The organism is Stenotrophomonas sp. 2694 (assembly GCF_040548715.1).
Classification (GTDB): Bacteria; Pseudomonadota; Gammaproteobacteria; order Xanthomonadales; family Xanthomonadaceae; genus Stenotrophomonas; species Stenotrophomonas indicatrix.
On sequence record NZ_JBEPSG010000014.1, the window covers coordinates 1 to 89,433 of the forward strand.

Genomic DNA, 89,433 nt, shown 5'->3' on the forward strand with positions numbered 1-89,433 from the left:
GGGGGGGGGGGGGGGGGGGTGGGGGGGGGGGGGGGGGGGGGGCCCCCCCCCCCGGGGGGGGGCGGGGCCCCCCCCCCCCCCCCCGCCACTACCGCTGCAGCGTCGCTGTTTCAGCCCGTGAATGTCCAGATATAGGCAACATCGGCAACCGCTGCTTCAACGCGTCGACGCCCGGATACGGGTAGTGCCGGCCGCTGGCCGGCAAGCCCAGCAAACCTGCAGTTGCCGGCCAGCGGCCGGCACTACCGCTGCAACGTCGGCAGCGTCTGCTTCAGCGCGTCGATGCCCTGCCACGGATCCGCCTTCAAACGCTTCGCCCGTGCCAACGCCTTGTCCATCGGAAACGCATCGGCCGCGCTCACGCGCGCCAGCTCTTCCCAGCGCAGCGGCACCGCGACTCCCGCGCTCTCCCGCGCGCGCAGCGACCACGAGCACACGCTGGTCGCTCCCCGTGTATTACGCAGCCAGTCGATGAAGATCACTCCGCTGCGCTTGGCCTTGCTCATCGTCGCCACGTAGCGATCCGGCGCCTGTTCGGCCATCGCCTGCGCGAACGCTTCGCAGAACGCTTTCGCGTCGTCCCAGTCGGCTGCGGGTTGCAGGGGTACCACCACATGCACGCCCTTGCCGCCCGACAGCCGCACGAAGCTCTGCAGCCCGGTTTGCTGCAGTCGATCGCGCACATCGCGCGCGCCGCGCTTCACGTCGGCCCAGCTCACGCCCTCACCCGGATCAAGATCGAACACCAGCCGGTCGGGATGTTCGGGATCGGCCACCGTCGCGCCCCATGGATGCAGTTCCAGGGTGTTCATCTGCACCAGCTGCAGCAGGCCGCGTTCGTCATCGATATAGACGTAGTCCTCGCGCCCGCTCTTCTGCTGCAGCGGCACCGCATGCACCGCATCACCCAGGCCCTGGCCATGGTGCTTCTGGAAGAAACATGCCTTGCCTACGCCGTCGGGACAGCGCAGCAGCGACAGCGGTCGCCCACTGATTTCCGGCAGGATCCAGCGTGCCATCTGCCGGTAGTAGTCGGCGACGTCACCCTTGCTGAGCTTCTTCTTCGCAAACACCACGCGCTCGGGATGGGTGATGGCAACGTCGTCGCCGTCATCGGCCGGTGTTGCACTCATCGCCAGGTCCTCCTTCTTCTTGTCACTGCGCAGTCGCTTGAAGCTGGCCTGGCGCAGCAACCCTTCCTTGCCCCAGCCGCGGAACGCGACCTCGGCCACTGTCACCGGCTTGACCCAGCGCACGCTCGCCGCACGGAACGGCACGTGCGCCGGCAGCGGCAGCACCGCCTCCTTCACCGCCAGCGGCGCGAGCGTGGCCGCCAGCGCGCGCAGGCCCTCATCGTCGAAGCCGGTACCGACGCGGCCGACATAGCGCAGGCCGCCCTTGTCCGGCGTGGCCAGCAGCAGCGAACCGAATCCCACCCGCGAGCCTTTGGGTGCGGTGTGGCCGATGATCAGGAATTCATCGGTGTCCTCATGCTTCACTTTCACCCAGCTGCGTGCGCGGGTGTTCACGTAAGGCGCATCGACCTGCTTGCTGACGATGCCTTCGAATCCCGCCTTGCCGCTGGCTTCGAACACGGCAGGGCCGTGGTCGATGACGTGCTCGCTGAAGGCCAGCGTGCCAACTGCATCGCCGATCAGTTCCTTCAGCAGTGCCTTGCGTTGCAGCAGCGGCGCACGGCTGATGTCGACCCCGGCCACGCCCGGCAGGTCGAACACGATGTAGCGCAGCGGTTGTTTCGAGCTGCCGTCGATCACCCGCTGCAGCGCGGCGAAGTCGCTGCGGCCGTTGTCGTCCAGCACCACCAGTTCCCCGTCCAGACGCGCATCGCGCACCGGCAGCGCCTGCAGCGCCTGCACCACTTCGGGAAAATCGGCAGTCCAGTCCAGGCCATTGCGCGAGCGCAGCGTCACCTCACCTTCGTGCACATCGGCCAGCAACCGGTAACCATCCCACTTGATCTCATGCAGCCAACGCTCGCCATCGGGCGCGGTGTCGCGGTGATCGGTGAGCTGTGGCTTGAACTGGTGCGGGTAGCTTTTGTCGCGCGCCTCGTCCAGCTGCAACGCGCGCGCATGCCAGCGTGCATCGGCCTTGCGTGGGTGTGCGGCACGTGGCGCTGGAGCCGTCTTCTTCGCTGAAGCCCGAGACCTCTTCGCGGATTTCAGCGCTGGCGTGTGCAGCAGATCGTCCGCCTCCGCATCCCGTGCCTGCGCGTCATCGCGCTTGATCAGCAGCCACTGCACCTGGCGGCCCTTCATCGCCGTGCGTACCAGTTTCCAGCCACCGGCCAGGCGCTGCCCGTGCAGCACGAAGTCGATCTTGCCCGCCGCCAGTGCTTGCAACGGATCACCTTCGCAGGCCCAGCTGCCGTGGTCGAACACATCGACGTGGCCGGCGCCGTAATGGCCTTCCGGAATATCACCTTCGAAGCCGGCATAGGACAGGGGATGGTCTTCCACCTCCACCGCCAGGCGCTTCTCACCCACCCGCAGCGACGGCCCCTTCGGCACCGCCCAGCTTTTCAGCACGCCATCCATTTCCAGGCGGAAATCGTAGTGGCGGCTGCTGGCGTGGTGCAGTTGGACCACGAAGATCGGCCGCCGCTTCGGATTGCCTCGTGCCGGTGCATCGTCCGGCTCCGGGGTCTGTCCGCTCCCCCCGCCCAGCCGACGCTTGCGGCGGTACTGATGCAACGACATGGCTCAACCTGCCTTGCGTCGCGCAGGGGTTTTCTTTGCCGCCTTCTTGGCGGCCTTTTTTGCCGGTGCCTTCTTCGCCGCTGCCTTCTTGGCTGGAGCCTTGCGCGCGGCCGCCTTCTTCGCCGGCGTGCGCTTGTTGGCATCCAGGCTCTTCTGCAGCAGCGCCATGAAGTCCACCACGTTGGTGGTTGCGTCCTCGCGCGGTGCCGGCTCGTCCTCCACCTGGGTGGTGCCGCCCTTGGACTTGATGCGCTTGTTCAGCACCTGCTGCAGGCGTTCGCGGAACTCATCGTGGTACTGCGAAGGATCCCAGTCACCGGCCATCGACTCGATCAACTGCTCGGCCATCGCCGTTTCCTTGCTGGTGATGCGGTAATCGGCAAGCTTTCCACTGGGCAGCTTGTAGTCGTCAGGCTCGACCAGTTCCTGCGGATAGCGCAGGATCATCAGCACCAGCGCGTCATCGTTGGGCATCACCGCGCACAGGTACTCGCGCGTGCGCACCACCACCCGGGCGATACCGACCTTGCCAGTGCTGCGCAGCGTTTCCCGCAGCAGCACGTAGCCTTTCTCGGCCTTTTTACCCGGCACCAGCAGATAGGGCTTCTCGTAGTAACGCGGGTCGATCTGGCTGGCGTCGACAAAGGTTTCCACCTCCACCGTTTCATGGCTTTCCGGCGCCGCCGAACGGATGTCGTCTTCCTCCAGCACGACGTAGCTGCCCTTGTCGTACTCGTAGGCTTTGACGATGTCCTTCCACGGCACTTCCTCGCCGGTGTCGGCGTTGACCCGTTCGAAGCGGATCGGTTTGCGATCGCGCGAATCCAGCATGCGGAAGTGCAGGTCGACCTTGCGCTCGCCGGACATCAGCGAGACCGGTACGTTGAGCAGGCCGAAGGAAAGCGTACCGGTCCAGATCGGGCGGGCCATGATGCGCACCTGTGTTTCAGCAGGGGTAGCCAGCTTCAGCCGGCTACCGTGAAACAACCGTGTCGGCCACGTGCAGACCATGCGGTAGTGCCGGCCGCTGGCCGGCAGCTCCTTGAATCCTGGCGATGCCTGCCAGCGACCGGCACTACTGCAGCAGCGGCCTCACCGCAGCGGCGGGGATATGGTCCAGCGCGCGCCAGGCATCTTCCACCACCGGCTGCGCCTGTGCCCAGTTCAGGCGCGACTGTCCGCGCATCTGGTCCCAGTGCTCGGCCAGTTCGCCACTGGTATCGGCCTCACCGCCACGCGGCCAGTCAGCGGCGTGGGTGGTCAGCGCGAAGGCGTACACCGGGCACAGATCGCGCCAGTTGCGATGCCCCTGCCCGCGGCGTTCCTCGTAGTCGCTCAGCATGTACTGCAGGTAATCCTGCGCCACCGCCTGCGGATCCTCCAGGCGGCGCGTCCGGCGCTGCGTGCTGCGCTGGCCAAGCGGATCCAGCAGGGCGTTGAACACGGACGGGGCGGGGCGTTCAAGACGGGGCATGGCCGGCTCCTGCAGCAGGGCGGGTGGGCAGGAATACGCGCGCCGCCGTTATCCAGTCGTGACAAAGATGTTCATGACGCCAGGTTCGCAGTGGCTTTACTTCGTCCGCGCTCTAGTGGAGGCCTACCGGAGGAACGCCCCATGACCACCACCCGTGACCCCCTGCGTGAGAACCACACCCCCGAGCCGGGCGAGCAGCGCGGCAAGCACGATCTGGCCGACGCCGAGGACCGTGGCGCCGGCATGTCGACACCGGACGAGGGCGTACTGCCCGTCGTGCGCCGGCCTGAACAGGCCGCCCAGGACCGCAAGGACTGCGGTGACCGCAATCGCGGTGGCCAGGAAAGTCCGCTGAAGCGGCGCGAGCGCAAGCAGCACGCCAGCGACAACCAGGACGAGGCGCTGGAAGAGACCTTCCCGGCCAGCGATCCAACCTCGCCGTTCGTGCCCGCCAAGGCCCCGGATTGATCGGTAGCGCCGGGCCATGCCCGGCGGATCCGTCACGTCCGCGCTGCGCGCTCGCCGGGCATGGGCCGGCGCTACCGGGGCCCGCCTAACGCCATGACCACTGCAGGCCAACGCTGGCGCGGCGGTCCGGCCCCGGTTCAAAGAACCGGCCGTTACCGTCATTGACGATCACCGAGCCGATGTAGCGCTGGTCCAGCACGTTGTCGATACGTGCGAATGCGCGCAGGTCACCCGACTGCAGCGTCCAGCGGCGACCGGCTTCCAGGTTCAGCAGCGCGTATCCCGGTGCGCGCTCGGTGGCGATGTCGTTCACCACCACATCGCTGCTGGCGGCAGCTTCCAACCCCCACTGCCACTGCCCCGGCGACCACTGCAGGCGGGCATACGCCTGCTGCCGGGGCACGCCGGGCAGGCGGCTGCCAGCGGCAACCACGGTGTCGGGCACTGCGCAATTGCTGGCCGCACAGGCCAGATAGGGCGAACGCACCTGCGCCTGCAGCCAGGTCCAGGCCAGCTGCAGCTCCAGCTGCTCGGCCAACGGCTGCCGGTACTGCAGCTCCACACCCTGGCGGCGGGTACGGCCGATGTTGCGGTACGTGCTGCGGCCGTTGGTGTTGCTGGCAACGGCCAGCTCATCGTCGGTATCTGCACGGAACAGGCTGATATCGAGCTGTCTTCCATCCTGCGCATGCCATTTGCTGCCCACTTCCACGCTGCGGCTGCGGGCGGCCGCCAGATCCAGCGCCAGCCCGGCCTGGCCGTCGGCGCGGTAGCCCAGCTCATTGAACGTCGGGGTTTCAAAGCCACGACCGATCGCCGCGTGCAGGCGCCACTGCGGGCTTGCCTCGAAGCTGACACCCGCCACTGGCGTGGTGGCCTGGTAGCGACGGCGACCACTGTCGTCCGGGTTGCGCCCGACGATGTAGCGATCATCCGATTCGAAGCGCACCGCGCTGTGGCGCACCCCGGCCAGCAGCGACCAGCGCGGGCTCCATTGCCACCACGCTTGGGCGAACTGGTCCACGTTCTGCACGATGTCGATCTGGTCGCGACGCAGGCGGCCGCGTACCCCCACGGTGGTGCCGACGAAGTTCTCGTAGCCGGTGCGGTGCTGGCGCTGGCGATCGGCATTCACGCCCACCACCAGATCCAGCGGGCGCCCCCACAGATCGCCGTTCCAGCCCCAGCGCGCGTCCAGCCCGCCGTAACCGCCATCCAGGTCGATCACGCCACCGGCGTGCAATGGGTTGGCCTGCGGTCCCGGCGGAATCGGCAGGTACTGGGTCACCGCGCGCTGCCCGGCATAGCCCATCAGCTGCCAGCGCTGCGCACCGGCTTCACGGGTCCAGCGCAGGCCTGCCTGCTGCTGGCGCACCGATTTGCGGGTGTTGTACTGCTCAGCCACCGCCGTGGCCTGGCGTGGATCGGCCGCCACCTGCGCGCGGGTCAGGCCCAGCGGGTCCTGCGCGTTGGGCGCGTGCAGCGCATTGAGCAGCAGCTCCAGGCGGCCGCCGGCGAGCTCGGTGCCAAGGCGCGCGTTGAGCGATTCACGCCGCGCGCGGCTGTGGTCACGCCAGCCATCGGTGCTGAAATGGTTGGCGGCCACGTTGTAGTCGACGCCAGGGCCCGCCCCGCGCAGCTGCGCGCCGACGCTGAGCGTGTTGTCGGCACCGGCATTCACCCGCAGCCGCCACGGGTCACCGGCCTGGCCCTGCGCGCTCCACACCTGCAGCACGCCCCCGGACGAATTTCCATACAGGGCCGAGAACGGCCCGCGCAGCACCTCGATGCGCTCGGCACCGAGCAGGCTGGCGTGCGACAGCTGGCCCTGACCATCGGGCATGGTCGCCGGCACCCCATCGATCAGCACCCGCACCCCGCGCACGCCAAAGGTCGAACGAGCGCCGAAGCCACGGATCGACAGCTGGGTGTCCTGCGCGAAGTTCTGCCGGTCCCGGGCCAGCAGGCCCGGCACTCCGCCCAGCGCCTCGGACAGCTGCGTGCCCGGGCCGGTACGGTCGGCGTCGATCCACACCGTATCCAGGCTGGCGGGCAGAGCGAAGGGGTCGACGCCGGGCACCCGCGCGGCCTGCACCTGCACCGTCGGCAGGGCGGTCGGCAATGGCTCGGCCGTCACCGTCAAAGGCAGCAGCAGCAGGGTGGAAAGCGGCAGGCATTGGCGTCGTGCGCTGGGATTCATGATTCAGGTTGATGGATCGGGCGGCAACGCACGCCATGGTACGGGCAGGCGGATGACGATGGCGGCGGCCAGCCCCGGCAGGCTTTGTTACGATGGGTCGGTTTCGGCCGACAGGCCGCAAGCCGCGTGGCGCAATTCCTCCCCCTTTCCGTCTACCGAACGAGTACCGCCGTGTCCTTCTTTGCAAACGTGGAACTGGTCCCAGGCGACCCGATCCTGGGCCTGACCGAGGCGTACAACGCCGACAGCCGCCCGACCAAGGTCAACCTGGGTGTGGGCATCTACTACGACGAGAGCGGCCGCATTCCGCTGCTGCGCGCCGTCAAGCAGATCGAGCAGCAGCTCGCCAACGAAGCCAAACCGCGCGGCTACCTGCCGATCGATGGCCTGCCGGCGTACACCCAGGCCACCCGTGAGCTGGTGTTCGGCAAGGACTCGCCGCTGCTGGCCGCCGGCCGTGTCACCACCGCCCAGACTGTCGGTGGCAGCGGTGCGCTGCGCGTCGGCGCCGACGTGCTGAAGAAGCTGCTGCCGCACGCCACCGTCGCACTCAGCAACCCGAGCTGGGAAAACCACCGCGCCGTGTTCAGCGCCGCTGGTTTCGAGGTGGTCGATTACACCTACTTCGACCCGACCACCCATGGTGTCAACTTCGACGGCCTGCTGGCCGACCTGGGCAAGCTGGAGGCGGGCACCGTGGTGCTGCTGCACGCCTGCTGCCACAACCCCACCGGCGCCGACCTCACCGTCAGCCAGTGGAAGCAGGTCGCACAGCTGCTGAAGGACCGCCAGCTGTTCCCCTTCATCGACATGGCCTACCAGGGCTTCGACAAGGGCATCGAGCAGGACGGTGCCGCGGTGCGCATCATCGCCGAGGCCGGCATCGACAGCTTCATCGTCGCCAACTCGTACTCCAAGTCGTTCTCGCTGTATGGCGAGCGCGTGGGTGCGCTGTCGATGGTCGCGCCGACCGCCGCTGACGCCAAGGCCGTGCAGTCGCAGGTCAAGCGCGTGATCCGCACGATCTACTCCAGCCCCTCCACCCACGGTGCTGCACTGGTTGCCGGTGTGCTGACCAATCCGGAACTGCGCGCGATGTGGGAGCAGGAGCTGACCGAGATGCGCGAGCGCATCCACGCCCTGCGCCAGGGCCTGGTCGAGAAGCTGGCCGCCGCTGGCGCCCCGCAGTTCGGCTTCATCAACGAGCAGGCGGGCATGTTCTCGTACTCCGGTCTGAGCCGCGAACAGGTCGAGCGCCTGCGCGACGAGTTCGGCATCTACGCCGTCGGCACCGGCCGCATCTGCGTGGCCGCGCTGAACCAGAACAACCTGGAGTACGTCGCCAAGGCCGTGGCCGCCGTCGCCAAGGGCTGATCGACCGCTCCAGCAAGCTGTGGAAACAAAGGCGCCGCAAGGCGCCTTTGTTTTTGCTCCTGCCTTGCCACACCCTCCGCGCTCGCGGCCAACCCTGAAGCGCGCGGGAGGGGGAGGCAATGCAGGACCGTTGGCGCCATGGGCGCGAGGCATGCCTCGGGCGGGTTGGGCAGGATGCCCAACCCCGGTCTTGCCGTGTGCGCAGGACAGCGCACACGAGCAAGGCGCCATCGAGCTTACATGGACGTACTTGCAGCGTGTCCTGCATTGTCTCCCCCTCCCGCGCGCCTCGACGAAGGGAAGGCGCCACGACCGCAACGCCTCTGGAAACGATTACGCCTACCCCCGCTCACCCACGCGCAAGTCAGACCGGCGACAATAGGCGTTTTCCCGTTGCCGAGACCTGCCCGCCCATGTCCCGTACCTCGTTGACCCGCTTCCTGATCCAGCAGCAGCACGCCGGCCGCATCAACGCCGACCTGCGCCAGCTGATCGCGGTCGTCGCCCGCGCCTGCACCAGCATCTCCATCGCCGTCAGCAAGGGCGCCCTCGGTGGCGTGCTCGGCGAGGCCGGTACCGGCAACGTGCAGGGCGAAGCGCAGAAGAAGCTGGATGTCATCAGCAACGAGATCCTGCTGGAGGCCAACGCCTGGGGTGGCCACCTCGCCGCCTGCGCATCGGAGGAGATGGACCACAGCCAGCCGGTGCCGGACATCTATCCGCGTGGCGATTTCCTGCTGCTGTTCGATCCCCTCGATGGCAGCTCCAACATCGACGTCAACGTCTCCGTCGGCACCATCTTCTCGGTGCTGCGTTGCCCGACCAACGTCGAACTGCCCGGCGATGACGCCTTCCTGCAGCCGGGCAGCAAGCAGATCGCCGCCGGCTACTGCATCTACGGGCCCAGCACGCAGCTGGTGCTGACCGTCGGCCACGGTACCCACGCCTTCACCCTCGACCGCGAAACCGGCGAGTTCCTGCTGACCACCGAGAACATGCAGATCCCCGCGGCCACCCAGGAGTTCGCCATCAACATGTCCAACCAGCGGCACTGGGAAGCGCCGATGCAGGCCTACGTGGAAGATCTGCTGGCCGGCAAGGAAGGCCCGCGCGGCAAGAACTTCAACATGCGCTGGATCGCCAGCATGGTCGCCGACGTGCATCGCATCCTGACCCGCGGCGGCATCTTCATCTACCCGTGGGACAAGAAGGAACCGGGCAAGGCCGGCAAGCTGCGCCTGATGTACGAAGCCAACCCGATGGGCCTGCTGGTGGAGCAGGCGGGCGGCGCTGCCTGGACCGGTCGCGAGCGCATCATCGATGTGCAACCCGACCAGCTGCACCAGCGCGTGCCGGTGTTCCTCGGTTCGCGCGAAGAGGTCGCCGAGGCCGTGCGTTATCACCAGGAGCATGACGCGAAGAGCGTCTGACAGCGGCCATCCCTACAGCGGTCATGGCAGATTGATGACATGACCGCAGGGTGACAGCAGCAGCTGCAAACGGCACCATCAAGCCCTTGCCGTCGAAGGAATGCACGCATGCACGAGCCGGGCCCGGTCGATTTCATCGAGGTCATCCACAACGCCGTCCCCAGCGACGTGTGCGCTGCGATCGTCGCGCGCATGCGTGCAAGCCAGAGCCTGAAACCCGGCGCAGTGGGCAGCGGCGTGTTCCCGGAACTCAAGCACAGCAAGGATCTGCGGATCAGCGGCGTGGATGGCTGGCAGGATGTGGACCAGCAGCTGCAACAGGCGGTATTTGCGGGTCTGCAGACTTATCTACGCCGTTATCCACAGGCATTGATCGCGCCGTTGATGTTGCAGATCCAGGACAGCAACGGCCAGCCGCGACGCCTGTCGGCCGAGGATTTCCCCGACATGGCGCCGGAGCAGCTGGCGGATCTGGCGCGCACCTGCCTGCGCCCGGGCGCGATCAATCTGCAGTGGTATGCGGCGGGCGAGGGCGGTTACCCGTACTGGCACTGCGAGCTGTACCCGAAGGACGCGCAGGCCGAGACCCTGCACCGGCATGTGCTGTGGACCCTGTACCTCAACGACGACTTCGAAGAGGGCGAAACCGAGTTCCTGTTCCAAGGGCGGAAGATCGCACCGCGTACCGGCAGCCTGCTGATCGCGCCGACTGCGTTCACCCATACCCATCGCGGCAACCGGCCGCAGGGCGGCGACAAGTTCATCGCCACCAGCTGGATCCTGTTCCAGAGCGCGCAGAAGCTGTTTGGAGGGTAAGGGTCGCGCGTGCTGCTAACCCTCGCTTGCTCGGCGCTACCGCGGGCGGCGGCGATAGAGAATCGCGCCCGCCACGGTACCGAACACGGCCACACCCAGGCCGACGAACTCTTGTTCTCCAAGCGCCTCACCCGACATCAGCGTGCCGGCCGTCAGCAGCAGAACGTTCAACGGAAGCATCCACAGGAACGCGATGCCCAGCCAGTAGATGATCTTCATGTCATGTGCTCATGGGTTCGGATACGTCGACTTGAACCAGCAGGCGGATATGTTCCGCATCCATGATGCTGAACTCTCCTCTCTCCAGCCCCCGCAGCTGGCGCTTGTCTATTCCATAGCGTGCAGTGGTTGCTGGGTACAGATTGATGCCGCTCAGTTATCTGGCGGGTCCAAAGGATCCCCAGAGATTGTCGTTGCCTCCATGCCAGGCACTGAGCTTCTCGACAGGGATTTCCTTGAGTTGACAGGTGAACTGGAGATAGAAGGAACGGTCTTCTTTTCGATAGCTGTTCCACCCAACAGCCGTCACTTTGACTTCGATCTGACTATCGCCCCTGTGCGGCTGATGTAGTTCGACGTCCGCTGAATCGGACAGCCAGTAGTCTCCCTTGTGCGCGAAGCCCGCGCCGCCACTTGTCAAGCGCGCATCCACCACCTCCGGCGTCCCTTTCGACGAAGGCGCGTATCGCTTCAGGCTGCCCGTGATCTTGATGTACTGCTGGGAATCGATCACGCCCGGCGACTCCGAGAAGAGGCGCAGCAGGAGGAGGGTGTCCGTGCCCTTGCGCACCCTCTGACCTGTATTCGCCACCCACAGACGCTGTTCGAACTCGTCCAGGCCAGCCGGCATGTCAGTGACGATCGTGGCCTGCGGAACGACGATGCATTCGTGGATGTCGCGGGCCTGCGCCTGCAGGGCCACAAGGCAGAGCATGAGAGCGCTGGCCGGAAGGCAGCAAGTACGTTTCATCGTGTAGAAACTGCTGATCTGAGTTCAGTCATGCAAGCGATTGGAGGGGTGTGCCTGATCGAAGGGTGATGCGTCCGGATCATGCGCTCCCGTCCATGCATCAAGATGCTGCAGCGACAGCGGCAAGGCTCTCAAACGCTCTGACACCGTCGTCGGTGCGTCGCACTCTCCCGGCCATTGCAGTGGGCTTGTGGCGCGGAACGTTGCGTCGATCTGGATCTCGATGCCGAAATCTCCGGTGGAGACCACGGTGATCTGCCCTGCGACGGGTACTCCGTAGCAGCCGGTCTTTCCGGCGAATGCGCTGGAACCGCTGCTATGGAACATCCGTACTCGATCGCCTGCGGCAGCGAATCGGTCTCCTGCCTTCGCCTCAGCAGGGAGCTGGATCGTGAGCTTGCTGAATGTGGAATGGTCGATCCGCCACGAAGACCGGAATCGTCTAAGCCCGACCACACGATTGTTGCCGGCAACGATCTGGTGACAGGAAAAGAGCAGCTGGCGGGGCTCCACCCCGAGGCAGGCGAGGTCACGCATGGCAGCGTCTTCAACCACAAACGCACGGGCAGCTTCTGCATCGGCGCTGCAGGCAAACAGAAACGCACCACAGCCGAGGGCAGGTAGACGCTTCATGGACAAATCGATTCGTCGCCATGCGGACCGAATCGCGCCATCGCCGATCGTAGGTAACCCATCTGCTCCCTTCCCTGGTTTGCAGGCCCTCCGGCCAAGTGCAGATTGTTGCCGGTAGATCGCACAGCGGTCCAGTGCTCTAGAACAGCGAACCCTGGGGCGTATCCACCTTCGGCGGCAACGGCTTCTCGAACCGGCTGCAATCCAGCTTCGGCCAGTGGCTGTTCTGCGCATTGAAGCCGAGGCGCTTGCGCGCCAGCTTGAAGCGATTGCTTAGCAGCTCTGCGTAAACACCCTGGCCGCGCATGCGCGTGCCGAACTGACTGTCGTAATCCTTGCCGCCGCGCAGCTGCTGGATGGTGCTCATCACATGCGCGGCGCGATCGGGATGATGGGTGTCCAGCCAATCGCGGAACAGCGGTGCAACTTCCAGCGGCAGGCGCAGCAGCACGTAGCCTGCAGTGCTGGCGCCGGCATCATGCGCAGCCTCCAGCACGGCTTCCAGTTCGCTGTCGTTGATCCACGGAATCACCGGCGCAACCATCACGCCCACCGGAATGCCCGCCTCGTGCAGGCGCTTCATCGCACGCAGCCGCGCATGGGGTGCCGAGGCGCGCGGCTCCAGCTTCGCCGACAGATGCGGATCCAGCGATGTCACCGAGAAATGCACGCTGACCAGGTTCTCCGCCGCCAGTGGTGCGAGCAGATCGATGTCGCGCTCGACCAGTGCGTTCTTGGTGATCAGCGAGAACGGATGCTTCGTCTCCAGCATCACTTCGATCAGCTGGCGGGTCAGCTTGAACTTGCGTTCAATCGGCTGGTAGGCGTCGGTGTTGATGCCCAGCGCGATCGGCTGCGGCACGTAGCCGGGTTTCGACAGTTCCTTGCGCAGCAGCTGTGGCGCGTTGGTCTTGGCAAACAGCTTGGTCTCGAAGTCCAGGCCAGGCGACAGGTTCAGATAGGCATGCGAGGGGCGGGCGAAGCAGTAGGAGCAGCAGCACTATATGTGTTCGGAGAAAAGTGCTCACTGCATCGTCGGCCCCCAAGAGATTTCCGTTAAGCCTAGCGGAGCGACAGCAGTACTTCGCCTTGTAGCCTGAGGCAATTGAGCGCCGGTTAGCGCCTAGATCGCTTCCGCCATTGGAGCCCCTACCGCGTCCGGCAGGGGCTCAGGGGATTCAGCGATGCTTGCAGACCGAGGAAGCCGGAAGGCCTCTCCTCGCCGGCTGAAGTAGGGAAGCACCTCATACGATGCCTGACCTTGGCGCAGGCTAGGTCACGCAGACAACTCGGATGGGAGTGAGCGACAGTAGATCTGGGAACTCGTCCGCACGTAGAACGATCTAACTCCCTTTCACCTGCAGGAATACGTCGATGCCATTCTCGCCCGCGATGAGCATCACCGCGGGTAATCCGTGCGCACCCAGCCTTGTGCAGAGATGTGACAGAAGGTCCTGATCTTGGATGCTGGGAACTGCGTTCACGCCCTTGGGGTGCGAGTGCCAGGCACCTATCCAAAGGACCATACCGGCTGTTCGTCGCTGGGCCTCATTGATGTCTTCCTGCACGCCGTAACTACCGCACTGGAAGTCCGCCTCAGTTGACACACTGTCCCTTGGCGCGGGACGGCCGTCCACGAGATGGATTGTGTTGAACTTGAAATCGACGACGCCCAGGAGGATTCCTCCGGTTTCGAGTGGAAGCGAGTTGGCTCGTTCCCCAAGGAGTTGTTCGCAGAGACCTTCGTCCCAGAGAATCTCCCAGTCTCCGACCTTTTTCGAAAAGGTTCGTCTGGCCACCACCTCAATGTGACGAATGCTGCCGTCGCTCGAAGACTCCCATACATCGATACTTGCACCGGAAAGCATTGACCTATTCCTGATCTGCCCTGCAAGCAATGATGCACTTCGCAGCACTTGGTCGTAGCCCAGGACGACAGAGACATCGCGACAGCCCGCCCCACTTCGAAGTGGGCGACCCTTTGCTGCGAGATGCACTGCTCCCCAATCTTGCTGGATGATCGCCCTGTAGTACTGGGCCTCAAGCGATGCGCCTCTGATTTCCTGCGCGCTATCCTCAGCAAGAAGCACGCAGCCATCTCCGGACGGCGTCAAGAAGGCTGCCATACCTCGAGGTAGGTCCGCTCCAGACCATGCCCTAGTTACCTGGATGGTTGTTGATGCATCGATGAGGAGATCGCCACGCTTCAGGCACGCGTGCACCGGCTCTGTATCAAGGTCCGAGGCCCGATACTGCAACGCTTTCACATCTGGGTCGGCAAACCCGAGCGTCCGCCGCGCATGGCGTTTGGCAACTTCGACTTTTGGTAGCCCAACCTGATCTTGGGTGCCGACATGCCGGACGACGTTGTGCTGAGCCAGAACGTCGGGATCAATGTAGTCCCAGTGGCCCCATGCGGAGCGGGACCATACATCGATTAGGGCACTTCCCAGGGCGCCCACGCCTGCAATTACGCCGCGGAACTCACCGTCTTCAATTCCCGACCATCGCTTCGCCTCGTCTCGATCAAGACTGCGGCTGACGTCGATGTGCAGCACCTCGATATCTTGCCAACCCTTCTCTGGCCACCTTGGTCCTTCTCCAAGTAGAAGGACTGGCTGGACTGTATCGTTCTCTCCGTACCGGCCAAGTGCCTGTATTTTTAGCCCTAGCGCGACCAGGTCACAATCGATTCTGAAGCCCATCGAGTCGATGCTCACAACTTCACCGTCTCTTAGCCGCGGAAGACGAACGATCAAGATGATTCGCCCCTGACCCGGCTGGACGTTGGCGTTGCAGCATCGCCGGAAAGCCTCTTGAACTGATTTGGCCAGTCCCGGCATCAGCGAGCTTCCCTTAGCAACAAGCAGCTCTTCAAGACTGCCAAGCGATGACGGCGGCGAGGAGAGTGGCAGGTGCGCGATTGGGGCGGCATCCATGATGAGTATGCGATGAGGCGCCCGTGCCGGAGAAGCGGACGCGACAATGCGCGTGCGATATGTCACTCCGCGTTCCCACTCCCACGCGTCCATCAAAGCAAGCTCCTTGGACGGATCGCTCAAAGCCTCCGCAAAGTCCGGCGGAAGCATTAGGCACTGCCCAAGGCTGTAGAAGACGGGCTCCAAGCCGCGGTCGGTCCCATGAATCGTCCCATCTGCCGTCTTTTCCAGCCAGGCTAGAAGGGTCTCGAGTAGCGCTTCTGGCGTGAACCTGTGTTCCGCGAGCTCCCAGTCTCCCTCCATAATGCAGAGAGACGGCGGTCCTTGGTCGCCCGTGGAGTACTGATGCAGCGCTCTCGGAAAGCTCTTCCTGAGAGGTCGAGCTTCGAATGGGAATCGGGCACCAGTTCGGTAAAGAAGAGCCATTCGTTCGATGCGGTGAATCCCTGCGTCGTTCCCGGGGGACACGGCGCCATCACCAACATCGGCCACTATGATCTCTGCGACGAATGGGTGTTCAAGCCGTCTCAGCTCCACAACATTGATATCCGCATGTGCATTGCAGGCCCTGAGGAGGGCTTGCATGCGGCCATCGCGGAATGGATCAGCCTCATCTTTGGGGATGCTGACCCCCCAGTCGAGAAAATCTGAAGTCACTGAGGGCTGCCCGCACGCGGCGCGGCAGCCAGTGCCGCTACCGTAGAAGAGCCTGCGCCTGCCTTCCTGACTCGGACTGCCCCGAATGAAACCTGGAGATCCAGCGGAGTCTGCTCCCAGTACTGCGGATACTCTCCGGTGCACATGAATTTTCCACCCACAGCAGCCAGGATGCTCTCGTACTCCCTCTTAGCGCGAATGCACGGCGGATCATTCTTGTCATCCAAGATCCGCTTTGAGCTAGCCACAATCACGGCACCTGTCTTCGCCTGACCCAGGGCAGCTCGCGCTTCAGGGGACACTTGGGCCTTCTCGCCCTTTTCGGACCAGCTATCCCATGACAGCGAATGCCACGAGCAATGGTGTGGTGCCTGAAGAAGGTCGTACTGCAGCGCACCGCTCTTCCCATATTCAGTCCAGAGAAGCTCCCATACGTAAACCTCCGCATCACCGCCAGACAGGAACTTGCAGCGGGGGCGTCCGGCCTCGACGGATTCCAACGCGAAGTTGATGACGATGCTGGAATTGTTCTTCTTCAGTTCCTCAACAATGTCCGGGTCATCGCAAAGGATGGGCGCGAGCAGCGTTGCCTCAAAGTAGGAACTATTAGCACCATTAATGCGGCTGAAGGTACTGCCAGGTTTGATGACGATAGGGGAGAGATCGTCCGTCTTGCCGTCAACGTCCTCACCCATCAGAAGTACGCGCTCACCGTCCTTGTTCCCTAGACCATGGCGGTACTGGGTTACCCGCCGCTTTGCCTCGCGATTGAAGGCCAAGGCGTCGTCGCAGAGAACATGGTCCTTTGAACGACGGCGGAAGACCAACGGAGACGACCAGATTTCACGTATAACAATCCGCTTGTCCTTATCAGCTTTCTTGTCGTCAGGATAGTCCTCGATCGGCCCCAGGTAGAAATGACGGGCCAGACCGAGACAATGGTCCTTGTCGGGGTGACTCAACATGAAGACGTCTACATAGGGCCGGCCAAGCCCATCCCGCTGCAGCCTGGCTCGCAGATCCGAAGCCACATCACGTACTGAAGTGTCGTCAGCATCGTCCGCCGCCGCGCGGATGTTAACGTCAATCAGGATAGAACTGACCGCAGCATCCGCGAGGCGGATCAGGGTCATGTCACCGCAGTCGACCGGGAAGAACGTGATGTTGCTCATTCGAGTTGCGCCTCATCGTGTTGACCACCCCCGGTGGCCGTTGGACGCACTATACTACGAAAAACTACGAGGTCATAAAAATTAGTGGCCCACATCGAGAGCTGCACAAATGTCTAATAAATTCAATGACTTGAAAGTCGGTGCTGGCCGCAAGGAGCGTTGGGGGCAGGCCCGCCGGCTAGAGTTCATTGACTCCCGTCTCTTGTGGGCGGGAAAGGTCAATCGTTCCGACCTGGTCGAGTTCTTCAAAATTTCGCCCCCTCAAGCAACTCTGGATTTTGCTGAATACGCTGCGCGCGCGCCCGAGAATGCGAAGTACGACGCCAAGGAACGCGCGTACGTTGCGATGCCGACCTATGCGCCGATCTTTACCGAAGGATCGAGCGCCCGATATTTGGCAGAGCTGCATGCCATCACCACTGGCTTGCTGAGCCCCGACCTAAGCTTCCTAGGCAATCCGCCGCCTTCAGAGATCGTGAGCTTCCCGACCCGCCGGGTCGATGTCGCGCTCCTGCGGGAGACCTTAACTGCAATTCAGTCCGCTAAATCTCTGGAGATCACCTACCAGACCATGGCACGTGCTGAGCCAGATGTAAGGTGTGTCTCTCCCTTAGCATTGGCGTACGACGGGTTTCGATGGCACATCCGAGCCTACTGTCATCTGCGCAAGGACTACCGTGACTTCCTCTTCGCCCGAATCTTGACGGCCAAGCCATCTGGAAACGCTCAAGCCGCGATCAGTAGCGACGAACAGTGGAACCGCATGATCGATGTCGAGATAGCCCCCAACCCCGCGCTCTCTGAGGGCGCGCGGCGAGTTATTGAACTTGACTACGGCATGTCAGACGGAAGATTGAAGTTGAGGTGCAGACAGGCTATGGGCTACTACTTGTTGGCACGCTTGGGTCTCAAGGAGCAGGAGAACGAATCCGCCAGATCGCAGCAGATCGTCCTTGCCAATCGCGCCGAACTGGCAACCTACCTCCCCAACATTGTGCGGCCGGAGCGGTAGATGAAGGGGCGATCATGCCGCGCCAGGAGCAGCGGAACCTGGCTGGGTTCCCTCAATGGCTAGAACAGTTCGAACCAGACGTACACCGGCTACTCGGGCCACGACACTAGCGCCAAGGTACTGAAGACAGAAAACTGCTGCAACGGGACCGCGGGCGAAGCCAAGATCAAAGACAGTGAGTGTGATGGGAGCCGCCACGGTCACCATGAGTGAGACTACTGCCAGATCCCGAAAAGTGAGATAGCGACGATTGGCATCAAGGACCGCCTCATCATTGCGATGGTCGCGGTAAATCTTGTACCAAAGGCGTTGCTGGGCATCCGGGTCCAACGGAAGGGGACCCCGTCGTGCCGCAACTGCATCGGCGTCTATTCTCGAATCCTCCTTCAGGTGCCTCGAGAATGCCGAATAGCCAGGCAAGTGATACCTAGTTTTCCAGAAGACGATCGCCGCCTTCAGCTCCGGTGACAACACTGACGTCATCATGTACAGCATGGGGGGCGACAGCACTGTCGTCAGCCCGCCGATGATCATTTTCGGCTCGGCGGCACCCCACCGCCAATCGGGCGTCAGTGCATATGTCAGCAGCGCCATGTCGAAAGCTACAAAGGCTCCGATCCACCTAAGCAATCCTCCTTTTGCAGACACCTCATTCTCCCCGTCGACTAGATTAGCAGGTGGTCGAGATCTTCATCCCCCGCTAGATTATGCCTTCCCGATAGGGGATGTATGTAGAGTGCCCGGGATCTGTCCCCAAGGTATAACCCATGCCTCCGGGGACAACCTCCGCCTACCCTGTCGATCTTTCCAGGAGTAGCCGGCCGAGATGCGCCGGTGCTTGGGCGGGGGTGGGGCGCCTGGTTGGTAAGCGCCAAGTGCCATTAAGCCATGTCCGGCGTTGTAGTGGCTGACGCCAACCAGCGGTAGCCATGCATACCGCTCGCCGCGTGCCAACTGGAGGAGGGCTCGCTTTCAACGCAGTGCATCCTTAGTGTTTCGCAGCTTGAAACGATCTCGCTTCTGATTGGCGGTGCCAAAGGAGCAGTTATATGTCTTTGACCATACGCGGCTCCGGCCAAAGACTGACATACGCTCCTCTGACTTGATCACATCCCTACAATGTGGCGCCCGGAGTGGACGGAGCTCGATCTTGGATAGCCACCCAACATCTGCCAACATTCCCCCGATAGACAGGGAGGGTCCCAATGGAACGAGTGCTCGAGGTCTACCACGACGGTTGTCCGGTGCGTCTGGTCGACGAGGCTGAAGTCAGTGCAAGGGACAACACGTATACGGTTGTTGTGGGGGAGAACGGCGTTGGGAAAAGCCGGCTGTTGTCGGACATTGCTCGGGGACGGATCAGTGACTACAACCTAATGAGTGCTCGTCGCCTTAGCGACCCCCTCTTGCCTGTGGTCATTGCGGCATCAACCAGTCCGTTCGACAAGTTTCCTGCCCCGCCGAGGCGACAAGCGAAAGCACAGAAGAACTACCGCTATGTTGGCATGCGCGGCGAAGGTATGTATGGCGCTTCATCAGCTGTATCGCTGCTGTCTTCCGCAGCTCGCGGATTGCTGTCGAAATTATCCGAAACTCCACCTAGCTTGAACCTACTGGGGGTTCTGGATTCACTGAAGTTCTCTCCAGTGTTCAACTTTGTCTTAAAGCCGCAGTTTGAACGCTCGCGCGAAAATGAGACGTCGAGCCGTCACAGGGGCGACAGATCCTCCTTCAAGTTTGGCGCCTACAGGTACAGCTTCGATACTCGCGTCGCATCCATCCTTGAGGCGACCGAAAGCTTGCGGACAGTCTTGAGGGACCTCGACTTCGCCTCTTCCCTTATGGATGCGCCTGGCGCGTTGCGTCTCACAGTTGATTTCCGAAGTAGCGTCGCAACTCTTAGTGGAGCGGTGATAGAACCCAAACATCTTGGCGCAATTCTAAGGTTGTTCGACGAGAATTTGCTTCGGCTGATGGACATCGAGGTGGAGAAGAATGGACGGCAACCTTTCAGCCTTAAGCGGGCGAGCTCTGGTGAGCAGTGCTTGCTTGTGTTGATGCTCGGCGTCGCAGGACACATCCAAGACCACTCTCTGATACTGATAGACGAGCCCGAAATCAGTCTCCACCCAGAGTGGCAGGAGCGCTTCATGGCGCTCCTGCAGTCCGCGTTCTCGCATTACAGCGGTTGCCAGTTTGTGATTGCCACGCACTCGCCTCAGATCATCTCTAGGCTTAGTGGCCCCGGCTCCTTCATCTGTCACCTACGCAAAAGGAAGCTCTATCCTGCGTCGCAGTTTCAACGCCGCTCCGCAGACTTCCAACTTGCGGAGCTGTTTGATGCTCCCGGCATGATGAACGAGTACATCTCCAGGGTATGCTTCAATATCATCGCCCAAGTGCGCGTCGGCCGCCCATTTACGCTCGAAATGAAGCGCGAAATCGACTGGTTGTTCGAGGTGCGCTCAAAGCTTGACCCTAGCGATAAGCTGATAGCGTTGATCGACTCACTCTCGGCGCTTCTCAAGGAGGAGCGGGCTTGATTGACGAACCTATTGCCTTTAGCGCGGATGCGCTCAATAGAATTGCGACCGTACGTGCGCATCCAGAATACGACCACACAATGTGGTCCGACGCCAGTCTTGAGCCGGTCCGTGTGGATGTCCGGGATCATTACCGACGCGTACAAGGTTTGGTATGCGCGTATTGCCTAAACCTCCTATCGATCAGGTCTGCCGCGGGCTCTCCCGTGGAGCATATTGCTCCAAAGGCTATGTACCTCGGGTACATGTTTGAGCCACTCAACCTGTGCGTCTGCTGTCCCGATTGTAATGAGTACAAAAGCAGCAGGGAGGTCCATGTCGATCCACCTGTCAAGGGTTACGTGCCTGTTGCTTACCCCAATGATCCTGAGAAGTTTAGGATCGTACATCCGCACTTTGATCAGTACTCAAGGCATATTAGACGAGCAGGCATTCTCTACATACCACTGAGCGCGAAGGGCAGCTACACCTTCTATGTCTGCCATCTAGGTCGCTATCTGAGTGAGCTTGGCATGTCGGAAGAGCTGTTCAACGACTTGAACGCCGTTATGCAACGCCATAGGTTCCATGAGGAATAGGCGCAGAAAGGGCGGCGCAAAAGTTCGACGACGCGCCTACGCCACACCGATGGATATAGCTCCGTTGGAGCGGCTGGTTGGTCGACACAACCTGCAGCCGGGGGGCTGAACCCGCTCTCTAGCGTAGACGTGGCGGAGAGTAGCGAGGCTTGGACTTAGAGCACCGATTGCTACTGATATTGAGCATGATTCTTGTGCTCTGCTAAGTGACGATATCGACGCTCTGGGCTGTTATACATTAAGTGAACGCATTGGAGTTTCGCCTTGAACAGTTCCTCGCAGAGCACCTTTGACCTGGAAGACGCCGTGATGCCACTCCTGCGGGATGGCGCGTGGAGAGATACTCACTCTCCTTACTACCGCTATGCCTATCAAGAGGCCGACGCCTACGTCATTGCTATAGAGCGACTAACTGCTGGGGAAGCGCAGTTGGCGACAGCGCGGGTGGCTACCGGGTTCAATGACGTGTTTGTGAATGATGTGCCGGATGATCTTCTTAAGCTTCACGAGGCCGCCTATCGCCATGCCATTAGCTGCCATCTTTTTGTATGCATGGCTCTGGAGGGATTCCTCAACGCCTACGGAGTCCGCCGGCTAGGTGAACAGTTCTACCAGCAGAACCTAGAGCGGGTGGGCATCACAGAGAAGCTCGCTATCCTGGGCGTATGTTGTAGGCAGTGGACCGTCGCGCCTGATTCAGACGTCCACAGGGATTTCAGGCAATTGTTCGACGATAGAAATCGCCTTGTCCATCCCAAGACGAGGGAGATACGCTGGGACAGGCTCGAAGATGCGCTCTACAGGCATCCTTCAGAGATCGCGCTCCACGAAACTATGGCTCGCTTGGAGAGATGCATCGATTTCCTGTGCGAGGCAGACAACGACATCCACCGGGATTTCTACTTCCGTAGGTAGCGCTGTCTGCATGGATACAGGCGGATCTCCTAAGGAGCGGGGCTAGCGCAACGCTAGCCCCTGTTGGTAAGCGCAAATGCATCTACCTTCGTTGCTTTCCAACGCGGTTGTTGCTGCCAGTTGTACCCACTAGAAGTAGCAATCGATGACGTACATGTTCTCCCGCATAGGATCTACATGTGTCGTCTCGGGAAAGATGATGCGTTGCCTCTGAATGTACCAGGGAAGGATGGCCTCGACGGGGGACCTCCGATTTGTGTTCGGATCTGAAAATAGTCGCTGGGTCCAGAGGCCCTGATCTCTGGGGGCGATTCGTCCGGCGCTATCTGTCCTTAATCTGGCTGGCACGCACACTCTTCATCAGCTTCGATACGTGCTCAGAGACCTCGGTAGGGGAGAGCCCCAAAGCGGAAGCGATGAGACAGAACTCCAACACATCCAGGCGCCGTGCCCCGGACTCAACGGAAGAAATTCTCTGCTGAGGCCACCCCAGATGGGAAGCCAGCTTGGTTTGACTGATCCCCAGCGACTCACGTCGCTCGCGAAGCTGGCCGACCAACCGAAGGTATGCACTTTGGTAGATCGTTTTGGTAGCCATCGGGTCCGCCTGTAGGGGCGGAATGGAATCTATGGCGGAGGCAGCGAATACATGAAAATTGTGTGGACGGGTTCCCGGCAGCTTGCTAGCATCGGAGCTGGTTGAACTGCCGGGGATCGAGTGATCTATGGACGTGACCAACAGACCCTCATCTCCCCGTGGCCAGACCTCGATGCGCTACTGGTATCGCTTGGGCCGTTCTACGCATGCGCGTGGTGTGCGCTTGAGCGCTCGACTTCGATCTCCGCACCTGTAGCCGCTGACCCAGCTACTGCGCAGCACTTGCTGCTATTCCTTAAGGCTGCGGGTGTTCTGGCTGAGACGGGCTCGTCAAACGGCTCTACAAGACGCTCTCTTTACGACCCTATAAGCTGGAGCTATCGGGAAAGCAGTCAGCTGCCAGGCGATCTGGGTGCTTCGCTAACCCGTGCACTGAGAGCCTGGTGCCCCTCTCTCGCAGCACACGACCGTCAGTGGCTTTGGCGTCAGCTCTCCGACCGAGAAGTTGGCGCCTATCTCGTGTCACTGCTACGCAAGCATCGAATCGGGATTCAGCACGCCGAGGAGATCTTACGCGTGCAGGAAGAAGGCTGGCTTCAGCTGAGCTTGGGACGCAAGCGATATGTGCTTTGGTCATCAGTTCGAGGAGCCGCCAGTCACTTCTTGAGCACCGGCGGCGACGAGTCCGCGGCAGTGACCGTGCTGAGCCGCGAGATACGAAGTCGAACAGACTGGCTCTCTCACAAGCAAGCATTGGGAACACTAAGCAAGTCTGACTACAGCTTCTTGCCAGACCCCGCGTGGCGGCGACCGCTGATGGTCGATGTCGCATTGGAGTGCCTGCTACCCATTGGCGACGACTACTGGCTTGCCCCTCCAGTTCTGGGTGCCCAGCAAGACAGGCCCAGAGCCAAATCGCGTCTCTTACGACGCACTCAAACGTAGACAGGCTCCTATCTCATGCGTCCTACCATCCTTGCCCTCGATCTAGAGGGAACGCTGATCTCCAATGCGGTCAGTCAGATTCCTCGACCAGGCCTTCGCGATTTCCTGGACTACGTTCGGGTCAGCTTCGACGAGGTTGTGCTCTTCACGACGGTGCCTCGGGACAACGCGCTAAGAATCGCATCACTTCTGGCTGAGGAAGAGCAAGCGCCTGGTTGGTTCGCAGAGGCTCGCTACGTCGAATGGAAAGGTCCTACCAAAGACCTTCGATTCGTGTCTCCCCGCTTGGGCCAAGCCCTGCTGTTGGATGACCACAACCCTTATGTCCATCCCGACCAACTCCTGTTTTGGGTTGAAGCTCCACTGTTCGCGTCGCCATACCCTACCGATGACCGCGGTTTACGGATCTCCCGGAGACGCATCGAGGAGAGGGTGTTGATGCTTTCCATGTCAGCTGGATGAGGCGACTGGAGCTAGCTTGTGAAGGGCGCCTAGAGGCCTCTTTGGTCTCTACGTGAAGGCACCAACCAACTGATCGGCGGAGTCTGCATGACCAGAACCAGTCTTTCCAACCCTCTTCAGATAGCAACTCTCCCGGTCGGTCGACGTGGAGGAGCCATCGGAGTCACTTTCACTCCAGGCAAACATCAAGAAGCTGCAATGACTGGCTCTTGGTCTCGAGATCTGGAAATGGACCTTCAAGCTATAGGTTCTTGGGGCGCCAACTATCTCATCAGCCTGATTGAGCCATGGGAGTTTAAGGAGCTTCAGATCACCGCTCTACCGGAGCGTGCGAAATCCCATGGCCTACGGTGGTACGGTTTGCCAATTGTGGATGGCAACGCGCCCGACTCCATATTCCTTCAGAGCTGGAAGGACCTGGAAACGCCCTTCTGCGACGCCCTGCTTGAGGGAAAGAGGATTGCCGTCCATTGCAAGGGGGGGCTTGGTAGAGCAGGTACTGTGGCTTGCATGCTTCTCCTCGCAACCAAGACCTCCCTGAGCAGCGAGGATGCGATCAAGCGCGTGAGAGGCGTGCGCCTTGGTGCTGTTGAGACATTGGAACAGGAGGAGTTCCTGCACAACTGGGTATCTGCCCGCCATCGCCTATAGGGAAGCCTGGATCAGCTTCCTGCCCTTGTAAGAAGACTAGCCGTAGAGCTAGCTCCAAACGAGTGCCCCCCATTCGCTTTCGGTCTGAAGTAGAGCCCGAGCGCCTGGCATTACTGCTACAGAGGTTCCTGCAGGAAATACCCGCACGAACCCAGTGCCCACTCGTCTGAGCTCGGAGCCAATGCGCTACCACCCGGCGCAGATAAGATTCCGCGTTGAATCGTCCAGCAATGAAGAATTCTAGATGGAATTCACAACTCCGCGTCTCAGGTGCCTCGCGAGACCCTTACTTCGCTAGCATTATTACCTCCCGAGAACTTACGAATCGGGTGGAGATCTTGGGTCGCTGGAAGCAACGACCCGATCGCAGTTTGAGACAGCGGAGTGGACAGCCTCTTGGACAGCATTGAACGCCGCGCACTGGATGCACTGAAGCGTCTGGTGGCTGGAAAGCCAACTCATCCAACCATCAGAGCAAGAATGATGGCTGGCCACAAGATCATCTTTGTACGTACCGTCGCGATCGAAGCGGGCATAAGCCGTAACAATTTCCGCCCCGGCTTGGAACGCCACGCCCACGTCTACGAGGCAATCCAGAGAGCCAGCAAGGAGGAGACCCAGACAGTCAACGGGGCTGCATTGGAGCAGGCCCGCTCGGAGATCGCCAGGTTGCGCGAGCAGCTCCACAAGAGTGATCTGCAGAATGCTTCGCTCAAGTTCGAACTCAATCGTCTCCGTAGTTCGCCGGTTCATTCAGACTCTGACAACGTGACGGCGTTTCGTCAGAATCGGCGGACACGACCTCGCTAACCTCAGTCAGTCGAGCGAGGATGCTTCTGCTCTGTGCGACCCGCCTTCCAGCAGCAGAGCCTTTACTGAAGGTTTGTCCGCGTTGTTCCTCCGCGACGAGACGCTCATTCGCCTTCAACCTTTGCTCCCAGAAGTCCTGATGTTCGGGAAGGATTACGCAGCACTGACACGATGAGCAGAGACCTGGTGATCGAGCGCCAAAGTTGGGGCGTGCAGCCCGAGGCAGCATCGCAGCTTGCGAGTTGCAGCTGGACTTGCCAGGAAGAATGTTGATAAGGCAACTTGCGTACGTACCCGTCCAGAGGTGGATATCCGCAAGCTCCACCAATGCTGCGGCCTTCTGGAGCGAATCTTCACCCTCCATTTTCTCCACCAGCCGCGTGACCGAGCTTGCATGCTTCTTTAGGAGCGCCGCTGCCGGCCCTGCCACCACCATTTTTCCGACGCTTATCTCAAGCATCATGCGGGCAGTCTCCATTGTCCGCTCACCCTCAAGCTCTGCGAGCAGCTCTGGATCGTTGCCAATGTAGCCGTGGTCTGTGATCTGCTCGCTCATGTGACGGAAGTGATGTCGGAGCTGAGTGATGAGCTTCGGATTGGATCTATAGACGAAATGGGCAAAGGTGGGGCGCCAACGCTGCGGACGCAGTGCCCGCACCAGGGAAATCGCTTGTTCCTTTGAGATGCCTAAACGGCGCACCAGAGCATTCGCCGCGAACTCACGCTGATGGATGGCGTGCTTGGCTGTATGCATGCGCCCAACGTTCGACGCATCAGTCGGCAATGACTTCGCAGAAGTGAACGAAAGGAGTAGATCGCTTCTTCCCGACAGCTCTCTCCAGTAGGCGAACAACCTACAGAGTACGTCTACAGCAACGACGATAATTGGCAAACTGTTCGTCCCCGACGGTCGAAAGCCCGCGGTCCAGCGATGCTGGGTTTCCTGACGCTTGGCAGAGATCCCAACCAGCGAGAAGACATCCATCACCAGATCTGTCGATCGGCTGGTCTCCACAATGCCTCCGCCAATCGCCGCTTCGTTTGAGACTCTTAGTCCCATCAGCTCATGCGACCTAATTCCAGTGCATCCCTGGATGACGGTCGTGCACGCACTCTGCATCTCTATGATCGCTCTTCTGAGTACTTGAAGCCCGCTCACTTCGAACTCGCCGTACTCCGTCGTCCTTTCATAGGGCTCAAGGGATTCGTGCCAAGCCAATCCTGTCAAAGGATTAGTACTCATCTCAAAGCGCTCGATTCGAGATCGAATTTCCTTCAGAACTTCATTCCTTCTAGGTCCTGTTTGCGATCTCGCCAGCTCTAGTGCGGGCATCACATTGTTAACAAGATCTACAAGATCCTCCGCTCCACACTCAATCCACATCTGTGCCTCGGACAGAGCGGGGACGGAGATGTCGTCTTCAATTGGGCCCAGGCGGCCATTCTTCTGGAGGCCGAGGGAATGGACCACTACGTTGTAGGTGCTCCTCCCATCAAATGGTGCCTCGCTAGGTCCTGCAATTGGCCTGCTCTTGCACACTCGAGACACAGTGTGAAACTGAACGAGAGGATGCAGAAGCTTGAAGGCAGACGAGAACGTCCATTTGCGCTCACGTCCCTGCACGTTCACTACGTCGGTGTACTGATCATCTAGCTCTTCCACGTACTCCCAACTTAGTGCCGAGGTCATTTCACGAATGCTCTTCAGTCCGCGAGAGACCATGAAGACGGCAAGCTCTCGTAGACCCATGAAGGTACTGGGGATGCTGCCGACTTCCATACGGATCCCGGCATCGTCTGCCGTAATCGCGGTTTGCATGAAGTTCTGAAACTCCAGGAGAAGCCCTTTGTTCTGGATGTCCGTGAACTTCGACTTCGCCCCAACCTCAAACTCCCAGTCGAGGATTACCTCTTCCCGGTTGGAGCCAGCGAGGTCATACGCGAACCGCCAGAGCTTCGAACTGGCTTCGACATTGAACTTTGGGTGGAGGAACTTCGATTCTTCGTTCAGCGCGCTACTTGGCACGTTCTCATCTCGCATTAGTGGCAGTTGGACTGACGGCTGGTCTTCTATTCGAGCGACGGCAGCGTCGCCAGAACGACTCGACTGGCTGCGTCCCGGTTCTTCTCGCTGTCGACCGCGGGGATCCACTTGGTGGTCAGGGCTTCGTAGCTGTCGCTGAACTTGCTCTTCCAGATCTCGATGCCAAGCTCGCCAATGCTCGACTCGTAAAGTTCTTTGAGCTGGAGGAACCTTGCTAGTGCATAAGCCTTGTTCGCGTCTGAAGCGGCTAGCGGGCAGGCCGGGCATTTCCCGTAGCTTGCGCACATCCTTCCCTCCCGCTCTCCAAACTGGGGGCTCTGGAATACATCAGCACAGATGAAGCCAGGTGTAGCAGCCGTCCGATCGTGCTGTGTAGTGCTCCTCCGAGAGTCAATCTTTCCACCAGAGTTGATGAACCGCTGGTGTGCTGCAATAGCTCCTGCTAGCTTCTCTGCGCCTCGCTTCTGCATCTCCCAGGTCTGATAAGAATCCTGTCCAGTAGAGATTCGCTTGTGGCCCAGTAACCTCTTCAGCTCGAGCGCATCACCTCCCGATAGCTCGTCGATCAAGTTGGAGAATGCGAGCCTGCTGTCTCTGGTCGCTGAGTACTTGATGTTGCGAACCTCGCAGAACTTCATGATGAAGTTCGCGACCTTGGTGTTGTAGTTGTCGTTGATTCCGGCATAGCTGTCGACGCGGAGTCCGCGACGATTGTTCTTCCCCCCCTCAGAGGTGACGTGCATGAACAGGTCATCTTGGATCTGGGGAATTGCGAAGCTTCGAATTCGAGCAGTCCAATCTCTCACGAACTGGATAAGGCGTTCGGGTGCCAACTCGTAGTCGCTGGCAGGAATGGCGCGCCTTTGCGGGGCACCAATCTGGCTGGGCCCGGCCCTTCTTTTGGACGATTTGATTAGAAGCCTGGCTTCTCCGAGGAACTCGATCGGGACAATCCCACTCAACGTCAGCTCTCGCAGAGTCTGCTCATTGAATCCCGTGTGCATGCTCAACAGCAGAAAGAAAGGCACTAGGTCAATGCCGATGGGATGGGCGATTCGGCGTAGTTCGACGTACTCATCCTCCTTCATATCCCTCAGGCCCGGCAGGGTTCTGACTGTCTTGAGCAGCGGATAGTTGCCGCCGAACTCATCGAGTATCCAGGCTACCTTCGCTTCGGGACTGGAAGTTCTAGGCTTTCCACCGTCCATCAGCGCCGCTAGCTCCTCATGCATCCTGGGTAAGGATGTCCAGACATCATCCATGGTCTCCTTCGCCTGTTTGGCAGCTGCGGTCATCACCACCCCAAGCCTTTCGGTCGGGTCTTCCTTGGGCATGCTGAGGGCCGGTTTCCCGGCAAACGGCTGGTGAGCTACTGATAGGCGTTTCCAAGCCGGGTCCAGCTTGTGTAGCGCCTCAGCCACTTTCTTGTAGGTCTTGTGATAGTTCAGCTGTGTGTTGATCGAGAACCGCTTTTTGCCATCCTCGATTGCATCGAGGAATTCGACGAAGGCGTTTCCGATGCCCTCGGGAACGTCGTCTGGGGAGTTGATCTCTATTTGATTCTCCCGCGCAAATTTCACGAAGCCGCTGATGAAGTTGTTTGCTGAACTACTTCTGGTAGACCTAGCGTCGTATCGAAAGGCGAGGCAGTAGGCTTGGGCAAAGATTGGCGCTGCGGCGCCTATTTGCTTCCAGCGGGTGAGGTTCACGATGTTCGGCTCTAGGCCGGCTTCTCTATCGAAAGCCACCACCATCTTCTGATCCGTAGTATCAACCCTCCACCCATACTCAGTTATGCTCTGAGCATCCTGCTGTGGAGAGGCTTGGCGCTTGCAATCTTGCTGCGGAGTGTGCCTTGCGTGGGATATTCGTTTACCAGCCATAGATCTCAGTTGGTTCAGCGATAGAAGTGTCCACTCGTACTCTGAGTGGCGGTACTGCACGGAGGGCTTAGGCCTGAGTTCATTTCATGCTGGCGTTGATTCTTTGCAGGATCTCGCTCTCCAGCTCGCTGTAGTGAGCCTCGCAGCTTCGGAGGTAGATGGACTCAGTGGTCTGACGCATGGCGTGACCGAGAACCAGCTGGATGTACTTGATGGGATCTGGATCGCCGGCTGTCTGTCGCGCCACATAGGTGTGTAGGGCGAACGTGTGCCGGAGCGCGTGGACCGTGATTCGCTCGCGGGATGCACGCTCATAAGCTATATCGTCTTTGCTTGCCAGCTTCTTCAGATACTCGTCTCGCGCTCTGGCGAAGACGCGATTGAGTGTTTCGGGAGTGACTGGTTCGCCTTTGTAGCGCGAGTTCTTGGTCCTTTGAACGAAGAGGAAGCCGTGGTCCATTCCGCCCCTCGCTGTCCTCGGCCCAAGTAGGCGGGCTCTCTCCTCCACGGCATATCTTTTGAGCGCGTTGAGAAGCCAAACGGGAACCGGCACCTTCCGCTTCTTCGATCCCTTGCCCATCACCTGGATCGCGACTTGAACAAAGTTGTCCTTTCCATTCGTGATCGCGTTCAGGACTGTCTGAACTTTCAGATCGCAGACTTCTGCTCTTCTAAGTCCAGCATGCCTGCAGAGCTCTGCCATAAGGCGTGGGCCGGTCAGGCCATCGTTGATGATGAGTTCCCCGTCCTCCACATGGGTGGGACTGGGCCCAAGCTGATCGAACACACCATTGAGTGTGTCTATATGTAGCGCGGTAACGTGTTCGTCCGCCTCATTGAGACCCGGAAGCTTCACTCCAACGTCGAGGTTGAGAGCGGTGCCCTGTGGCGTCTGCACCTCTACGATAGCGAAGCGGTTTTTCAGGTAGCCACGGCTCTGGCAGAACCGGATTGCCTTGGTCAATGTTGACCAGCGGCGACGTATCGTACTTGCCGCAAACTTTCTAAAGGTCACAGGCGAGATGCTGTTGTTTAAATCGTATGCATAGCCTTGAAGAAGCTCTTCATCGATCAGCTCGAACGTTCTGCCTCTCGCATCGAGGTAGTGATGGAAGTCTATGAGGTCCTCAGCCCAGCCCTTTGCTGATGCAGGGGAACAAACAAGAGACGGCCGCTTTTCCCTGGTCAGGGTTTCATAGCAAAGAAACTCAAATGCTGGCTCGATGGCCATTGCCGTGTCTCGGCTGACCAGGAAGCTGAAACCTGCTGGTAGTGGTGTGCCGGCATCTCCGGATCGTTTTGAATGTGTGCGCTTCCCAGCGCTTTGATCCTTTGCTTTTGGCGCTTTTACGTGCCGGATTTCAGCGTCATAGATCGTCATGGCGCGAGAACATAGTCGCACCATTGTTCCCAGTTCAAGACTGGAAAAATTCTTGTCGGAGATCGCTCAGACAGCCTCAATCTTCGAACAGTTAGTTGTGGGAACTCAATGCGTTACGCTCAGAGGGAAGGATGCGCTGCAGTTCTTAGACCGATTTCACAGAACGAAGTTTGTGCGACTCAGGTCGCATTTTCTCCAAGGCCAGTGCGCAGATTGTGCGCTCGCTGCGGAGCTGACTCGGTGCTGCAGCATGCAACGCTTCAACTTTTTTGCCTGTAGGCAACCATGTCCGAGGTCCTGTGACCTCTAGCTACCGTTAGCGGTAGTGGCGCTCATTTGCATGCTTGCCGCAAGCCATACATGTCCGATGCAAGCTGTATCGGCCTTGTTTCTCGGGACCAAGGGGCCCGCCGCAGTAGGGGCAGGTAGGACCAAGTCCGAGCTCTGCTTGCCTGCAGCGATAGGTTGTCCAAGCCCCGAGGATGAAGGCACAAACCAATCCGGCCACTGGGAGCCAGATCATCGCTTGATAGAAGCCTCTGGTCATGCTGTTGCCGCTCAGCGAGGACACGATGAGCGCGCAGATCAAGGACAAGAAAGCGGCCAGCAGGGCAGGGAAGTACAAGCGCAGTAGCTTCAGCCAGTTCATAGGTTTGCTCTCCGTCGTCGTGGGAAGGCTAGGCTCAGCCTGTCTCACGGCGTGAGACCGTTTCGTTCCTAGTTGCCTGCAGCGATCGCTCTTTTTCGGCGTTAGAAGAGTTGGCCTTGTGGGGAGTACTCCCTAGGAGGCTGGAACAGTTCTGTGTTCAGAGGCGGGAGCTTTGTGAAGCCAAGCTGCCGGTGTGCCTTCTTGAAACGCTGCGCCAGGAGATCTGCGAAGGGCCCGGTACCACGCATGCGCGTTCCGAAGGTAGAGTCGTATTCCTTCCCTCCATGCAGTTGGCGCATCAGGCTCAGCACATGTTCCGCCCGATCCGGATAGTGCAGCTCCAGCCATTCTTTCCAGATTTCCTTGATCTCGTTGGGTAGGCGCAGCAACACATACCCTGCAGCCCGCGCTCCGTGGGCATGAGCTGCTTCGAGGATCGCCTCGAGCTCGTTGTCAGTGATGCGGGGAATTACTGGGGCAACCAGTACTCCTACCGGAACGCCGGCTCTATGCAGTGCATCCATCGCCCTCAATCTCGCATGTGGTGCCGCTGCCCTGGGCTCGAGCTTGGCTGACAGCTTTCGATCAAGTGTGGTCACGGAGAAGTAGACCGTGACCAGACGATCCTTCGCCATCGCTGCGAGCAGGTTGATGTCGCGGGTGATCAGCGCACTCTTGGTGACGAAGCTCACAGGGTGGCGCGTCTCGGCCAGGAGCTCAAGGCATTGGCGGGTAATCTGATAACTCCTTTCGATAGGCTGGTAGCCATCTGTGTTGATGCCTAGAGCGATTGCTGCACATTTGTAGCTCGGGCGGCTCAGCTCACTACGCAATCGCTCTGCGGCATTCGTCTTGGCAAAGAGCTTCGTCTCAAAGTCCAAACCCGGCGATAGGCTCAGGTAGGCGTGCGAGGGTCTGGCGAAGCAGTAGACACATCCATGTTCACATCCCCTGTAGGGATTGACCGATGCGCTGAAGCCAACATCAGGTGAAGTGTTACGGCTGATCACACTCCGCGCCCGCTCTTCAGTTACCTCAGTCCTCAGCGAGGGCATCTCGCGAAGATCTTCATAGACTGATTCCCAACCATCATCGATTCCGACTGTCGCTGTTGTGTCGAATCTGCTCGGTACGCGTGAGGCGGCGCCGCGGCCTTTGATTGGCGCTTGGACCTTGCGAGCGTCTTGTTCCATATCTCCCCCAAGCCCTTCAGCGAACAATTAGTATTATTGCTAACCACAGGCAGTGCAACTGACGGGGATTCATGTAGCCGTAGGGACTGAGCTGAATTCGACGCCTCATTGCCCCCAGAGTTATCCACACCTCAATGTCAGGCGCCGTTGAGCCAAGCGGCTCGGTTGGCTTCTTCGAAGTACGGGCACGAACTAGGAGTCGTTCCATTGGCCTTTGCAGAAAGGCGCGGGCTGCATTCCGCGTGCAAAGTGCTCATCAGAACGCGCGTATGTGATTGCTTTATATAAATAATTTCCGTGAGCACTTACGGCACGTTCGCACCATGCTCGCAGCCGCGATACGGATTCACCGATTGGCTGAAGCCGACGTCCGGGGAGGTGTTGCGGCTGATGATGCTGCGAGCGGTCTCCGCGCGTACTTCGGTGCGCAGGCGCGGGGCGAGGAACTCCTCGCTGTCGTCCACTGCCCAGCCGTCGTCCACCGCTTCGCTGACGGTGCTTTCAAAACGCCCCGCAAGATGGGACGTGGAACCCCGGCCCTTGATGGCGGCCTGGGCGTTGCGAGGGGGGTGCTGCATATTGCCCTCCGGCCGTTGCGGGCTATTAGTATTATTGCTAACCACAGGCGGCGCAAGCGGCCAGGATTCACGTCGCTGTAGGCGTGCAGGCGCCTGGGGCGATACGTTGACCCCAGACTTGTCCACAGGGTTGCATGGCTTGGGACCGGGCACGCGCCATCGCCGCGGCAGGCCAGCATGGGCCACGGGTGTCTCAGCAGCTGCGATGGGAACATCGGCTACAGGGGCGCTTGCCAGGCCGGAACACGGGGACCTGCCGCACGTCTTCGGGCTTCAACCCAGCGGAGAAGTCCCATGCACTGCTACAGCAGTGCCAGGTAGCCCTTCACCGTGGCATCCAGGCCGTCGTACAGCGCCTCGCCGATCAGCGCGTGGCCGATCGACACCTCCAGCACCTCCGGCACGGCGGCCAGGAAGTCACGCAGGTTGTCCTGCGACAGATCGTGCCCGGCATTCACACCGAGGCCGACGGCCTGTGCACGGCGCGCGGCGGTGGCGAACAGTTCCAGCATGGCGCGGGCGTCGCCGGCGGCATGGGCCTCGGCATACGGGCCGGTGTACAGCTCGACGCGGTCGGCGCCGACATCGGCGGCCTGCTCCAGCAGCGGATTGCCGGCATCCACGAACAGGCTCACCCGGCATCCCATCGCTTTCAGCTCGGCCACCAGCGGGCGCAACCGCTGCGCATCGCGTTCGAAGTCGAAGCCATGGTCGGAGGTGATCTGGCCATCGCCGTCGGGAACCAGCGTGGCCTGCGCCGGGCGCGTCTGCGCGCACAGCGGCAGCAACCCGGGGTAGCCCTCACGCGGCGGCGCGAACGGGTTGCCTTCGATGTTGAACTCCACACCACGGGCACGGGTCAGCGCCGACAGCGCCAGCACGTCCTCGGCGGTGATGTGCCGGCGGTCGGGCCGCGGGTGCACGGTAATGCCATGCGCGCCGGCATCCAGGCAGGCCTGGGCGGCACGCACCACGTCCGGTTCGGCACCGCCACGCGAATTGCGCAGGACGGCGATCTTGTTGACGTTGACGCTGAGCTGGGTCATGGAACGGGACTACGGGGAGTGAGAGGGAGGGTCGCTGCCGTCGGCCGGAGCAACCTTGGCCTGCTCGCGCAGACGCCTGAGTTCATCGCTGTCCACCAGTGTCGCCGGATCACGCTGAAGGTCGCCGAAGCGTGCGGCGTATCTCCCGCGTACCCATGCCAGCAGGAATGCGAGGGTGCCCAGCAGGGCCAGCGACATCAGGCCCATGTTCGGTGTTTTCAGCGCAAAGGCGAAGCAGCCCAGCGCCAGCAGCAGGTACAGCCAGTACATTGTCAGTCTCCCCGGGCCACCGCCGCAGTGTAGCGCTGCCTCACAGCAGCGGCGAGGCCAATCGCGCGAAGGCTTCGGGCAGCCGGTGCAGCCACAGCGAGCGTCCTGCCTGGTCATGTACACGGGTGGCACGCTCGAATTCGGACTGCAGCAACGTAGACAGTTCCGCCACCCGGCCACGGTCGCTGATCATCATCGACAGCTCGAAATTCAGGCGGAAGCTGCGGTGATCGAAGTTGGCGCTGCCGACGATGCAGACGTCGTCGTCGGCGATGAATGCCTTGGTATGCAGCATGCGCGGGCCGTACTCGTAGATCTTCACTCCCGCATGCAGCAGCTCGTCGAAATAGGAGCGTGCGGCCTGGGTCACGAACCAGGAGTCGCTCATCTTCGGCACCAGCAGGCGCACGTCCAGGCCACCGAGTGCGGCCGAGGTCAGCGCCATCCGCGCCGCCTCGCCGGGTACGAAGTAGGGGGTGACCAGCCAGACCCGCTCACGTGCTTCCTGGATGGCGGCCACGTGCAGGCGATGGATGGTCTCCCATCCCGAATCCGGGCCGGACACCAGCACCTGCGCGTTGATCGCGCCGTCGCCGCGCAGGGGCATGTCGCTGGGCCACAGCCGGGCGATATCGAACCGCGAGTGGTCCTGGCCGCTGGCGTACAGCCAGTCCTCGGCGAAGACCAGCTGCAGGCTGCGCACCACGTGCCCGCGCAGGCGCATGTGCAGATCGCGGTAAGCATCCGGGTTGCGGCTTTCGTCTTCGTCGTCGGTGATGTTGATGCCGCCGGTGAACGCCAGCCGGCCATCGACGATCACCAGCTTGCGGTGCGTACGCAGGTTCAACCAGGGTCGCTTGAACGGCTTCAGCAACTGCCGCGGATGGAACCAGATCACCTCAGCGCCGGCGTTCAACAGCGGCTGCAGGAAGCGCTGACGCACGGCCGAAGAACCTACCGCATCCAGCAGCAGCCGCACCTGCACGCCGGCGTTGGCCCGTTCCACCAACGCATCCCGCAACGCGGTGCCGGCGTGGTCAGGATTGAAGATGTAGTACTCCAGGTGCACATGGTCCTGCGCCTGTGCCACCGCTTCCAGCAGCGCGGCGTAGGTGGCCGCGCCGTCGACCAGCCAGGTCACTTCGGTGGCTGTGCTTGGCGCCAGCCCGGTGGTCGCCTGCGCGATCTTGGCCAGTTCGGTGCAGTCGGCATCGGGCGGGCAGACATCGCTGTAGTGCTCCATGCCCGAGCGCGCGCGACCGCGCCGCAGCCGTTGCCGCTTCACCTTCTGTGGGCCCAGCAGGTAATAGATGAAGAGGCCCAGGTAGGGCAGCAGCGCCAGCGACAGGATCCAGCTCAACGTGGCCACCGGCTCGCGCTTCTGCAGCATGATCCAGCCCGTCAACGCCAGCAGATACAGCAGATAGGCCACCGCCAGGATCGTTCCCAGGTGGGCGATGCCATCAAGCCAATGGCGCACGGAATCGAAGAGGGCGAGCATCCGCCGATCATAGCGGGGACAGGCACCGGCCAGAGGCATTCATTGCCAACGGCGTTGCCGGGAAGACGCCTGCACGCACAAAAAAAGACGCCCCTGTTTCCAGGGGCGTCTGCAGTCGCGTCATGACTGATGTATTGCGGTGTAGCGATTTACTGCTGCACGAAGCCGATCTTCTTCATCTGAGCATTCTTCGCGGCGGCCAGAACCTTGGCCATCACGTCGTACTCCGAATCCGGGCTGGCATCGATCCGCAGTTCCGGCTGGTTGGTCGGGTCACGCTGGACCTCCTGCTCCATCCGCTGCTGCAGTTCATGCGTACCGATCGGGCTGTTGTTCCACGAGACCTGGTTGCTGGCGTCGATCTTCAGCTCGATCGGCGGCGGCGGTTCGACCAGCTGCGGCGGTGGGTTGAGCACGCGCTGCGGCAGGTCCACGGCGATCGGGTACGTCATGATCGGCGCGGTCACGATGAAGATGATCAACAGCACCAGCATCACGTCCACGAGGGGCGTGACGTTGATGTCGGCCATGGGGCCCTTGCCACCACCACTACTGAATGCCATGGCTTATTGCCCCTTCTCTTTGGTCGCCACGAAGCCGACGTCCAGCATGCCCTGTTCCTGCGCGACCTTGGTCATCTCGTTGATGACACGCATCTTGGTGGTGCGGTCACCACGCAGGTTCAACGGCGGCTGCGGGGTCTGCTGGGCGGCGGTCGCCAAGCGCGACTCGAGGGTCTGCTTGTCGATCTCTTCGTCGTTCCAGTAGATCGAACCGTCTTCCTTGACTGCCAGGGTGATGGGACCCTTGCGGTCGTTGGTGTCGTCCGGCTTCTGGACCAGATTGGCCTCCGGCAGATCCACCTTGACCTTGTGGGACATCAGCGGCGCCGTGATGATGAAGATGATCAGCAGCACCAGCATCACGTCCACGAGGGGCGTAACGTTGATGTCGGCCATGGGGCCGCCGCTGTTACCACTACTGAAAGCCATAACGGGCTCCGTCTAGATCTTGGTGACTACGTTCTCGCGGGTACAGCGCGTCGCAATTAGCGGACGCGCGAACCGGTGGCGAAGAAGTCGTGCAGGTCGTGCGCGAAGGTATCGAACTTGCTGATGGTCGCGCTGTTGATCTTGCTGAAGAAGTTGAAGGCGAACACGGCCGGGATCGCGACGAACAGACCGATGGCGGTCATGATCAGTGCTTCACCCACCGGGCCGGCAACGGCGTCGATCGAAGCGGAGCCGGTGGCACCGATCTTGATCAGCGCGCCGTAGATGCCCCACACGGTACCCAGCAGACCGACGAACGGAGCGGTTGCACCGACGGTGGCCAGCAGGGTCATGCCCGACTGCAGCTTGTTGCTTTCGCGGGTCACGGCCTGGCGCAGAGCGCGGTCGACGAACTCCGAACGGCTCAGGTTCTCACCCACGCCGCCGACAGCGCCGCCTTCAGCACGCTGGTGGTGCGCAGCAGCCTGTGCAGCGTCCAGTGCGATCTTCGAGAACGGCTCCGAAGCCGGCTGCTCTTCCATTGCACGGATGGCGTCCTGCGCGTTCGGGGTATCCCAGAACAGGCTGACGACGCGATCAGCGGCGCTCTTCAGGCGGGTAGCACGGAAGATGTTGATGACGGTCCAGTACCAGGACATGGCGGACATGACGACCAGGGTCAGCAGCACGACCCAGGAAACCGCGAAATCACCCGGCTTGGTGGTCATTTCGTGGATCAGATGCTCGAAGCCCATCTGCGACAGGGCGTTGGACGGATTGCCCCCGGCAGCAGCGGCGATGAAAATTTCCTGCAGCATGACGCTTACCTTTGTTGTGTGTGGTGATAAAGGGTGTAGCTAAGCTAAACAATCGAACTGGAGGCGAGGGTGGCCAGGCGGCCACCCGGGCGCATCAGTTCAGCGCAAAGTTGACCGGGACGCGGACGCGGCCAGCAGCCTTCTTACCGCCAGCTTCGGCGGCGTTGAAACGCCACTTGCGGGCAGCTTCCATCGCAGCACGGTCCAGATCGCGGTTACGGCTGGACTTTTCCACCGTGACATTGGTGACGTTGCCGCTGGCATCGACATCAATGATCAGGATCACTTCGCCCTGGATACCAGCGCGGAAGGCGGCCGGCGGATAGCGCGGCGGATTCATGGCCTTCGACGAGATGTCCACGCTGGCCTCGATCGAGGTCGGCGGTGCCGGCGGCGACGGCGGCGACGGCGGGGTGACGATATCGTTCGGGCGCGGTTCCGGCACGTCGACGACCGGCGCCTGCGGCGGCGGCGGGACGGGCGACGGCTTCGGCGGCGACAGATTCTTCACCGGCGGCGGCGGGGTGTCCTGCGGCGGCGGCGGCGGCGGCGGCGGTGGCGGCGGCGGCGGTGCGTCGACGATGGTCACCATGACGTTGCGCTCCTTCTCCGCCACGGCCTTGGGAGCCACGGCAGGAATCAGGAGCATCATGAAGGCGGCCAGATGCAGGGCGATTACAAACGCGATACCGACGATGCGAGGCCAGCTCAGCCCCTTGTCATCGGGTTGTTCGTACCGGTGAACGACTAGTTGTTCCGTCATGCGCCAAGAGCTCAATAGTGGGGCCGGAATCCCGGGGGCGGGATCCCTGATCAGCGGTGCATGACACCGCAGGAACCTCCAAGCTTATACCAATCCTGAGCGCTTGCGCATCAACTGGGCAGGCGTTCAGGCGTTATTCCTACTTACTTCAGGTTGATGATTTTCTTGGCATCCGCCTGGTTCTTCACGCCCTTCGCCAGCGCCTGCTGGGCGGCCTGCTTGGCCTCCGGGACACGACCTTCACTGTGCAAAACGCGTGCCAGATTCAGGTAGGTCTCACCGTCCTTGGAGAGCGGGGCGGCCTTCTGCCACGCATCGATCGCCTGCGGCACCTGGTCGGAGTAGTAGTAGGACTGGGCCAGTGCCAGGTAGACCTGGTAATCCGGCTTCAGGATGCCCTTCTGCAACCCCTCGTTGATGACCGCGATGACGTCCTTTTCCTTGTTCTCGGTGTTGGCATAGATCGAGTACAGCTGCTTGTACTCGCGCTCTTCGGTGAGCTGGCCGCTGCTGCGCAGCTTGTCCATCACCGCGGCGGCCTTCGGCATCTGGTCGGCCTGCATGTACATGTTGGCCAGGTTCAGCTGCGCTTTCTTGTCGTTCGGGTTCTTGGCCGCCAGCGCTTCGGCGGCCTGCACGGCCTCACCGGTCTGGCCCGCTTCGGACAGTGCGGCCATCAGCAGCTGGTTCCAGTTGTCCTTCGGCTCGGCAGCGCCGGCAATGGCCTGCTTCAGCACCGGGATCGCTTCCTGGTAGCGCTCCAGCTGGTACAGCGCCTGGCCCTTGATGATCAGCTCTTCCGGCTTGGTCGACTTGCTCTCGGCGAAGTACTTGTCCAGGGTCGCCAGGCCTTCAGCGGTCTGGTCTTCCTGGATCTGCAGCTGGCCCAGCATCAGCATCGACTGGAAGTGGCCGTTGTTGTCGAGGCCGTTGAACTGCAGCACCTGCTTCAGGTACGCGATGGCCGCGGCGGTGTCGTCGGTCTGGTAGGCGGCCTGCGATGCCAGCTGCGCGGCCAGCGACTTGTCGTACTCGTTGGCGCCGTCGGTGGCCAGGATCTCGTCGGCCAGCGTGCGGGTCTCCGGGAACTTTTCCTTGTTGTAGCTGTCAATCATCTTCTGCAGCTTGCTGCCCAGCTTGGCCGACGACTTCGCTGCCGGTTCCTGGCGGGTCGCGTTCGGGAACAGCACTTCGGCCTTGGCCTGCTTGCCGCCACGGTTGCCACGCTCGGACGAACGCGAGGACTGCGCGAACGCGTCGGTGACCACGGCGCCGGTCAGGGCAGTGGCGATGAGGACGGAAAGCACAGCTTTGTGGTTACGGAAAATCATCGTTCACCTCGATCGAACCGCCGGTAGCGGCAAAGTCGGACTGTCAGAAAAATCTGAGCCGCCAAACGTATCAGAAACAGATGGCGTGAGAAATCGTTTTATGTGCTGCAATACAGCATGAATCTGCGCACTCAGCCACACTTTGGCCGGCGTCCGGCCGCCTGCGCCTGCTGGTAGACGGGGCCGAGCGCCGGCACATCACGCTGCAACTCCCTGATCCGATTGGCTGGATCGGGATGGGTCGACAACCATTGCGGGCTGCGACCGCCACTGGCGGCCATCATGTTCTGCCACAGATCGACGGCCTGGGCGGGGTTGAATCCGGCCTCGGCCATCAACCGCTGACCGATCACGTCAGCCTCGCTTTCCTGGGTGCGTGAGCCGGGCAACAGGAACGCGGTCTGCGCCCCCATCCCGCCCAGCTGGTTGACCGTACTGGCTGCGCCTTCGCCGCCATAGGCGCCGGCCAGCGCGCCCAGCACCGCCAATCCGGTCTGCGCGCCCATCTGCCGGGTGATGCGTTCTTCGTGGTGGCGGGCGATCACGTGGCCGATTTCATGGCCGATCACCGCTGCCAGCTGATCCTGGTTCTTGGCAACGCTGAAGATGCCGGTGTTGACCCCGACCTTGCCGCCGGGCAGGGCGAAGGCATTGGGTTCCTTGTCGACGAACACCGCCGTTTCCCACCGTACGCCACGGTACTGAGGCGGCAGCTGTGCAACGAGCGCGTTGACCACGCATTGCACGTAGCCGTTCTGGCGGCCATCGCTGCTGATCTTCTCTTTCTGCTTGGTTTCGGCGAACGCCTGCGCACCCAGCTGGTCCAGCTGTGCCTGCGACACACCGCCCACCATCTGCCGACGGCCGGTGGGTGAAGTGGTGGTCGCGCAGGCGCTGACCAGAGTGGTGATGACGATGGCCAGCAGCAGTTGTTTCATGGACCCACCCCCGTGTTCAGAAGCCCAGTGTGTAACGGGTCTGCTTAATCTTTCGTCAAGCGGACAGCGCCTTACGTTGCCCCGAAAAACACCAGGGCCGCAAGCGCCACGGCATTGTTCAGCGCATGGGCGGCGATCGCTGCCCACAAGGTGCCGGTGCGGCGGTACAGCCAGCAGAACGCAGCGCCCATGCCGCCATAGACCAGCCAGAGCTGGGCAGTACCGAGCAGGGAGTTCTTGCTGACCCCGGGCACTTCATGGACCAGGGCAAAGGCCAGGCTGCTGAGGACAATGCCAAGCCATGGACGCCCGGCCTGCCAGAGGCGCCCGAACAGGACGCGACGGAACAGCAGTTCCTCGTAGGCGGGTGCCAGCACGATTGCAAACAGCGCCAGGAATACAGGGAAACGCGCAATCGCGTTCTGCATCAGTTCGAGATTGGTGGGAACCGGCTCGATGCCCATCTGCTTGGCAAGGAAGGCAATGCCGTTGCTTCCCAGCACGATCAGCAAGGCGACCAGCAGAGTCCAGCCCCAAGTGGAAGGTCGCTGCAGAGCCTGGCGCGAATGCTGGCGCTCAGCGGCATTGGCAGGGCGACGCCAGAAGTAGACCAGCAGGGCCGCACCACCGGTGGCGATCAATGCCATCAGGATCTGCCCCAGCGCACCGGGTTGGCCAACAGAGGCGATAGTACCGGCGGCAGCGCCTTGCGCATTGGCCGCGCTGATCTGCAGGCTGCGGTAGAGCCCCCATATCGCCCCGCAGACGACACTCAGACCGAACAAGGCGACTGTCGCGATTCCCAGATCGATGAAGAAGCCCGCCAGCGGCGAGGAGGCGCGGGGCGTGACAGTAGCCGGTGGAACCGGCGGCGGAGCGGAAACCGGGGCGGAAGCGGACATCGATTACCTGCGATCAAGGGACAAAAGCCGGCGCGCCTCCCCGCGCGCCGGCCACCATCCGATTGTGTCAGATATCCAGGTTGGCGACCTTCAGCGCGTTGTCTTCGATGAAGTCGCGGCGCGGTTCGACCACATCACCCATCAGGGTGCTGAAGATCTGGTCAGCGGCCACCGCATCTTCGATACGCACCTGCAGCAGGCGACGGGTATCGGGATTGACGGTGGTGTCCCACAGCTGTTCCGGATTCATTTCGCCCAGACCCTTGAATCGCTGGATCTGACGGCCGCGCTTGGCTTCGTCCAGCAGCCAGTTGCGGGCCTGCGCGAACGATTCGACCTCGATCGACTTGGCGCCACGGGTGATGACCGCGCCTTCGCGGACCAGACCGTGCAGCAGCTGCGCTGCCTGGTGGATGCCACGCAGCTCGCCGCTTTCAAGCGCGGACAGCGGCAGCACCTGGATGTGCTGTTCGCCCATGTGGCTGCGCGTGACCAGCACCGCAGCCGGACGCTGCTCGTTGGGTTCCTGCAGTTCCAGGGTGAAACGGGCGCTGCCGAGGTTGCCCTGGTTGAGGTGCTTGGCCAGCGCGTCCAGGCCTTCGCCGGGACCTGCGTTGCGCAGGTTTTCCAGCTCCAACGGCATGAAGTCGACCAGCGCTTCGAGCAGGTTGCGGTCGTAACGATGGGTATTGCGGTTGATCGTGTCCTGCGCGGCAGCGTAGGCAAGCAGCAGCTTTTCCAGCGCCACGCCATCGATCGGCGGCTCGCCGCTGGCCGGCACCAGCCCCGCGTTCTCCACTGCGCTGCTGGCCAGATAGCTGTCCAGCGCCGGATCGTCCTTCAGGTACAGCTCCTGCTTGCCCTGCTTGATCTTGTACAGCGGCGGCAGGCCGATATAGACATAACCACGCTCGATCAGCTCCGGCATCTGACGGTAGAAGAACGTCAGCAGCAGGGTGCGGATGTGCGCGCCGTCGACGTCGGCGTCGGTCATGATGATGATCTTGTGGTAACGCAGCTTGTCCGGGTTGTACTCGTCGCGACCGATGCCGGTGCCCAGCGCGGTGATCAGCGTACCCACCTGGTCCGACGCCAGCATGCGGTCGAAGCGTGCACGTTCCACGTTGAGGATCTTGCCGCGCAGCGGCAGCACCGCCTGGTTCTTGCGGTTGCGGCCCTGCTTGGCCGAACCACCTGCCGAGTCACCCTCGACGATGAACAGTTCGGACAGCGCCGGATCCTTTTCCTGGCAGTCGGCCAGCTTGCCCGGCAGGCCGGCGATATCCAGCGCACCCTTGCGGCGGGTCAGGTCGCGGGCCTTGCGCGCGGCTTCGCGGGCACGGGCAGCGTCGACGATCTTGCCGGCGATGGCCTTGGCTTCGTTCGGGTTTTCCTGCAGGAACTCTTCCAGGCGCTGGCCGAATGCGCTTTCCACGGCCGGACGCACATCCGAGCTGACCAGCTTTTCCTTGGTCTGGCTGGAGAAGCTCGGGTCCGGCACCTTCACCGACAGCACCGCGATCATGCCTTCGCGCATGTCATCGCCGGTCAGGTTGATCTTGGCCTGCTTGGCGATGCCGTTCTGCTCGATGTAGTTGTTGAGCACGCGGGTCAACGCGCCACGGAAGCCGGCCAGGTGGGTACCGCCGTCCTTCTGCGGAATGTTGTTGGTGAAGCAGTACATCGTCTCCTGGTAGGAGTCGGTCCACTGCAGCGCCACTTCCACGGTGATGCCGTTGGATTCGCCGGTTACCGAGATCACGTTCGGGTGCAACGGCGTCTTCAACTGCGCCAGATGCTCCACGAAGCTGCGGATGCCGCCCTCGTAATGGAAGTCGTCGCGGCGGCCATCACCACGCTCGTCCACCAGCACGATCTTGACGCCGGAATTGAGGAAGGACAGTTCGCGCAGGCGACGGGCCAGGATGTCGTAGTGGAATTCCACGTTGTCGTGGAAAGCCTTTACCGACGGCCAGAAGCGCAGGGTGGTACCGCGCTTGGTGCTGGGACCGACCTGCTTCAGCGGATGCAGTGCTGCGCCGTCGGCGTATTCCTGCTGGTAGTGGAAACCGCCCTGGTAGATATCCAGGACCAGCTTCTGCGACAGCGCGTTGACCACGCTGACGCCCACGCCGTGCAGGCCGCCGGAAACCTTGTAGCTGTTGTCGTCGAACTTGCCGCCTGCGTGCAGGACCGTCATCACGACTTCGGCTGCAGACACGTCGCGGTCGAGCTTCTTGCTCATCTGCTCGTGCTTGCCCGTCGGAATGCCGCGACCGTTGTCGGACACTCCGACCGAGCCGTCGGCATGGATCGTCACCGACACGTGGTCGGCATGGCCGGCGAGGGCTTCGTCGATCGAGTTGTCGACGACCTCGAACACCATGTGATGCAGGCCGGTGCCGTCATGGACGTCGCCGATGTACATGCCTGGGCGCTTGCGGACAGCCTCCAGGCCTTCCAGGGCCGTAATGCTGTTGGCGTCGTAGTTGCCGTTGTTTGCCGGGGTGTTCTGTTCGTCGGTCATTGCGCTTGCCGTAGGCTCCGCAGGTCGGACACCGCTTTGAGCGATGTGCCGAGAATGAAGGGATAGCAGCCTGAATTATACCAGCCGGGGCTGAGCGGCCTTGCCGTGCCCACTATGGCACAGCCACGATCTGTGCATGTTCCACGTGGAACCGGGTGATGTTGCTCAGAGTCTCCAGTGCTGCAGGCGTTTCTGTTGCAGTGATGAATATCTGCGCCGGTGCCGCCAACAGGCGGTGCAGTACCCGGGCCTGGTGTGTGCGATCCAGCTCCGAGGCCAGATCGTCGAGCGCGATGACGGGCCACTCGCCACGCTGCTCGGCGTAATCCTCCGCCTGGGCCAGTAGACAGGCGAGGGCGGTGAGCTTGGCCTGGCCGCGTGACAGCGCATCGCGACCCGGGATGCTCTGGAACGCCACGCTCCAGTCCGCCCGGTGTGGGCCCAGCGAGGTGTAACCCGCCTGACGGTCGCGATCGCGCGCCAGCAGAAGGGCATCTGCCAGCGGAACCTCGTGCCGGCGCCAACCGGGACTCAGATTCAGGCCCACGATTCCCAGTTGCGGAGCCAGTGCCTCGGCCAGGGCGATGGTTCGGGACTGCAGCCGCTCCAGGTAGTGCTGCCGACGGCTGGTCAGCGGTTCTCCCGCCTCGGCCAGCTCGTGATCCCAGGTATCGAGCATCCGCGACGGCCCGCCCTGCTTGAGCAGAGCATTGCGCTGCTTCAACGCGCGCGAGTAGCGCCGCCACAAGGATAGGAAGTCTGGTTCCACGTGGAACAGGCCCCAATCCAGAAAGCGCCGACGCGGCTCGCCACCACCACTCACCAAGGCGTGACTGCCCGGTTCAAAGGTCACCACAGCCAGGGCGGCACACAGGTTTCCGAGTTGGGCGACGTCTTCGCCATCCAGCCGCCCCTTCCACTCCTGCCCGCTATGCCGCAACCCGGCTTTTCGCCTCTGCACGGGCAGATCACCGCGTTGCTCGTCCCATTCCACGAAGACTTCCAGGGCTTCATGGCCCTGACGCACCAGGCCATCGCGTACCCGCCCGCGGAAACTCCGCCCATAGGCCATCAGATGCAACGCTTCCAGGACGCTGGTCTTGCCAGCGCCGTTGTCACCGGTCAGCAGATTCACCCCTGGCTGGGGTGACAGCTCCACCACATCGAAACGACGCAAGTGGTGGAGGGCAAGACGACGAATCTGCATGGGATGCGACAGACCATCCGCACATGGCGGTAGAGGGGCGGGGAATCACCCAGCTTACTGCATTGGTCAAGCCAGCCAGCGTGGATCGGACGTGGACCGGCATCAGCGGGGCGTTGCAGCCTTGGAGAACACGGGTTCCACGTGGCGGAGGCCTGCCGGCATGCAGGCGGCCGGAGACAGTGGCCGAAATCGTTCAAATCCGGCAGGAAGCCAAGGCTCAAGGCGTCCAGATTTCGCCATTCCGAAGACGGCTTCCCCGGCTCATGGCCTGACTCCACACCGAGATTGCAGTCAGTGCTCCCCAGATTTCTTGAAATCTGCGACCAAGGCCCCTGCCAGGTTCCACAGATTTCAAGAAATTCAAAGCGGCAGTTCCACGCAATCCACAGCGGGTTTGTATGACTTATACACAAGGTGTGGGCGAACTGTGGATAAAAAAGGCACTTTTCCTCGGCTGTAAAACTATCCACAGGTTCCCCCCCAGGCTTGATGGCCTATATACAGGGGGTTTCAACCTTATAAAAGCTTTTTAAAACAGACACATAGCCTACTTTTACATGAAATCTGGCCCTACCATCACCACCAAGCTTTTGATTTATACCCAGATTTAGAAGCTAGGGAAGCGCCGAAATTCCACAAACGAGGCCTGTGGACAGAGAGGTCAGCACGCAGGCGGAAGCCGCTGGTTCGGATCCCGCTGCGTGCTCATATCCAACGTGTCTCGTCATCTCAGCATGTGGATTCCACAGCTGGCTTCCCGGGACCGTGGGTTCCATGCGCCGACAACCCATCAGGGCAACGTGGATGCTCTCATCGGCAAGGAGCGACGATGGCGGCGGTAGCATTCGCAACGATGCTCCACGTGGAACAAAAAAAGACGCCCTGGAGATCCCGGGCGTCCATGTGTTCCACGTGGAACGGCGCAGCTGTCAGAGACGCAACGGCATCACCACATGACGCGACTTCTCGCTGCTGGATTCGCGCACCAGCGCCGAGGAATTGGAATCGCGCAGCTGGATGATCACTTCTTCGTCGCGCAGGGCGGAGAGGGCATCCAGCAGGTAGTTCACGTTGAAGCCGATGGCCAGGTCGCTGACCGTGGTGTCGGCCTCGATCTCTTCCTGGGCTTCTTCCTGCTCCGGGTTGTGCGCGCTGATCTTCAGGTTGCCCGGCGAAACTTCCACGCGGATGCCGCGGTACTTCTCGTTGGACAGGATCGCAGCACGCTGCAGCGAGGCACGCAGTGCTTCGCGATCAACCTTCACCTCGCGGTCGGCACCAATCGGAATCACTGCCTCGTAATCCGGGAAGCGACCGTCGATCAGCTTCGAAGTGAAGGTCACATCGTCGCGCTTCACGCGAACGTGGCTACGGCCGACTTCCAGTTCGATCTCGCGATCACCGCTTTCCAGCAGGCGCTGCAACTCGGTGACGCCCTTGCGCGGCACGATGATCTGGCGCTTGGAACCGCTGGGCTTGGCCAGATCGGTTTCGCACAGGGCCAGCCGATGACCGTCGGTGGCGACAGTGCGCAGCGCATCTCCGCGCAGGTCGAACAGCAGGCCGTTGAGGTAATAGCGCACGTCCTGCTGGGCCATCGCGAACGCAGTGCGCTCGATCAGCTCCTTCAGGGTGGCTTCGCCGATCGCAACACGCTCGGTGGCTTCCACTTCGTCCACCGACGGGAAGTCGTTGGAGGGCAGGGTGGCCAGGGTGAAGCGGCTGCGTCCTGCCTGCACGGTGATCTTGTCACCGGTCTGCGAGACGGTGATCCGGCTGCCATCAGGCAGGGCGCGGATGATCTCGAACAGCTTGCGGGCGGGAATGGTGGTTTCGCCGTCCTGGGCATCTTCAACCGCGATCCGCGACACCATCTCCACTTCCAGGTCGGTACCGGTCAGCGACAGCTGGCCGTTCTGCACCTGCACCAGGAAATTGGCCAGAACCGGAAGGGTCTGGCGGCGTTCGACCACGTTGACGACCTGTGCCAACGGCTTGAGAAAGGCTTCGCGCTGCAGTGTGAAACGCATGTGGTTCCGTGCCCCTATGCTTTAAAAAAATGTGGAATAAATCAAAAGCTTGGTGGTGCTGGTAGAGCCAGAATCGCTGGAAAACACAGCTAAGTCTTTGTAAACAAAAGGGTTTCAGGCTTCGAAACCCTCTGCATTACCAGCCCCCAAGGGGTGGGGAAAGCTGTGGATAAATCTTCCGGGAAATCCAACGGCATTTTTATCCACACCCTGTCCCGCGCTTGCTACCGGATTCTGCACCGTTTTATGCGGTGACGCCTCATCGGCGTACGTGCATCATTCGCTCAGCTTCCGGATCAGCTTGTCCCAGTCCTCGCGGAGCTTGCCGTCGGCTTCCATCAGGGTGCGGATCTGCCGGCAGGCATGCAGCACCGTGGTGTGATCGCGACCGGCAAAGGCGTCGCCGATTTCGGGCAGGCTGTGTTCGGTCAGTTCCTTGGTCAGCGCCATGGCAACCTGGCGCGGACGGGCCAGCGACCGGGTCCGACGCTTGGACAGCAGATCCTTGATCTGCAGCCCGTAGTAATCGGCAACGGTTTTCTGGATGTTGGGAATGCTGATCGCCTGCTGCTGGGCGCGCAGCAGGTCGCGCAGGGTTTCCTGGGCGAATTCGGTGGTGATCGCACGGCCGGTGAAATTGGCGCGGGCGGTCAGGGTATTCAGCGCACCCTCGAGGTCGCGCACATTGGAGCGCATCTTCTTGGCAATCAGGAACGCAACGTCATCGGGAATCTCGGCACCACGCTCGCGGGCCTTGGCCAGCACGATCGCAGCGCGGGTCTCGAAGTCCGGCGGCTCGATGGCGACCGACAGGCCCCAGGCAAGCCGCGACTTCAGGCGCGCTTCCAGGCCTTCGACTTCGCGCGGATAGCGGTCGCAGGTCAGGATGATCTGCTGCTTGCCATCGAACAACGCGTTGAAGGTGTGGAAGAACTCTTCCTGGGTGCGATCCTTGCCGGCGAAGAACTGGATGTCATCGATCAGCAGCGCGTCGACCTGCTGGAACTGGCGCTTGAACTGATCCATGGTCTTTTCCTGCAAGGCCCGGATCATCGCGCTGAAGAACTGTTCCGAACGCAGATACAGCACCTTGGCGGCCGGATTGGCCTGACGCATCGCGTTGCCGGCGGCGAACATCAGGTGGGTCTTGCCCAGGCCGGTGCCCCCGTACAGCAGCAGCGGATTGTGCGCGCGGTCGCCCGGCTTCTGCGCCGCCTGGAATGCTGCGGCCAGGCCCAGCTGGTTGCTGCGGCCTTCCACGAAGTTGGCGAAGGTGTAGTGGTTGTCCAGGTTGCCGGCAAAGGGGACCTGCGGCTGCACCGGCGCCTGCGCCGAATGGCTGGAAACCGGCGCGATCTGCGCGTCCACGGGCCGCGGACGCGAGCCGATTTCAAGAAATACGTCGCCGAAACCGGCAAAGTGGGTGACCAGCTCGCGGATCCGCGGCAGGTACAGTTCGCGCACCTGATCGACAATGAAGGCATTCGGTGCATACAGCACCAGGCTGTCAGCGCGCAGATCTGCCTGCAGCGGCTTCAACCAGGTGTGAACATCCTCGGGCGGGAACTCCGCCTCGAGTCGCTCGAGACTACGTGACCAGGCATCCATCAGCAATAATTGTCCGGTGGCCGATGCATAGGCGCGAAAAGGCGCCCAAACACAGGCCTGAAAGGGGGGAAATGGATGGCTCAGCCTACCACCGAGCGCCCGCCTTCGGAATGCTTGTCCCCTACTTATTCACAAAAAGATCCACAGCTATTGCACAGCCCGGTGAATTGGCGTAGCAGACAGGGGTTGACGGGAGGGGGGACACCTCTCTAAAATTTCCGGTTCTTTCCGTCCCATTCATACGAGAGGCCCACATGGCCACCAAGCGCACCTTCCAGCCCAGCAACCTCAAGCGTAAGCGCGACCACGGCTTCCGTGCCCGTATGAAGACCGCTGACGGCCGCAAGATCCTGTCGCGTCGCCGCGCCAAGGGCCGCAAAGTCCTGAGCGCCTGATTGCCATGCCGCATCCAGCGGCAGACGCAATCCATTCGACAGTGAATACTGCAGACCCGCGCAAGCGATTCCCTCGCTCTGCGCGGGTTCGCACGCGTGCCGAATATTCAACGGTCTTCAACGGCGCCCGCCGTGTGTCCGATCCGCTGATGACCCTGCACTGGCTACCGGCTGACCGGCCGGCCAGGCTGGGTCTGGCGGTTTCCCGCAAGGTCGATCCTCACGCCGTTGGGCGTAACCGGATCAAGCGCGTCCTGCGCGACGCCTTGCGTCAGACACGAACCGACATACAGCCAGGCGACTTCGTCGTCGTGGCTCGTACTGCTGCGCGTCATGCCAGCAACGAAGATATCCGCCAGGCCTTCCTGCGCCTGCTGCGGCGCCTGCGCGCATTGCCCGCGCCGGGCGTGGACGGCACAATGCCGCCGCCTGATGGCATTGCCATTTCCTCCGTCACCGAGCCGGCACCGCGTCCCGGCCCCGCTGAGCCTGCCTGCTGATGAACCAGACCCGTGTTTTCCTGATCTTTGCCTGGCTGATGGTGGCCGTGCTGCTGTGGATGGAGTGGAGCCGTGAGAAGTCCGCCCCGACCCCGGCGCCGACGACCAGCTCGGCCCCGGCCGCCGCCCAGAGCGTCCCCGGCGCGTCCCCGGGCAGCATCCCCAGCGCGCAGGTTCCCGGTGCCCCGGGTCAGGCCGCTGCACAGGCCCAGGCCAGCGCCACCCCGTCCGCACAGACCGTGACCATCACCACCGACGTGCTGCGCCTGAAGCTCGATGGCGGCCGCGTGCTCGACGCCGAACTGCTGCAGTTCCCGCAGAGCAAGGACGAAGGCAGCCCGCCGGTGCGCCTGCTGACCGAAGATCCCGCGCATCCCTACAGCGCGATCAGCGGCTGGGCCAGCGAAGACAAGAACACCCCGGTGCCGGGTGCCGACGGCTTCAAGCTGGTCGGTGACACCCGCGACTTCGTGCTGGCCAAGGGCCAGAACGAACTGCAGGTTCCGTTCGTATGGACCGCCGACAACGGCGTGACCATCAAGCGCACCCTGATCGTGGGCCGCAACGAGTATGCGATCCGCTTCAAGGATGAAGTCAGCAATGCCGGCGCCGCGCCGTGGAACGGCTACGTCTACCGCACCCTGGACCGCAGCCCGACGATCCTGTCGCGGAGCATGACCAACCCGGACTCGTTCAGCTTCAACGGTGCCACCTGGTACGACAACGACAAGAAGTACCAGCGTCGTGCGTTCAAGGATTACCTGGACGATGGCGCGCTGAACCAGAACATCACCGGCGGCTGGCTGGCGATGCTGCAGCACCACTTCTTCACCGCCTGGATCCCGCAGAAGGACCAGACCGCACACTACGTGCTGTCGCAGGTGGCCGGTCGTGACCTGATCGAAGCGCGTGGCCCGGCCTTCACCGTGGCCCCGGGCCAGTCCACCAGCACCGAGGCCCGCCTGTGGGTCGGCCCGAAGCTGGTCAACCTGATCGCCAAGGAAGACGTGCCGGGTCTGGACCGTGTGGTCGACTACAGCCGCTTCTCGATGATGGCGGTGATCGGCCAGGGCCTGTTCTGGGTGCTCAACCAGGTGCACAAGCTGGTGGGCAACTGGGGCTGGGCCATCGTCGGCCTGGTGGTGCTGCTGAAGATCGTGCTGTACCCGCTGTCGGCGACGCAGTACAAGAGTGGCGCCAAAATGCGTCGCTTCCAGCCGCGCATCGCACAGCTGAAGGAACGCTATGGCGATGACCGCCAGAAGTTCCAGACCGCGATGATGGAGCTGTACAAGAAGGAAAAGATCAATCCGATGGGCGGCTGTCTGCCGATCCTCATCCAGATGCCGATCTTCTTCGCCCTGTACTGGGTGCTGGTGGAATCGGTCGAACTGCGCCAGGCGCCCTGGTTCGGCTGGATCCAGGACCTGACCGCCCGTGACCCGTACTTCATCCTGCCGGTCATCAACGTAGCGGTGATGTGGTTCACCCAGAAGCTGACGCCGGCACCGGGCATGGACCCGATGCAGCAGAAGATGATGCAGTTCATGCCGCTGGTGTTCGGCGTCATGATGGCCTTCATGCCGTCCGGCCTGGTCCTGTACTGGGTGGTCAATGGTGGACTGGGCCTGCTGCAGCAGTGGTGGATGACCAAGCGCCACGGCAGCGATCCGGTGCCGGCCACGGCAGCCACCGCTCCGGCCAAGAAAAAGTAAGGCGCGTCTGCGCCGACGGGTAGAGCCGGCCGCTGGCCGGCCGGCCCAGCAAAGGCCCGCCGCAAGGCGGGCTTTTCGCATGCGGCGTTAGAATCGCCGGCACACCATTCCCCTTTGTTCGAGTCCGCCATGCCGCGTGCGCCGTCGTTCCGCCTGTTTCTGCCCAGCCTGCTGTTGACCCTGCTCGTGGCTGGCTGTGGCGACAAGGACGCGCAGGCACCGGCGGCGGTTACCCAGCCGAGCGCACAGGCTGCCGCTGCCGCCGACCCGGCCGCCGCGCCGTTGCTGGGCGCATTGCAGAAGCAGCTCGACGGCTATCGACGGATCATCGTGCTGCTGGCCGATGAGGAACAGCAGTCCGCGGCCGATCGCACCACCTCCGCCCGCATCGGCCAGCAGCTGTTCCACGATGGCCTGGAACAGCGCGGCGCCATTGCCACGCAGTTCGACACCCTGCTGCGCGGCACCAGCCCGCAGCGCTTCGCTACCCTGGGCACGGTGCTGGATTACATCGAGTCGGCGCCCGAACTGTTCGATGCCGATCGCCTGGCGTTCCGCGAGGTGCTGCGTGACCTGCACGAACGCATCGGCGCCGATTCCTCGTTGCCGGCGGTGAAGCTGCACCAGCGCATCGGTGAAGACCTGGAGGCGCTGGACGAGATCGAGCGCAACTACAACCAGGAACTGACCCGCATCTTCAGCCGCTTCGAGCGCACCCGTGCCATCGAACTGAAGCGCGAGAAGTGGGACGACTACATCGCGCACCTGCACAATGAATACAGCCGCGAAGCGATCCTGCGCGACTACGGCGTGATCGAGCCGTACCCGATGTCGATGAAGGACAGCGACCGCGAGATCTTCGGCCGCGATCTGCCGCCGAAGACGGTGGTGCTGACCTTCGACGATGGCCCGCACAAGGCCTATACCGATGAAGTGGTGGCCATCCTCAAGCGCTACGACGTACCGGGCGTGTTCTTCGAGGTCGGCCGCAACCTGGGCAAGGTCGACCCCGACGGCAAGGTCAGCCTCGGGCCGATGGCGAAGATCAGCCGCAACCTGATGGAAGAGGGCTACGCCGTCGGCAACCACAGCCTGACCCATGCGCAGCTGTCGCGCACCACCGGCGATGCGCTGCGCCAGCAGGTGCTGGACACCGACACCCTGCTGAAGGACGTGGACAGCAAGCGCGCGCCGCTGTTCCGCTTCCCGTATGGCGCACGCAACGCCGAAGGCCTGCAGCTGCTCAACGAGGCGGGCCTGAAGTCGATCATGTGGAACATCGATTCGATGGACTGGGCCGACCCGGTGCCCGAATCGATCGTGCAGCGCGTGCTCGACCAGGTGAACAAGGAACAGCGCGGCATCATCCTGTTCCACGATATCCACGACCGCGCGGTGAAGGCACTGCCGCAGATCCTGGACCGGCTGATCGCCGACGGCTACCAGTTCGCCGGCTGGAATGGCCGCGACTTCAGCGTCGCCCGACCGCGCAAGGGCAGCGACCGCGATGCCACCGTCACCACCGGCTATGAAAAATCGTGGGCGATCGTGGTCGGCATCGACAACTACGCCAAGTGGCCGAAGCTGGAATACGCCAGCCACGATGCCCAGGCCGTGGCCGATACGCTGACCGGGCAGTTCGGCTTCCCCTCCTCGCAGGTGATCGTGCTGAAGAACGAGCAGGCCACCCGCAACAACATCCTGGCCGCCTTCCACGACCGGCTGTCCGACGACCGCACCGGCAGGAATGATCGCGTGTTCGTGTTCTTCGCCGGCCACGGTGCTACCCGTCAGCTGGCATCCGGGCGCGACCTCGGCTACATCATTCCGGTTGATTCGGACCCGAAGGAATTCGCCACCGATGCCATCGCGATGACCGACATCCAGAACATCGCCGAGAGCATGCAGGCCAAGCATGTGATGTTCGTGATGGATGCCTGCTACAGCGGCCTTGGCCTGACCCGCGGCGGCCCGTCGTCCTCGTCGTTCCTGCGCGAGAATGCACGCCGCAGCGCGCGGCAGATGCTGACCGCTGGCGGCGCCGACCAGCAGGTGGCCGATGCCGGCCCGAACGGACACTCGGTGTTTACCTGGGTGCTGCTGCAGGCATTGGCTGGCAAGGGCGATCTCAATGGCGATGGCCTGATCACCGGTACCGAGCTGGCCGCCTATGTGGCGCCGGCGGTGTCGGCGGTCTCGCAGCAGACGCCGGCGTTCGGCAGCCTGCCCGGCTCGCAGGGGGGCGAGTTCGTGTTCCAGGTGCCGGACAGCCAGGAATACCTCAACGCCGATACGCGCCAGCTGACAGCCGACGCGATCGCCCTGAACAACAAGGTCGACGCTGCCCAGGACGCCAAGAACAGCGAAGCGCCAGTGACCGTGGCCGACCTGCAGGGTGGCAAGGCCAAGCTGGTGGTGCCGACGGCCGGACCGGCCTCGGACCGCCAGCGCTCGCAGCAGGCCAACGACCGTGGCCTGCAGCTGTACCGCGAGAAGCGCTACGACGAAGCCGCCGTGCAGTTCGCCGAGGCACTGAAGCTGCGCCCGGATTTTGCCCAGGCGGCCAACAATCTCGGCTTCGTCTACTACCGCCAGCAACGCTACGCCGAAGCGGCGCGTTGGCTGGAGAACACGCTGAAGATCGATCCGTCGCGCGCGGTGGCCCATCTCAACCTGGGCGATGCCTACTTCCACGTTGGCGACAAGGCCAAGGCGAAGCAGGCCTACACCACCTACCTGGCGCTGCAGCCGCAAGGCAGCGGTGCGGCGCAGGCGCGCGCGCAGCTGGAGAAACTCTGAGCGATGAACGATATGAAGCGCACCGAAACCATCGTGGCCATTGCCAGCGCGCCCGGCGCGGGCGGCGTCGGCCTGCTGCGCCTGTCAGGCCCGCGTGCCGCAGCCATTGCCAACGCACTCGGCGCACCGACGTTGCGCCCGCGCCACGCGCACTACGCGCGCCTGCGCGATGCAGACGGTGAGGTGATCGACGATGGCATCGTGCTGTGGTTCCCGGCGCCGAACAGCTTCACCGGCGAAGAAGTGGTGGAACTGCAGGGCCATGGCAGCCCGGTACTGCTGCAGCAGCTGGTCGCACGCTGCATCGCATTGGGGGCGCGGCAGGCGCGGCCCGGCGAGTTCAGTGAGCGCGCGTTTCTCAACGGCAAGCTCGACCTGGCACAGGCCGAAGCCATCGCCGATCTGATCGCGGCCGGTGACAACCGCGCAGCGCGCGCAGCACGACGCTCGCTGGACGGCGTGTTCTCGCGCCGCATCGATGCGGTGGTCGAACAGCTGGTGCTGCTGCGCATCCACGTGGAAGCGGCCATCGATTTCGCCGATGAGTCGCTGGACACACTCGGCGGTGCACAGGTGCGGCGTGGCCTGGAACAGGCGCGCAGCGATCTGGCCCTGCTGCGTCGCGACGCAGAGCGTGGCCGTCGTCTGCGCGATGGCCTGCATGCGGTGCTGATCGGCCCACCGAATGCCGGCAAGAGTTCGCTGTTGAACGCGCTGGCCGGTAGCGAGCGTGCCATCGTCACCGACATCGCCGGCACCACCCGTGACACGCTGCGCGAGACCATCCGCCTGGATGGGCTGGAACTGACGCTGGTCGATACCGCCGGTCTGCGCGATGGCGGCGATGCCATCGAACGCGAAGGCATGCGTCGCGCGCGCGCGGAGATCGAGCGCACCGACCTGGCGTTGATCGTGCTGGATGCACGCGATCCGGCAGCCGGCGAAGCCGCGATCGGCGAAGCGGTACTGGCAGTGCCGCACAAGGTCTACATCCACAACAAGTCGGATCTGTTGGATGCGATGCCGGTGCGGGACGACCCGGACCGCGTTTTCGTCTCCGCTGCCACCGGCGCGGGACTGGACGAGCTGCATGCGCGCCTGCGTTCGATCGCTTCGGCCGGGGCAGGGGAGCAGGTGGAGGGCGAATTCTCCGCACGTACCCGCCACGTCGATGCGATCGAACGCGCACAGGAACACGCGCAGCGGGCGGATGGCGAGCTGGTGCACGAGCACCTGGAGCTGGCGGCCGAGGAGCTGCGTCTGGCGCACGACGCGCTGGGCGAAATCACTGGGCAGATGAGTGCCGATGACCTGCTGGGCAGGATTTTCTCCAGCTTCTGCATCGGCAAGTAGTGCCGCGATGAACTGCGACATGCCTGGATTTCATGCAGTACAGCGACTCCCTCTTGGTACGATTCGACAATGGACCCGATAACCGACAGCGACGTCAGATCCGCGCTCCTTCGGAAGGTGATCGCCGAGCACGTTGCCAATCCCAGTACGCTGGTCGTGGAGGAGATGGGGCTTGCTCGCGGTGCCTGTCGGGTTGATGTCTGCGTCATCAACGGTCACCTGCACGGCTACGAGATCAAGAGCGACGTGGACACGCTGCGCAGGCTTCCCATGCAGCAGCAGTTCTATTCAAACGTTCTCGACAAAGCGACGATTGTCGTGGGGCAGCGGCATCTTGACCACGCGCTGGAGGTCCTGCCGGAGTGGTGGGGCGTTCGCACTGTATCGCGCGGCGCGCGTAATGCGGTGCGAATGGAGCTTTTGCGACCCGCCAGGCTCAATCCGTCCGTCAATGGGATGGACGTTGCCGCCCTTCTCTGGCGTGATGAGATCACGACACTGATCTGTGCACGGAACCCGGACAAGGCAGCGCTGCGCGGCAATCGCACAGCGCTGTGTGAGCGGCTTGGAGAGGTATACAGCCTCGCCGAGATCCGCACGCTGGTCAGGGAACAGTTGAAGCGCCGGACAGATTGGCGAGGTCGCGAACAACCTTAGTCAGGTGGTGATTGGTCGCCACCGTTGGCCAGGTCGAACTTCCGCCTGTACTGGCGACGTTGTTGGCGCAATCTTCGATGTACTCGTCGCCAGCACTGTAAGTTCGCCCCATGAATACCACCGGGCGATCAGAAATCAGGTGCCTGCACAGGTCGCGATACTGGTCTCGGCCATTGCGCTTGACCTGGGTGCCGACGATGATCCGCCACTGGTCATCGATCGTGTACTTGATCTTTGCATTCGGATCGAACAGGCGTGGGTCCATCATCTCCGTCTGTGGTGACGCGCATCCGTAGTCACCGAACCATGGCTGACGCTGCAGGGCACCGGCTGTCAGTCGGGTGTACCCCCGCCATTCGCGACGGTGAACGTCACCATGAGGGCGATAGCCTGCTGACGGGCTCAGGCTTGCAGGGAAGCTGCCACCGGCCACGGTGAGCGATCTCCATCGGCTGATGTAGGGCAATCCAGCGATCCATGCCTGCCAGACCGATGCCTGCAGGGTCGGAGAATCTGCGACATCTGCCGTACTGTCCAGAACGATGTCCACTTGCTCCGGGGCTACACCCAGGAGATGCAACAAGCCGTCGATCTTCGCCAGAGGACTGCCTTCCAGATCATCGGGAACCAAGCGCAGTCCGCACCCACGATCATCCTGGGCGATGATGCTGGCGACTGCCTGCTGGTACGCCAGATGCCGGCCGATACCGGTTACCGGAATGGCCTGGCAGCCCGACGCCCGTGCGAGATCGAAGACGCGCGCGAGGTGATGGTCTCCATTGGCCATCGTGTCGTCGCCGGCAAGATGCGGTGAATCGAACATGCAACGGCGTTTCTTCCAATTGGTGCTCAGTCGCTTGCCGACATTCTTCAGGTGATCATCAAGCGACTTGGCGGGTGTCTCGTTCTCGAAGTCCCACTGTTCAACCGGGATCTCGAACAGGGGATACATCCAGTCCTTTATGGTCTCGCGTGTACGACCTACCGCGAGGTACTCACCTTGTCGCCATTTCAGGATAGGCACGTACATTGTTTTCTCCATGGTCCGATCCTCCGCCAACATCGGTGTTGGTCAGTCGAGGCTATGACCCATCGTTTCCGCGGTTCAATCGGAAAAATTGCAGAATCCAATCCGAATGGCGGTCACCGCGATCATTGGCCAACCGCAGGCAGCCGGCCCCAGCTCCCCCAACCTGTCACATTCCCGCCGCATACTGACGCCCATCACAAACCGCTTGGGGAAGTCGCAGTGAAGTCGTGGGGTCGTGCGTTGCTGTTGTCGCTGGCCGTGGCACCATCGGTGGCCATGAGTGCTGAATCCTCCCCTCCGGCCGCACACAAGGTGTCGGTCTACGGCCACCGCGGTGCAAGCGCGCTGCTGCCCGAGCACACGCTGGCGGCCTATGCGCAGGCCATCGCCGACGGTGCCGATTACATCGAACCGGACCTGGTGATGACCAAGGACGGGGTGATGGTGGCCCGCCATGAGAACGAGATCGGTGGCACAACCGATGTGGCCGAGCACAAGGAATTCGCCAAGCGGAAGACCCGCAAGGTCATCGACGGGCAGACGGTCGAAGGCTGGTTCACCGAAGACTTCACCCTGGCCGAGCTGAAGACCCTGTACGCCCGCGAGCGCCTGCCGGAGTTCCGCAGCACTGCCTACGACGGCCAGTTCCGCATTGCCAGCCTGGACGAGATCCTGGCGTTCCTGGTCCAGCAGGCCGGTCGTGCCAACCGTGGCATCGGCCTGGTGCCGGAGATCAAGCACCCGACCTACTTCCAGTCGATCGGCCTGCCGATGGAAGACACGCTGCTGGCCGCGCTGCGCGGCAACGCCTATACCAACGTCGGCCCGGTCACCATCCAGTCGTTCGAAACAGCCAACCTGCGCTACCTGCGCGGCAAGATCCCGCGTGGCAGCAACATCCGCCTGCTGCAGCTGCTGTGGAAGGGCGATACGCAGCCGGCCGACATCGCCAAGGCCGGCGGCGCGCTGACCTATGCGCAGATGATGACCCCGGCGGGGCTGAAGGACATCGCGGCCTATGCCGACGGCATCGGCCCGGAGCTGCGCTCGATCATCCCGCTGGATGCCAACGGTGAGCTGGGCACGCCGACGTCGCTGGTGCGCGATGCGCACGCGGTGGGCCTGATGGTGATTCCGTACACCTTCCGCCCGGAGAACCATTTCCAGGCCAGCAACCTGCGCAAGGGCGCGGACAATGCGCGCAATGCGGAGGGGTCGATCGCGGAGATGCGTGCCTACCTGGCGACCGGCATCGATGCCTTCTTCACTGATGACCCGGCATTGGGCCGTCAGGCGGTGGATGGAACGGGCGCGGCGGCGAACGCGGCGGACTGACCGGCGTCAATGCCGCCGGGCATGGCCCGGCGCTACCAGAGGCATCCAGAAGCGGTAGCGCCGGGCCATGCCCGGCGTATCCACCCGATCAACCGCGCGGGTCTTCCGGCCGGCGGAACGGGATCACCACATAGTCCCGCCCTTCGCGCGGCTGCCACAGCACCGGCACGCGCTGCGGCGACGGCGGCTCGAGTTCGTCATCGGCCAGCGGCTCGACCTCGTCTTCCTCGTCCTCCCAGCTGTAACGCGGGCGCGGCGGCAGCGGGTCGGCGTTGCGGAACAGCAGCGCGGCGATGATGCCGGCGAAGGCTCCACCCATGTGCGACTGCCAGGACACACCGTCGGCATGCGGCAGCACGGTCATCAGCATGCCGCCGTAGAACAGCATGCCGATCAGCCCGGTGGCGATCGCCGCGCGGTCGCGGCGCAGCAGGCCAAGGCTGGCCAGCAGGAACATCAGGCCGTGGGTGACGCCACTGGCGCCGAGATGGAAGCTGCCGGGGTTGCCGAGCATCCACGCACCGATGCCCGAGCCCAGCCACAGCAGGGGCAGGGCACGCAGCGTGGCTTTGGGATAGACGCTGCCGGCCAGGGTGCCGAGGATCAGGATGGCGAAGCTGTTGGCGGCAATGTGTTCGACCGAACCATGCAGCAGCGGTCCGCCGATCAGGCCGAGCAGGCCCTTGGCTTCCAACGGTGCGACCGCCCAGGGCCGCCAGTCGAAATGGTCCTGCAGGGCGAACACGGCCACCAGCACCAGCACGGCGGCCAGGCTGGCATTGAAGGCGCGCAGGATGCGCGTGCGGTCGTTGCGGGCGGCCGGCGCGTCGCCGGCGGGCAGGGGCGCGTTCGTGTTCATACCCTCAGCAATGGCGGTGGCCGGCGCGAAACCAAGGCCACCGCCGCGGGAGAGTGGCTGCGACCGGCGGGACAATCCACCGGCCGCAGCGTTCAATCGGCCAGGATCAGGCGCCGCCTTCCTTCGGCGGGTTCTTCAGGCTCAGCACCACCGTGGCGGCGATGATCACCGCGACCACGCCCAGCGAGATCGGGGTCGGGATCTTGAACAGGTCGATGATCATCATCTTGATGCCGATGAAGGCCAGCACCAGGGCCAGGCCGTACGGCAGCAGGTGGAAGCGGTCGGCCATGCCGGCCAGCAGGAAGAACATCGCACGCAGGCCGAGCACCGCGAACACGTTGGAGGTCAGCACGATGAACGGGTCGGTGGTGATCGCGAAGATCGCAGGGATGCTGTCCACCGCGAAGATCACGTCGGTCACCGCGATCAGGATCAGCACCGCGAACAGCGGGGTGAACCAGCGCACGCCGTCGCGCTTGACGCTCATCGCGTTGCCTTCGTAGTCCGGCAGCAGGCGCAGGTGCTTGCGCATCCAGCGCAGGGCCGGGTTGGCTTCCAGGTCAGGCTCCTGGCCCGCGGCGAACCACATCTTCCAGCCGGTGAAGAGCAGGAAGGCGCCGAATACATAGAGCAGCCAGTGGAACTGGGTGATCAGCACGCTACCGGCGAAGATCATGATCGTACGCAGCACGATCGCACCCAGGATGCCGATGATCAGCACCTTCTGGCGCTGTTCCTCCGGCACCGCGAAGTAGCTCATGATCATCAGGAAGACAAAGATGTTGTCCACCGCCAGCGCCTTCTCGACCAGATAGCCGGTCAGGAACTCCAGGCCGACCTTGTTGGCCACGACCTGGCCGGCGGTCTCGTTCAGGTAGAACCAGAGGCCGCCGTTGAAGGCCAGCGCCAGCGCGACCCAGCCGATGGACCACCACAGGGCTTCCTTGAAAGTGACCTTGTGCGGGCCACCGTGGCGCATCAATACGAGGTCGACCAGCAGGGCGATGACCACCACCGCTGCGAAGCCGCCCCACAACCACAAATTACCGATCGTCTGCATGGGTTTGTCCGTTGGGAAATGAAAAATGCCTCAAGCCGGACGGCGAGGATCTGCAACGGAGGATCGGGAGGGGATCCAGGGACAGAGCTTCGCCAGTACGGCGAAGGTCTCGCTCGCAGTTCCGATGGGCCGGAACTGCCGTTGCACCGGAGCCTGCGGGCTCGAATTGACGGCGACAACGTCTGGGAGCTACTCCCCTTCTGCCGCCGATTCTGCGGCCTGGCCGGGCCGGCGTCAAATGCTGGCCGGGGTCGGATCCCCGCAGGGGGCTCCGACCCCATTCCCACAACGACCAAGGGGTCAGAGCCCCTGTGGGGATCTGACCCCGGCGCCCGGTTTACAATAGGTGGATGAATACCCCCCTTCCCGTTGTCCGCCTCAAGAACGCGTGGCGTTCCAGCCACCCGTGGATCTTCCAGAAACTGGTCGAGAAGCCGACCGTCCGGCCCAAGCCCGGCTCCCTCGTCGATGTCGTCGGCGTGGATGGCGAGTTCATCGGCCGTGGCTTCTACAACGGGCATTCGCGTATTGCCGTACGCATCCTCGAAACCGACCCGCAGATCCCGCTGGATGCCGGCTGGTTCTCGCGCAAGATCGCCCAGGCGGTGTCGCTGCGTCGTGAGGTGCTGAAGCTCGATGCGGTGTCCGACGCCTGGCGCGTGGTGCACAGCGAGGGCGATGGCCTGTCCGGCCTGGTGGTCGACCGCTACGGCGACCTGGTAGTGGTGGAGTTCTTCGCCGCCGGCATGTTCCGCCACCGCGAATGGATCTACGAAGCCCTGCGTGAACAGTTCCCGGGTTGCCGCTTCCACAGCTTCGCCGACGAACACGTGCAGAAGCAGGAAAGCTTCGATTTCCACGGCAACACCACCACCGAAGCGTCGGTGATCACCGAGTACGGCATCAAGTTCCGCGCCGACCCGGCCGGTGCGCACAAGACCGGCTTCTTCGCCGACCAGCGCGAGAACCGTGAGTGGCTGAGCCAGCAGGTGGAAGGCAAGAGCGTGCTCGACCTGTGCTGCAACACCGGCGGTTTCGCCGTGTACGCGGCCGCGCGCGGTGCATCGGAAGTGGTCGGCATCGACATCGATGAGGACGTCATCCAGATCGCCAAGGGCAATTCACGTCTGAACAACGTGCGCCCGAAGTTCGTCCAGTCCGACATCTTCCCGTGGCTGCGCGATGCGGCCAACCGCGGTGAGCAGTACGACGTGGTGATCCTGGACCCGGCGAAGATGACCCGCGACCGCGACCAGGTCATCACCGCGCTGAAGAAGTACCTGGACATGAACAAGCTGGCGCTGGGCGTGGTCAAGCCCGGTGGCCTGTTCGCCACGTTCTCCTGCACCGGCCTGGTGGCCGAGGACCAGTTCCTGGACATGCTGCGTCGTGCGGCGTACTTCTCCGGCCGCACCATCCAGATCCTGAAGGTGGCCGGCGCCGGCCCGGACCATCCGTTCATGGCCCACGTGCAGGAATCGCGTTACCTGAAGGCCGTGTTCTGCCGCGTGGTGGACTGACCTACGGGGTGTGGAGCCGGGCGATGCCCGGCTCCCCCACACAGCGCCGAAGACTGCCCCCGCGCGCCAGCCTCAGGGCTGCGCGCGTGGCGGCGCAGGAACCGGCTGCAGCTGCTGCAGCAACCCGTTGATCACCTCGGACCTGCGCCGCAGATGGTGGCCGAGCACGATCGCCACCGCGCCCAGCGCCAGCAGCGCCGGAACCGCGAGCAGCGCGAGCACCCAGCCGACGTCGAACAGAAGCCAGCCCAGCAGACGCTGCTGATGCCATCGCTGCGACCGTTCAGAGCGGGGCAGCCCTGCTGCCTTCTCGAAGCGGGACTGCATTGCCGGCGATACCGGAACACCGATGTCTTCGCCATTGGCCAACGCACGGGCAGTGGCGACCACGGCCGACGAGGCGACGCCGTAGGGAAGCTCCTGCTGTGCACGCAGATAGGCCTGCCACTGGGGGCTGAAGCCGCTGAAGTCTGGACTGGCGATCAGCGCGTCCAGCTGGCGATAGTCGAGGCGATCGCCCTGGCCGATGGCGGGTGCGGTGATGCCCATGCTTCCCCAGGCACCGCACAGCAGCATCGAACCCAGCGCGAATGACCAGGCGAAGCGGCGAAGGCGATGGCGGCTGAGCAGGTCGCGCACGCCGAAGAACATCCACACCAGCAGCAAGGGGGTCATGACCAGCAGGATGAGCAACTGCCTGCCCGTGTCCTTCGACCCATAGCCGGCCGGCACCTGTGCCCACGACGGGGGGCCCAGCTCGGTGCCGGTAAATGCCAGCGCCATGCAGGACAGCGCCGTTGCCGCCAGCGGAAGGCAGGCCAGGCCGAAGACCCGCAGCAGCGAGGCCCGCCGGTAGAACGCGCGCAGGCCCGGAACAGCTTCCACCCGCGCCTGCAGATCCGGCGGGATCTGCAGCGGATCGCGTACCGGCGCGCTCATGCCGGCACCGCCGATGTGCGCAGCAACTGCTGCAGGGCCTGTTTCAGCTGGTCCTGTGCCTGGGCCGCGCTGGCGATCATCTGCGGGCTGGCGTTGTCGCTGTTGTGCAGCGCCTGGATGGTCTGGCGCCAGATCGGCAGCAGGATCTGCACCGTCTCGCTGTAACGGTCCAGCAGGTCGATGGCATGGCCGCGTGCCAGCTGCACCTGCATCCGGCTCATCGAATGGCTGGCCAGCAGCGCGGTCAGGTTGGCTACGCGGCGTTGCAGCCGCTCGACCGGACGGTCGAGCACCGGCGCGCCATCGTCGCTGTCGACGGCCGCTGGCAGCTCCTGCAGGAACTGCACGCCTGCATCGATGTACACCTGCAGTCGCACCCCCTGCACGTCATGCTCGAGCAGCTGCGCATCCAGTCGATCGACGCTGGCCCGCACGGCGATGGCTTCGCGCTCGATCCTGGCCAGGACGTCGCCGTTGCTGCCCATGGCAATGCGACGGCGCAGGCGTTCTTCGATATCGGCACCGGAGAATCGCTCCCACCATCCCGCGCGCTGCAGCAGCGCATTGGGATCATGTTCGGACAGCCGGCTGACCAGTTCGGCAAGCGCCTGGGCCAGTGCGTTGGCGCTGCCATCCTGCCAGGCCGGCTCGGCGCTGGCGCTGGCCAGGTCGGCCGGGCCATAGCGGCCGATGTCGGTACGCCCGGCAAACAACGTTGGCAGCACATCACGCTTGAGCTGTTCGACGGTGACCGTGTTGGCGGGGACAGGCGCCTGGCCATGCACGTGCAGCGCCGGAGGCTGGGAGTTCGTCATCGATGCTTCCATTCCATGGTCGACGCAGCACGCGGTGCTGCACGCTGACTTATCGGCTGCCGGCGAGTGTAATGGAGCTGGCGGGTCAATACGGCACTACCGGCGTTGGCCGTCGCGGCGCTATGGTCGTGTCCTTCCCATTGCCGGTGGATGCCCATGCCGTCGTTGCGTCGTCTGTCCCTGCTGCTCGCCCTGGCGCTGAGTGCGCCGCTGTCCGCCCATGCCATCGACTTCAGCGCGCAGGAGCTGGCCCGTGCCAAGGCACTGCAGCAGCGCCTGCTGACCCTGGACAGTCATCTGGATACGCCGGCCAATTTCGGCCGCACCGGCTTCGACATCGAGCAGCGGCACGACCGCAATGCACTCTCGCAGGTGGACTACCCGCGCATGGTCGAAGGTGCGCTTGATGGCGGCTTCTGGGCGATCTATACCGACCAGGGCGACCGCACGGCCGCCGCGCATCTGGCCGAGCGCGACCACGGCCTGCAGCGGTTGCTGGAGATCCGGCAGATGCTGGCCGCCAATCCCGAGCGCTTCGCATTGGCGCTGACCGCCGATGACGCGGCGCGGATCAAGGCCGCCGGCAAGCGCGTGGTCTACATCAGCATGGAGAACGCCAGTCCGCTGGTGGCCGATCCCAGCCTGCTGTCGTTCTATCACCGTGCGGGCCTGCGCCTGCTCAGCACCGTGCACTTCGCCAACAACGAGTTCGCAGATTCGGCCACCGATCCCAAGGGGGCTGAATGGAAGGGCCTGAGCCCGGCTGGCAAGGACCTGGTGCGCGAGGCGGTGAAGCTGGGCATCGTCATCGACCAGTCGCACGCCTCCGATGCCGTGTTCGACGATCTGCTGGCGATGATGCCGGTGCCGTTCGTGCTGTCGCACAGCTCGGCCAAGGCGGTCTACGACCACCCACGCAATCTTGATGACGCGCGCCTGCGCAAGCTGGCCAAGGCTGGCGGGGTGATCCAGGTGAACGCATACGGCGGCTACCTGATCGACACCGCCAAGTCGCCTGAGCGCAAGCAGGCCGAAGAAGCCCTGAGCAAGCAGCTGGGTGGCTGGGAAGGCATGACCATCGAACAGGGCGTGGCGCTGCAGAAGGCCGAGCAGGCACTGGACCACGAACACCCGGTGCGCCACGCCAGCCTGGACGACTTCTTCGCCCATTTCGAGCACATCCTGAAGGTGGTCGGTCCCGAGCACGTCGGCATCGGTCTGGACTGGGATGGCGGTGGTGGCCTGAGCGACCTGCCCGATGTCAGCCAGCTGCCGAAGATCACCGCGTGGCTGCTGCGCAAGGGGTACAGCGAACAACAGATCGCCGCCATCTGGGGCGGCAACCTGCTGCGGGTGATGCGCCAGGCGCAGGACTATGCGGCAAAGCAGGGCGGTTAGCCGCCCTGCGGTAGTGCCGGCACGACCCAAAGACCGCCGGGCATGGCCCGGCGCTGCCTTTACCGGCCGATCAGCGCGTTGCGACGGCTGTAGGCGAAGTACAGCACCAGGCCGACCACGTTCCACGCCAGGAAGTACAGCTGGGTGGTGTGCGGCAGGCTGATGAACAGGTAGATGCAGCCCAGCGCCGCCAGCGGGCCGACGATGAAGGCCAACGGCGTGCGGAAGGTGCGCTCGCGGTTCGGCTCACGCACGCGCAGCACCACCAGGCAGATGCCAACGGCGGTGAACGCGGCCAGGGTACCGGCATTGGCCAGTGCGGCGATCTCGTCCAGGCGTGCAACGCCGGCCAGTGCCGACACCACCAGGGCGGTGAACAGCGTGGTCGCCACCGGCGTGCCGGTACGTGCGTTGACCTTGGACAGGCCACGCGGCAGCAGTCCATCGCGGCTCATGACGAAGAAGATGCGGCTCTGGCCGTACAGGAAGGCCAGCAGCACGGTCGGCAGGGCGATGATCGCGATCACGCCGATCAGCATCGCGGCGGTGGGCTGGCCCAGCTGGCGCATGATCAATGCCAGCGGCTCGGCACTCTGGCCGAACACGGTGTAGCTCATCGCACCAATCGCAGCCAGCGCCACCAGCACGTACACGATGGTGCAGCCGACCATCGAGCCGATGATGCCGATGGACAGGTCGCGCCCGGGGTTCTTGGTTTCTTCGGCGGCGGTGGAAATCGCGTCGAAGCCGTAGAACGCGAAGAAGATGATCGCCGCTGCCGCCATCACGCCGCGTTCGACGCCATCCGGGCCCAGCGTCTTGGCGAATCCGTAGGGCATGAACGGCTGCAGGTTGTTGGCGTCGAACGCCGGCAGGGCCACCGCCACGAAGATCGCCAGCGCGATCAGCTTGAACACGACCAGGATCGCGTTGAGGGTGGCGCTTTCCTTGGTACCGGCCATCAGCATCAGGGCCACCAGCCAGGTGATGACGATGGCGGGCAGGTTGATCATGCCGCCATCGACGTGCGGGCCTGCCGCGAGCATCGCCGGCAGGCGCAGGTCCCAGCCGAACTGGGTATGCACCCATTCCAGGAAGCCGACGAAGTAACCGGACCAGCCGACCGCCACGGTACTCACCACCAGCGAGTACTCCAGGATCAGGCTCCAGCCGACCACCCAGGCAAACACTTCGCCCAGAGCACTGTAGCTGTAGGTATAGGCGCTGCCGGCGGCAGGCATCATCGTGGACAGCTCTGCGTAGGCCAATGCCGCGCAGGCACACACCGCGCCGGCGATGGCGAAGGAGATCAGCACGGCCGGGCCAGCGCGGTCGGCACCCACGCCGATCAGGGTGTAGATGCCGGTGCCGACGATGGCGCCGATGCCCAGCGCGATCAGGTGCGGCCAGCTGAGGGTCGGGACCAGACGCCGGCCGGCTTCATGGACGGTGACGGAATCTAGGGACTTGCGCCGGAGCAGGGACATGCAGGCCTCGGAAGGGGTGACTGAGAACGACAAGTCCCCGAGTGTGACCGAACGCAGCGCAGCATTGCCACTGACGGGGGTCATGGCCGACACAGCGCGCGCTGGACGCTGGGCACTCTGCCGGAAACGGCACAAACGGCCTCAGCGCAGGCGCCTACCAGTGACAGCCGTCGTCCTGGAAGGCGTTGACGTCTTCGTCGAAGTCCGTGCGGCGACCGTCCCGGGCACGCACGTAGCTGAAGCTGTAGATCCGTGCGCCCTGCGTGCTCAGTGTGTAGTGACCGTTGATGCGACCGTCCACGCGCTCTTCCCAGACGGTATCGAACTGGTAGGGGCGGTCTTCGTCCAGCACCGTGGTCTGTTCGGAGACCCGGCGCAGTGGCAGGCGCTCGCTGTGCCCGGCGTAGCGCACATCGGCGCGGCCATCGTCCAGCCAGCGCCATTCCAGGTGGATCGTGTTGTCGCGGCCACCGCTGAGGCAGCGGTGGTCCGGTGCGGCCGTGGCCGGTCCACTGGCAAGCAGCAGCACCAGGGCTGCTGCGACCGCGAGCGTTGGTGTTGCGGCCATGGCGCTTTTGTCCAACGAGGGGCGCCAGCATAGCGCGCCCCCGCTGTTACCTGCCCAGCGCGCGTGGCTGCAGACGCGTACCACCGCTCATCAGCATGCGTGGCAGCGGCATCTGCAGGAAGTCGTGCGGGAAGGCAGGCGCGACCGCGCTGATCGCATCCAGCCGTGCCAACGCCTCAACCGGCAGCGCCAGATCCAGCGCCGCCAGGTTGTGTTCGAACTGGTCCAGGGTGCGTGCACCGACGATCGGCATGGCCCCGGCCGCGGGTCGTTGCAGCAGCCAGGCCAGAGCGACCTGCGCAGCCGAGTGCGACAGTTCCGCCGCGACGGCAGCGACTTCCCCGGCGATGTTCAACGAACGTGGCGTCAACGCGCCATTGATGAGGGCCACGTTGCGCCGGGAACCGCCCGGCGTAGCCTCCGGCGGCTCGGCCGTGGTGAGATCAGCCGCGCTGTACTTGCCGGTCAGCACCCCGCTGCCCAGCGGCGACCACGCCACCACGCCCAACCCGAGCGCCTCGGCCATCGGCAGCAGCTCCTGTTCGACGCTGCGCTGGATCAGGCTGTATTCGATCTGCAGGGCCACCAGCGGCGCCCAACCGCGCAGGTCGGCCAGGGTCTGCATGCGGGCGATCTGCCAGGCCGGCGTGTCCGAGATGCCGGCATACAGCACCTTGCCGCTGCGCACGAGATCGTCGAAACCGCGCATCACCTCGTCCACCCCGGTGGTGTCGTCCCAGGCGTGCAGGTACAGCAGATCCAGGTAGTCGGTGCCGAGCCGGCGCAGGCTGTCCTCCACCGAGCGCATCATGCTCTTGCGGTGGTTGCCGGCGTTGTTCGGATCGCCGGGCACGGTCGCCAGGGTGTACTTGCTGGCGATCACCAGCCGTTCGCGGCGGCCTTGGGCGAATCGCCCGAGCAGCGTCTCGGCGCTGCCATTGGTGTAGTTGTTTGCGGTATCAACGAAGTTGCCACCGCGTTCGACGTAGGCATCGAAGATGCGGCGGGCCTCGGCTTCGTCCGCGCCCCACCCCCAATCGGCACCGAAGGTCATCGTGCCCAGCGCCATCGGGCTGACACGCAGGCCGGAGCGACCGAGCAGGCGGTAGTGATCAAGTGACATGTGGCATTCCATCGGAGGAGGCGGTGTGCCTCCGGGAGGGAAAGCATCCGTCCGATGATCCTGTGGATAAACTGGACACAGCCGAACTGACAATGAAGAAAGGCTTCACAATGGATCCCTCCGCACCGCTGTCGGCGGTGGTCGCGTTTGTCCACGTGGCCGACCACGCCAGCTTTACCCGCGCCGCAGATGCGCTTGGTGTCTCGACCTCGGCACTGTCACAGAGCGTGCGCGCGCTGGAAGCGCGGATGGGCGTGCGCCTGTTGCAACGGACCACGCGCCGGGTGGGCCTGACCGAGCACGGTGCGCGCTTCCTGCAGCGCGTACGTGGCGGGCTGGCACAGATCGAATCGGCCTTCGAAGACCTGGACAGCGCGCGGACCGTGCCGGCCGGTCGGCTGCGCATCACCCTGCCACGCATCGTTGCCGAGCGCCGGGTCCTGCCGGCGCTGCCGTCCTTCCTGGCCCGGTATCCGCAGGTGGAGGTGGAACTGTGCGTGGAACCGGCGTTGACCGATCTGGTCGCCGAGGGTTTCGACGCAGGCATCCGCCTGGGGGAATCGTTGGCGCAGGGCATGATCGCGGTGCCGATCGGGCCGCCCGAGCGCCAGGTGGTGGTGGCCACGCCGGGCTACTTCGCGCGCCACGGTGTGCCGCAGAGCCCGCAGGAGCTGCAGGGCCACGACTGTATCGTCCATCGCCGCGCCAATGGCCGGCTGATGCCTTGGGAATTCAGCCGTGAGGGGCGTGACCTGGACGTAGCCGTCGAGGGCCGGCTGGTGTTCAACGATGCCGAACTGGCCTATGCGGCGGTGCTGGCTGGGCTGGGCATGGCGCAGGGGTTCGCCTCACTGGTCGCCGACGACCTGGCTGCCGGCCGCCTGCGCAGCGTGCTGGAGGACTGGCAGCCGCCGTTCCCCGGCTTTCATCTGTACTACCCGGCGCGCGAGCATATGGCGCCCAAGCTGCGGGTGTTCATCGACCACCTGCGCGCGGCCTGCCAGGCCGACGGGATCTCAGCCGTTCAGGCCCAGGCGGATGCCGAAGCCGACCAGGAACAGGCCGGCAACACGCCGTAGCGCATCGCTGACCCGCGGGTGCTGGATCAACCGGCGGCGGGCCAGGTTGCCGACCCAGATCAGCAGCGAGCAGTAGGCGATGCTGACCACGAAGATGATCCCGGCCAGCGCGGCGAACGTAGCGATGCCCTGGTGGGCCTTCGGGTCGATGAACAACGGCAGGAAGGCCATGTAGAACAGGATCGCCTTCGGATTGAGCAGGCTGACCAGGATCGCCTGGTGGAAGTAGCGTCCGGGCTGCATGCGCACCGGGCCAACGTCGGCACCGTCACCCTTGGGCGTGCGCAGCAGGCTGATGCCGACCCACACCAGATACGCCGCGCCCAGATATTGCACGGCATGGAACACCGTCGGATTGGCCTTCAGCAGCGCAGCCACGCCGGCCAGTGCCAGCCACATCAGGATCTGGTCGCCGACCAGCAGGCCGGCCAGCGCCGTGTAGCCGCCGCGCACACCGCCGCGACCGGTAGCGGTCAGCAGGGTGAAGGTGCCCGGCCCGGGCAGCGCCAGAAACACCAGCACAGCGAGCAGGAAGGTCCACAGATCCTGGATGCCCATCCACGGCATGGCGCGACTCTCTTACAACGGGGGAGCGCCATTGTCGGCCAGTGCTGGCGCAGGCGACAGGGGCGTGTCGCCATTGCCGGGCATGGCGGACAGCAGCGGTTGCAGATGCTGGCGCAGCTGCGCGTGCAGTTGCCGCACCGCCGGTGAGAACTGCTTGCGATGGGGGCAGACCAGCTGCAGGGGAATGTGGCTGCCGATGCCATCCAGCAGCACCTGCAGGCGCCCTTCCAGCACGTCGTCGCGGACGTCCAGCCAGGACTTGTAGGTGATGCCCTCGCCGGCGACCGCCCAGCGCCGCACCACGTCGGCGTCGTCGCAGACCAGCGGCCCGCGCACCGGGATCACCACGCGGCGCCCCTCAATCTCGAACGACCAGCGATCGTAGGCGCGGCCGCCGAGCTGGTAGACAAGGCAATCATGCTCGCGCAGATCTTCCAGGCGGCTGGGTGTGCCACGCCGCCGCAGGTACCCGGGCGACGCGGCCAGCACCCGCCGGTTCTGTTCCAGCAAGGGCAGGGCGACGTAGCTGGCGTCGTCGAAGTGGCCGATGCGGATGGCCACGTCGACCGGGTCGCGGAACACGTCGGCCACTTCGTCGGACAGGCGCAGGTGCAGGCGCAGCCGTGGATGCGCCGCGCGGAACGCGGTCAGCCACGGCAGCAGCAGGTTGCGGCCGAAGTCCGACGGCGCCGACAACTGCAGGGTGCCGTGCAGTTCGGCGTCCTCGCCCTGCACCCGCGCCTGGCCTTCGCGCAGGGTGCTCAGAACCTCCTGTGCGTAGGGCAGGTACAGCGCGCCTTCGGCGGTCAGCCGCAGGCTGCGGGTGGTGCGTACGAACAGGCGCAGGTCCAGTTCGCGTTCCAGTCGCGCCACCGCTGCGGCAACCTGGCCCGGCAGCAGGTCGGCCTCGCGCGCGGCCTGGGAGAAGCTGCCCAGCGCGGCGGTACGGACAAACAGCTGCAGATCGTCGAAGCGGACCATTTTCATTGCTGCAGTGAAAGTGTTGACCGATTCTGCGCCTTTCCGCCCCCCTGCGCACGGCGCACGCTGTGGTCTCTCCTCCCTGGATATCCCCATGCGTGCCATTGCCTACACCCAAGCCGGCCTGCCGATCGACGACCCGCAGGCCCTGATCGATCTCGACCTGCCCCTGCCCCAGCCGGGCCCGCGCGACCTGCGGGTGGCGGTGCGCGCGGTGGCGGTGAATCCGGTCGACGCCAAGGTGCGGCGCGGCGCCGCCACCGACGGCCCGCGCGTGCTGGGGTGGGATGCGGTCGGTGTGGTCGAAGCGGTCGGCAGCGAGGTGACCCTGTTCCAGCCCGGCGATGCGGTGTACTACGCCGGTGTGATCGATCGCCCGGGCAGCAATGCCGAGTACCAGTTGGTGGACGAGCGCAGCGTTGGCCGCAAGCCGGCCAGCCTGGACGATGCCGCCGCTGCGGCGCTGCCGTTGACCGCGATCACCGCATGGGAACTGCTGTTCGACCGCCTGCGCATCGCCGAAGGCGGCGGCGAGGGCCAGACCCTGCTGGTGATCGGTGCAGCGGGTGGCGTGGGTTCGATCCTGGTGCAGTTGGCGCGCAGGCTGACGAAGCTGACGGTGATCGGCACCGCCTCGCGCCCGGAGACCCAGGACTGGGTGCAGGCGATGGGCGCGCACCATGTGGTCGACCACACCCGGCCGCTGGCCGAGGGCCTGGCCCGGCTGGGCATCACCCAGGTGGACCATGTGGCCAGCCTGACCCACACCGACCAGCACTATGCGCAGCTCGTCGAGCTGCTGGCACCGCAGGGGCAGCTGGGGCTGATCGATGATCCGGGCCAGATCGATGTGATGGCGCTCAAGCGCAAGGCGCTGTCGCTGCACTGGGAATCCATGTTCACCCGACCGCTGTACAGGACCGCGGACATGCAGCGCCAGCACGAACTGCTGAACCGGGTGGCCGATCTGGTCGATGCCGGCGTGCTGCAGACCACGCTGGGCGAGCACTTCGGGCGCATCGACGCGGCCAACCTGCGGCGCGCGCATGCGCTGCTGGAGAGCCACCGGGCCAAGGGCAAGATCGTGCTGGAAGGCTGGTAACGCCGGGCTGCGCCCGGCACCCGCAGAGGCAACGGCAACAGCGAGAGCCAGAGCCAGAGCAGGCTTCCTGTGGGTTGGCGGGGCGGTGTGGGTGTGCGGGGGCGCCGTGAACCCGTCCATGGGGGCTTGGTCGCCGCATCCATGCGGCTCACACCCCGCAAACCCACACCGCCCCGCCTTCGACGGTTTCCCGCCGCTGTTGGTAGGTGTCGACCTTGGTCGACACAGTAGCTCCACGCCATGCGTGGATGAAGCCAAGCAAACGGGCTACGCCACGCCGTTGTCTACATGCTCGTTGAAGCCCGGCCGGGGGCGCAGGCGTTCGAACCAGGCGTCTACGTGGCGCAGCGCCGGTTTGTTGCCGGGGGTGCTGCGCCAGCGCTGTGTCGACAGGCCGAGGACGATGTCGGCCAGGCTGAAGTCGATGCCCGCCACGTAGGCATTGCTGGCGGCAAGCTGGTGGTCGAGCACGGTCATCAGGCGGTTCCATTGTTCCAGGCTTGCCTCGGCGCGTGCGTCGTCCGCGAAGTCGGGGTGCTGGCGCACGCGGGCCATGAACACGTGGCGCCAAGCGCTGTTGAGGTCGCTGGCCTGCCAGTCCATCCACTGCTCGACCTGGGCACGGGCTTGTGCAGCGGCCGGCAGCAGATCGTCTCGTCCCTGCCGGGCGGCCAGGTAGCGGCAGATGCTGTTGGACTCCCACAGCAGGAAGTCGCCATCGCGCAGCACCGGTACCTGCCGGTTCGGATTCAGCGTGGACAGCACGTCCGGCGCAGGTGCCGGATCATGGGAGAACGGCAGATCGAGTTCGGCGCACAGCCACAGCACTTTGCGCACGTTGATCGAGGTGGGCTTTCCGTAGAGAACAAGCATGGGCGGGTCCGTCGTGGTCCAACCAAGGCTAGCGCAGCGGGGCTACACTGGCCGCATGAACATCGAAGTCCTCATGATTGTCGCCGTGGTGCTGCTGCTGGCGACGCTGCTGGTGCTGGTGCTGTTGTGGCGTCGCGCATCCACCAGCGCACCCGCTGCCGAAGTACAGCAACAGCTGATTACCGAACGCGAACAGCATCGCCTCGCACTGGTTGACGCCGGCCAACTGAGAGGGCGGCTGGAAACCTTGCTGGCGGAGCTGGAAAGCGAGCGCGGCCGAAGCCAGCAGCACGCCCAGCTTGTCACTACCCTGACCGCACGCGTGGAGCGGGAGGCCGCGTTGGCGTCCAGTCGTGAAGCGATGCTGGCCGAGCGCGAAGCTGCCTTGGCGCAGGTACGGGCCGATCTGGCCCAGTCCAGCACGGAGCTGCAGCAGGCGCAGCAGCGTTACCAGCAACTTCATGGCGAACACGCGCGCGCCCTGGCCAACCTGCAGCATTCCGAACGCGCCAGCGCCGAACTGCGCAGCTATCTGGATACCGCCAAGGAAAAACTGTCCGGTGCCTTCGCGGAACTGGCGGGCAAGGTTTTCGACGAACGCGGGCAACAGTTCGAAAAGAACGTGCGCCAGGCCACGGTGCAGTCACGCGCGGACATCGAAGGGCTGCTCAAACCCTTTGCCGACAGGCTGGGGGATTTCCGCAACCGGGTCGACACGCTGTACGGGGAAGAGGCGCGGCAGCGTGCCAGCCTGCTTGGCGCGGTGGGCGAACTGAAGACCCTCAACCAGGACATGGCCGCACAGGCCTCGGCGCTGACCAATGCACTGAAAGGCAGTGCCAAGGTACGCGGCGACTGGGGTGAGCTGATGCTCGACAACGTGCTGCGTGGCTCAGGCCTGGAGGAAGGCGTCCACTACCAGCGGCAGAAGCACGCGGTGGATGATGAGGGCGCGCGCCTGCGGCCGGACGTGGTGGTGCAGTTCCCCGATGAGCGCAGCGTGGTGATCGACAGCAAGGTCAACCTGATCGCTTGGCAGGAAGCGATGAATGCCGCCACGCCGGAACAGTCCGAAGATGCACTGCGCCGCCATGCGGTGGCGCTGCGCCAGCACGTCAAGGATCTGGGCGAAAAGAACTATCCGAAGGCTCTTGGCAGCGAGACTCTGGATATCACCATCGCTTTCGTTCCCATCGAAGGCGCACTGTCGGCGGCACTGGGCGCGGATGGGGCATTGCAGGCTTATGCATTCGACAACCGCGTGGTGTTTGCCTCGCCCAATACGCTGATGGCCCTGTTGAGGGTGGCCGAGCGTCTGTGGACACGTGACAAGGTGCAGAAGCAGGCATTGAAGATCAGTGAAGCCGGTGGACTGGTGCTGGACGCCCTGACCGGATTCCTGCAGGACTTCAATGCCATGGGCAGGAAGCTCGACGATGCAGGCAAGGCTTACGCCGACGCGCGCAACCGCCTGATCGATTCGCCGCAGTCAGCCATCAGCCGTGCCCGCCGACTTGCCGAACTGGGCAGCAAATCAAAGCGCGCGTTGCCCCCTGAGCTGACCCCCGATCCGTTGCAGCAGTTGACCTCTGCCGACGGAGAGGAAGACGGCAACGCCGGCTGACACGCCACCTGCATCGCCGAGTGCGTATGCTGGCGCCGTCCTCACTGACCAGGTACCGCCATGCGCCTCCGATTCCTTGCCAGCGCTGCCCTGGGCGTGCTGCTTGCCGCCTGCAGCAGTGCACCCCCGGCCAGTGACGATGCAGGCGCGGCAGCCACGGTGGCCGACAGCCCTGAAGCCGCTGCAGCCTATGAAGAAGCACGCGATGTGGACTGCCGCGCGGCGGGCGGTACCCTGCAGCCGTTGGGCCGCCTGCAACGGGTGCAGTGCGTGATTCCCTATGCCGACGCCGGCAAGTCCTGCAGCAGCAAGAGCGACTGCAGCGGCCAGTGCCTGGCGTCCGCCGAGGTGACCGCAGGCGCGGTGGCAACCGGCACCTGCCAGCGTGATGTCAGCCAGAACTTCGGTTGCCGCCAACGCATCGACGGTGGCAAGGCACAAGGCACCCTCTGCGTCGACTGACGGTAGTGCCGGCCGCTGGCCGGCAGCTGCACGACCGTTCCCGAAGATTCATGAGGCTGCCGGCCAGCGGCCGGCACTACCGGTCACCTGCGGCGGTATGCTGGTGGGCCTTTCCCCGCTGTAGCCGGAGCCCCGCGTGAGCACCTCGATCCAGGATATTTCCCTCACCACCATCGACGGCCAGCCGTCCTCTCTTGCCGACTACCAGGGCAAGGTGCTGCTGCTGGTCAACGTGGCGTCCAAGTGCGGCCTGACCCCGCAGTACGAAGGCCTGCAGGCGCTGTATGCGGAAAAGCACGCGCAGGGGCTGGAAGTACTGGGCTTCCCGGCCAACAACTTCCTCGGCCAGGAGCCGGGCAGCGAGGCGGAGATCCAGCAGTTCTGCCAGCTGACCTACGATGTGAGCTTCCCGATGTTCGCCAAGATCAGCGTGGCCGGTGAAGATACCCACCCGCTGTACCAGCAGCTGACCGCCGCGCAGCCGCAGGCGATCGGTGAAGGCCCGCTGCGCGAGCGCCTGGCCAGCAAGGAGATTCCGATCCACCCGGCACCGGCGGTGCTGTGGAACTTCGAGAAGTTCCTGGTTGGCCGCGATGGCAAGGTCATCGCCCGCTTTGCCCCGGACGTTGCCGCCGATGACGCGCGCCTGCGCGAAGCGGTCGAGGCGGCGCTGGCGGCCTGAAGACGACGTGCCAACCAAGGTTGGCACCTGCCGGTAAAACAAAAAACCCCGCCGAGGCGGGGTTTTTTCATGCGTTGCCAGCAGCGGTCAATTGGTCCACTGCGGCATCGGCATCGCATCGACCGGGATCGGCGAGTTCGCATCGTCGCTGCCACGCTCGCGCTTGCCACGCAGGTCGTTCTCGATCTGGTAGTTGCGGCGCTGCATCCAGGCATCGCGGACCAAAGCGTATTCGTCCACCGCGGTATCGCGCAGGTCGTCGATCGCCAGCAGCTGCGCGCGGGTATCGACCAGCTGCAGGCCCTGCAGACCGATGCGGTACTTGTCGCTTTCGATGCGGCGGATCGGCGACAGCGGGATGTCACCGGCCAGGCCGAACACATCACGCACGGTACGCGGGCCGAAGAACGGCAGTTCCACGTAGCGCGAGCGACGCCAGCCCCAGGCCCCCAGGGTCTGCCCGAAGTCCTCGTTGCGTCGCGGCACCATCGCCTTGCTGGCCGGGTCGAACAGGCCACCGATGCCCAGCGTGCTGTTCATCAGGAACCGGCCCAGGCTGTCCCAGGCGTCGCCGGGGCGGCCCTGCAGCAGCTGGTTGGTGATGGTCAGCGGCGCACGCAGGTTGCTGAAGAAGTTGCTCACGCCGGTACGGGCAAAGCGCGGCACTACGTGGGTATAGGCGGTTGCCAGCGGGCGAGCGATACCGCGGTCGACGGCGTTGTTGAACCCGTGCACCTTGCGGTTGAACGGTTCCCACGGGTCGTACGCGGTAGTGCTGGTGGTGCTGCCATTGGCGCCGTACAGCGCGTCGAAGTCGTCATCGCCGCCCGGTGCGGCGGCGGTGGCATCACTGCCGGTTGCACCCTGCGAGGCGGTAGCCGGTGCCGGCGCGGCCGCAGCAGGTACGGGGGCGTCGGCTGCGACGCTCGCAGCAGGCGCATCCGCACCAGCAGCGTTGTCGACCGTGGTGGTGTTCGTCGCCGGCACCACGGTGTCGGCGGTCGGCGCGTCGCTGCGCGCCGGCTTGCCGGCACAGGCGCTGAGCGCGGCGGCCAGGAGGATCAGAGGGAAAACGCGCACGACGTTCATGTCAGCTCGCAGCAGAAGTAGCGTTGAAGTCCAGGTCGGGCGACAGCCGGTAGGCCGCGCTCAGCTCGTTGTAGCCGGCGGGGGCGCCGGAGATTGTCAGCGGATGGCCGCCCTGGCGCGCGCGTGCGGCCAACTCGGCCAACAACGCCAGGCCGGCGCTGTCCACGCGCTCGACCTCCGCCAGTTCCAGCCGCGACAGCTGCGCAGGCAGGGCCTGCAGTTGCGGCCACAGCGCGATCACCGCTGCACGGTCGAGCACCCCGCGCAGGCGCAGGGTGTCACCTTCCAGCAGCGCCAGCGCCTTATTTGCCATTGCCGGCCGGCCCAGCCTGCATGCTGCCGCTGCGCAGTTCGGTGGCCACCTGCTTGATGCCCTTCTGTCGCAGCGGGGCATCGAACTGGTTGCGGAAGGTCTGCACGTAGGAGATGCCTTCGATGTTCACGTCGAAGATCTTCCACTGGCCGCCTTCGTTGCGCATCCAGTACTCCACCGGCGTCGGCTCGCTGCCGGCACGCACCAGCTCGGTGCTCACGCGCACGCCGCGGTTGCCCGGCAGCGGGCTTTCGCCCTTCAGGCGGAAGCTCGGCTTGCCCTGGATGTTGAGCAGGGTCGAGCCATAGCGCTGCATCAGGTTGTCGGCCATCGCATTGGCGAACAGCTTGATGTCAGCGTCCGCAGCGCCGCGTGCGTGCGTGCCCAGCACCAGGCGCGCGGCATAGTCGCGGTCGAAGGTGCGGTTGAGCTCGCTGTCGATATAGCTGCGCAGGCTGGCCGGGTTGCCGCTGAATTCGGCACGGCGCTGCTGCAGGGTGGTGAGGATGCGCGTGCTGGCGTCGATCACCACCTTGCCGGCCTGGCCCTGGGGGGCGGCAGCAGCGGGGGCGGCGGCCTGCGCCTGGGCCAGGAACGGGGTAGCCAGCAGCAGCGACGAGGCGAGCAGGGCCGGGATCAGTTTCATCTTCATGGTTGCGGTTCCGTTGCAGGCGCCTGCGCGCCATCGTTGGGCTTCGGAGCAGCGCCGCCACCGGCGCCGCCACTGAACATGTATTTGCCGACCAGCTGGATCAGGTCCACGGCCGGCTGGGTGAACACGATCTCCTCGCCGGGCTTCAGCACGTCCGGATCGCCGCCGGGCTGCAGACCGATATAGCTCTCGCCGAGCAAACCACTGGTGAAGATGCCCGCCGAGGTATCGGCCGGCAGATCCTTGACCTTGCTGTCCATGCGCAGGGTCACGATCGATTCGAACTTCACCGGGTCCAGATCGATCGCTGCGACCTGGCCGACGGTGACACCACCGATCTTCACCGGCGCCTGCTTGCGCAGCTGGCCGACCTGGGAGAAGCGTGCCTTGAGTTCATAGCCTTCGCCACCCCAGCTCCAGCGCTGGTTGGTCGAGGCGACGGCCAGCACCATCAGCGAGGCCAGGGCCAGCAGCAGGAAGGCGCCGACGGAGAATTCGAGTCTGGGACCGCGGATGGCCATGTGGATTACCTGATCAGTCGTGGTGGCCGCGCGCCGATGCGCACCGCCGATGGAGGGGTTAGGTGAACAACATTGCCGACAGTACGAAGTTGAACATCAGCACCAGCAGCGAGGCGTTGACCACCGCACGGGTGGTGGCGACGGACGTGCCTTCGATGGTCGGTTCGGCGTGGAAGCCGACATAGGCGGCCACCAGGGCCGCGGTACCACCGAAGATCGCCGACTTCAGCATCGCCACGCCGAAGTCGTCCCAGAAGTCCACGCTGCCACGCAGCGCCGACCAGAACACGCCGTTGTCCAGGCCCAGCACGTGCACGGCTTCGAAGTAGCTGGCACTGATCGCCAGCGAACAGAAGATGCCGGTCAGCAGCGGCACGGTCAGTACCGCCGCCCAGAAGCGCGGTGCCACGGCCTTGGCCACCGGGTCGATGGCCATCAGTTCCAGCGCCTTGATCTGGTCGGTGGCGCGCATCAGGCCCAGCTCGGCGGCGATCGAACTGCCGGCGCGGCCGATGAACAACAACGCGGTCAGCACCGGTGCCAGTTCGCGGTACAGCGACAGGCCGAGCAGGGTGGACAGCGCGTCGGCCGCACCGAAGGTGGTCAGCGTGCGGTAGCCCTGCAGGGTCAGCACCAGGCCGACGAAGGCGCCGCCGACGGCGATGATCGGCAGCGAGCGCGCACCGATCTTGTAGATCTCGCGGGTCAGCTCGGCCAGGAAATCACGGGTCGGCAGCGAACCGCGCAGCACGGTCAGCGAGAACAGGCCGGCACGACCCAGCGAGCGGGTGGCTTGCACGAACGGCATCAGGCAACCCTCGCGCGCGGTGCGGCATCAAACGGGATGGGACCATCGGGCTGGCCATGCAGGAACTGCTGCAGCAGCGGGTCCTGGCTGGTCTGCAGCGCCTCCGGCGTGCCCTGGAACACGATGCCGCCATTGGCGATCGCGATTACCTGGTCGCAGATCGGCAGGGTCTCGTGCACGTGGTGGCTGACGATGATGCTGGTCAGGCCCAGGCTGTGGTTGAGGCGCTGGATCAGGCTCATGATCACCCCCGAGGCGATCGGGTCCAGCCCGGTCAGCGGCTCGTCGTAGATCATCAGCGGCGGGTCCAGGGCCAACGCGCGGGCCAGTGCCACGCGCCGGGCCATGCCACCGGACAGCTCACGCGGCCAGGCATCGGCGGCGGCCAGCAGGCCGACCGAATGCAGCTTCATCTGCACCAGCCGGCGCAGCACCGGTGCCGGCAGGCGGGTGTGGGTGCGCAACGGCAGGGCGACGTTCTCGGCCACGGTCAGGTCGGTCAGCAGGCCATTGCCCTGCAGCAGTACGCCAACGCTCTTGCGCATCTCCAGAAGCTCGGCGGTACGCTGCGGGATGGGTTTGCCGAACAGGGTGACGTCGCCTGCAACCGGACGCAGTTCGCCGGTCAGCGCCGCCAGCAGGGTCGACTTGCCGCTGCCGGACGGACCGAGCACCGCGGTGATGCTGCCCTTGGGCACCTGCAGCGAAACGTCGCGCAGGATCGTGCGCCCGCTCCGGTCGATGCGGACGTTGGACAACTGCACCAGACTGGGAGTGGAAGCCGACATGGGCACCCTTAACGTTTTTTCGACATTGAAGCATCGGGTCAGACTGCTGAACATAAGCAGACTGGACGGTGCAGTATTGTTGCACGGTCGGACCGTCGCCAGACCGGGACAATTCCGAAAACGACCGGAACAATCCGTCGCGATCACCGTACCCCGGGATTGAATACGGGCGGGTGTGCTGCACACTGTGCACGATGAGTGACCCGGGCAGCGACTTCCGCCTCTACCATTCCAATTCGCTGGACGTGCTGGCTGCCCTGCTGGCGCGCAACGTGCGTGTGCCGGTGCCGGGACAGCCGCTGCTGGCGCCGGAGGTGGTGCTGATCCCGCAGGTGGCGATGCGGCGCTGGCTGCAGGCGACACTGGCTGCCGAGTATGGCGTGGCCGCCAACCTGGAATTCCTGACCCCCGGTGAGTTCGTCGCCCGTGCGTTGAACGCCAATGTCGAGGGCGAAGCCGACGACCTGGACGCGGCCGCCCTGCACTGGCGCCTGTACCAGGCCCTGCGCGATCCGCAGCTGCTGGCACAGCCACCGATGCGCGCGCTGCAGTCCTATCTTGCCGGGGGCGACGCGCTCAAACCCTGGGCCCTGGCCGGCGAACTGGCCTCGGTGTTCGAGAAGTACCAGGCCTGGCGCCGCGACTGGCTGCTGCGCTGGGAAGCCGGCGCCGACGCGGCCGATCCGCAGGCCATCCTGTGGCGCAGCATCGCCGCCGGCCATGGTTACCGCGCGCGCCGCATCCAGGCGTACCTGGACCGCTTCGAGGGCGCCGGCCAACCGCTGCCGCAGGGCCTGCCGCCGCGGATGTCGGCGTTCGCCACCCTCAACATCTCGCCCGACGTACTGCGGGTGATGGCCACCCAGTCGCGGGTGGGCGAACTGCATTTCTATCTGCCCACGCCGGTGCAGTCCTACTGGGGCGACCTGCAGACCCTGGCAGAGCGCCTGCGCAGCGGTGCGCCGGACCCGTTCGGCGAGGCCGCCGGCGAGAACCGCCTGCTGGAAGCGTGGGGTGCGGCCGGCCGCGATTTCATGGCGGTGCTGGGCAGCTATGAAGTGGTGCATCCGGCCGGCGAGATCGCGGCCTATTCCGACCCCGAGCAAGACACGCGGCCGACGATGGACCAGGGCGGGCTGTCCGACAGCCTGCTGCATCGCCTGCAGCGCGACCTGTTCCACCGTCGTGCCTTGCCTTCCGGTGAACTGCGCGATGGCCTGCGCAGCGACGACCCGAGCCTGCAGGTGCACGCCTGCCACACCCGCCTGCGCGAGCTGCAGGTGCTGCACGACCAGCTGCGCAGCCTGCTGCAGGACCCGCGCTTCGACCCGCCGTTGCAGGCGCGCGAGATCGCCGTGCTGGCGCCGGACATCGATCCGTATGTGCCCTATCTGGAAGCGGTGTTCGGCGGACGGGGGGGCGAGGACGAACACATTCCCTACGCGCTGGCCGACAGCAGTCCGTTGGCTGGCGAGCCGCTGGCCGACGTGTTCGTGCACCTGCTTGGCCTGCCGATTTCGCGCTTCGGCCTGAACGAGGTGCTGGATCTGCTGGCCAGTGCACCCCTGGCCGAGGCCGCCGGCCTGGAAGCGGTGGACTTCGACCGACTGCATGGCTGGTTGCAGCAGGCAGGCGCACGCTGGGGCCTGGATGCCCAGCATCGCGACCAGCTGCAGGCCCCCAGCGATGACGCCTACACCTGGCAGTTCGCGCTGGATCGCCTGCTGCTGGGCCACGCCACCGGCAGCGAGGTGGATCTGGTCGGGGTGGCTCCGTGGATCGAACTGGAAGGCGGGGCGCTGGATGCGCTGGACCGGCTGCTGCGCCTGCTGCGCGTGCTGGCCGTCTACCAGCGCCGGCTGGGCGAACTGTTGACCCCGGCACAGTGGCGGCAGCGCCTGCTGTCGCTGCTCGATGCCCTGCTGCCGACACCACCCAGCTCGCCCAACAGCCAGCGCGCGCTGGAGCGCCTGCGCAAGCTGCTCAACCAGTTCGCCGAAGATGCGTACAAGGCCGGGTTCGCCGATGGCGTGCCACCGGAGGTGGTGCGTGCGCACTTCGCCGGTGCGCTTGCCGAGGCCGATACGCGCGCGCCGCTGCTGACCGGTGGCATCAGCTTCGGCCGCATGGTGCCGATGCGCCTGCTGCCGTTCCGGGTGATCTGCGTGCTCGGCCTCAACGATGGTGATTTCCCGCGTCGCGACCCGGCCGCTGGCCTCAACCAGCTCACCGCCGAACTGGATACGCCGCGCCGCCGTCCCGGCGACCGCTCCACCCGCGAAGACGATCGTTTCCTGTTCCTGCAGTTGTTTGCTGCTGCGCAGGACGTGTTCTACCTCAGCTACCTCGGCGCGGACCCGCGCGATGGCAGCGTGCGCGAACCCTCGGTGCTGGTCAGCGAACTGATCGATGCCGCCGCGGCCTATCACCTCGATCCGTCGACCGCCACGCGGGACTTCACCGTGCGCCACGCGCTGCAGCCGTTCTCGCCGGCCGCCTTCGGTGACGGCGATCCACGCCGCTTCAGCTACCGCCGGCAGTGGCATCCGGCCGCCGGGCGGCTGGGCGGGCAGCGCGGCGGCCTGCTGCCGTGGTTCGACGCCGCACTGCCGCCGCCGGTGGACGACGCGGTGGAAGAAGAGGTCTCGCTGGAGAGCCTGCGTCGTTTCCTGTGTGATCCGGCCGGGCAGTTCCTCGCACAGTCGCTGGGCCTGCGCCTGGCCGACGACGTCGAGGACGTCGACGACCTGGAGCCGCTGGTGCTGTCCTCGCGTGGGCCGGAGAAGCGCAGTGTGCAGCTGGCCGTGGTGCAGGCCACCCTGGCCGGCGACAGCGAGCCGCTGTACCCGCGGCTGCGCGCACGCGGGCTGCTGCCGTCGGGCATCCTCGGCGAGCGCCAGTTTGAAGTGGAGCGGCTCAAGACCCGCCCGTATGCCACGGCCATGCTGGGCTGGTTGCAGGGCACGCCGCTGGAGAGCCGCCGCTATGAAGTGGAGATCGACGGCGTTCGCCTGCATGGCCGGGTCGGTGATCGCCATCCCGAAGGCCTGGTGCGCCTGCGCGCCGGCGCCCTCAACGGCAACGCGGTGATCCGCCAGGGGCTGGACTGGCTGCTGGCCAACGCCGCCGGCGATGCCTTGCCGCTGGTGCAGTTCTACGACGGCGGTGATGCCGGCCCCGGTCCGCATGCATTGCCTGCCTTGACCGTGCCCGCAGCACGCGCGGCATTGCGCGCGCTGCTGCAGCTGCGCCAGCGTGGGCTGCGCGAACCACTGCGCTTTGCGCCCTATACCGGCTGGGTGCTGTTCAACGCGCCGGTGGAAAAGCAGCGCAGCGAAGGCTGGAAACAATGGCATGGCAGCGACCGCAGCTGGGGTGAAGCCAACAGTGATGCCTGGCAGCTGCTGCTGCGTGGCGCCGACCCGTTCGCCGCCGACGTCAGTTACGCCGACCTGCTGCGCAACAGCCAGGTGGTCTTCAGCGCCGTGCGCGAAGGGCGCGGCTTCGGCAATGATCCACAGGCGGGCCACGCATGAGCAGCGGTGCCGTGGGCGCTACCATCAACACGCATTGCCCCGACCCTTACCTGGCGTTGCCGCTGCACGGCACGCGACTGATCGAAGCCAGTGCCGGCACCGGCAAGACCTTTACCCTGGCGACGCTGTTCACCCGTCTGGTGGTCGAGCAGGGCCTGCGTATCGGGCAGATCCTGGCGGTGACCTTCACTGACGCCGCCACCCAGGAACTGCGCAAGCGCATCCGCGAGCGCCTGGCCCTGGCTGCGCGCCTGGTCGATCTGCCGCCGGGCGACGATGAAACACCCGATGCGCTGCTGACCCGGCAGGTGCTGCAACGTCATCTGCAGGACGGCACGGAAACCGCAAAAGCGTTGAAGCGGCGCCTGCAGGTAGCCGCCGACGAGATCGACCTGGCTGCGATCTTCACCATCCACGGCTTCTGCACCCGCGTGCTGCGCGAACATGCGCTCGAAAGCGGGCATACCTTCGACCCGCCCGAGCTGTTGGCCAGCGATCGCGAGCTGCTGGAAGAGCTGGCGGCCGATCTCTGGCGTGTGCATGCCAACGACCCGGCAACGCTGGAACCGCTGACCTGGTTGTGGTCCCACCCGGATGCGCTGGCGGCTGACCTGCGCGCGCTGCTGGCATCGCCACCGCTGCACCCGCCACTGCAGCCGCTGGCCGTGGACGATCCGCGCCCGGCGCTGCAGGGCACGGCGGCGGAACTGTCGATGGCCGTGCGCGAGCATGGTGAGCGCTTCTTCCTGGACCTGTGCGAAGCGGTCGACAACAAGTGGATCAACGGCGTTTCCTACAAGCTGGGCTGGCTGCACCCGCTGGGCCGGCAGCTGTTGGGCTGGGCCGAGCGCGGCGACGCAGCCGAACTGCTGTCCAGCGACCGCTTGCCGGCGCTGCTGCCCGATGCGCTGGTGGCCAAGACCAACAAGAAGTCCGCCGACCGCACACCGTCCTCGCCGCTGCAGGCACCGCTTGAGCGCTACGTGGCACTGCTGGCCCAGCGCGAACAATGGCTGCGTGCCACGGCACTGAACTTCCTGCACGCCCTGCGCGAGGAAGCCACCCAGCGCCTGTCCGTGCTGAAGCGCATGCGTCGCGTGCAGACCTACGACGATCTGATCGACGGCGTCGCCCGCGCGTTGGAAGGCCCGCAGCGGCTGGCCCTGGTCAAGCAGCTGCGGGCGCAGTACCGCATCGCCCTGGTCGATGAATTCCAGGATACCGATGACCGCCAGTGGGGCATCTTCCATACCGTGTTCGGCGCCTCGCCGGAGGTGGACGAACTGGGGCTGCAGCCGGCGCTGTTCCTGATCGGTGACCCCAAACAGGCCATCTATGGCTTCCGCGGCGGCGACATCCATACCTACCTGAAAGCCAAGCAGGTGGCCGAGCAGGCACCGGCGCTGGACCAGAACTTCCGCTCGCGCCCGGCCGTGCTGCGCGCGCTGCAGGCGCTGTATGACAACGCTGGCGAAGATGCCTTCCTCGAACGCGACATCCGGTTCGAGCCGGTGCGGCCCGGTGGCGTGCGTGTCGATGAGGACTACCTGCGCGATGGCCGGGCCGCACCGGCGCTGACCCTGCGCCTGCTGCGCAGCGACGGTGAAAAAGCCCTTGGCGCCGATGCGTCGCGCGACGCGGCGACCCAGGCCTGTGTGGCCGCGATCCACCAGATCCTGCTGGAGGCGCGTGCCGGCACCGCGCTGCTGCGTGGGCGCCCGGTGCAACCCGGCGATATCGCCGTGCTGGTGCGCTCGCATCGCGAAGCCACGCTGGTGCAGCGTGCACTGGCCGCAGTCGGCATTCCTGCGGTGGCGGCCGGCAAGCAGAGCCTGTTTGCCACCAGCGAGGCCCGTGACCTGCGTGCATTGCTGCTGGCGTTGCTGCAACCGGCCGACGAAGGGCGACTGCGTACTGCATTGGCAACGGTACTGCTGGGGCAGCGCGCAAGCGCGATTGCCAGCATGGAGCGTGAGGGGGACCTGCAGCGCGGGTTCCAGGCACAGCTGCTGCACTGGCGCGAGCGCTGGCAGCGTGGCGGCCCGTTCGCGGTGGTGGCCGATGTCTGCGCCGCGCAGGGCGAGCGCCTGCTGGCACTGATCGACGGCGAGCGGCGCCTGACCAACTACCTGCAGCTGGGCGAACTGCTGCAGGAAGCCTCCGCGCAGGCACTGGGCATGCACGGCCTGCTGGACTGGCTGCAGGGGCAGATGGCCAATGCCGACCAGGATGACGAGCAACAGCTGCTGCGGCTGGAGTCCGACGCGCGACGGGTGCAGATCATCACCCTGCACAAGAGCAAAGGCCTGGAATACCCGCTGGTGTTCCTGCCGTTCGTGGGCATCGATGGCGGCGCGCCGAACACCGCCACGCACTGCACCGTGCACCTGCAGGGTGAGCGCCAGCTGCATTGGAAGCTGGACAGGGACGACGCCTGGGACGCGGCCAGCAGCCAGCGCGAGCGCGAACAGCGTGCAGAAGACGCGCGCCTGCTGTACGTGGGCCTGACCCGCGCCGAGCATGCCTTGTGGATCGCCACCGGCGATCTGGCAGGCCATGCGAAGACCCGCCTGGCCCCGCTGCTGGGCGACCTGCAGGCGCTGCGAGCGCACGCGGACGTAGACCTGGATGACAGTGCGCCGCCGGGCCGCCTGCCGCAGCTGCTGGCCGAAACCGAAGGTGAGCTGCCTGCGGTGCGTGCCTTGACCCGCCGGGTGCCACATGACTGGTGGGTCTACAGCTTCACCCAGCTGGCGCATGCCGACGCTGGCAACGGCGACGATATCGAAGCGGCGGCCACCGAACTGCCGGCACCGGCTGCCGACGAACCCGCCGGTGCCGAGCTGCCGCTGGAACCGGCGCTGCCGGACGCTGCCGCAGAAGACACTGCGCCGCCGGATCCGCGCTTCATGGGCAGCCGCTTCGGCAATGTGCTGCACGATGCACTGGAGAACGTCGACTTCGCACTGTGGTCGCACTGGCAGCCGCAGCAACCGGCACCGGAGGGACAGGCCGACGTGCTGCGCCGCTCGCTGCACGACGAAGGCTATGCCGACGAGGATCTGGACGATGGCGTGGCGGTGCTGGTGCCGCTGGTCGGCCACACCCTCACCGTACCGTTGCCCGAAGGCGGTGCGCTGTGCAGCGTGCCCGAGCATGAGCGCCGGGCCGAAATCGAGTTCCACTTCGCCATCGAGCCGACCGCAGTACCGGTGCTGCTGCAGCTGCTGCACGAGCACGGCATCTCCAGCGCACGGCGCGGTTTCGGCCTGCGCAGAAGGCTGGAAGGCCTGATGACCGGCAAGATCGATCTGACCTACGTGCGCGATGGCCGCTGGTATGTGCTGGACTACAAATCCAACCGGCTGCCGGGTTACAGCCCGGACCTGCTGGAGATCGCCATGCGCCACAGCGAGTACGACCTGCAGGCGCTGATCTATACCGTGGCCCTGCATCGCTGGCTGCGCTTCCGCCTGGGCGCGGCATACGACTACGCGCGCGACATGGGCGGTATCCGCTACCTGTTCTGCCGGGGCCTGGATATTGCCGGCAATGGCGTGCACGTGCAGCGCTTCGCGCCTGAGCTGGTGGATGCGCTGGATGCCTTGTTTGCGGGCGGCGAAGCAGCCCAGGCCGAGATGGCGGCGCGCGCGCGCGGAGAAACCGCATGAACCTGCTGCGCGATCTGCATCGCAGTGGCCAGCTGCGCACCCTGGACCACGCCCTGGCCATCAGCCTCAAGCGCCTGCGTGAAGACACGCCGGACGACGTGGCGTTGGCCGCCGCACTTGCCTCGCTGGCCGTGGCGCAGGGGCACGCTGGCTTCGATCCGCGCCAGCCCCAGCGCGTGATCGATGGCATTCCGGCATGGCCCGAACCTGCGCAGTGGCTGGCGCAGCTGCAGGCCTCACCCTGGGTGGCGACCCCGCAGGATGCCAGCGCCGCCGCCGCAGAAGCGCCGCTGGTGCTCGAGAACGGTCTGCTGTACCTGCGCCGCTACCGCGAATACGAGCGGCAGTTGGCTGTCGGCCTGCAACGCATCGGCCGCCATCCGCTGCCTGCACCGGACATGGCCGCCGTGGCGCCCCTGTTCGCGCGTCTGTTCCCGCACGCCGCAACGGGTGAGGACCACCAGGCCCGTGCGGCTGGCGTAACCCTGCGCCACCCGCTGGCCCTGGTCACCGGTGGTCCCGGTACCGGCAAGACCACCACCATCGCCCGCCTGCTGCTGCTGTTGGCGGCACAGGCGCAGCACCAGGGCCTGCCCCTGCCGAAGGTGGCGTTGGCCGCACCCACCGGCCGCGCTGCCGAGCGCATGGCCGAAAGCCTGCGCCTGGCCGTACAGCGGCTGCAGGAGCAGGGGCTGGACCCGGCGCTGTGCACCGCGCTGCCCAGCACAGGCACCACCCTGCATCGCCTGCTCGGGGTGATTCCCGATTCACCGCGCTTCCGCCATCACGCCGACAACCCGTTGCCGGTGGACGTGGTGGTGGTCGACGAAGCTTCGATGATCGACCTGCCGCTGATGGCCAAGCTGGTCGACGCGATCGCCAGCGGTACCCGCCTGATCCTGCTCGGCGATCCCGACCAGTTGCCGTCAGTGGAAGCCGGTGATGTGCTCAGCGCCATCCTGCGCGCCAGCGGCGATGGCATCGGCACCCGTGCCGACGATGCGCAGGCGCTGCATGGACTGCTGGCAGCGGCGACGCTGCAGCCGCAGGCACCGCCGCGCGCGTTCGCAGGTCGCCGCGTGCAGTTGCAGCGTGGCTACCGGCAGAGTGATGCGCTGGACCTGGCGCCGCTGGCGCAGGCCGTGCGTGGCGGTGACAGTGGTACCGCCCTGCGCCTGCTGCGCAGTGGCGGGCTGGCTGGTGTCCGCTTCCATGAAGGCGAGGCGGACCCGTTGCGTGGCCAGCGCGAGCATCTGCTCGACCACTGGCGCGCACTGGCCGACGCAGTGGACCCGGCGCAGGCACTGCAGCAGGCCGGCCGCCTGCGCGTGTTGACCGCACTGCGCGAAGGCCCGCAGGGCGCGCGTGGCCTCAACAGCCGCATTGAACAGCTGCTGGCTGGCAACACCCCGGGCTACTTCCAGGGCCGGCTGCTGCTGATCACCGAAAACAGCTACCGCCACCGCCTGTTCAACGGCGATATCGGCATCTGCCTGCGCGATGGTACCGGTGCGATGGTGGCCTGGTTCCCCGGCGAGACCGCCGACCAGCCGCGCGCCTTCCACCCGGCAGCGTTGCCCGCACACGAGAGCGCGTTCGCGATGACCGTGCACAAGGCGCAGGGTTCGGAGTTCGATGAGGTGTGGTTGCAGCTGCCGAGGCAGGACAGCCGCGTGTTGTCGCGCGAACTGGTCTACACCGGCCTGACCCGCGCCCGCCAGCGCCTGCAGGTGGCCGGTAGCGCCGAGGTGCTGGAGGCGGCATTGAAACGACATGCCAGCCGCCTTGGTGGGTTGGCGTGGCGACTGGGTGCGGAAGAGGTGACCGAGGAACCGGCGCGCTGCGAAGAACCCACCGTGCAAGGCACGTTGTTCTAACGTCGCCCTTACCATCACGTCGGTCACCTTCTTCCACGCATGGCGTGGATCTACCGTGTCGACCAAGGTCGACACCCACCAGAAGCAGGCCATGCCATTCCGACAGATCGCGGGAAACTGTCGAAGGCGGGGTGGGTCCGGTTGCGGGGGCGTGAGCGCCATGGATGGCGCGACCGAGCTTACAGGGACGTACTTGCAGCGTCCCCCTCAACCGGACCCACCCC

The 89,433-nt window shown here is 64.1% G+C and carries 73 protein-coding genes and 2 pseudogenes; 27 read left to right on the forward strand and 48 right to left on the reverse strand.

All coding sequences use genetic code 11. The features are described 5' to 3' along the window. Positions 1 to 242 precede the first annotated feature (242 nt). The 3 genes from ligD to ABIA73_RS15360 all read right to left on the reverse strand — a co-directional run bounded on the left by ligD (position 243) and on the right by ABIA73_RS15360 (position 4,194). Positions 243 to 2,720: a DNA ligase D gene (gene ligD / locus ABIA73_RS15350; protein WP_354275985.1), complete on the reverse strand. Its 2,478-nt coding sequence runs from the start codon at positions 2,718 to 2,720 to the stop codon at positions 243 to 245. Between the two features lie 3 nt (positions 2,721 to 2,723). Beyond that, entirely contained in the window at positions 2,724 to 3,650 is a 927-nt protein-coding gene (ku, locus tag ABIA73_RS15355; protein WP_025875519.1) for a non-homologous end joining protein Ku, read from the reverse strand. Positions 3,651 to 3,795: 145 nt separating this feature from the next. Beyond that, positions 3,796 to 4,194 carry a hypothetical protein gene (locus ABIA73_RS15360; protein WP_025875521.1) on the reverse strand — a complete coding sequence of 133 codons (399 nt, stop codon included), beginning with the start codon at positions 4,192 to 4,194 and terminating at the stop codon, positions 3,796 to 3,798. Positions 4,195 to 4,335: 141 nt separating this feature from the next. Here ABIA73_RS15360 and ABIA73_RS15365 point away from each other — a divergent pair, with 141 nt between their 5' ends. Next, complete coding sequence (locus ABIA73_RS15365) at positions 4,336 to 4,662, forward strand: hypothetical protein (RefSeq protein ID WP_025875523.1); 327 nt, start codon at positions 4,336 to 4,338, stop codon at positions 4,660 to 4,662. Positions 4,663 to 4,747: 85 nt separating this feature from the next. Here the strand turns inward: ABIA73_RS15365 and ABIA73_RS15370 are convergent, their stop codons facing one another. After that, complete coding sequence (locus ABIA73_RS15370; RefSeq protein WP_025875525.1) at positions 4,748 to 6,862, reverse strand: TonB-dependent receptor family protein; 2,115 nt, start codon at positions 6,860 to 6,862, stop codon at positions 4,748 to 4,750. A 171-nt stretch (positions 6,863 to 7,033) separates the two neighbouring features. Between ABIA73_RS15370 and ABIA73_RS15375 the strand changes: the two genes are divergently transcribed. The 3 genes from ABIA73_RS15375 (at position 7,034) to ABIA73_RS15385 (ending at position 10,482) form a co-directional block, all read left to right on the forward strand. Beyond that, positions 7,034 to 8,236, forward strand: coding sequence for an amino acid aminotransferase (locus ABIA73_RS15375; protein WP_354275986.1), 1,203 nt, complete (start codon positions 7,034 to 7,036; stop codon positions 8,234 to 8,236). Between the two features lie 413 nt (positions 8,237 to 8,649). Beyond that, positions 8,650 to 9,666, forward strand: coding sequence for a class 1 fructose-bisphosphatase (locus ABIA73_RS15380; protein WP_025875529.1), 1,017 nt, complete (start codon positions 8,650 to 8,652; stop codon positions 9,664 to 9,666). A gap of 108 nt (positions 9,667 to 9,774) precedes the next feature. Continuing rightward, positions 9,775 to 10,482 (forward strand): 2OG-Fe(II) oxygenase, encoded by a 708-nt coding sequence (locus ABIA73_RS15385; RefSeq protein WP_140226688.1) that lies wholly within the window; start codon positions 9,775 to 9,777, stop codon positions 10,480 to 10,482. Positions 10,483 to 10,518: 36 nt separating this feature from the next. On the opposite strand, the gene ABIA73_RS15390 is transcribed toward ABIA73_RS15385, so the two are convergent. The 6 genes and pseudogenes from ABIA73_RS15390 to mblB form a co-directional block, all read right to left on the reverse strand. After that, positions 10,519 to 10,701 carry a hypothetical protein gene (locus tag ABIA73_RS15390; protein ID WP_193600453.1) on the reverse strand — a complete coding sequence of 61 codons (183 nt, stop codon included), beginning with the start codon at positions 10,699 to 10,701 and terminating at the stop codon, positions 10,519 to 10,521. 157 nt (positions 10,702 to 10,858) lie between these two features. After that, positions 10,859 to 11,452: a hypothetical protein gene (locus ABIA73_RS15395; RefSeq protein WP_025875536.1), complete on the reverse strand. Its 594-nt coding sequence runs from the start codon at positions 11,450 to 11,452 to the stop codon at positions 10,859 to 10,861. 24 nt (positions 11,453 to 11,476) lie between these two features. Next, positions 11,477 to 12,085 carry a hypothetical protein gene (locus tag ABIA73_RS15400; protein WP_140226690.1) on the reverse strand — a complete coding sequence of 203 codons (609 nt, stop codon included), beginning with the start codon at positions 12,083 to 12,085 and terminating at the stop codon, positions 11,477 to 11,479. Between the two features lie 139 nt (positions 12,086 to 12,224). Further along, a pseudogene (locus ABIA73_RS15405) lies at positions 12,225 to 13,079 on the reverse strand (PA0069 family radical SAM protein); the annotation flags it as partial. Between the two features lie 349 nt (positions 13,080 to 13,428). Next, positions 13,429 to 15,609, reverse strand: coding sequence for an anti-phage 6A-MBL system cap2_3 protein (gene cap2-3, locus ABIA73_RS15410; RefSeq protein WP_354275987.1), 2,181 nt, complete (start codon positions 15,607 to 15,609; stop codon positions 13,429 to 13,431). Positions 15,610 to 15,677: 68 nt separating this feature from the next. After that, positions 15,678 to 16,853 (reverse strand): anti-phage 6A-MBL system MBL-fold protein, encoded by a 1,176-nt coding sequence (gene mblB / locus ABIA73_RS15415; protein WP_241877583.1) that lies wholly within the window; start codon positions 16,851 to 16,853, stop codon positions 15,678 to 15,680. A 109-nt stretch (positions 16,854 to 16,962) separates the two neighbouring features. Between mblB and ABIA73_RS15420 the strand changes: the two genes are divergently transcribed. Further along, positions 16,963 to 17,865, forward strand: coding sequence for a helix-turn-helix transcriptional regulator (locus ABIA73_RS15420; RefSeq protein ID WP_241877581.1), 903 nt, complete (start codon positions 16,963 to 16,965; stop codon positions 17,863 to 17,865). 12 nt (positions 17,866 to 17,877) lie between these two features. On the opposite strand, the gene ABIA73_RS15425 is transcribed toward ABIA73_RS15420, so the two are convergent. Next, on the reverse strand, positions 17,878 to 18,459 hold the full coding sequence (locus ABIA73_RS15425) for a hypothetical protein (RefSeq protein WP_241877580.1): 582 nt from the start codon (positions 18,457 to 18,459) through the stop codon (positions 17,878 to 17,880). A gap of 611 nt (positions 18,460 to 19,070) precedes the next feature. Here ABIA73_RS15425 and ABIA73_RS15430 point away from each other — a divergent pair. Beyond that, positions 19,071 to 20,408 carry an AAA family ATPase gene (locus ABIA73_RS15430; RefSeq protein WP_241877579.1) on the forward strand — a complete coding sequence of 446 codons (1,338 nt, stop codon included), beginning with the start codon at positions 19,071 to 19,073 and terminating at the stop codon, positions 20,406 to 20,408. 842 nt (positions 20,409 to 21,250) lie between these two features. Continuing rightward, positions 21,251 to 21,901 carry a hypothetical protein gene (locus ABIA73_RS15435; protein WP_241877578.1) on the forward strand — a complete coding sequence of 217 codons (651 nt, stop codon included), beginning with the start codon at positions 21,251 to 21,253 and terminating at the stop codon, positions 21,899 to 21,901. 322 nt (positions 21,902 to 22,223) lie between these two features. Here ABIA73_RS15435 and ABIA73_RS15440 read toward each other — a convergent pair whose 3' ends face one another. Then, entirely contained in the window at positions 22,224 to 22,499 is a 276-nt protein-coding gene (locus ABIA73_RS15440) for a helix-turn-helix domain-containing protein (RefSeq protein ID WP_241877577.1), read from the reverse strand. A 960-nt stretch (positions 22,500 to 23,459) separates the two neighbouring features. Between ABIA73_RS15440 and ABIA73_RS15445 the strand changes: the two genes are divergently transcribed. Then, positions 23,460 to 23,906, forward strand: coding sequence for an NIF family HAD-type phosphatase (locus ABIA73_RS15445; RefSeq protein WP_241877576.1), 447 nt, complete (start codon positions 23,460 to 23,462; stop codon positions 23,904 to 23,906). An 87-nt stretch (positions 23,907 to 23,993) separates the two neighbouring features. After that, the gene (locus ABIA73_RS15450; RefSeq protein ID WP_354275988.1) at positions 23,994 to 24,557 is read left to right on the forward strand and encodes a cyclin-dependent kinase inhibitor 3 family protein; all 564 of its coding nucleotides are present in this window, start codon (positions 23,994 to 23,996) and stop codon (positions 24,555 to 24,557) included. A 724-nt stretch (positions 24,558 to 25,281) separates the two neighbouring features. Here the strand turns inward: ABIA73_RS15450 and ABIA73_RS15455 are convergent. The 3 genes from ABIA73_RS15455 to ABIA73_RS15465 form a co-directional block, all read right to left on the reverse strand. Continuing rightward, the gene (locus ABIA73_RS15455; RefSeq protein WP_354275989.1) at positions 25,282 to 27,408 is read right to left on the reverse strand and encodes an integrase; all 2,127 of its coding nucleotides are present in this window, start codon (positions 27,406 to 27,408) and stop codon (positions 25,282 to 25,284) included. Between the two features lie 29 nt (positions 27,409 to 27,437). Next, positions 27,438 to 29,165: a hypothetical protein gene (locus ABIA73_RS15460; protein ID WP_354275990.1), complete on the reverse strand. Its 1,728-nt coding sequence runs from the start codon at positions 29,163 to 29,165 to the stop codon at positions 27,438 to 27,440. 208 nt (positions 29,166 to 29,373) lie between these two features. Then, a complete protein-coding gene (locus ABIA73_RS15465) occupies positions 29,374 to 30,675 on the reverse strand; it encodes a tyrosine-type recombinase/integrase (protein WP_354275991.1) in 1,302 nt (433 codons plus the stop codon). A 545-nt stretch (positions 30,676 to 31,220) separates the two neighbouring features. Here ABIA73_RS15465 and ABIA73_RS15470 point away from each other — a divergent pair. Further along, complete coding sequence (locus ABIA73_RS15470; RefSeq protein WP_354275992.1) at positions 31,221 to 31,379, forward strand: hypothetical protein; 159 nt, start codon at positions 31,221 to 31,223, stop codon at positions 31,377 to 31,379. Positions 31,380 to 31,425: 46 nt separating this feature from the next. On the opposite strand, the gene ABIA73_RS15475 is transcribed toward ABIA73_RS15470, so the two are convergent. From ABIA73_RS15475 to dnaA, 16 genes and pseudogenes are all read right to left on the reverse strand, one after another. Next, entirely contained in the window at positions 31,426 to 32,517 is a 1,092-nt protein-coding gene (locus tag ABIA73_RS15475) for a PA0069 family radical SAM protein (RefSeq protein ID WP_241877571.1), read from the reverse strand. 314 nt (positions 32,518 to 32,831) lie between these two features. Further along, positions 32,832 to 33,095, reverse strand: a pseudogene (locus ABIA73_RS15480) (hypothetical protein); the annotation flags it as partial. Positions 33,096 to 33,397: 302 nt separating this feature from the next. After that, positions 33,398 to 34,141: a pyridoxine 5'-phosphate synthase gene (locus ABIA73_RS15485; protein ID WP_025875542.1), complete on the reverse strand. Its 744-nt coding sequence runs from the start codon at positions 34,139 to 34,141 to the stop codon at positions 33,398 to 33,400. Positions 34,142 to 34,150: 9 nt separating this feature from the next. Next, complete coding sequence (locus tag ABIA73_RS15490) at positions 34,151 to 34,411, reverse strand: membrane protein (RefSeq protein ID WP_025875543.1); 261 nt, start codon at positions 34,409 to 34,411, stop codon at positions 34,151 to 34,153. A 40-nt stretch (positions 34,412 to 34,451) separates the two neighbouring features. Further along, entirely contained in the window at positions 34,452 to 35,912 is a 1,461-nt protein-coding gene (cls, locus tag ABIA73_RS15495; RefSeq protein ID WP_025875545.1) for a cardiolipin synthase, read from the reverse strand. A 149-nt stretch (positions 35,913 to 36,061) separates the two neighbouring features. Beyond that, positions 36,062 to 36,475: an ExbD/TolR family protein gene (locus tag ABIA73_RS15500; protein ID WP_025875547.1), complete on the reverse strand. Its 414-nt coding sequence runs from the start codon at positions 36,473 to 36,475 to the stop codon at positions 36,062 to 36,064. A gap of 3 nt (positions 36,476 to 36,478) precedes the next feature. Then, on the reverse strand, positions 36,479 to 36,904 hold the full coding sequence (locus ABIA73_RS15505) for an ExbD/TolR family protein (RefSeq protein WP_025875550.1): 426 nt from the start codon (positions 36,902 to 36,904) through the stop codon (positions 36,479 to 36,481). Positions 36,905 to 36,960: 56 nt separating this feature from the next. After that, entirely contained in the window at positions 36,961 to 37,722 is a 762-nt protein-coding gene (gene exbB / locus ABIA73_RS15510) for a TonB-system energizer ExbB (protein ID WP_025875552.1), read from the reverse strand. A gap of 94 nt (positions 37,723 to 37,816) precedes the next feature. Next, positions 37,817 to 38,485 carry an energy transducer TonB gene (locus ABIA73_RS15515; RefSeq protein ID WP_032951834.1) on the reverse strand — a complete coding sequence of 223 codons (669 nt, stop codon included), beginning with the start codon at positions 38,483 to 38,485 and terminating at the stop codon, positions 37,817 to 37,819. A gap of 143 nt (positions 38,486 to 38,628) precedes the next feature. After that, positions 38,629 to 39,816 carry a tetratricopeptide repeat protein gene (locus tag ABIA73_RS15520; protein ID WP_025875554.1) on the reverse strand — a complete coding sequence of 396 codons (1,188 nt, stop codon included), beginning with the start codon at positions 39,814 to 39,816 and terminating at the stop codon, positions 38,629 to 38,631. Between the two features lie 131 nt (positions 39,817 to 39,947). After that, positions 39,948 to 40,754 carry a M48 family metallopeptidase gene (locus ABIA73_RS15525; RefSeq protein WP_025875555.1) on the reverse strand — a complete coding sequence of 269 codons (807 nt, stop codon included), beginning with the start codon at positions 40,752 to 40,754 and terminating at the stop codon, positions 39,948 to 39,950. A gap of 71 nt (positions 40,755 to 40,825) precedes the next feature. After that, complete coding sequence (locus tag ABIA73_RS15530; protein ID WP_025875556.1) at positions 40,826 to 41,656, reverse strand: CPBP family intramembrane glutamic endopeptidase; 831 nt, start codon at positions 41,654 to 41,656, stop codon at positions 40,826 to 40,828. Between the two features lie 67 nt (positions 41,657 to 41,723). Beyond that, complete coding sequence (gene gyrB / locus ABIA73_RS15535) at positions 41,724 to 44,183, reverse strand: DNA topoisomerase (ATP-hydrolyzing) subunit B (RefSeq protein ID WP_033832640.1); 2,460 nt, start codon at positions 44,181 to 44,183, stop codon at positions 41,724 to 41,726. Positions 44,184 to 44,295: 112 nt separating this feature from the next. Next, a complete protein-coding gene (gene recF, locus ABIA73_RS15540) occupies positions 44,296 to 45,390 on the reverse strand; it encodes a DNA replication/repair protein RecF (protein ID WP_025875560.1) in 1,095 nt (364 codons plus the stop codon). A 929-nt stretch (positions 45,391 to 46,319) separates the two neighbouring features. Further along, positions 46,320 to 47,420, reverse strand: a complete 1,101-nt coding sequence (dnaN, locus tag ABIA73_RS15545) for a DNA polymerase III subunit beta (RefSeq protein ID WP_005411731.1) — start codon at positions 47,418 to 47,420, stop codon at positions 46,320 to 46,322. A gap of 276 nt (positions 47,421 to 47,696) precedes the next feature. Next, entirely contained in the window at positions 47,697 to 49,028 is a 1,332-nt protein-coding gene (gene dnaA / locus ABIA73_RS15550; protein WP_025875573.1) for a chromosomal replication initiator protein DnaA, read from the reverse strand. A gap of 254 nt (positions 49,029 to 49,282) precedes the next feature. Between dnaA and rpmH the strand changes: the two genes are divergently transcribed. The 6 genes from rpmH (at position 49,283) to ABIA73_RS15580 (ending at position 56,447) form a co-directional block, all read left to right on the forward strand. Then, the gene (gene rpmH / locus ABIA73_RS15555; protein ID WP_006404565.1) at positions 49,283 to 49,423 is read left to right on the forward strand and encodes a 50S ribosomal protein L34; all 141 of its coding nucleotides are present in this window, start codon (positions 49,283 to 49,285) and stop codon (positions 49,421 to 49,423) included. Positions 49,424 to 49,428: 5 nt separating this feature from the next. Next, the gene (gene rnpA / locus ABIA73_RS15560) at positions 49,429 to 49,923 is read left to right on the forward strand and encodes a ribonuclease P protein component (RefSeq protein WP_025875580.1); all 495 of its coding nucleotides are present in this window, start codon (positions 49,429 to 49,431) and stop codon (positions 49,921 to 49,923) included. After that, positions 49,923 to 51,638, forward strand: coding sequence for a membrane protein insertase YidC (gene yidC / locus ABIA73_RS15565; protein WP_025875582.1), 1,716 nt, complete (start codon positions 49,923 to 49,925; stop codon positions 51,636 to 51,638). The genes rnpA and yidC overlap by 1 nt, the downstream gene beginning before the upstream one ends. A gap of 129 nt (positions 51,639 to 51,767) precedes the next feature. After that, the gene (locus ABIA73_RS15570) at positions 51,768 to 54,437 is read left to right on the forward strand and encodes a polysaccharide deacetylase family protein (protein ID WP_354275993.1); all 2,670 of its coding nucleotides are present in this window, start codon (positions 51,768 to 51,770) and stop codon (positions 54,435 to 54,437) included. Positions 54,438 to 54,440: 3 nt separating this feature from the next. Further along, the gene (gene mnmE, locus ABIA73_RS15575) at positions 54,441 to 55,790 is read left to right on the forward strand and encodes a tRNA uridine-5-carboxymethylaminomethyl(34) synthesis GTPase MnmE (RefSeq protein WP_354275994.1); all 1,350 of its coding nucleotides are present in this window, start codon (positions 54,441 to 54,443) and stop codon (positions 55,788 to 55,790) included. 69 nt (positions 55,791 to 55,859) lie between these two features. Beyond that, a complete protein-coding gene (locus ABIA73_RS15580; protein ID WP_218788221.1) occupies positions 55,860 to 56,447 on the forward strand; it encodes a sce7726 family protein in 588 nt (195 codons plus the stop codon). Here ABIA73_RS15580 and ABIA73_RS15585 read toward each other — a convergent pair. After that, a complete protein-coding gene (locus ABIA73_RS15585; RefSeq protein WP_354275995.1) occupies positions 56,395 to 57,477 on the reverse strand; it encodes a beta family protein in 1,083 nt (360 codons plus the stop codon). The two genes, ABIA73_RS15580 and ABIA73_RS15585, sit on opposite strands and share 53 nt — an antisense overlap. A 219-nt stretch (positions 57,478 to 57,696) precedes the next feature. Here ABIA73_RS15585 and ABIA73_RS15590 point away from each other — a divergent pair, with 219 nt between their 5' ends. Continuing rightward, positions 57,697 to 58,812, forward strand: a complete 1,116-nt coding sequence (locus ABIA73_RS15590; protein WP_354275996.1) for a glycerophosphodiester phosphodiesterase — start codon at positions 57,697 to 57,699, stop codon at positions 58,810 to 58,812. Positions 58,813 to 58,900: 88 nt separating this feature from the next. Here the strand turns inward: ABIA73_RS15590 and ABIA73_RS15595 are convergent, their stop codons facing one another. Continuing rightward, positions 58,901 to 59,671 (reverse strand): rhomboid family intramembrane serine protease, encoded by a 771-nt coding sequence (locus ABIA73_RS15595; RefSeq protein WP_279208623.1) that lies wholly within the window; start codon positions 59,669 to 59,671, stop codon positions 58,901 to 58,903. A 106-nt stretch (positions 59,672 to 59,777) separates the two neighbouring features. Further along, positions 59,778 to 60,734 carry a TerC family protein gene (locus ABIA73_RS15600; RefSeq protein ID WP_025875596.1) on the reverse strand — a complete coding sequence of 319 codons (957 nt, stop codon included), beginning with the start codon at positions 60,732 to 60,734 and terminating at the stop codon, positions 59,778 to 59,780. Between the two features lie 350 nt (positions 60,735 to 61,084). Here ABIA73_RS15600 and ABIA73_RS15605 point away from each other — a divergent pair, with 350 nt between their 5' ends. Beyond that, positions 61,085 to 62,254 carry a class I SAM-dependent rRNA methyltransferase gene (locus ABIA73_RS15605; RefSeq protein WP_059065710.1) on the forward strand — a complete coding sequence of 390 codons (1,170 nt, stop codon included), beginning with the start codon at positions 61,085 to 61,087 and terminating at the stop codon, positions 62,252 to 62,254. Positions 62,255 to 62,326: 72 nt separating this feature from the next. On the opposite strand, the gene ABIA73_RS15610 is transcribed toward ABIA73_RS15605, so the two are convergent. Together ABIA73_RS15610 and ABIA73_RS15615 are read right to left on the reverse strand one after the other, a co-directional pair. Beyond that, complete coding sequence (locus ABIA73_RS15610) at positions 62,327 to 63,193, reverse strand: hypothetical protein (protein ID WP_105164902.1); 867 nt, start codon at positions 63,191 to 63,193, stop codon at positions 62,327 to 62,329. Next, positions 63,190 to 64,008: a protein klaA gene (locus tag ABIA73_RS15615; RefSeq protein ID WP_354275997.1), complete on the reverse strand. Its 819-nt coding sequence runs from the start codon at positions 64,006 to 64,008 to the stop codon at positions 63,190 to 63,192. Before ABIA73_RS15615 ends, ABIA73_RS15610 begins: the two co-directional genes overlap by 4 nt. Before the next feature lie 156 nt (positions 64,009 to 64,164). Here ABIA73_RS15615 and ABIA73_RS15620 point away from each other — a divergent pair, with 156 nt between their 5' ends. After that, positions 64,165 to 65,406 carry a dipeptidase gene (locus ABIA73_RS15620; RefSeq protein ID WP_223483107.1) on the forward strand — a complete coding sequence of 414 codons (1,242 nt, stop codon included), beginning with the start codon at positions 64,165 to 64,167 and terminating at the stop codon, positions 65,404 to 65,406. A gap of 59 nt (positions 65,407 to 65,465) precedes the next feature. Here the strand turns inward: ABIA73_RS15620 and ABIA73_RS15625 are convergent, their stop codons facing one another. The 3 genes from ABIA73_RS15625 to ABIA73_RS15635 all read right to left on the reverse strand — a co-directional run bounded on the left by ABIA73_RS15625 (position 65,466) and on the right by ABIA73_RS15635 (position 68,584). Next, positions 65,466 to 66,893: an amino acid permease gene (locus ABIA73_RS15625; protein WP_032978503.1), complete on the reverse strand. Its 1,428-nt coding sequence runs from the start codon at positions 66,891 to 66,893 to the stop codon at positions 65,466 to 65,468. 154 nt (positions 66,894 to 67,047) lie between these two features. After that, positions 67,048 to 67,461: a hypothetical protein gene (locus ABIA73_RS15630; RefSeq protein ID WP_025875608.1), complete on the reverse strand. Its 414-nt coding sequence runs from the start codon at positions 67,459 to 67,461 to the stop codon at positions 67,048 to 67,050. Between the two features lie 46 nt (positions 67,462 to 67,507). Then, on the reverse strand, positions 67,508 to 68,584 hold the full coding sequence (locus ABIA73_RS15635; protein WP_502960552.1) for an aldo/keto reductase: 1,077 nt from the start codon (positions 68,582 to 68,584) through the stop codon (positions 67,508 to 67,510). Between the two features lie 110 nt (positions 68,585 to 68,694). On the opposite strand from ABIA73_RS15635, the gene ABIA73_RS15640 reads away from it, so the two are divergent. Continuing rightward, positions 68,695 to 69,663 (forward strand): LysR family transcriptional regulator, encoded by a 969-nt coding sequence (locus tag ABIA73_RS15640; RefSeq protein ID WP_051585166.1) that lies wholly within the window; start codon positions 68,695 to 68,697, stop codon positions 69,661 to 69,663. Here the strand turns inward: ABIA73_RS15640 and leuE are convergent. Continuing rightward, on the reverse strand, positions 69,601 to 70,230 hold the full coding sequence (gene leuE / locus ABIA73_RS15645) for a leucine efflux protein LeuE (protein ID WP_025875614.1): 630 nt from the start codon (positions 70,228 to 70,230) through the stop codon (positions 69,601 to 69,603). The two genes, ABIA73_RS15640 and leuE, sit on opposite strands and share 63 nt — an antisense overlap. Positions 70,231 to 70,242: 12 nt before the next feature. Next, on the reverse strand, positions 70,243 to 71,217 hold the full coding sequence (locus ABIA73_RS15650) for a LysR family transcriptional regulator (RefSeq protein ID WP_081794606.1): 975 nt from the start codon (positions 71,215 to 71,217) through the stop codon (positions 70,243 to 70,245). 88 nt (positions 71,218 to 71,305) lie between these two features. Between ABIA73_RS15650 and ABIA73_RS15655 the strand changes: the two genes are divergently transcribed. Further along, positions 71,306 to 72,313, forward strand: a complete 1,008-nt coding sequence (locus ABIA73_RS15655; protein WP_059065698.1) for a zinc-binding alcohol dehydrogenase family protein — start codon at positions 71,306 to 71,308, stop codon at positions 72,311 to 72,313. Between the two features lie 267 nt (positions 72,314 to 72,580). Here the strand turns inward: ABIA73_RS15655 and ABIA73_RS15660 are convergent, their stop codons facing one another. Further along, positions 72,581 to 73,186 carry a glutathione S-transferase family protein gene (locus ABIA73_RS15660; protein ID WP_354275998.1) on the reverse strand — a complete coding sequence of 202 codons (606 nt, stop codon included), beginning with the start codon at positions 73,184 to 73,186 and terminating at the stop codon, positions 72,581 to 72,583. 55 nt (positions 73,187 to 73,241) lie between these two features. On the opposite strand from ABIA73_RS15660, the gene ABIA73_RS15665 reads away from it, so the two are divergent. From ABIA73_RS15665 to ABIA73_RS15675, 3 genes are all read left to right on the forward strand, one after another. After that, positions 73,242 to 74,810 (forward strand): DNA recombination protein RmuC, encoded by a 1,569-nt coding sequence (locus tag ABIA73_RS15665; RefSeq protein ID WP_354275999.1) that lies wholly within the window; start codon positions 73,242 to 73,244, stop codon positions 74,808 to 74,810. A 60-nt stretch (positions 74,811 to 74,870) separates the two neighbouring features. After that, positions 74,871 to 75,272: a hypothetical protein gene (locus ABIA73_RS15670; RefSeq protein ID WP_032978518.1), complete on the forward strand. Its 402-nt coding sequence runs from the start codon at positions 74,871 to 74,873 to the stop codon at positions 75,270 to 75,272. Between the two features lie 136 nt (positions 75,273 to 75,408). Further along, positions 75,409 to 75,954 (forward strand): glutathione peroxidase, encoded by a 546-nt coding sequence (locus ABIA73_RS15675; RefSeq protein ID WP_025875625.1) that lies wholly within the window; start codon positions 75,409 to 75,411, stop codon positions 75,952 to 75,954. A gap of 87 nt (positions 75,955 to 76,041) precedes the next feature. Here ABIA73_RS15675 and ABIA73_RS15680 read toward each other — a convergent pair whose 3' ends face one another. Genes ABIA73_RS15680 through ABIA73_RS15705 form a run of 6 tightly spaced genes read right to left on the reverse strand, consistent with a single transcriptional unit; the run spans position 76,042 to position 80,125 of the window. Then, entirely contained in the window at positions 76,042 to 77,043 is a 1,002-nt protein-coding gene (locus ABIA73_RS15680) for an MlaA family lipoprotein (protein ID WP_032978521.1), read from the reverse strand. A gap of 1 nt (position 77,044) precedes the next feature. After that, on the reverse strand, positions 77,045 to 77,356 hold the full coding sequence (locus ABIA73_RS15685; RefSeq protein WP_025875628.1) for an STAS domain-containing protein: 312 nt from the start codon (positions 77,354 to 77,356) through the stop codon (positions 77,045 to 77,047). Continuing rightward, positions 77,346 to 78,008 (reverse strand): MlaC/ttg2D family ABC transporter substrate-binding protein, encoded by a 663-nt coding sequence (locus ABIA73_RS15690; protein WP_025875629.1) that lies wholly within the window; start codon positions 78,006 to 78,008, stop codon positions 77,346 to 77,348. The genes ABIA73_RS15685 and ABIA73_RS15690 overlap by 11 nt, the downstream gene beginning before the upstream one ends. Further along, complete coding sequence (gene mlaD / locus ABIA73_RS15695) at positions 78,005 to 78,529, reverse strand: outer membrane lipid asymmetry maintenance protein MlaD (protein ID WP_006404090.1); 525 nt, start codon at positions 78,527 to 78,529, stop codon at positions 78,005 to 78,007. Before mlaD ends, ABIA73_RS15690 begins: the two co-directional genes overlap by 4 nt. Before the next feature lie 58 nt (positions 78,530 to 78,587). Beyond that, positions 78,588 to 79,337, reverse strand: a complete 750-nt coding sequence (locus ABIA73_RS15700) for an MlaE family lipid ABC transporter permease subunit (RefSeq protein WP_006404088.1) — start codon at positions 79,335 to 79,337, stop codon at positions 78,588 to 78,590. Continuing rightward, positions 79,337 to 80,125, reverse strand: coding sequence for an ABC transporter ATP-binding protein (locus ABIA73_RS15705; protein WP_025875633.1), 789 nt, complete (start codon positions 80,123 to 80,125; stop codon positions 79,337 to 79,339). Before ABIA73_RS15705 ends, ABIA73_RS15700 begins: the two co-directional genes overlap by 1 nt. Positions 80,126 to 80,319: 194 nt before the next feature. Between ABIA73_RS15705 and recC the strand changes: the two genes are divergently transcribed. The 3 genes from recC to recD are packed head-to-tail and all read left to right on the forward strand — an operon-like array spanning position 80,320 to position 89,209. Then, entirely contained in the window at positions 80,320 to 83,661 is a 3,342-nt protein-coding gene (recC, locus tag ABIA73_RS15710) for an exodeoxyribonuclease V subunit gamma (RefSeq protein WP_354276000.1), read from the forward strand. Continuing rightward, positions 83,658 to 87,332 (forward strand): exodeoxyribonuclease V subunit beta, encoded by a 3,675-nt coding sequence (gene recB, locus ABIA73_RS15715; RefSeq protein ID WP_354276001.1) that lies wholly within the window; start codon positions 83,658 to 83,660, stop codon positions 87,330 to 87,332. Before recC ends, recB begins: the two co-directional genes overlap by 4 nt. Then, a complete protein-coding gene (recD, locus tag ABIA73_RS15720) occupies positions 87,329 to 89,209 on the forward strand; it encodes an exodeoxyribonuclease V subunit alpha (protein ID WP_354276002.1) in 1,881 nt (626 codons plus the stop codon). The genes recB and recD overlap by 4 nt, the downstream gene beginning before the upstream one ends. Positions 89,210 to 89,433: the final 224 nt, after the last annotated feature.

Excerpts from the sequence above, each read along its gene's own strand:
- ligD (WP_354275985.1), bottom strand. The coding sequence starts at position 2,720 with ATGTCGTTGCATCAGTACCGCCGCAAGCGTCGGCTGGGCGGGGGGAGC.
- ku (WP_025875519.1), bottom strand. The coding sequence starts at position 3,650 with ATGGCCCGCCCGATCTGGACCGGTACGCTTTCCTTCGGCCTGCTCAAC.
- ABIA73_RS15360 (WP_025875521.1), bottom strand. The coding sequence starts at position 4,194 with ATGCCCCGTCTTGAACGCCCCGCCCCGTCCGTGTTCAACGCCCTGCTG.
- ABIA73_RS15365 (WP_025875523.1), top strand. The coding sequence starts at position 4,336 with ATGACCACCACCCGTGACCCCCTGCGTGAGAACCACACCCCCGAGCCG.
- ABIA73_RS15370 (WP_025875525.1), bottom strand. The coding sequence starts at position 6,862 with ATGAATCCCAGCGCACGACGCCAATGCCTGCCGCTTTCCACCCTGCTG.
- ABIA73_RS15380 (WP_025875529.1), top strand. The coding sequence starts at position 8,650 with ATGTCCCGTACCTCGTTGACCCGCTTCCTGATCCAGCAGCAGCACGCC.
- ABIA73_RS15385 (WP_140226688.1), top strand. The coding sequence starts at position 9,775 with ATGCACGAGCCGGGCCCGGTCGATTTCATCGAGGTCATCCACAACGCC.
- ABIA73_RS15390 (WP_193600453.1), bottom strand. The coding sequence starts at position 10,701 with ATGAAGATCATCTACTGGCTGGGCATCGCGTTCCTGTGGATGCTTCCG.
- ABIA73_RS15395 (WP_025875536.1), bottom strand. The coding sequence starts at position 11,452 with ATGAAACGTACTTGCTGCCTTCCGGCCAGCGCTCTCATGCTCTGCCTT.
- ABIA73_RS15400 (WP_140226690.1), bottom strand. The coding sequence starts at position 12,085 with ATGAAGCGTCTACCTGCCCTCGGCTGTGGTGCGTTTCTGTTTGCCTGC.
- cap2-3 (WP_354275987.1), bottom strand. The coding sequence starts at position 15,609 with ATGCAAGCCCTCCTCAGGGCCTGCAATGCACATGCGGATATCAATGTT.
- mblB (WP_241877583.1), bottom strand. The coding sequence starts at position 16,853 with ATGAGCAACATCACGTTCTTCCCGGTCGACTGCGGTGACATGACCCTG.
- ABIA73_RS15420 (WP_241877581.1), top strand. The coding sequence starts at position 16,963 with ATGTCTAATAAATTCAATGACTTGAAAGTCGGTGCTGGCCGCAAGGAG.
- ABIA73_RS15425 (WP_241877580.1), bottom strand. The coding sequence starts at position 18,459 with ATGGCGCTGCTGACATATGCACTGACGCCCGATTGGCGGTGGGGTGCC.
- ABIA73_RS15430 (WP_241877579.1), top strand. The coding sequence starts at position 19,071 with ATGGAACGAGTGCTCGAGGTCTACCACGACGGTTGTCCGGTGCGTCTG.
- ABIA73_RS15440 (WP_241877577.1), bottom strand. The coding sequence starts at position 22,499 with ATGGCTACCAAAACGATCTACCAAAGTGCATACCTTCGGTTGGTCGGC.
- ABIA73_RS15445 (WP_241877576.1), top strand. The coding sequence starts at position 23,460 with ATGCGTCCTACCATCCTTGCCCTCGATCTAGAGGGAACGCTGATCTCC.
- ABIA73_RS15450 (WP_354275988.1), top strand. The coding sequence starts at position 23,994 with ATGACCAGAACCAGTCTTTCCAACCCTCTTCAGATAGCAACTCTCCCG.
- ABIA73_RS15455 (WP_354275989.1), bottom strand. The coding sequence starts at position 27,408 with ATGCGAGATGAGAACGTGCCAAGTAGCGCGCTGAACGAAGAATCGAAG.
- ABIA73_RS15460 (WP_354275990.1), bottom strand. The coding sequence starts at position 29,165 with ATGGTGGTGGCTTTCGATAGAGAAGCCGGCCTAGAGCCGAACATCGTG.
- ABIA73_RS15465 (WP_354275991.1), bottom strand. The coding sequence starts at position 30,675 with ATGACGATCTATGACGCTGAAATCCGGCACGTAAAAGCGCCAAAAGCA.
- ABIA73_RS15470 (WP_354275992.1), top strand. The coding sequence starts at position 31,221 with ATGCTGTTGCCGCTCAGCGAGGACACGATGAGCGCGCAGATCAAGGAC.
- ABIA73_RS15475 (WP_241877571.1), bottom strand. The coding sequence starts at position 32,517 with ATGGAACAAGACGCTCGCAAGGTCCAAGCGCCAATCAAAGGCCGCGGC.
- ABIA73_RS15485 (WP_025875542.1), bottom strand. The coding sequence starts at position 34,141 with ATGACCCAGCTCAGCGTCAACGTCAACAAGATCGCCGTCCTGCGCAAT.
- ABIA73_RS15490 (WP_025875543.1), bottom strand. The coding sequence starts at position 34,411 with ATGTACTGGCTGTACCTGCTGCTGGCGCTGGGCTGCTTCGCCTTTGCG.
- cls (WP_025875545.1), bottom strand. The coding sequence starts at position 35,912 with ATGCTCGCCCTCTTCGATTCCGTGCGCCATTGGCTTGATGGCATCGCC.
- ABIA73_RS15500 (WP_025875547.1), bottom strand. The coding sequence starts at position 36,475 with ATGGCATTCAGTAGTGGTGGTGGCAAGGGCCCCATGGCCGACATCAAC.
- ABIA73_RS15505 (WP_025875550.1), bottom strand. The coding sequence starts at position 36,904 with ATGGCTTTCAGTAGTGGTAACAGCGGCGGCCCCATGGCCGACATCAAC.
- exbB (WP_025875552.1), bottom strand. The coding sequence starts at position 37,722 with ATGCTGCAGGAAATTTTCATCGCCGCTGCTGCCGGGGGCAATCCGTCC.
- ABIA73_RS15515 (WP_032951834.1), bottom strand. The coding sequence starts at position 38,485 with ATGACGGAACAACTAGTCGTTCACCGGTACGAACAACCCGATGACAAG.
- ABIA73_RS15520 (WP_025875554.1), bottom strand. The coding sequence starts at position 39,816 with ATGATTTTCCGTAACCACAAAGCTGTGCTTTCCGTCCTCATCGCCACT.
- ABIA73_RS15525 (WP_025875555.1), bottom strand. The coding sequence starts at position 40,754 with ATGAAACAACTGCTGCTGGCCATCGTCATCACCACTCTGGTCAGCGCC.
- ABIA73_RS15530 (WP_025875556.1), bottom strand. The coding sequence starts at position 41,656 with ATGTCCGCTTCCGCCCCGGTTTCCGCTCCGCCGCCGGTTCCACCGGCT.
- gyrB (WP_033832640.1), bottom strand. The coding sequence starts at position 44,183 with ATGACCGACGAACAGAACACCCCGGCAAACAACGGCAACTACGACGCC.
- recF (WP_025875560.1), bottom strand. The coding sequence starts at position 45,390 with ATGCAGATTCGTCGTCTTGCCCTCCACCACTTGCGTCGTTTCGATGTG.
- dnaN (WP_005411731.1), bottom strand. The coding sequence starts at position 47,420 with ATGCGTTTCACACTGCAGCGCGAAGCCTTTCTCAAGCCGTTGGCACAG.
- dnaA (WP_025875573.1), bottom strand. The coding sequence starts at position 49,028 with ATGGATGCCTGGTCACGTAGTCTCGAGCGACTCGAGGCGGAGTTCCCG.
- rpmH (WP_006404565.1), top strand. The coding sequence starts at position 49,283 with ATGGCCACCAAGCGCACCTTCCAGCCCAGCAACCTCAAGCGTAAGCGC.
- rnpA (WP_025875580.1), top strand. The coding sequence starts at position 49,429 with ATGCCGCATCCAGCGGCAGACGCAATCCATTCGACAGTGAATACTGCA.
- yidC (WP_025875582.1), top strand. The coding sequence starts at position 49,923 with ATGAACCAGACCCGTGTTTTCCTGATCTTTGCCTGGCTGATGGTGGCC.
- ABIA73_RS15570 (WP_354275993.1), top strand. The coding sequence starts at position 51,768 with ATGCCGCGTGCGCCGTCGTTCCGCCTGTTTCTGCCCAGCCTGCTGTTG.
- mnmE (WP_354275994.1), top strand. The coding sequence starts at position 54,441 with ATGAACGATATGAAGCGCACCGAAACCATCGTGGCCATTGCCAGCGCG.
- ABIA73_RS15580 (WP_218788221.1), top strand. The coding sequence starts at position 55,860 with ATGGACCCGATAACCGACAGCGACGTCAGATCCGCGCTCCTTCGGAAG.
- ABIA73_RS15585 (WP_354275995.1), bottom strand. The coding sequence starts at position 57,477 with ATGTACGTGCCTATCCTGAAATGGCGACAAGGTGAGTACCTCGCGGTA.
- ABIA73_RS15595 (WP_279208623.1), bottom strand. The coding sequence starts at position 59,671 with ATGAACACGAACGCGCCCCTGCCCGCCGGCGACGCGCCGGCCGCCCGC.
- ABIA73_RS15600 (WP_025875596.1), bottom strand. The coding sequence starts at position 60,734 with ATGCAGACGATCGGTAATTTGTGGTTGTGGGGCGGCTTCGCAGCGGTG.
- ABIA73_RS15605 (WP_059065710.1), top strand. The coding sequence starts at position 61,085 with ATGAATACCCCCCTTCCCGTTGTCCGCCTCAAGAACGCGTGGCGTTCC.
- ABIA73_RS15610 (WP_105164902.1), bottom strand. The coding sequence starts at position 63,193 with ATGAGCGCGCCGGTACGCGATCCGCTGCAGATCCCGCCGGATCTGCAG.
- ABIA73_RS15615 (WP_354275997.1), bottom strand. The coding sequence starts at position 64,008 with ATGACGAACTCCCAGCCTCCGGCGCTGCACGTGCATGGCCAGGCGCCT.
- ABIA73_RS15620 (WP_223483107.1), top strand. The coding sequence starts at position 64,165 with ATGCCGTCGTTGCGTCGTCTGTCCCTGCTGCTCGCCCTGGCGCTGAGT.
- ABIA73_RS15625 (WP_032978503.1), bottom strand. The coding sequence starts at position 66,893 with ATGTCCCTGCTCCGGCGCAAGTCCCTAGATTCCGTCACCGTCCATGAA.
- ABIA73_RS15630 (WP_025875608.1), bottom strand. The coding sequence starts at position 67,461 with ATGGCCGCAACACCAACGCTCGCGGTCGCAGCAGCCCTGGTGCTGCTG.
- ABIA73_RS15635 (WP_502960552.1), bottom strand. The coding sequence starts at position 68,584 with ATGTCACTTGATCACTACCGCCTGCTCGGTCGCTCCGGCCTGCGTGTC.
- ABIA73_RS15640 (WP_051585166.1), top strand. The coding sequence starts at position 68,695 with ATGGATCCCTCCGCACCGCTGTCGGCGGTGGTCGCGTTTGTCCACGTG.
- leuE (WP_025875614.1), bottom strand. The coding sequence starts at position 70,230 with ATGCCGTGGATGGGCATCCAGGATCTGTGGACCTTCCTGCTCGCTGTG.
- ABIA73_RS15650 (WP_081794606.1), bottom strand. The coding sequence starts at position 71,217 with ATGAAAATGGTCCGCTTCGACGATCTGCAGCTGTTTGTCCGTACCGCC.
- ABIA73_RS15655 (WP_059065698.1), top strand. The coding sequence starts at position 71,306 with ATGCGTGCCATTGCCTACACCCAAGCCGGCCTGCCGATCGACGACCCG.
- ABIA73_RS15660 (WP_354275998.1), bottom strand. The coding sequence starts at position 73,186 with ATGCTTGTTCTCTACGGAAAGCCCACCTCGATCAACGTGCGCAAAGTG.
- ABIA73_RS15665 (WP_354275999.1), top strand. The coding sequence starts at position 73,242 with ATGAACATCGAAGTCCTCATGATTGTCGCCGTGGTGCTGCTGCTGGCG.
- ABIA73_RS15670 (WP_032978518.1), top strand. The coding sequence starts at position 74,871 with ATGCGCCTCCGATTCCTTGCCAGCGCTGCCCTGGGCGTGCTGCTTGCC.
- ABIA73_RS15680 (WP_032978521.1), bottom strand. The coding sequence starts at position 77,043 with ATGAACGTCGTGCGCGTTTTCCCTCTGATCCTCCTGGCCGCCGCGCTC.
- ABIA73_RS15685 (WP_025875628.1), bottom strand. The coding sequence starts at position 77,356 with ATGGCAAATAAGGCGCTGGCGCTGCTGGAAGGTGACACCCTGCGCCTG.
- ABIA73_RS15690 (WP_025875629.1), bottom strand. The coding sequence starts at position 78,008 with ATGAAGATGAAACTGATCCCGGCCCTGCTCGCCTCGTCGCTGCTGCTG.
- mlaD (WP_006404090.1), bottom strand. The coding sequence starts at position 78,529 with ATGGCCATCCGCGGTCCCAGACTCGAATTCTCCGTCGGCGCCTTCCTG.
- ABIA73_RS15700 (WP_006404088.1), bottom strand. The coding sequence starts at position 79,337 with ATGCCGTTCGTGCAAGCCACCCGCTCGCTGGGTCGTGCCGGCCTGTTC.
- ABIA73_RS15705 (WP_025875633.1), bottom strand. The coding sequence starts at position 80,125 with ATGTCGGCTTCCACTCCCAGTCTGGTGCAGTTGTCCAACGTCCGCATC.
- recC (WP_354276000.1), top strand. The coding sequence starts at position 80,320 with ATGAGTGACCCGGGCAGCGACTTCCGCCTCTACCATTCCAATTCGCTG.
- recB (WP_354276001.1), top strand. The coding sequence starts at position 83,658 with ATGAGCAGCGGTGCCGTGGGCGCTACCATCAACACGCATTGCCCCGAC.
- recD (WP_354276002.1), top strand. The coding sequence starts at position 87,329 with ATGAACCTGCTGCGCGATCTGCATCGCAGTGGCCAGCTGCGCACCCTG.